This is a genomic window from Hydrogenophaga sp. L76 (assembly GCF_057654755.1).
The window spans coordinates 3,803,810-3,918,507 of sequence record NZ_CM172807.1 but is presented as its reverse complement, the minus strand read 5'-3'; the positions used below and the strand labels follow the sequence as shown (position 1 = coordinate 3,918,507).

Here is a 114,698-nt window from a genome sequence, read left to right as displayed (position 1 = left end):
GTCAGGGATCCGGACAAAAGCCAGTTGCCCAGGACCATCATTTGCATCGGTTGCAAGCGCCGCGCGCTGCAGCGTCGCCATGTCGCCCGCCACCACCAGCTGACGCTGCAGCTCTGGCCGCTCTCGCATGGCCTTCGCAATGATTTCAGGTCCGATGCCCGCCGGATCACCCATGGTCACCAACACAGGGCGGCGAGGTGCGGGAGACGGGTGCTCTGATGATTTCATGCGGTAACCGTGGCTCAGGCCGGATTGGGGATGTCGATAAAAATATGCCGCAAACCAAGCTCTGTGGCGACATGTCCCGCCACAGCCGGTGCCCCGTAACGCTCGGACGCATGGTGCCCGCAGGCGATATAGGCCACGCCGCATTCGCGGGCGTAGTGGGCTTGTGGTTCCGATATTTCGCCGGTGATGAACACGTCAGCGCCGGCCGCAATGGCGGATTCGAAATATCCTTGAGCGCCACCGGTGCAGAGGGCGACGCACTCGATGGGCCGGTCCGGCTCAGCCACCAGCGTGACCGGCCGACCCAGTGCCAAGGCGACATGATCAGCCAGCGCTGACGCAGAGGCCATGGAGCGCAGCCCCAGGAAGCCCAGAGACTGTTCACCAAACCGGTGGTCGGGACCCTCGCGCAGCGCAATACCCAGGTGTCGGGCCAACTGCGCGTTGTTGCCCAGAGTGGGGTGGGCATCAAGCGGCAAATGGTACGCAAACAAGTTGATGTCGTGTGCCAGCAGGCGCGACAGACGTTGCTTCATCCATCCGGTGACCCGCCCATCCTGCCCTCGCCAGAAAAGACCATGATGAACCAGGATGGCATCGGCGTTCTCCGCGATGGCCGCGTCGATCAAGGCCAGACTCGCGGTGACACCGGAAACCAGTTTCCGAACTTCAGCCCGCCCCTCCACCTGCAGACCGTTGGGGCCATGGTCGCGAAACAACGCAGGCTGCAGGAGTTCGTCAAAAGACGCCAGCAAGGCCGCGCGAGTTACGTGGGAATCTGGAGGGTTCATAAACAGGGAGTCAACAAGGAGTCAAAACTGGCAAACGCACGATATGTCTGCCAAGCACTGACCTTATTCTGACAGCCCCTGTGTGGAGCAGCGCCCTGGTGACGGGTCGCGCTCAAATGCGCGAAAACTCAGCGCTGGGAACCCTGCGCGCGCTCGGCTTCAGAGATCTTTCGCATGAAAAAGCGGTAAAACCAGATCGCCATACCGATCATGAAAATGATGCCGGCGATGCTGAACAGGCCGTAGTCGGTTGAAAAAAGATCCACCATGGCTTTCATTGTGTGCTCCATTCCTTGCGTGATAGGCCGCCATTGCAACCGTTGCGGGCATCCCCCGCCTTGACGTGCATCAAACCGGTTGAACTCTGAACCCAAGATGCCATATGCAGCACAATCAGGTCAAGCGGGATGGCCCACACTCAGGTGCCTGCGACCCAAGACTTGTACACACTGATCCGACATGAAACGACTCTGGCTGGTTTTTGCCCAATCCGTGACCGTGCTGCTGGCAGCCTTTTTTGTGGTTGCCACACTCAAACCCGAGTGGCTGAACCGCAAGCCCACATTCACTTCAGTGGTCCCAGTGCTGGAAGCCCCTGCACCCAGGATTTCCCTGCCTGCGACCAACAGCTTCAGCGCTGCTGCGCGAGCTGCATCGCCCGCGGTGGTGAGTATCAACACCAGCAAAGCAGCCGAAGCCGGGAGCCCGAATGCAGACCCCTGGTTCCGCTTCTTTTTCGGCGAACAGGGCAAGGCACAGCCCCAGGCGGGTCTGGGTTCGGGTGTGATCGTCAGCCCTGCGGGCTACATCCTGACGAACAACCATGTGATTGAAGAAGCCGACCAGATCGAGGTCATCCTCAACGATGGTCGAAAAAGCGCAGCACAGGTGATTGGGACCGATCCCGAAACCGATCTGGCGATTCTGAAGGTCGACCTGAAGGAACTGCCGGTGATCACACTGGGAGATTCCGACGCCCTTTCCATCGGCGATCAGGTGCTGGCCATCGGCAATCCTTTCGGTGTGGGGCAAACCGTGACCAGCGGCATCGTCAGCGCACTGGGGCGCACGCAGCTTGGCATCAACACCTTTGAAAACTTCATCCAGACCGATGCGGCCATCAACCCGGGCAACTCGGGCGGTGCGCTGGTGGACATCAATGGCCACCTGATGGGCATCAACACCGCCATCTACTCGCGCTCGGGGGGGTCCATGGGCATCGGTTTTGCCATCCCGACTTCAACCGCGCGCAGTGTCCTGGATGCCATCGTGCGCGACGGTCAGGTCACTCGCGGCTGGATCGGTGTGGAGCCTCAGGACCTGACCCCGGAACTGGCCGAAAGTTTTGGCCTGTCGTCTGGCACTGGCGTCATCATCACGGGCGTCTTGCAGAATGGCCCGGCTGCCCAGGCAGGCATCCGCCCTGGGGATGTGATCGTTGGCGTGGCGGGTCGCGATGTCACCAATGTGGCACAACTGCTGTCTGCTGTGGCCGGGCTTCAACCGGGCACACCGGCCACATTGGATGTGGTGCGCAAGGACGGCAAAAGCCGCATTGACATCACCCCGGGGAAGCGCACACCGCCACCCAGGCCGGTCGAGTGAATCCGAAGCTCGGAACCCCGTCTCACGGGTCCGACCCAAAAAGGCAACTCACTTCGCAGGAACGTCTTCAGCCGGCGCTTCAGGCACAGCGGTGTTCTTGATGAACCACTGCGCGCCCCAGATGCCCACCTCGTACAGCAGGCACATGGGCACCGCCAGTGCAAGTTGCGAAATGACATCGGGTGGGGTCACCACCGCGGCGATGACAAACGCGACGACGATGAAATAGCCGCGAAACTCCTTGAGCTTCTGCACCGTCACCATGTTCGTCTTCACCAGCAGCACCACCACAATGGGCACCTGGAACGCCAGACCGAAGGCCAGGTAGAGCGACAGGATAGCTTCCACGTACGACGCAATGTCGGGCGTGGCCGCAACACTGGCGGGGGTGAACTGCTGGATGAAGCCAAACATCTTGTCAAGCACAAACAACTGCACAAAGGCAATCCCCACATAGGCCAGCAAGCTGCCCAGCACGATCAGAGGGATCGCAAAGCGTTTTTCGTGGCTGTACAGCCCCGGAGCCACAAAGGCCCAGATCTGGTACATCCACCACGGCAACGACAGCAGCAGGGCCGCCATGGCCAGCACCTTGATGGGCACGAAAAAGGGGGAAAACACGCCCACCGCGATCAGCTTGGCATCGGGTGGCATGTGCGCACGAATGGGCACCGCGATCAGGTCGATCAGCCCGCTGGGGCCTGGCCAGAAAGCCAGCAACGCCATGCAGATCGCCAACCCCACGATACCGTAGAGCAGCCGATCACGCAGCTCCATCAGATGCTGGACAAAAGGCTGCTCGGAACCGGCGAGTTCGTCGGTGGAATCTTTGGGGTCGGACATCAACGGGGAGCGGTAGTGGAGCGAGGACGGAAACGCGCCACGCGCGCGGCACCCGACTGGGTGCGGGTACGAACACCTGTGCGGGCCTTGAACCACTGGGGCATGGCCTTTTGCTTGATGCGCCAGTTCTTCTTGGGGTGCTTGTAGGTGGGGTGCAGATCGGATCCGATGGAACCCAGCGCCTCATCGTAAGAGGCCGTGTTGCCCTCCAGGCCGGCTGTCGCTTCGGACCAGGATTTTTCGAAGTCACCTGCGCCGCTCTGCACCGAGGACTCGACGTCGCGGGCAGCGCTCTCGACCGACTCTTTCATCTTCTTGAGCTCTTCGAGCTCCATCGACCGGCTCACCTCGGCCTTCACGTCCGAAACGTAGCGCTGAGCCTTGCCCAGCAAAGCACCCACCGTGCGCGCAACGCGCGGAAGCTTCTCAGGGCCGATGACGATCAGCGCCACCGCCCCAATGAGGGCGAGTTTGGAAATGCCCAGATCAATCATGTGTCGGCCATCCGGAAATCAAGGCGGGCACGGGCCATGCCCGTGCCGGGTTCACAGCGGTTCAGGAAACAACCGCTGTTGCACAACATCAGCTTTTTTGCTTGGCTTCGACGTCGATGGTGTTTTTGTCGGTGCGCGTGTCCTGGGTCACCTGACCGGCGGGTGCCGAGGGGGGGGTATCGGCAGCACTCTGGCCACCCTCCTTGATGCCGTCCTTGAAACCTTTGACGGCACCGCCCAGATCCGAGCCAATGTTCTTGAGTTTTTTGGTCCCGAACACCATCACGACAATCAACAGCACGATCAGCCAGTGCCAAATCGAAAAAGAACCCATAATTTTCTCCAGATATAGAAATGAAGCGTTGGACGCTATGGGTGGGATTCTAAGCCCGGGGCAGAGTTCAGAAGCCCTTCAAAGGGAAATCCCGCCCCCAGCCAAATACCTCTTGGTCGGTGTCAGCCCCGCAACCAGGGTCGTGGTCCGCCCATGATGTGCACATGCAAATGCCGCACTTCTTGCCCGCCCTCGGAGCCGGTGTTGCACACCATGCGGAATCCGCCATCGGGATACGGATTGCAGCCCTGTTCCATGGCGAGTTTCGGTGCGAGCACCATCATGCGCCCCATCAAGCGTTCATGTTCGGATGTGAGCTGAGCCATCGATGCGAGGTGCATTTTGGGCACCATCAGAAAATGCACCGGCGCCCAGGGGTGGATGTCATGAAAAACGTACAACTCCTCGTCTTCATACACCTTTTTCGAGGGAATCTGGCCAGCGATGATCTTGCAAAAAATGCAGTCCGGGTCGTGCGTGCTCATGGGTAGGCGTGTTCAGTCGGGCAGGGATTGGCTGGCGTTCATGCGCACCATGCCCTTGACGATGCGATAGAGGAACCAGATGGAAATGATGGCCCAGGCGATCGCACCAGGCAGGTACAACAGAAGAAACAGAGGGAACGTCACCACATAGAGCACGCCGGCCCAGATCACGGTGCGGATGCGCCACGAGAAATGGCTGGCCTGCCAGGTGCCTTCGGCGTCGGACCGCTTCACCAGGTCGATGATCAACGCCACGATCAGCAGACCAGCACCCACCTGCGCTCCAGGAATGACCGCGGCCACGGCCACGATCAGATGCAGCAAATAGCTGATCCAGCCGATGGTCTTGAGCGACTCGGCTTTTTCGCTGTCGACGGCTTTGACGTCGATGATGTCGTTCATGTCGGTACCTTTCAGGATTTGGACTCGGCTTCACGCGCCACCGCCTTGCGCAACGCTTTTTCTTCCAGGCCGCTCAAACCCTCGCGCCGCGAGAGTTCGTTCACCACATCGGCCGGGGTCTTGCCATAGTGCGCCAGCGCGATCATGCAGTGGAACCAGAGATCGGCCACTTCGTTCACCAGCTTCTGACCGTCGCCACCATGGTCACAGTCCTTGGCAGCCATCACGGCCTCGGTGGCCTCTTCGCCAATTTTCTTCAGGAACGCATCCGGACCTTTGTGCATCAGGCGGGCGACGTAACTTTTTTCGGGATCACCGCCATTCGCTGGCTTGCGACTCTCAATCACGGCGGCCAGGCGCGCCAGGGCATCGGTGGAAGACATGGGGATCATTTGTAGATGGATTCGGGGTCTTTGAGCACCGGATCGACCGCATGCCATAGCCCGTTTTCATGGCGTTGGTAGAAGCAGCTGTGGCGCCCGGTGTGACAGGCGATGCCCGGCTCATGGCCGAGTTGCGTGACCTTGAGCAGCACCACGTCGTTGTCGCAATCGAGCCGGATGTCGTGCACCGTCTGCACATGGCCTGACTCTTCGCCCTTGAACCAGAGCTTGTTGCGTGAGCGGCTGAAATACACTGCGCGGCCGAGTTCGGCCGTTTTCTGCAAGGCCTCTCGGTTCATCCAGGCGAACATCAGCACGTCGCCACTCGCCGCTTCCTGCGCGATCACCGGGACCAGCCCCTGGGCGTCCCATTTCACTTCGTCCAACCAGTTCATGGAGGGAATCTACCATGTGTGCGGCACCCGACAGAGGCTTTGGCCGAATGACGGTAGGATGGGTTTGCTCTGATCGCCCGCTCCACTCCGGGGCCGGGTTCACCAACAGGACACCGATATGAAAATCCGAACGCTCATCCTGATCCTGTTCATCCTGCTGATCGCCGGGTTCGTGGCACTCAATTTCGAACAGATACTGCAACCCACGGCACTCAGTTTCGGGTTCGCGCAGGTACAGGCCCCACTGGGACTGGTGCTGCTGGGTATGCTGACCTTGGTGCTGGTGGTGTTTCTGCTCGCGCTGGTCTACTACCAGACGGTGCACCTGATGGAAGTGCGGCGCATCACGCGAGAAGCAACCGATCAGCGCCATCTGGCCGACAAGGCAGAGGCATCCCGGTTCACCGAATTGCGCCAGTACCTGCAAACGGAGATGCAGTCCATGGCCGCGCGCGAGCTGGAATTGTCTGAAAAAGTGCAGCAGAAGATCGACCAATCACAGGCCGTTCTGACCCGAGTGATCGAACAGTCCGGCAACGGCCTGGAGGCCAGCATCGGCGAACTGGAAGACCGGTTGGACCGGCAATGGCCGAACCCGTCGGGCCTCAACAACTGAAGAGTCCGCTCCGGTCAGATACGGACCGGTATGCCGCGCTCGGCCATGCGCGCTTTGGCCTGGGCCACGGTGTATTCGCCGTAGTGGAAGATGCTGGCGGCCAGCACGGCATCCGCCCCGCCCTGTTGCACGCCGTCGGCCAGATGATCGAGGTTTCCCACACCGCCGGAGGCGATCACCGGCACATTCACCGCATCAGACACAGCTCGGGTGAGCGCCAGGTCAAAGCCCGACTTGGTGCCGTCGCGGTCCATGCTGGTGAGCAAGATTTCGCCGGCGCCGAAATCGGCCATCTGCTTCGCCCAGGCGATGACGTCCAGTCCGGTGTTCTTGCGCCCGCCGTGGCTGTAGACATCCCAGCCCTCACCGCGGTTGAACATGTCCTCACCAAAGCGGCGCTTCGCGTCGATGGCGACCACGATGCATTGCGCACCGTATTTGTCGGACGCTTCGCGGATCACCTGCGGGTTCGCAATCGCCGCCGAATTGAAACTGGTCTTGTCGGCACCCGCGTTGAGCAGGCGGCGCACATCTTCTACGGTACGCACCCCGCCGCCCACCGTGAGCGGAATGAAGACCTGCGAGGCCACGGCTTCGATGATGTGCAGGATCAGGTCGCGACCGTCACTGGTGGCCGTGATGTCCAGGAAGGTCAGTTCATCGGCACCCTGATCGTTGTAGCGCGCGGCGATCTCCACCGGATCGCCGGCGTCGCGCAGCTCGACAAAGTTGACGCCCTTGACCACGCGGCCACCGGTCACGTCCAGGCAGGGGATGATGCGTTTGGCGAGCATGCTCAGCCGTTCAACTCGTCAGCAAGATTCTGAGCGACTTCAAAATCGAGGTCACCGCTGTAAATGGAGCGGCCACAGATCACGCCCTCGACACCCTCGTCCTCCACACCGCAAAGCTTGCGGATGTCCTCCAGGTTCGACAGACCACCCGAGGCGATCACGGGTATGGACAGCGACTGCGCCAGCTTGACGGTGGCTTCGATGTTGATGCCAGAAAGCATGCCGTCGCGGCCGATGTCGGTGTAGATGATGGACTCAACACCGTAGTCTTCGAACTTCTTGCCCAGATCGACCACCTCGTGGCCGGTGAGCTTGCTCCAGCCGTCGGTGGCGACCTTGCCGTCCTTGGCGTCCAGGCCCACGATGATGTGGCCGCCGAACGCGGTGCAGGCGTCCTGCAGAAAGCCGGGGTTCTTCACCGCGGCGGTGCCGATGATCACGTAGCGCAGGCCGGCATCGAGGTAGCGTTCGATGGTGTCGAGATCACGGATACCGCCACCGAGTTGCACGTCCACCTCCGAACCGATGCTCTTGAGGATGGCTCGGATGGCCTGTTCGTTTTTCGGCTTGCCGGCAAAAGCGCCGTTCAGGTCCACCAGGTGCACGCGGCGCGCACCCTTGTCAACCCAGCCACGGGCCACGGCGGCGGGGTCTTCTCCGAAAACGGTGGTTTGGTCCATGTCGCCCTGCTTGAGGCGAACGCACTGGCCGTCTTTGAGATCAATGGCAGGAATCAGCAGCATGGTGGTCGGAAAGAAGTGGACGGTTAAGGTTTCCAGGACAGGAAATTGCGGTAGAGCGCCAGGCCCTGGTCGGCGCTCTTTTCGGGGTGAAACTGGGTGGCAAAAATATTGTCGCTGGCGATCGCTGCCGCAAAGCGGCCACCATAGTCGGCCTCACCCACGCAGTGCTGTGCATGGGACGGTCGGGCATAGAAGCTGTGCACGAAGTAGAAATACGCACCTTCATCGATGCCCGTCCACAAGGGGTGTGCCACGCCGCGCCCCAGATCGTGGAACACCTGGTTCCAGCCCATCTGAGGCACCTTGTACCGGCTGCCGTCGGCCTGCAGGCGGTCTTCGAGGCGGAAGCGCACCACCTCGCCCGGAATCAGACCCAGGCCATCGGTCGGACCTTCTTCGCTGCGGTCGAGCAACATCTGCATGCCCACGCAGACACCAAAGAGCGGTTTGTTCGCCGCGGCGTGCAACACGGCCTCTTTCAGACCGGACGCGGCCAGTTGTTTCATGCAGTCGGCCATGTGGCCCTGCCCGGGCAGCACCACGCGCTCGGCGTCGAAGACCGCCTGGGGGTCGGAGGTGACGAGCACATCGAGACCGCTGCCTGCGGCCACATGCACCACGGCCTGCGACACGGAGCGCAGATTGCCGCTGCCGTAGTCCACCACGGCGACTGTCTTGGATTTCATCGGAGCAAGGGAGCAGAAAAACTCAGAGCGAGCCTTTGGTCGAGGGAATCACGTCACCCAGGCGCGTGTCGCGCTCCAGCGCCATGCGCAACGCGCGGGCGAAAGCCTTGAACACGGTCTCGGCCTGGTGGTGGGCGTTCTCGCCGTGCAGGTTGTCGATGTGCAGCGTCACGCCAGCGTGGTTGACGAAACCCTGGAAAAACTCGAAGGCGAGCTGCGTGTCGAAGCCGCCGACCATGCCGCTCTTGAACGGCACGCGCATGTGCAGGCCGGGACGGCCCGAGAAATCGACCACCACGCGCGACAGCGCCTCGTCGAGCGGCACATAGGCGTGGCCGTAGCGGCGGATGCCCTTTTTGTCACCCACGGCCTTGGCAAAGGCCTGACCGAGCGTGATGCCCACGTCTTCCACCGTGTGGTGGCCGTCGATGTGCAGGTCGCCCTGGGCCTGGATGTCCAGATCGATCAACCCGTGGCGGGCAATCTGGTCGAGCATGTGATCGAAGAACCCGATGCCGGTGGACAGCTTCGCCGCACCCGAACCGTCGAGGTTGATGCGCACGCTGATCTGCGTTTCCGCGGTGTTGCGCTGGACCTCGGCCACTCGGTCGGCGGCAGCGGCAGGGGAAACGGAGGACATGACGGTCATAGGGTTTGTTGCAGGGCGCTGATCAGTAACGCGGTCTCGGCGGGGGTGCCCACCGTGAGGCGCAGGCAGTTGGCCAGCGATGGGTGCATTTTAGAAACATTCTTGACCAGAATGCCGCGCGCCTTCAGACCGTCGAAGCAGCGTTGTGCATCGGGCACACGCGCCAGCACCATGTTGGCGTCGCTGGGGAACGGCGTCACGCCCGGCATGCGGGCCAGCGCGCCGATCAGCAGCGCCCGCTGCTCGCGGATCTGAGCGGCTTGTTGCGCGAACACATCGGCATGCTCCAGTGCGAACAGCGCGCATTCGGCGTTGAGCACGCTCACGTTGTAGGGCGGGCGCAGTTTGTCCACCTCGTGCACCAGCGTCTGAGGCCCGAGCATGTAGCCCAGGCGCACGCCGGCGAGGCCGAACTTGGAAAGCGTGCGCATGAGCAGCACGTTGGCGTTGGCCACCGGGTCGGCTCGAATTTCGTCGAGCCAGGTCTTGCTGGAAAACGGCTGATAGGCCTCGTCCATCACCACCAGCCCGCCGAAGGTGGCGGCCTCGGCGACCAAGCGCCGGATCACGCCCGCATCCCAGAGGTTGGCGGTGGGGTTGTTCGGATACGCGATGTAGGTGATGGCGGGCTGGTGCGCGCGCATCGCGGCCAGCATGGCGGCCTCATCGAGCTCGAAGTCGGTCGTGAGCGGCACACCGTGGAAAGCCAGGCCCTGCAGCTGTGCACCCATGGCGTACATGACGAAACCGGGCAACGGCGCCAGGATGCTGGCACCGGGCACGTCACAAGCCATCGCCAGCAGGGCAATCAGCTCGTCCGAACCGTTGCCCAGCATCAGGTCGAAGCCTGCGGGCAGGTCCACGTAGCGGGCCAGCGCCTGCTTCAGATCGTCGATGCGGCCGCCGGGGTAGCGATTGATCGCGACGGCGCCCAGGCGGGCACCCAGCTGGGCTTGCAGCTCGGGCGACAGCGAGAACGGGTTCTCCATCGCATCGAGCTTGACCATGCCGGCCGAGTCCTGGATGGCGTAGGCGTGCATGGACTGGATGTCCTGGCGGATGAAGCGCAGCGGGTTCGGGGTGTTCATGGCGTTCATTTCGCGACTCGCATGGGGGGCACTTCGTTCAGACGCATCTCCGCAGCACGGGCATGGGCCTGAAGGCCTTCGCCATAGGCCAGCTCGGCGGCGATGGTGCCCAGCGTTTGTGCTCCAGCGGCGCTGACCTCGATCAGGCTGCTGCGCTTCTGGAAGTCGTACACGCCCAGCGGGGACGAGAAACGCGCCGTGCCGCTGGTGGGCAGCACGTGGTTGGGGCCGGCGCAGTAGTCGCCCAAGCTTTCGCTGGTGTAGGCGCCGAGGAAGATGGCGCCGGCGTGTTTGAGCAGCGGCTCCCAGCGGTGCGGCTCGCTGCTCGACACCTCCAGGTGCTCGGGCGCGATGCGGTTGCTGATGGCGCAGGCCTCTTCCATGTCGCGCGTCTGGATCAGCGCGCCGCGGTCGTTCAGGCTCCTGGCGATGATGGCTGCACGCGGCATGGTCGGCAGCAGGCGATCAATGGCGGCCTGAACGGCGGCTATGTAGGCCTCGTCCGGACACAGCAGGATCGATTGGGCCAGTTCGTCGTGTTCGGCCTGGCTGAACAGGTCCATCGCCACCCAGTCGGCCGGCGTGCTGCCATCGGCCAGCACCAGGATTTCGCTCGGGCCGGCGATCATGTCAATGCCCACGGTGCCGAACACACGCTTCTTGGCGCTCGCCACGTAGGCGTTGCCCGGGCCGGTGATCTTGTCGACCTTGGGCACGGTGGCCGTGCCGTAGGCCAGCGCGGCCACGGCCTGGGCGCCACCGATGGTGAAGGCGCGGGTGACGCCGGCCACATAGGCCGCGGCCAGCACCAATGCGTTCTTTTCACCCCGGGGCGTGGGCACGACCATGATGATCTCGTCCACCCCGGCCACATGGGCGGGGATCGCGTTCATCAACACGCTGGACGGATAGGCCGCCTTGCCGCCGGGTACGTAGATGCCCACGCGGTCCAGCGGCGTGACCTTCTGACCCAGCAGGGTACCGTCTTCGTCGCGGTAGCTCCAGCTCTCGCCGCTGGCCTTCTTCTGCGCCTCGTGGTAGCTGCGCACCCGGCGCGCGGCCGATTCCAGTGCGTCGCGCTGGGCGGCGGGCAGGCTGTGAAACGCGGCCTTGAGTTCGGCCTGGGTGAGCTCCAGATTCTGGAGGCTGTCCACCGTCAGGCCGTCAAAACGTGCGGTGTATTCCATCACCGCGGCATCACCGCGCTGCTGCACATCGGCCAGGATGTCCGCGACTCGCTGCTCGATCGCGCTGTCCGTCTCCGCCGACCAATGGAGCCGGGCGGCAAACTGCGCCTCAAAATCGGCCGAGGTGGTGGACAGTCGGAGGGGCGAAGCGGTGAGGCTCATGACGGTACGGCGTTTTTTTCGATGGCGCTGGAGAAGGCGTCGAGAATGGGGCGGATGGCGGCCTGCTTGAGCTTGAGCGCGGCCTGGTTGACCACCAGGCGCGAGCTGATGTCCATGATGCGTTCGACCTCGACCAGCTGGTTGGCCTTGAGCGTGTTGCCGGTGGACACCAGGTCCACGATGGCATCGGCCAGACCGGTGAGCGGCGCGAGTTCCATGCTGCCGTAGAGCTTGATCAGGTCCACGTGCACGCCCTTGCTGGCGAAAAATTCGCGCGCGATGGCCGTGTACTTGGTGGCCACCTTCAGGCGCGAACCCTGCCGCATGGCCGAGGCATAGTCAAAGTCATTGCGCACCGCCACGCTCATGCGGCACTTGGCGATCTGCAGATCCAGCGGCTGGTACAGGCCCTGGCCGCCGTGTTCGATCAGTGTGTCCTTGCCGGTCACACCCAGATCGGCGCCGCCGTACTCGACGTAGGTGGGCACGTCGGTGGCACGCACCAGCACCACGCGCACGCCGGGCTGGTTGGTCAGCAGGATCAGCTTGCGCGACGTTTCCGGATCTTCCAGCACCTCAATGCCCGCAGCCGCGAGCAGCGGCAAGGTTTCGTCGAAGATGCGGCCTTTGGAAAGGGCGAGGGTGATCATTTCACTCTTTCGATATTGGCGCCGATGCCCCGCAGCTTTTCTTCCATCTGATCGTAGCCACGGTCCAGATGGTAGATGCGGTCGACGATGGTCTCGCCTACGGCCACGAGGCCGGCGATCACCAGGCTGGCGGACGCGCGCAAGTCGGTCGCCATGACGATCGCGCCCGACAACCTGTCAATGCCCTCGACCACCGCCACCTTGCCATCGGTCTGGATCTTCGCGCCCAGGCGCACCAGCTCGTTGACGTGCATGAAGCGGTTTTCAAAAATCGTTTCGGTCACCTTGCTGGAACCGGTGGCGATGCAATTGAGCGCCATGAACTGCGCCTGCATGTCGGTCGGGAAGCCCGGGTACTCGGTGGTCCGGAAACTTTGAGCCTTCAGGCGGCCCGAAGCCCGCACGCGGATAAAGCCGTCGCCGGCCTCGATCTCGGCACCCGCCTCGTGCAGCTTGTCGATCACTGCGTCCAGGTGCTCGGCGCGCGCATGACGCAGGATCACGTCGCCCCCCGTCGCGGCCACGGCGCACAGAAAGGTGCCAGCCTCGATACGGTCGGCCACCACCTGGTGGGAAGCGCCGTGCAGGCGGTCCACGCCCTGGATGTGGATGCGGCTGGTGCCGTGACCTTCGATCTTCGCACCCATGGCGATCAGCATTTCGGCCAGATCGGCAATCTCGGGCTCCTGGGCCGCGTTTTCCAGCAGCGTCTCGCCTTCGGCCAGCGCCGCGGCCATGAGGAAGTTCTCGGTGCCGGTCACGGTGACCATGTCGGTGGCGATGCGCGCACCGTGCAGGCGCGTCTTGCCTGCCGGCAGCTGGGCCACCATGTAGCCGTGTTCGACCTGTATCTCGGCGCCCATGGCCTGCAGGCCCTTGATGTGCTGGTCCACCGGGCGCGAGCCGATGGCGCAGCCACCGGGCAGCGACACCTTGGCGTGGCCAAAGCGCGCCAGCAGCGGGCCCAGCACCAGCACCGAAGCGCGCATGGTCTTGACCAGTTCGTAGGGCGCTTCAGCCTTGAGCGAATCGGGCGCCTGGAAAGTCATGCCCCCGCGTTCGCCGTGGGTTTCGGATTGCACGCCCATGTTGTCCAGCAACAGGCGCATGGTGGCCACATCGCGCAGCCGTGGCACATTGGTCAGCGTCACCGGCTCGGCGGTGAGCAAGGTGGCGCACAACTCAGGCAGGGCAGCGTTCTTGGCGCCGGAGATGACCACTTCGCCATTGAGGGGGCGGCCACCGGTGATGCGCAGTTTGTCCATGGGGGGAGATGTCTTTCAGTTGGTACCGGCCAGCGACAACAGCACCGCTCCGGTCCGGGTCACCGCAGAACCGGCTCTGCCGGGCTGCGGATGACGCCCCCCGGGGGGTGACGCGTAGCGGCGCAGTGGGGTCATTGTTTGGCCCACTCGGCGGGTGTGAAGGTCTTCATCGACAGGGCATGCACCTCGTCGCTCTGGATGCGCTCGCCCAGCGTGGCGTACACCCGCTTGTGCCGGGCAATGGCGCGCATGCCTTCGAACTCGGGCGACACGATCACGGCCGCCCAGTGGCGGCCATCGCCGGTGACTTCAAGGTGCTCGCAGGGCAGGCCGGCGGCGATCAGTTGTTGCAATTGGTCAGCGGTCATGGCATTCGATGAAATCAGTGGCGGATTTTGTAGCCGATGCGCAGCAGGTGCAGCGCCACGGCACTGACCAGAACGAACGCACCCCCGACCAGACCCAGGCTCACCCAGGGTGAGACGTCGCTGACGCCAAAGAACCCATAGCGGAAGCCGTCGATCATGTAGAAAAACGGGTTGAGGTGGCTCACGGTCTGCCAGAAGTCTGGCAGTGAATGGATGGAGTAGAACACGCCCGAGAGGAAGGTCATGGGCATGATGATGAAGTTCTGGAAGGCGGCCATCTGGTCGAACTTCTCCGCCCACAGGCCGGCGATCAGTCCCAGGGCACCCAACAGGCCTGCTCCCAGGAGCGCAAAAACGAGAATCCACAGCGGGGCCTCGAAGGTGGGTCGGGCAAACCACCAGGTAGCCAGCATCACACCGACCCCGACGGCCAGGCCACGCGCCACGGACGAACCCACATAGGCCACGAACCACGCGCGGTGCGACAGCGGCGTGAGCTGCAAAAACACCAGATTGCCCATGATCTTGCTCTGGACCAGCGAGCTGCTGCTGTTCGCGAATGCGTTCTGCAAGACGCTCATCATCACCAGACCCGGCAGCAGGAACGCCGTGTAATTCACAGAACCGTACACCTGCACCCGGTCTTCCAGCACGTGGCCGAAGATCATCATGTACAGGATGGCGGTGATCACCGGCGCAGCCACGGTCTGGAAACCCACCTTCCAGAAGCGCAGGATCTCTTTGTAGAACAGCATTTGCCAGCCGGTCATGGTGACGGTGCCCCCACATTCGGCACTGACGTGTCCTCTCGGCCCCCCAGGGAGGTACGTCCCACCTTGGGGAGGCCCGGCGGCAGAACCCCCTCCTGAGCACGGTGCGCCGAATTGCTGCCTTCGATCACCTCCAGGAACACATCCTCCAGATCGGCCTTGCGGATCTCGATGTCTTCAACGCGCGCACCGGCTTCACGCACGCTGGCCAGAATGCGCTCGACCGCGATCGCGTCGTTGGCCGGCAGTTGCACCACGCGCCCGGTCACCCTGGCCATCACCGCGAGATCGTCGGGCAGCGCGTCATCGGTCTTGAAACGCAGAACATTCGACGCCGCACGCTTGAGCAGCTCGGAAGTTCGGTCCAGCGCCACCACCTCGCCACGGTTGAGCATGGCGATACGGTTGCACAACGCCTCGGCTTCTTCCAGGTAGTGGGTGGTCAGCAGCACCGTGCTGCCCTGCTTGTTGAGCTGGGAAATGAACTGCCACAGTGTCTGGCGCAGCTCCACATCCACACCCGCGGTGGGTTCGTCGAGCACGATCACCGGCGGCTTGTGCACCAGCGCCTGCGCCACCAGCACCCGGCGTTTCATGCCGCCCGAAAGCTGGCGCATGTTGGCGCCGGCTTTGTCGGCCAGCCCCAACCCGTCAAGCAGCTCGTCGATCCAGGCGTCGTTGTGGCGGATGCTGAAATAACCGGACTGTAAACGCAGCGCCTCACGCACGTTGAAAAACGGGTCGAACACCAGTTCCTGCGGCACCACGCCAAGGGCGCGGCGCGCAGCCTGGTAGTCGGTTTGAACATCGTGTCCTTTCACCAGCACGCGACCACCGGTGGCGCGAGCCAGCCCGGCCAGGATGCTGATGAGGGTGGTCTTGCCCGCTCCGTTGGGACCCAGCAGCCCGAAAAACTCACCGGGCTGGATGTCGAAGGACACCGCCTTGAGCGCATGCAGGTCGCCGCGGGAGGAAGGATAGATCTTGGAGACGTTCTGAAAGGAAACTGCGGGCATGGAGGGTGCGGGACCACGAGATCACCGGCCCTGACCAGGACATCTGATCATGGTGGGACAACAGGATATTTTAAGCCTGCGCGCAGCAGCACATCGGACACAGGGCCAACAGCCAAGCCCGTTCATGCCATCGGGCTTGCCGAAAACGGTTCGCCCGCAACCCTCAGCCGGGCAACAACTCGCTCATGCCGTACAGCCCCACGAGATCGCGCAAACGTTGAGGGATGTGATGCACCTGCAGGGTCTTGCCTTGCGCCATCAGCCGCCGGCGGAGTTCCAGCAAAACGGCAACAGCCGATGAGTCACACACCTCCAGGCCGCTCGCATCGATCTGCAAAGTCGTTGGCGTTTGCCGGGCCAGCGCGGTGTCGAGCTGCTCCAGCGTCTGCACCGCCTCATTGAGCGTCAGCCTCTGCGGCAACCGGGCCGCATCAGCCAACACCATGCTGTCGTCGCTCATGTGTTCAACCCGCTTTGGGCGCGCTGGCCTTGTTGCGCTGGGACAGCGTGGCGATCAGGCCATCAATGCCCTTGCTGCTGATTTCTTGCGCGAACTGGGAGCGGTACGTCTCCACCAGCCAGACACCCAACACGTTCAGATCGTAAATCTTCCAGCCTTGTGGCGTCTTTTCCAGCCGGTAGTCCAGCTGGATGGGTTCGCCCCGTCCACGCACTTCGGAACGCACGACCACCTCGGTATCTTCGGGTCGTGAACGCAGGGGGCGAAAGCTCAGGGTCTGGTCCTTGACTTCACCCAGGGCCCCGGCATAGGTGCGCACCAACAATATCTTGAACTCGTCCTGCAGCTGCTTCTGCTGCTCAGGCGTGGCCTGGCGCCAGTAGCGCCCGACAGCCGACGAGGTCATGCGGGAAAAGTTGACGTTCGGCATGATCTTGGTGTCCACCAAGGTCACGATGCGACCGACATCCCCCTTCTGGATCGCATCATCGGCCTTCACGGCATCCATGACCTCGCCAGAAATGCGCTTGACCAGCACATCGGGTGCTTCACCGTCGGCAAAAGCCTGTGTGACAGCCAGCGAGCTGACCAGCAGGGCACCGGTTGCGAGCAAACGGGATATCCATTGGCGACGTTGCATCATCTGAAATTCCTTCTTTGTAGCGGTGGTCCACCGGACTGGAGAACCGTCATCCCACGTGAGAGGAGACTTTAGAACAGCGGTTCCCCGTTTGTGTGTCCGGCCTGTAAGTGTTTGGTATCGGTGTGTAGTCAGTCGTTGTTCTGCAAACCGATGCCCTTGTCTTTCAGGTCTTCGATCTGGCTTTCACGGCGCTGCAGGTACACATCGCGGGTGAAACTGTACTTGTCCAGTGCAGCCCCGTCGAGCATGGTGGTGGCCCGCAACAGGTTGGCACGCGTTTCCACGGCCCGCAGCGCGTACAGCGAGTTGCGCAATGACACATTCGAAAGCCTCTGCACGAGGTCCCCGCGTGCCTCGATGCTGAAGCCCGCCGCATCCCGCACCGACGAGGGTCCGAAGATTGGCAGCACCAGGTAAGGACCCGAAGGGATGCCCCAGCGACCCAGCGTCTGCCCGAAATCAAGCCGCGTGCGCTCAATGCCCATCTCGGACGCGATATCCAGCACCCCGGCGAGACCGAAGAAGGTGTTGACATTGAAGCGCATGAAATTCTCGGCGGCTTCGCGTGGTCGCAACTGCAGCGACGCGTTGATGAACGACCAGCCGTCGCGCAGGTTCTCAAAGAAGTTGTTCACGCCGGTCCGCACCGGGTCGGGTGTGATGTCGCGGTAAACCGTAGCAACCGGCTTGAGCAACGCGCCATCCACCGCGTCGTTGAACTCGGTCACCTGGCGGTTGAACGGCTCCCAGGGATCACGTGGATTCGCATTCGGCCCCGTGGCACAACCGGTCAACGCCAGACACACCAATGCAGCAGATGCCCAGCGATACGGTGCACCCGAAAAAGGCCCAAGATTTCTGTTCTTCATGTTTTGCTCCCTGCTTCAGATGATGCACCTGAACGGATCAACACTCACGGAGCCTTGCTCTCGCCACCGCCGGCAGCCTTGTCGAACAGAAACTGTCCGATCAGATTTTCGAGCACCACAGCGGATTGGGTCTGTGTGATCACGTCACCACCCGCGAGGTTGTTGGTATCGCCACCAGGCTCGATGCCGATGTACTGGTCTCCGAGCAGTCCGGAGGTGAGGATTTTGGCCGACGAGTCCTTGGGGAACAACACGCTCTGGTTGATCTCCATGGTGGCCACACCCTGGTAGGTCTGTGTGTCCAGCACGACGCTGGTGACCCGACCGACATTCACCCCGGCGGAGCGCACCGGCGCGCGCGCTTTCAGCCCCCCGATATTGTCAAACCGCGCCTGCACCACGTAGGTCTCACCTCCGTTGGAGAAGCTGCCCAGGTTGGCGGCCTTCAAGGCCAGGAACAGCAGGCCCAGCGCGCCGAGCACGACAAACAGGCCAACCAGGATTTCAGTGCTTCTTTTGTTCATACGTCAGCTGCTCAAGAATCAGGGGGTCGAAAACATCAGGGCGGTGAGGATGAAGTCCATCGCCAGCACACCCAGCGAGGCCGTCACCACGGTACGCGTCGTGGCATAGGCCACGCCCTCGGGCGTGGCTTCGGTCTCATAGCCCTGGTACAAGGCCACGGCCGTGCAGATGACGCCAAACACGGCGCTCTTGACCACACCGTTGCCGACATCGCGCCACACATCCACTCCGTTTTGCTGGATCGACCAGAAGTTGCCAGCATCGATGCCGATCAAACCCACGGCGACCACCCAGGCACCCAGAATGCCAATGGCCGAAAACAATGCCGCCAGCAAGGGCATTGCGATGACACCGGCGATGAAGCGTGGTGCCAGCACCCGCTTGCGCGGATCGATCGCCATCAACTCCATGGCAGCGATCTGCTCGCCCGCCTTCATGAGGCCGATCTCGGCGGTGAGCGAGGTGCCTGCGCGGCCGGCGAACAGCAGCGCTGTGACCACGGGCCCGAGTTCGCGCACCAGCGACAGGTTGACCACCAGCCCCAGGGACTCGGCGGCGCCAAAATTGGTGAGCGTGTTGTAGAGCTGCAGTGCCAGCACGAAGCCCACCGCCAGGCCCGAGGCCAGGATGATGACCAGTGAGCGGTTGCCAATCGCGTGGATCTGCGTCACGACCAGGCCAAAACGGACCAGTCCAGCGGGCACGGCCTTGATCAGTTCAATGAAAAACAAGGCGCCATGACCCCAGGCCATGAAAACATCCAGGGCGCGGCGACCCAGCTGCTGAAGCGGGTTCATCATCGTGAAGCCTCCAGACCGAAGTCCACCGCCACCGGCGGCGCCGGATAGTGGAACTTGACCGGGCCATCGGGCTCGCCACGCACAAACTGCCGCACCTCTGGCTCGGTGCTGGCCATCAGCTCGGCCGGCGTGCCCTGGGCCACGATGCGTCCGCCCGTGGCCATGAGCACCACCCAGTCGCTGATTGCCATGCACTGGGGCACATCGTGCGAAATCAGCAGGGTGGTAGCCCCGGTCACGTCGGTCAAGGTGCGGATCAGTTTGGCCGCGACACCCATGGACACCAGGTCCAGCCCGGCGAAGGGCTCGTCGTACATGATGAGCTCGGGGTCCAGCGCAATGGCCCGCGCCAGGGCGATGCGTCGCGCCATGCCGCCCGACACCTCGCTGATGCGCAGCCCCGCCGCACCCCGCAGACCCACCGCGTTCAGCTTCATCAGCACGATGTCGCGGATCAGCGACTCCGGCAGATCGGTCATCTCACGCAACGGAAAAGCCACGTTGTCGAACACCGAGAGGTCGGTGAACAAGGCGCCGAACTGAAACAACATGCCCAGTCGGCGGCGCAGACGGAACAGTTGGCGCTTGTCACCCGTGTTCACGACTTCGCCATCAAACACCACGCGCCCGCTGTTGGGGGCATGCACGCCGCCAATCAGGCGCAACAAGGTCGTCTTGCCGCAGCCGGAACCACCGAGCACCGCCGTGACCTTTCCGCGCACAAATCGCAGCGAGATGTCGTTCAGGATGGTTCGGCGGCTGTCGTAGCCAAACGTCACATGATCAATTTCAATGAAGGTGGATTCGCTCATGGGGCCAGGAAAAATGACTGCGCATTGTCGCACGCGGGTCGATCTCTCCCTTTTTCATAGCGAGGAAACCCTGGGGATCAACGTGGCAGGTCGGAGAACCCCATCAAGAACTCATCCACCGAGCGCGCAGCCTGACGGCCTTCTCGGATCGCCCACACCACCAGGCTCTGGCCGCGGCGCATGTCACCGGCCGCAAACACCTTGGGCACATTGGTGGCGTAACCACCGGTGAAGTCGGTGCTGGCCTTGGCGTTGCCGCGGGCGTCCTTTTCGACCCCGAAGCCGTCCAGGATGCTGGCGACCGGGTTCACGAAACCCATGGCCAGCAGCACCATGTCCGCCTTGTAGTGCTTTTCGGTTCCGGGAATCTCAACCAGCTTGCCGTCTTTCATTTCGACGTGCACGGTGGTCAACCCGGTGACCTTGCCCTTCTCGCCCTTGAAGGCCTTGGTGGAAATGGCGAACTCGCGGGTACAGCCCTCTTCGTGGCTGGAGCTGGTGCGCAGCTTGAGCGGCCAGTAGGGCCATACCAGCGGCTTGTTTTCCTCTTCGGGCGGCTGGGGCATCACCTCGAACTGGGTCACGCTGACCGCGCCGTGGCGGTTGCTGGTGCCCACGCAATCGCTGCCGGTGTCGCCACCGCCGATCACGATCACGTGCTTGCCGTCAGCGCGCAGCTGGCCCTTGAGCTTGTCGCCCGCGTTGACCTTGTTCTGCTGCGGCAGGAATTCCATCGCGAAATGGATGCCGTCCAGGTCGCGGCCGGGCACCGGCAGGTCGCGGCTCTGCTCGGAGCCACCAGTCAGTACAACGGCGTCGAAGTCCTTCTGCAGCTGTTCGGGCGTGACAGTTTCCTTGGCCCAGTTGGTGACCTTGCTGTCCTTGGGCAGTTCGCCGACCATGACGCCTGTGCGGAACACCACGCCTTCGGCCTTCATCTGCTCGACACGTCGGTCGATGTGGCTCTTCTCCATCTTGAAGTCGGGGATGCCGTAGCGCAGCAGGCCACCGATGCGGTCGTTCTTTTCGAACAGGGTCACGTCGTGACCCGCGCGCGCCAGCTGCTGGGCGGCGGCCATGCCGGCCGGGCCGGAGCCGACCACGGCGACCTTCTTGCCGGTCTTGATCCTGGCCGGCTGCGGCTGCACCCAGCCTTCGGACCAGGCCTTGTCGATGATGGCGTGTTCGATGGACTTGATGCCCACTGCCTCGCCGTTCACGTTCAGCGTGCAGGCGGCCTCGCAGGGCGCGGGGCAGATGCGGCCGGTGAACTCGGGGAAGTTGTTGGTGCTGTGCAGCACGGTGATCGCGTTCTTCCAGTCGGCCTGGTAAACCAGATCGTTGAAGTCCGGAATGATGTTGTTGACCGGGCAGCCGCTGTTGCAGAACGGCGTGCCGCAGTCCATGCAGCGCGCGGCCTGCACCTTGGCCTGGCTGTCATCGAGGCCGACGACGAATTCCTTGTAGTGCTTCAGGCGCTCGGGCACGGGCTTGTAGCCCTCTTCCAGGCGCTCGTATTCCATGAAGCCGGTGACTTTTCCCATGATGTTGGTCCTTCGTATCCGTGTGTCTGGGCTTATTTGGCGGCGGCCGTGGCCTGCTTCGCCGTGCCCTGGGCTTTGGTGGTGGCGGTGGCGGCCGTCTTGCGGGCGTTGATCTCGCCCAGGGCGCGCTTGTATTCGTTCGGGAACACCTTCACGAACTTGCCGCGCGACTCGACCCAGGTGTCGAGCAGTTCGCGCGCGCGCTTGCTGCCGGTCCAGCGGTTGTGGTCTTCGAGCAGCTTCTTCAGCTGCGCATCGTCGCTCAGACCACGGTGCCAGATGGCCTTGTCCATCGTGGCTTCCTGCTCGGCCGTGCTCAGCACCTTTTCCATGCTGACCATGGCGGTGTTGCAGCGCTTGGCGAACTGACCGTCTTCGTCGTACACGTAGGCGAGACCACCGCTCATGCCGGCGGCAAAGTTGCGGCCGGTCTTGCCCAGCACGGCCACGGTGCCGCCGGTCATGTATTCACAACCGTGGTCACCCGTGCCCTCCACCACCGCGGTGGCGCCCGAGAGGCGCACCGCGAAGCGTTCGCCGGCCACGCCGGCAAAGAAGGCTTCGCCACTGGTGGCGCCGTACATCACGGTGTTGCCCACGATGATGTTCTGCGTCGCCACGCCGCGGAAGTCCAGGCTCGGGCGCACCACCACGCGGCCGCCGGAGAGGCCCTTGCCGGTGTAGTCGTTGGCCTCGCCGATCAGGTACAGCGTGATGCCGTTGCACAGGAAGGCGCCGAACGACTGGCCGCCGGTGCCTTCGAGCTGGATGTGGATCGTGTCGTCGGGCAAGCCTTCGGCGTGCACCTGGGTCACGGCGCCGGAGAGCATCGCACCCACCGAGCGGTTGACGTTGCGCGCCGCTTCCATGAAGCGCACCTTCTCGCCCTTGTCGATGGCGGGGCGGCTCTTGGCGATCAGGATGTTGTCGAGCGACTTCTCCAGACCGTGTTCCTGGTTCTGCGTGTGCAGGCGCGGCACGTCGGCGGGCACCGCCGGCATGGCCAGCAGGCGGCTGAAGTCCAGGCCTTTGGCTTTCCAGTGCTCGATGCCTTGTTTGGTGTCCAGCAGGTCGGCACGGCCGATCAGGTCATCGAACTTGCGGATGCCCAGCTGCGCCATGATCTGGCGCGCTTCTTCGGCGATGAAGAAGAAGTAGTTGACGACGTGCTCGGGCTTGCCGGTGAATTTCTTGCGCAGCACCGGGTCCTGCGTGGCCACACCCACCGGGCAGGTGTTGAGGTGGCACTTGCGCATCATGATGCAGCCCTCGACCACCAGCGGCGCCGTGGCAAAACCGAATTCATCGGCACCCAGCAGGCCACCGATGACCACGTCGCGGCCGGTCTTCATCTGGCCATCGGCCTGCACGCGGATGCGGCTGCGCAGGCGGTTGAGCACCAGGGTCTGCTGGGTTTCGGCGAGACCGATTTCCCAGGGCGAACCCGCGTGCTTGATCGACGACCAGGGCGATGCACCCGTGCCACCGTCGTGACCGGCGATCACCACGTGGTCGGCCTTGCACTTGGCGACGCCAGCGGCGATGGTGCCAACGCCAATCTCGGACACCAGCTTCACGCTGATGGAGCTGTGCGGCGCCACGTTCTTCAGGTCGTGGATCAGCTGGGCCAGGTCTTCGATCGAGTAGATGTCGTGGTGCGGCGGAGGCGAAATCAGGCCCACACCGGGCACACTGTGGCGCAGCTTGCCGATGTAGTCCGACACCTTGCCACCGGGCAGCTGGCCACCTTCGCCGGGCTTGGCACCCTGGGCCATCTTGATCTGGATCTGGTCGGCGCTGTTCAGGTATTCAGCGGTGACACCAAAGCGGCCCGAAGCCACTTGCTTGATGCGTGAGCGCATCGAGTCGCCGTCTTGCAGCACGTAGTCGACCTCGAAGGTGTCCTTGCCCAGCAGGTCGGACATGGTCTGGCCCTGCTTGATCGGGATGCCCTTGAGTTCGTTGCGGTAGCGCAGTGCGTCTTCACCGCCTTCGCCGGTGTTGCTCTTGCCGCCGATGCGGTTCATGGCCACAGCCAGCGTGGCGTGCGCCTCGGTGGAGATGGAGCCCAGCGACATGGCGCCGGTGGCGAAGCGCTTGACGATCTCTTTCGCCGGCTCGACCTCGTCGATGGAGATGGCTTTGGACGGATCGATCTTGAACTCGAACAGGCCGCGCAGCGTCATGTGGCGCTTGCTCTGGTCGTTGATGATCTGGGCGTACTCCTTGTACGTGTTCCAGTTGTTGGCGCGCGTGCTGTGCTGCAGCTTGGCGATGGCGTCGGGCGTCCACATGTGCTCCTCGCCGCGGGCACGCCAGGCGTATTCACCGCCGGTGTCCAGCATGGTGGCGAGCACCGGGTTGTCGCTGAAGGCCGCCTTGTGCATGCGGATGGCTTCTTCGGCGATCTCGAAGACGCCGATGCCGCCGACGCGGCTGGACGTGCCGGAGAAATACTTGTCCACCGTTTCGCTGTTGAGGCCGATGGCTTCGAACAGCTGGGCGCCGCAGTACGACATGTAGGTGCTCACGCCCATCTTGGACATGATCTTGGACAGGCCTTTGCCGATGGCCTTGACGTAGTTGGTGATCGCCTTTTCAGCGCTCAGGTCGCCCGGCAGGTCCTTGCAGATCGCGGCCAGGGTTTCCATCGCGAGAAAGGGGTGCACGGCCTCGGCACCGTAGCCGGCCAGAACGGCGAAATGGTGCACTTCGCGCGCGGTGCCGGTCTCGACCACCAGGCCCACCGACGTGCGCAAGCCCTCACGCACCAGGTGCTGGTGGATGGCGGACAGCGCCAGCAGTGCGGGAATCGCCACCTGCGTGGCGCTCACGCCGCGGTCGCTGATGATCAGGATGTTCTGACCGCTCTTGATCGCATCCACCGCTTCGGCGCACAGCGACGCCAGCTTGGCTTCCACGCCTTCCCGGCCCCAGAACACCGGGTAGGTGATGTCCAGCGTGTGGCTGCGGAACTTGCCCTGGGTCTTGCCCTCGATGTCGCGCAGCTTGGCCATGTCGGCCACGTCCAGCACCGGCTGGCTCACTTCCAGGCGCATCGGCGGGTTGACGTGGTTGATGTCCAGCAGGTTGGGCTTGGGGCCGATGAAGGACACCAGCGACATCACGATCGCCTCGCGGATCGGGTCGATCGGCGGGTTCGTGACCTGCGCGAACAACTGCTTGAAATAGTTGTAGAGCGGTTTGTCCTTGTCGGACAACACAGCCAGCGGGCTGTCATTGCCCATGGAACCAATACCCTCTTCGCCGTTGGCAGCCATGGGGCTGAGCAGGAACTTGATGTCTTCCTGCGTATAGCCAAAGGCCTGCTGGCGGTCCAGCAACTCGGGCGTGACGCTCTCGGCGCCGGTGGACTGCGGTTCGGTCTGGCCGATAGGCAGCTCCTGCGCGGCTTCACCCGCGACCGGCGTCTCCACGTCATCCAGGCGGATGCGCAGGTTCTCGATCCACTGCTTGTAGGGTTTGGTGTTGGCGAGGTTGGCCTTGAGTTCCTCGTCGTCGATCATGCGCCCCTGTTCGAGGTCGATCAGGAACATCTTGCCAGGCTGCAGGCGCCACTTGCGCACGATCTTGTTTTCCGGCACCGGCAGCACGCCCGACTCGGAACCCATGATCACCATGTCGTCGTCGGTGATGCAGTAGCGCGAGGGGCGCAGGCCGTTGCGGTCCAGCGTGGCACCAATCTGGCGGCCGTCGGTGAACACGATGGAGGCCGGGCCGTCCCAGGGTTCCATCATGGCTGCGTGGTACTCGTAGAAGGCCTTGCGGCGCTCGTCCATGGTGGTGTGCTGTTCCCACGGTTCGGGAATCATCATCATCACGGCCTGCGCCAGCGGGTAACCCGCCATGGTCAGCAGTTCGAGGCAGTTGTCAAAGGTGGCTGTGTCGGACTGACCGGCGAAGCTGATCGGGTAGAGCTTCTGCAGGTCGGCACCCAGCACCGGTGAAGACATCACGCCTTCGCGGGCCTTCATCCAGTTGTAGTTGCCCTTGACGGTGTTGATCTCGCCGTTGTGCGCGACGTATCGGTACGGGTGGGCCAGTGGCCACTCCGGGAAGGTGTTGGTGGAGAAGCGCTGGTGCACCAGACCCAGGGCCGAAACGCAGCGGATGTCCTGCAGGTCCTTGTAATACGTGCCCACCTGGTCGGCCAGCAGCAGGCCCTTGTAGATCACGGTGCGGCTGCTCATGCTCACCACGTAATACTCTTTGCTGTGCTTGAGCTTGAGCGACTGGATGTGGCCGCTGGCGGTCTTGCGGATCACGTAGAGCTTGCGCTCCAGCGCGTCCTGCACGATCACGTCGTTGCCGCGCCCGATGAACACCTGGCGCAGGATGGGCTCCTTTTCGCGCACGGTGGGCGACATCGGCATGTCTTTGTTGACCGGCACATCGCGCCAGCCCAGCAACACCTGGCCTTCGTCAGCGATGGCGCGTTCCATTTCCTGTTCACAGGCCAGGCGGGAGGCGTGCTCCTTGGGCATGAAGATCATGCCAACGCCGTACTCGCCGGGCGGCGGCAGCGTGATGCCCTGCGCCGCCATCTCTTCGCGGTAGAGCGCATCGGGCAGCTGGATCAGGATGCCGGCGCCGTCACCCATCAGTTTGTCGGCGCCCACTGCACCGCGGTGGTCCAGATTTTCAAGAATCTTCAGACCCTGCTGCACGATGGCATGGCTCTTCTCGCCCTTGATGTGAGCGACAAAGCCCACGCCACAGGCGTCGTGCTCGTTGGACGGGTCGTACAGACCCTGTTGCTGGAGATGCTGCTGTTCGGCTGCCGTGGTCATGGCGCTTCCTTCTCGGTTCGAGGGCATGAAAACAAAATTCGCGGGTGCAGAGCTTAGTGCAATGCAACAAAAATGCCAAGCTGAATAAATGGGGTCAGATTCTATTTAATAAGCATAAAAACGACTCATGAATAAAATGGGGACACATCAACATCACTTCAGATATAGGTGTGAATTCAATTACTTAAGGAAGGTCTGCACAACACCCGCCGCAGCGTGAGTTGAAGCATCCGATTTCAGATGATGGTGATTGCAGGCTCGCAAGGTCGGTTTGAAAGGCGATTTCGCCCCGTTTTGCGGTCCTCTGGCCATCTGCAGGCGCACTCATCCCCGCATCTCCTGAAGCAACGTGCGCCGCACCATCCACAGGTTGGACAGCGCGAACAGCGTGTGCAGTTGCGCCGTGTTCTTGGCCAGTCCCCGGTAGCGCACCTTCACATGCCCGAACTGGCGCTTGATCACCCGAAACGGATGTTCGACCTTGGCCCGGATGCGCGCCTTGGCCTGCTCCAACTGGTCCATGATCGAGCCCATCGGCGTGCTCTTGTCCAGTACCTTGCGCTTGCCCGGTCGCATGGCCACATGCCAGTTGACCGTAATGCCTTGCGTCTCTTCCCGTTTGCCCACGCCTTGGTAGCCCGCGTCGGCAAAGACGTCCGTCTCTTCCCCGTGCACCAGTGCGTGCGCCTGCGTCACGTCATTGACGTTGGCCGCTGTGCCCACCACCGTGTGCACCAAGCCCGATTCCGCATCGACACCAATGTGCGCCTTCATCCCGAAGTGCCACTGATTGCCCTTCTTGGTCTGGTGCATCTCGGGGTCACGTTCACCGCTGCTGTTCTTGGTCGAGCTCGGCGCGGCGATCAGCGTGGCATCGACTACCGTGCCGCTTTTGAGCAGCAACCCCTTGGCTGCCAGCGTGGCGTTGACGGTGGCCAGGATCTGCAAGCTCAGGTTGTGCGCTTCGAGCAGGTGGCGAAATCGAAGAATCGTGCTCTCGTCGGGCAGGTTGTCTTCACCCGCATCCAGGCCCACGAACTCGCGGAACAGTGCCATGTCGTACAGCGCCTCTTCCATAGCCGGGTCTGAGAGGTTGAACCACTGTTGGATGAAGTGGATGCGCAGCATGGTCTCAACGGCGAACGGTGGGCGTCCGCCCTTGGCGCCAGGGGCGGGTGCGAGTGGCGTGATCAGCGAAACCAGTTCGGCCCAAGGCACCACCAGGTTCATCTCGTCGAGGAACTCGCGTTTGCGCGTCCTCTTGGTCTTGCGCTCGAATCCGCTCTCGCCCAGGCTCATTTGCTTCATGACGTCACTGTCTCACATCGGGCAAGGGGCGCCGAGGTTTTGCAGACCTTCCTTAACTCAATCAAGCTGACTTTTTGACACGGGAAGCCGGCCGACCGGCCCGCATCTGGCTCGGGCGACGATCGGTTTGTTTTTCGAGCTCCGCCACAAAATCCGTTCCGCCCAAGGCCCAGCCCCGCAGAGCGGAGTCTGTCAACGCGGCCTGCAGCTCCGCACTCACTCCCGCGTGCACCAGATCGGCGTATGCTGCCTCTCGGGCAAACGGGGTGTTGCCCAGTGTCCATACCAAGGGATGCGGGGTGATGAGTTTGTCATGTCGCTGGCCGATGTAGTGCCCGTGGCTGGACCAGGGGAAGTCCCCCGCCTGCCCCACCATGCCGGCACGCACAGGGTTCAGGTCCAGGTAGACCATGCAGGCCAGCAGGTAGCGATCAGTTTCGATCAGCGTGGAGCGGTAGCGCCCTTCCCAGAGCGTTCCAGTACGCCCGTATCGATCGTTGAAATAACGCACATAGCTGCGCCCAACCGCCTGCATCATTCGGGGAAGACCGTCCACCGTTTCGGGTGTGACGAGCAGGTGGAAATGGTTGCCCATCAGCACATAGGCGTGGACAGCCACCCTGAACTTGGTCGCGTTTTCGGCCAGCAAGGCCAAAATACGATCCCGATCCTTCGGATCCAAAAAAATCGGCTGCCGGTTGTTGCCACGCTGTATGACGTGGTGCGGGTAGCCGGGAACAGTGAGGCGTGGAAGACGGGCCATAACGCGATACGGTCAGCGAGGTTTTGCAGGATTTGGAATCTGACCCTATTTTAGAATCACGTCGATATGGCAATCGGCACTGGCGGAGGCCCCCCACTTTCAGCGCAAGGCTCAACAGATTCCCATGGCGTGTCAGGCTGCACGAACCACCGCATGGACGCGATGTGTCCAGGCGCGCTGCAACCGGGCGGCCAGTGCGACGCCCAGCAATGAGCAGCTGGCCGTTACCACCCAGGTCCAGTGCCACCCGCCCGCCTGCGTGGCCACCCACGCCACCAACGGTGGCCCGAGAAACTGACCCAGCGCTGAAAACTGCTGCATCCAGCCCACCGTGGTGGACACCGTTGCCTCTCCTGGCGCCAGCACGACCGCCAAGCTGAACAGCGTGCCCGGGATCAGACCGCCCACGCCGGAAAACAACAGCACGGCGAGGTATTGCCACACCGGATGTCCTTGCGCGCCAAAGGCCACAACCGCTCCCATTGCCATGGCCAGGTATGCGATCGACAACAACACGCCGGGGCGCATTCCTCGTGCCAGACACCGTCCCGCACCGATGTTGCCCACCATGTTGATGCCCGCTGCGAGCGCCGTCAGAACACCCACCACCACGCCGCTGTAGCCGGCCTCGCTGTAAATCGTGGGCAAGAACCCCACCACCGCCAACCACTGACCGGAATAGAGAAAGAAGGCCAGCGCGACCAACCAGGGTCCCGGAGCGACCAGCGTCAGCTGAACCCTGGCCCAGGGCTTCAAGGCCTTGGTGGCCACCACAGAGCCCGTGCCCCTCGCATGCGTTGGGTCATATGAAACCTGGGTAGCAAGCCCGATGGCGGCCAAGAATGTCAGCAGCGCCAGCAAAAGCCACACCGGACGCCACCCGATCAGCTCCAGCAAAGGTGCACCACACAGGAGTGCGGTCGCCGTGCCCAAGGGCATGTAGGCGCCCCACCAACCAAGCGCCCGCGCGAGTGTTTTCGGATTGTGAACCCGCTGGCGCAGCAAGCCCGGCGCAGGAAGCACGGCCAGAAGAAAACCCAACCCCTCGAGCACGCGGGTCGCCAACAGCCCATGAACCCCGGTCGACAAACCACCCAATGCGCTGCCCATCGCTAGCAAACCCAGGCCCGCCAGCATCACGCGCCGCGGTCCCAGGTGATCGGCCATCAGCCCCACAACCAGACCCAGTGTCATGCCGGCGAGCTGAACCAGTGACAACAAAAACCCGGCCTGCAGAAGACTGAGCCCCAAAGAGGCCTGCAACACGGGAATGGCGACCGGCAGTTTGCCCACATGCAGGGCGCAGACAACGCCAACCCCAACCACAACCGCCGCCAACACCACGGGATCGCGTTCGGGTACGGACGTGGACTCTCTCACGGGAAGAGCACCAGACCACTCAGACGCTCATGTTCACGAATCGCAAAGCGATCGGTCATGCCCGCTATGTAGTCGGCAACGGCCCGCGCCTGCTGCGTGGCGGGTTGGTGGCCAGGGGGAAGTTCATGAGGCTGCTCCATATAGAAGGCAAACAGCTCCGACACCACCCGCCGGGCCCGTTCGGTTGTTTCCAATACCTGCGGGTGGCGGTACAGATTGCGCAGGAGGAATTGCTTCAGGTCAGATGACCGGTCACGCATCTCCTCCGAGAACGCCACCAGGGTGCCTTGCGCCCGCACATCATCCACACAGCCGACCTTCGACGTGCCGATTCGGGTGCGCGACGTGTCGATCACGTCGTAGACCTGGTCGCTGAGCATTCGCCGGATCACCTCAAACAACAGCCGGCGGCCATCGAGTCGCGGATGTTTCTCCAGCACCAGCCGCTGATACCGCTCAAACAAGGGCACCGCCCCAAGCTGTTCCATGCTCAGCAAACCGGAGCGCACGCCATCGTCGATGTCGTGCGCGTTGTAGGCGATCTCGTCAGCAAGATTGCACAGTTGCGCCTCCAGAGAAGGAGAGCCACCCGTCAAGAAACGCAGCGCCACACCGGTGGTATCGTGGACGCAGAGACGCCTTGCATTCGCCGGTGAACAGTGTTTCAGAATGCCCTCCCGCGTCTCAAATGTGAGGTTCAATCCATCAAAGTCGGGATAGCGCTCCTCCAGCGCGTCGACAACCCTCAGACTCTGGAGGTTGTGTTCAAAGCCGGCTTGATCGACCGATCGGGGTCCACTCTGCAACGATGTCTGGCCTTTCATGCAGGCGTTCAACGCATCCTGGCCTGCGTGTCCAAACGGTGTATGGCCCAGGTCATGCGCCAGAGCGATGGCCTCCACCAGGTCTTCGTTCAAGCCCAGCGAACGGGCAATGCTGCGCCCCAATTGCGCCACTTCCAGCGAATGGGTCAGACGCGTGCGGAACAGATCGCCCTCATGGTTCAGAAACACCTGGGTCTTGTACACCAGCCGGCGGAAAGCCGTGCTGTGAATGATGCGATCACGATCTCTCTGGAAAGCCGTGCGCGTGGGTGCTTCGGGCTCGCTGAATCGCCGGCCCCTGCTGCTGCCGGGGTGGCATGCGTACAGCGCCAGCCCCATACCGTTGTTCATGTGCATCCCGGGGTCACCAACTGGACTCGGCATGCCGCCATTTGCTGACACATCGAACTCACTGGCAACAACTGGCTTGTATCACCTCGGTCACGAGTCCGTCTGGTGCGCTGCGGACGACCGCCTGTCCGGGCCTGTCGATCAACACAAATTTGATCTCACCAGCCTCGGCCTTTTTGTCCACACGCATCAACGCCAAGTATCTGCCCGCGTTGTCCTTGTCGTCCAGAACGGGCGCCACAATGGGCAGACCGGCTCGCTCAATCAAACGGGTCAGACGGTCCACATAGGCTGAATCGATCAAGTCAAGGCGTTGCGACAGCCGCGCGGCCATGATCATGCCGCAACCCACCGCCTCACCGTGCAACCATTGCCCGTATCCCATGCCTGCCTCAATCGCATGGCCGAAGGTATGACCAAAGTTGAGAACTGCCCGAAGTCCGGCCTCCCGTTCATCCGCCCCCACCACCTGGGCCTTGATTTCACAACTGCGCTTGACCGCAAAAGCCAGTGCAACAGGATCGCGAGAACGCAGCAGATCCATATTCGCTTCGATCCATTCCATGAAAGCCGCATCGGCAATGGGTCCGTACTTGATGACTTCGGCAAGGCCCGCACTCAGCTCCCTCTCCGGCAGCGTCTTGAGCGTATCCAGATCGCAGATCACCCGCTGCGGTTGGTAGAACGCACCAATCATGTTCTTGCCCATTGGATGATTGATGCCGGTTTTCCCCCCCACAGACGAGTCGACCTGGGCCAGCAACGTCGTGGGGACCTGCACAAAAGGCACCCCCCGCATGTAAGTCGCTGCAGCAAACCCGGTCATGTCTCCGACAACGCCACCACCCAAGGCAAACAACACCGTTCTGCGATCACACCCCTGCTCAAGCAAGGCATCAAATATCAGGTTGAGAGACGCCCAGGTCTTGTAAACCTCACCATCAGGCAGAACCACGTGGCCCACCACCGGATAGTGTTTGTCCAGGGCACTCACCAAGGGTTTCAGGTACAACGGCGCAATCGTTTCGTTGGTCACGATGATCGCTGTTCTGGCAGCGGGCAACCCGTCGTAACAATGTGGTGAACCAAGCAAGTCGCTGCCAATGGCTATCTGATAGCTTCGTTCACCCAAGTGGATTCCAACCTGGGACTGCAGCTTTGCTGATGTGGTCTCTTGCATAGAGCCAGAGTGTAGAGCCTCTGGCAGCGGCAAGTGAGGATCCTGTACCCCTCGGTTGCCCGAAGATACCTGCATGAGCAATCAAGCCTTGCCAGAGCCCTGATCACGCGCCGAGCCATCATTCACGACGCCGGCCAGTTCCAGTTGCATCACGATCATGTTGACAAGGGTCGACACCGAAGGTCGCCCCGTCTCGATAACGAAGTGCGCCGCCTCCCTGTACAAAGGGTCACGCTGCACAAACAAATCGCGAAGCCGCTGGAGGGGATCCGCAACTTGAAGAAGTGGCCTGTTCCTGTCGTGTCTCAGACGCCGGAAAACCTCTTCAGGTGAGGAGCGCAAATACACCACATGACTGCGCTCGTGAAGACAAGTTCGATTCGCCGCTCGCAAGACCGAGCCACCACCGGTCGACAATACGCAAGAAGGCCCGAGCGTCAACTCGTCAATCACCGCTGCTTCCAGATCACGGAAACTGCTTTCGCCTTCGCGATCAAAGTACTCCCGGATCGAGCATCCAAGTCGCTGCTCGATCACATGATCCGAGTCAAAAAAAGGAACAGCAAGCCGGCGACCCAGTTGGCGGCCGATGGTGGACTTGCCAGACCCTGGCAAACCCACCAACGAAATCAGCAATGAACGCGGCACAAGATAATCAGCACGGTATCGATTTCTATAATTTATCACCTATCTGATGTGAATATTGAACCCATCTCACAACAGATAAATACCAAGACAACCCAACAGCAACGCAAAAAATTCCGATTCACTCGACCACTTCTTCTGGCTCTTCAACTGTAATTTCAATCTCTGTTGATCGAGAATGATAGTCAAGAACCAGGACGGGAACCGTTTCCATACAGCCACCAAGTGTGGTGATCCGAAACTTCGGATCCTTTCCACTGACCTCTGTTCTATCCACTTGCAGCCCCCTGGGAAAGGGATTGTGGATCCTGTAAGGAGGAGTTCCCCCGACGATCGTGACAACGACTTGAGCTCCGCCTCCACAACCCAAAGAAGCCACTTTCCACTCATCGGGATTGGTAAAAAACTCTTCTGTATCGCCCGCTACGTCTCCGCCGCCACCACAGGCAACAACTGCGAACGACAACGCCGAAACCGTCAAAACCCGGGAAAGCAAACTCAATTTTTTCATGATCGATCTCTAAAAAATTACCGAGACACGCCTCTGTCACCGATCGTACGCGGCGTGATGAAGATCAGCAGCTCTGACTTGTTCGCGGTTCTGTTTTTATTCTTGAACAGATTCCCCACCACAGGAAGGTCTCCAAACAACGGGACCTTGGTGACATCTTCAGTTTCATTTTGTTCAAAGATACCACCAATCACCACAGTACCACCATTCTCTATGAGTACTTGTGTCTGGACATGCTTCGTATTGATCGCAATGCCAGCAGCGGTCGTTTCACCACGGCTGTCTTTGTTGATATCAACATCAAGAATGATGCTGCCTTCAGGCGTGATTTGGGGAGTGACCTCCAGCTTGAGATTGGCCTTTCGAAAAGCAACAGCCGTTGCTCCACTGGACGTCGCCGTCTGATAGGGAAACTCTGTGCCTTGTTCAATCAACGCTTTAACCTGGTCTGCCGTCACTACCCGAGGGCTCGAAACGATTTTTCCTCGCCCATCCGCTTCCAGAGCAGAAATTTCAAGATTTAGAAAACGATTCGCCGCCGAGCTGAACAAGGACAAGGCAAACGCGGCAGGAAGAAAACCGCCGGCACCTGCAGAGGGCAAATTGACGAAACTCGTATTGATCGTATCGAGCACGTTTTCAGATTCAACGGTGGTGCTTGACACAGCGTTGTAGCTGCCACCAATGGCGATGCGATTCCGACCACCGGCTGCATAGCCCGCATCCCCTCCACGAACACCACGCAGGTCACTGCCACCCAGTCGTACACCCAACGAACGCCCGAAACGGTCATCTGCTTCCACAATCCGGGCTTCGATCAGAACCTGCCGGATGGGGATGTCCAGTTTACTGATCAATTGCTGCACCTGCTCCAGTTTGGAGGGCACATCCGTCACAAAAAGCTGGTTTGTTCGCGGCTCAGCAATCGCGCTTCCACGCGCAGACAATATCCGCGCACCGGCACCAGAAGCGCCGCCTCCTGTGGCAGCAAGTTGAGCAGCAACGTCACTCGCTTTTGCATAGTTCATCTGGAAACTCTGAGTACGCAGTGTTTCAAGACTTTCAAGGGATGCCTTGGCTTCCAGCTCCTGCTTTTCACGAGCCGCGATTTCATCCTGAGGAGCTATCCAGAGGACATTCCCGCTTTTCCGCATTCCCAAACCTTTGGCCTGAAGAATGATATCCAAAGCCTGATCCCATGGAACATCTTTCAACCGCAATGTCACAGCCCCACTCACCGAATCCGAGGTGACAATGTTGAAATTGGTGAAGTCCGCAATGACCTGAAGTAAAGATCTGACTTCAATATTCTGGAAATTAAGCGACAACTTTTCCCCGTTGTAGCCAGGTCCTTGAGTCAGCTTGGATTCATCCACTTTCTGTTCGCGAACTTCCAGCACAAACTGATTGTCACTCTGATAGGCAGAATGTTCCCAGTTGCCCTTTGGCGTAACCGTCATGCGAACACGGTCACCGATCTGACTGGTAACCACAGTTTGGACGGGGGTCCCGAAATCGGTCACATCCAGTTTGCGGTTCAACCCTTCAGGCAAAGAGGTGCGCAAAAAGTCCACAACAAGATCCTTGCCCTGCTGGCGAATATCAACGCCGACCTGGTTACTCGCAAGATCGACCACAATCCGCCCCGAATTGCCAGCTCCGCGCCGAAAATCAATGTCTTTAAGCGCAACCGTTTGATCACCCTGCACAGGCGCAAACACCGCAGGGCCACTCGGAAAGGGGGCACCTGCCTCGGTCCGATCAAGGACCAGCAGCAAAGTCTTTCCATCCAGTTTGGCCTGGTATGCAGCGGGCTGCTTCAGATTGATCACCACCCGGGTCCGGTCGCCCGCTTGAACCACATTGGCGGATCGCAAGTTTCCCTGATTCAACTCCACGGTATTTCTACCCATGGCATTCACCACACCCGGGAAATCCAATGCGATCCGCGCGGGTGATTGGATCGTGAATCCGGTGGGCAGAGCAGTCAAAGCCTCTGCGGTGTCTATACGCACAACCTCCACGCCGGCCTGCAATCCACCAGTCAACGATTGGATCGCATTCTGGGCGTGTGCCAAGCACGAAGTCATGACAATGGCCACAAACAAAGACAGTTTGCGCAAACTCCGCTCCTTTGACTCAGAGTTGATCACGCCATAAGATTTTGTCATTTTGAAACTTCCTCTTGTAACTGCAATGTCGCTGGACGCTCAATCCACTCACCCGCCGCATCTTGCACAATTTCGCGTAAATTGATTTCATTTTCAGAAATTCTCAACACGCGTCCATAGTTTTGACCAAGGTAATTACCTTGAGTAACCTGGTAAAGAAGTTGATCCACCCTCACCAAGGCAACGAGCTTTCCAGCGCGATTCAGACTGCCCACCATCGACATGGTATCCAGCGGAAATGCCTCCAAAGGTTGTTTCCGTCGGCTCATCTCAGCATCAATCAATGCTGAGCTTCCTGCGGAAAGACTTTGCCCACCACGCAAAATACTCGCCAATTTTTCGCTGCTAAAAGGCTCCAGAAGCCTTTCACCTGCATAGGCGTATGGTTCAAACTTTGTAGGCGCTGGAATTGGCTTGACATCCGGCGTTATCGAGTTCCGTTCGTTTTGCATCCAGATGCTCAACTCTTCCTCATCTGCACTTCCGCAGCCCTGAAGGAATGCCATTGAACACATGATCAGTGCAACACGCCGAATCCCGCCTCTTTGGCGCCAGCTCATTGAGAAGCTCATTTGGACGCGCCCTTGGTAGTGGCTGCTTTTTGCTGCAGCTCGATTTCCTCTTGATCCAGATACCGGAACGTTTTGGCTGTGCAGTCCATGGTCAATGTACCATCCCGGTCCCTCACAGGAGCAAGGGACAGATTGTTCAAAGTCACGATGCGAGAAAGTTTTGCAATGTCCGCTGCAAAAAGACCAATGTCGTGATACCCACCCGTCACGCGCACAGCGATTGGAAGTTCCGCATAGTACTCCTTCACCGAGACCTGACCTGGGCGAAACAGCTCGAATTGCAAACTGCGACCCAAACCAGCCTGGTTGATATCAGACAACAAGGCATCCATTTCTGCCTTGCTGGGAAGTTGCTTTTCCAGTTGATTAACGTATTGTTGAACCTGTTCAAGCTGCTTCTTCAGCGCATCCAGATTGACCGCCTGAACCAGTTTTTTTCGATAGTCTTCTCGCAACTGCTGTTCGCGGGTTTGCTCAGCCAGCAACTCCTCATCAACAGCCTTTAGCCAAAAAAACCAAAGACCGGCAATAACAGCGGCGCAAACCAATACGTAGAGAAGATTTCGCGGCAGCGATGGCCAGGAAGAAGGATCGTTGGGATCGAGGCCGGAAAACTGCCTCTGAAGCGTATCCTGAACCGACTTGAAATCGAGGTTGATGGTAGGTGATAGAGCCATGATTACCCCGATCAGACTTTTCCTGGTGCTGGAGACGTTGCTCCCGCAGCACCCTGCCCAACGGCATTCGAACCAGTGGGGCGATTGAGAGCCACTCTGATCTTGAAATTCGATACCCTGCGTTGCTCACGGTTTGAAACGGTTGCGTTGGCTGCAACGATTTCGATCAACTCAGGCTTCCCGAGCCAGGACGAGTTGTTCGCAAGATTTCGCAACAACTCAGAAACCCGTTCTTGTGATTGGGCCACGCCTTCCAGCAAGACGCTTTGATTTTCTTGCTTCATGCTTTTCAGATAAATACCGTCGGGCAGCTGCGCCACCAGCTCGTCAAGCAGGTGAACAGGCATGTTTCGATCCGCCTGAAGATCCTCCACAGCGGTTTGCCTCGCCCGCAGAGAAGCAATTTGCGCCTGAAGGCTTGCAATATCCTTGATTTCAGCATCCAGCTCTTTCGTCTTGCTTTGAAGAAACGAATTCCGCTGCTGCTGCTCCGCGATTTTCCCTTGATACCATGTGAATACCGCACCGCAGATGATCCCTCCAAGCAGGGCAGACAGCCCCAGCTGTGTAAAGAACTGTTCTTTCTGCCTTTTTCGCGCTGCCTCTCGATGAGGTAGCAAATTGATCAAAATCATTGGTAAAACCTCCGCAACGCCAAGCCAGTGGAGGTTAGATAGGATGGAGCTTCACGCGCGATCTTTCGCGCCTGTACGCCGGAAGCCATTTCCATACCATCGAACGGATTGATCACCATGCAGGCAAACGAAGTCTGATGAGTGACCCCTTCGATCAAGCCAGGCAATGCCGCACTGCCTCCGGCCAGCAAGATGTGATCAACCTTGTTGTAGGGGGTGCTGGTGAAGAAAAACTGCAACGCACGTCCGATTTCTTGCGCCATACTTTCAATAAATGGCTCCAGCACAGCCGAGCGATAATCATCAGGCAGATCGCCTGATCGCTTTTTGGCCTCAGCCTCGTCCGCGGAAAAACCATACTGGCGCACGATCAATTGCGTCAGCTGGGCGCCTCCGAAGGCTTGATCGCGTTCATACAACACGTCATCGTTGCGCATCACCTGCATGCTGGTGGTCAGGGCACCCACCTCAAACAAGGCCACAAGAGAGTCCACGCCTTGATTGGGCAGCGTCTCGATGACCCGCCCTGCCGCCATCCGGGAAGCATAGGGTTCGACGTCCATGATGACCGGCTTGAGGCCGGCGGCCTCAGCGAGACCCTGTCGGTCAGACACCTTTTCCTTGCGTGAAGCTGCGATCAAAACCTCGGCATCTCCGACCGAGTTGGCGCTCGGCCCCACCACGCAGAAATCGAGACTGACTTCATCGAGCGAGAAAGGGATGTATTGGTTGGCCTCCGACTCGACCTGCACCTCAAGCTCTTTTTCAGACAGGCCACCGGGAAGAACGATTTTTTTGGTGATCACAGCCGATGCAGGCAACGCCATCGCCACGTTTTTTGTTTTGCTGCCACTTTTGCGGACCACCCGGCGCACAGCTTCGGCCACTTCATCGAACTTTTCGATGTTCCCATCGGTGATCCACCCTCGCTCCAAGGGCTCGATGGCACAACGCTCCAACACCAGATCACCTGAACGATTGCGGCTCAACTCGACCAGCTTGACACTGGAAGAGCTGACGTCAATGCCCAACAACGGTGCCGGATCACGGCTGAAAAACGACCCCAATGAGATCAAGGTGACCCCCAAAAAATAGAAGCGCGGCAAGGCGCCAGACTTAAGATTTCACTTGAATGCTAGCAGCAAGCCCCTTGTGCAGCAAAGATTTTCTACCTTTGACACAAAAGAGAACGTTGCCAAAAGCATACGCAAACCCACCACTCCCGGCGGACAGGCATCACGCAGAAAGAGAAGAAACACACAACAACTCACAATATCCGCTTCTGCGCTGACATCTTCACCGCAGGCCGATTTTTATAATCAGCCTCCCTCGCCCTGACTGTTCGCATGCCCCAACACGATCCCGCCACATCCCGCTCGTCCGAGCCAACCCCCTCCAAGAAAGCTGGTTTGCTGGCGTGGCTTGGACGCGCTCTTGCAGGTTTGACAGGGTTGTTGCTGGCAGCATTGCTCACGCTCTTTCTGGGTGTGGGGATCGGACTGGCCGTGGCCTACCCCAACTTGCCAGATGTGGGTGCTCTCGCCGATTACCGCCCCAAACTGCCCCTTCGGGTGCTGACAGCCGACGGGCATCTGATCGGGGAATTCGGCGAAGAACGCCGCAGCCTTCTTCCCATCAAAGAAATCCCGGATGTCATGAAAAATGCCGTTCTCGCGATAGAGGACGCCCGCTTTTTCGAACACGGCGGAGTCGACTATCGGGGCATGCTCCGGGCAGTGCTGGCCAATCTGGGGCAGGCGAAAAGCCAGGGAGCATCCACCATCACGATGCAGGTAGCCCGAAACGTCTACTTGTCGGCAGAAAAGAGCTACACACGCAAGATCTATGAGGTACTGCTCACGTTCAAGCTGGAATACCTGCTGAGCAAAGAGCAGATACTTGAGATCTACATGAACCAGATCTTTCTGGGTCAACGAGCCTATGGCTTTGCCACTGCGTCACAGACCTACTTCGGCAAGCCGCTCAAGGACGTGAGCATCGCCGAAGCCGCCATGTTGGCAGGACTGCCCAAGGCACCCTCGGCGTACAACCCCATCTCCAACCCCAAGCGCGCACGCGCCAGGCAACTCCACATCATCGAGCGCATGCTCGAGAACGAATTCATCACCGCCGAACAAGCCCAAGAAGCCAAGGTCGAAGAACTCAAACTTCGACCGGTGGGCGGACCGGTACGGGTTCATGGTGAATTTGTTGCCGAGATGGTTCGCCAGTCCATGGTGGCCCAATACGGTGAGGAGGCCTACACCCGCGGCCTGACCGTCACCACCACGCTTCAATCCAGCGAACAACAAGCCGCTTACCAGGCACTGCGAAAGGGTATCCTGACCTACGAGAGCCGCCAGAAGTACCGTGGCCCCGAGTTCTTCGTCAACCTGCCGACAGACAATGCCGCACGCGAGGATGTGATTGATGGCGTGCTGGCGGAGCACCCCGACAACGGCGACCTGCTCTCGGCCGTCGTGCTTGAAGCCGGACCTCGCAAGGTGGTGGTGGTTCGCCAGGATGGGGAGCCCTTTGCGATCACCGGCGCCGGCCTGCGCCCCGTGCAATCGGGTCTTGCGGAAAAGGCCGCCCCTTCCATCAAGCTCCGTCCGGGGGCCGTGGTCCGAGTGGTCAGGATTTCGGCAACCGAGTGGCGCATCAGCCAGTTGCCCGAGGTCGAGTCTGCCTTCGTGGCGATGGATCCCAACACCGGCGCTGTGCACGCACTGGTCGGTGGCTTCGACTTCCAGAAGAACAAGTTCAACCATGTGACCCAGGCTTGGCGCCAGCCGGGCTCCAGCTTCAAGCCCTTCATCTACTCCGCCGCACTTGAAAAAGGTCTGACACCCACGACCGTGGTGAACGACGCACCGCTTTTCTATAGCGCCGAGCAGACAGGCGGAAAGCCCTGGGAACCCAAAAACTACGACGGACAGTTCGAAGGCCCGATGTCGGTACGCCGCGCGCTGGCCAAGTCCAAGAACATGGTGTCGATCCGGGTGCTGCAACTCGTTGGAACGAAAAGCGCGCAGGAGTGGATCGCCCGATTCGGTTTCCCGCCGGAGAAACATCCCCCCTACCTGACCATGGCCCTCGGCGCTGGCGCGGTCACCCCGATGCAGATGACCACCGGTTTTGCCGTGTTCGCCAACGGGGGGCATCGTGTCACACCCGTCCTGATCACCCGCGTGGTCGAACAACGGGGAAAGGTGCTGTTTGATACGCCACCCGCAACGGTGGACACCTCGCGCCAGGTCATCGATGAACGCAACGCCTTCATCATGAACAGCCTGCTGCAGGAGATCACGCGAACCGGCACGGCCGCGCGTGTCCAGGCAACGCTGAAACGCCCCGACCTTTACGGAAAGACTGGCACCACCAACGACTCCATGGACGCCTGGTTCGTGGGCTACCACCCCACACTGGTGGCGACGGTTTGGGTGGGGTACGACACGCCACGCAATCTGGGCAGCCGTGAAACGGGTGGCGGCCTGAGTCTGCCGATCTGGATCGACTACATGACCGAAGCGCTCAAAGGGGTACCGGTGGCCGAGTACAAACCGCCATCGGGCGTGATTCGCGTCGGTGGCGACTGGTACTACGAGGAATTTGGCCCTGGCCAGGGCGTGCATGGCCTCGGTTTGCGGGATCCTTGGCCCGGCCGCCCGGTTGAAAGCGACCCCACACCTGAAGAGATGGCCAGCCCACCGAACGATACCGAAGAAGACCGGCGCACGATCCTCGATCTGTTCAGGAACTGAACGTCAGTGGCTGGCCCGCCTGCTCGGTTGCACAACGTGACAGGTGTGAGAAAAACTCGCCCTGGCCTTTGCTGTCCATCCACTGGGCCCCGTCGTACCTGTAGTGAAAGCCACCCGCACGGGCCGCCATCCAGACCTCCTGCAGCGGTTTCTGCAGATTCACGATGATCTGGCTGCGGTTGGCAAAGGTCAACGTCACCATGCCGCCCACGCGCTGGTTGTCAATATCCGCCGTTGTCTGATCATTGATGCGGTCGCAAGCCAGTTCAATGGCGGTGAGCAAGGCCTCGGCGCGATCCAGATACTCGATATCGGTCATTACAATGCACCCACTATGAAGATGCATCGAATTCTAGGCGCAGCATTCGCCAATGTCCGTGTCGCGGGTTGCATGGCCCTGATCGCCCTGAGCTTGGCGGGTGCCGGTTGTGGGCAAAAGGGGCCGCTCTACCTGCCCAGCACGCAACCCGATGCACGGCCTGCCACGCCCTATCCGGCCACCCTCCCCGCTGCAACGGACACGCTGGACGAGACTCCGCAGCGCTGAAACCCATTTTGCAGCAGGCACCGGCTGCGGTTGTTCGCGGCCACCGAGCCGCCCTGATTCCACCATGCACACCTTGACCGGTTCATCCGCCCCGTCGCTGCCTCCCGGCTTCAGCTACCAGAGCGATCGACTCACGATCGAGGGCATCGCGCTGGATACGCTGGCCACGCAGTACGGAACACCCTTATTTATTTACAGCCGTGCGGCCATGCTCGATGCATTGGCCGCGTACCAGCGCGGACTCCAGGGGCGCGAGCACCTGATCTGCTACGCCATGAAGGCCAACTCGAATCTGGCCATCCTGCAGACCCTGGTGCAAGCTGGCTGCGGGCTCGACATCGTCTCTGGCGGCGAGCTGGAACGTGCTTTGGCCGTTGGAGTGGAGCCAACGCGCATCATCTTCTCCGGTGTTGGAAAAACGTGCGCTGAAATGCGCCGCGCGCTGGAAGCCGGCATCGGCTGCTTCAACGTGGAGAGCAACGCCGAGTTGGACGTGCTCGATGCGGTTGCGCAGAGCATGGGCCTGCGCGCGCCTGTGAGCGTGCGCGTCAACCCCAATGTGGACGCCAAGACCCACCCCTATATTTCGACCGGCCTCAAAGACAACAAATTCGGCATCGCGCACGAAAACGTGCTCGCCACCTACCGACACGCCGCCAGCTGCGCCGGTTTGCGAGTGGTCGGTATCGATTGCCACATCGGGTCGCAGATAACCGACATCGATCCTTATCTGAACGCCCTGGATCGCATGCTGGACCTGGTGAGCGCGATCGAAGCCGCCGGGGTACCACTCGAACACCTGGATCTGGGCGGTGGCCTGGGCATCAACTACCAGGGTGAAACCCCGCCAGCGGCCGATGTGCTCTGGCAACGCTTGCTGGAAAAACTTGATGCCCGAGGCTATGGCCAGCGCAAGCTGGTCATCGAGCCGGGCCGGTCCCTGGTGGGCAACGCGGGCGTCTGCCTGACCGAGGTGCTCTACCTCAAGCCGGGTGAACACAAGAACTTCCTGATCGTGGACGCGGCCATGAACGACCTGCCGCGCCCAGCCATGTACCAGGCCTTTCACCAGATCGTGCCACTGTCGCCGCGCCAGGACGTTCCCCCCACCACCTGGGACGTCGTCGGCCCGGTGTGTGAAAGTGGTGACTGGCTTGGGCGCGACCGGCGTCTGGCGGTGCAGGCGGGTGATGTGCTCGCGGTGATGTCCGCTGGCGCCTATTGCATGAGCATGGCCAGCAACTACAACACGCGTGGCAGGGCGGCCGAGGTGCTGGTCGACGGCGACCATGCAACGCTGATCCGGTCACGAGAGACCGCAGCCGATCAGTTCCGCAACGAAATGCTGATCTCTGCCACCTGAGCCACCGGCCCGCACGCGTTCAAGGCGTTGGCCGGCCGCTGGGTCGCCAGCGCCGCCACACACGCCAGCCCAGCAACGCTGCCAACAGAACCGCGTAAACACCCACCTCCGCGAAGTCGTTCTTGCCGCTGCGCATCCAGAAAAAATGCAGCACCGCCAAGCAAGCCACGGCGTACACACTTCGGTGCAGCAACTTCCAGCGCGCCGCCCCCATCGCCCGGATGGCCCGATTGAACGAGGTGGCCGCCATGATCATCAGCAACACCCAACTGCCAAAGCCGACCAGAATGAAGGGCCGCTTGGCCAGATCGGCCAGCAGGTCGCGCCACTCGAAACCCATGTCGAACCACGCGTAGGCCGTCAGGTGCAGGCTGGCGTAGAAAAACACGAACAAACCCAGCATGCGGCGCAGGCGGGCCAGCGCGGGCCACGCCGCCAACACCCGCAACGGCGTCACCAGCAACACCAGCACCAGCGCTCGCAGGCTCCAGTCGCCCAGTGACCGGATCAGGGCTTCGGCCGGATTGGCGCCAAGCTGGTCGTTCCATGCAGCCCAGAACAGCCAGACCGCCGGCAGGCTGCACAGAATGAAAAACAGGGGTTTGGCAACGCGGTGCGAGAGCCACCGGTTCACGAGCGGCCCTGCCTTGCGCGGCGTGGTGGCCGAATCCACCAACCCAGATCGGTTCGCGGGGACAGCGGTAAGTCGAGCGTCCACGAGAGCGGCTTTGCGGATGAACGGTCCGGGGGTCAGAATGACTTGCGCAGGTCCATGCCGGCGTACAGCTGTCCCACCTGTGGCTCGTAGCCGTTGAACATCAGGGTCTTGCGGCGTTTGGCCAACAGGCCCCCCTCTTCTCCAATGCGCCGCTCCGTGGCCTGGCTCCATCGCGGGTGGGCCACATCGGGATTCACGTTGGAGTAAAAGCCGTACTCCTGCGGCGCTGCGATGTTCCAAGCCGTGCGCGGCTCCTTGTCGGTGAACCGGATGTTCACCAGCGACTTGCCGCTCTTGAAACCATATTTCCAGGGAGCCACCAGACGCACAGGGGCGCCGTTCTGGTTCGGCAACACCTCGCCATACATGCCAAACGCCAGCAGCGTCAAAGGATGCATGGCCTCGTCCAGACGCAGGCCCTCGACATACGGCCACAGCAACACGCTGGAGCGCAGTCCCGGCATGGTGTCCCGATCGGCCTGGGTCACGAACTCCACATACTTCGCGCTGCCCAGCGGCTGCGCCGCCCGGATCAACGCACCCAGCGAATAGCCCATCCAGGGAATCACCATGGACCAGCCCTCCACACAGCGCAGCCGGTAAATTCGCTCCTCCATGGGAGCCAGCTTGAGCAGCTCCTCCAGCCCGTAGGTCCGGGGCTTGTTCACCAAGCCCTCGACCGACACCGTCCACGGGCTCGTCTTCAGCGACTTGGCTCGCGCCACGGGGTCCGACTTGTCGGTGCCGAATTCGTAGAAATTGTTGTAGGTCGACGCGTGCTCGTAAGCGGTGACCTTTTCCACCGTTGATGCCCCAGGCAACGCGGAAGAGGCGCCCGCCAGTGCGGCGAGCTTGCCGGGCCGGGCCACAGCGGCCAAGGCGTCCCGCGAAGCCCAACCAGCCAGCGCAGCACCACCGGCTCCCAGGGCCAGGTGCTGCAGCCACTCGCGGCGTCCCAGATATGTGGACCGGGACGTGATTTCGCTCGATCGAGGATGGTGGTACCCGGTGTCGGCAGAACGGATGATCATGAGAGGCTCCTGTGGTTCGGGTCAGTCGTAGGAGCCGGGGATTTCTTACCAAGTTCCTGACGGCGTCATCGAGCCCTCGCCCGAACCGGATTCTTCATCGCCCGCATCCAGAAGGGACACGGGCTTCAGGAACGGCAGGACCTCACAGCTCGCCGTAGCTGTGCAAGCCCGAGAGGAACATGTTCACCCCCAGGAAAGCGAAGGTGGTGACCGCGAGCCCCACCAAGGCCCACCAGGCCGCCACGGTGCCACGCAGGCCCTTCATCAGGCGCATGTGCAGCCAGGCGGCGTAGTTCAGCCAGACGATCAGGGCCCAGGTTTCCTTCGGATCCCAGCTCCAGTAGCCGCCCCAGGCCTCCGCCGCCCAGAAGGCACCCAGCACGGTCGCGATGGTGAAAAAGGCAAAGCCGACCGCGATGGCCTTGTACATCACATCGTCCAGCACCTCGAAACTCGGCAGTCGCTCGGCAATGCGACGGCGGCCGAACAGGATGGTGGCCACGATCAGCGCCGAAATGCCGAAATACACAAACCAGTAGCTGCCGCCCTTTTCCGCAGCCGAAGTCCGAAAGACGATGGGTTCAAAACACAGCACGATGCCCAGCAACCACAAGGGCGCGAGCTTGTACCAGCGCGACTCACTGGCACTCTGCTTGATCAGGTAGGCAAAAGCCAGCATGGCCGAAATGGCAAACGTGCCGTAACCAATGAAGTTGGCGGGCACGTGGAGCTTCATCCACCAGCTCTGCAACGCGGGCACCAGCGGCTGGATCTCGTGGGCTTCGCGCACCACGGTATACCAGAGCAGGAAGCCCACGGCCGCGCTCACCACCAGCATCACGAAGGCGCCCATCGAACGGGTGTTGTACTGCTCTTCGTAATACAGGTAAAAGGCCGCCGTCATCCAGCAGAACAGCACGAAGACCTCATAAAGGTTGCTCACCGGGATGTGACCAATTCCGACACCAATCTGGTGGCTCTCGTACCAGCGCACCATGGTTCCCACCAGTGCCAAGGTCACGGCCACCCAGGCCAGGCGCGACCCCAGGCTTTCGAATGCATTGCCTGCGCGCGTGAACATCCCCACCCAGTAGAAGATGGTGCTCATGAAGAACAGCACACTCATCCAGAGAATGGCTGACTGGCTGGAAATGAAATACTTGAGCATGAACACCTGTTCAGCGCGCGCCAGGCTCGCCGTGCCTTCCGGCGTCTGGTACAGCGAGATGGCCAGCAACGACAGTGCCGCCACCACCACCATCAGCACACGCAGGGGGCGCCAGAACCAGCCCAGCCAGATGACCGCGGGGACGGCACCCGCCAGAATGGCTTTTTCATATCCTTCCATGGCCGGGCTGTAGCGCATGAAACTCCACACCGCGCCCGCTACCACGAGGACAGCGAACAGCCAGTCCCACACATTGCGGCGGGCGAAATAGCCGGGTTCCAGGCCCGAGCCATTCTGGCCCCGCTTGAGTTCAAAAGTCTGGGTAGCGGTATTCATGAGGGCACCTTCAACAACTGGGACTTCAACATTTCAAACTCCTGATCGGCTTCCATCGTCTTGCGGTTGGACGAGAGCGCCATCGTGGCCTGCGATTGCCCTGCGCCCGCAGGCGAGAGCCACACCCACACGCGCCGTTCGCGCACATAGAGCATGACGAAAACACCCAGGATCAGCAAGCCGCAGCCGAGGTAGACGATGCTCTGGCCGGGCGCGCGCGCCACCTGGAACACACTCGCCTGTACATGTTCAAAATCCTTGAGCTGAAAGGTCATCGGGGCCGGGTAATAAAAAGCATCGCTCAGACTCATGACGGCGTGCGTCATGAATTGCTGCGTAGCTTCGCTGCGCTCCAGCGGCGGCAGGCCGGCCCGTTCACGACTGACCTGCAACAACTCGAACAAGGTCCCGTTGAGGATGCGCACCAGCACATCGCTGGCGCGCTCGCGCTCTGCTTCGGGCACGTTGTTCTCCAGAAACGCCGACACCGCTTGCAATCCCCCTTTGATGGGCGGGTTCCCCACCGCCGCTTCAGGGATCTCGGCGCCGGCAAACAGACCGATCGCCCGTCCGGAAGACGCCTGCAGGGCTTCGGCGAGTTCGGTGCGCCCCGCTTCGACCGCGGAGACCGCGTAGCGGCGCACGGCCAGTTCGCGCAACACCGGATCGGCGAGTGCCGAACGCAGGCGCACAAAACCATCGATGCTGTCCTGCTCGTCGGCCGGGATGCGCAGGTACCGGAAGGGCTCGGACGGCGTTTCACGCATGCCAAAGAGGAACATGCGGGAACCATCGATCTCCATGGGCAGCATGTAGTTGTTGTATTCCACCGCCTGGCCCGCCGCGTCGCGCAGCTTGTAGCTGAAACTGGGGCCCACGTTGCGCAGGGTTTTTTCGGCACCAGGCTTGTGCCCCGAACCGAGGCGGCTTTCGATCGAGCTGCGCAGGTCAACCTTGCGCACATCCGTGCCCGATGCTTCGCCCTGGTTCGCAAAGTTCTCCACGTTGATCACGCGCAGGCCGGTGTACTCCAGTGTGAGCTTCTGGTCCCCGTTGCTCAGCGCGGATGTGCCACCGATCACGCCCGACACCTCGAACGCCTTGGCCGGCCCGTTGATGGGCACAGCCTGCAGATTGACGCGCGAACCGCCATCGTCGAAGCTGGACTGGTAAATGTTGATGCCGCGGTGGCTGGCGGGATGGTTCACTTCAACCCGCGTCTCCTTTTTCTCACCCGTCTCGTGATCGTGGATCACGATGTCGCTGGCAAACAGCCTCGGCATGCCGGTGTCGTAGTACTCGACAATGAATTTCTTGAGTTCGACCGAAAACGGCAGATCCTGCAGCAGCACGCCATCGGACTGGGCCAGGATTGCGGTGCCCGCCGTGGTGCCCTCGGTCACCAGCAGGTTGCCCCGGAACGTCGGGTTGCTGGGAGAAAGGCGGTGCTGAGGGGCCACATCGGCAATCAGGCCGCCACCCGTGAACGGCGTCTTGCCGTTGAACCACATCTGGGCACGCACCACCAGATCGCCATCGAGCAGGCCACCGAGGCACACCAGCACAATCGCGCTGTGTGCCGCCAGATAGCCGATCTTGTTGGTCGATCCCGCCTTGGCGGCCACCATCCAGCCAGTACCGCCCGCGCTTTCCCGCGACTGCAGCTTGACCTTCCAACCAGAACCCAGCAGGGTTTGACCGATGCGGTTGGCCGCTGATTCGGGCGTTTCAGGCAGCGCGCCTTCGGCCCGATGCGGAAAAGCCTTGAGACTTTGCTCGCGGATGTTTTCCTTGTAGGCCTTGAAGTCCACCAGGATCTTGGGCGTGTTGCGCGCGATGCACAGGCTGGTGCTGACCACCAGAAACGCGAGGATCAGCAGAAACCACCACGCACTGTAGACCGTGAACAGCCGGGCACTGCCAAACACATCGGACCAGAACGGGCCAAATTGGTTGACGTAGTTGTTCAGGGGCTCGTGTTGTTTGACCACGGTCCCGATGACCGACGCGATACAGATCACCGTCAGCAGCGAGATCGCAAACCGCATGGAGGACACCAGCTCAACCAGTTGACTGGCGAAGCGTGACCCGGTACGGATCTGCAGGCCTTGGGTAGATACAGTCATTTAGGCGTCGTAAAAAACAAACAGGGCGGATCTGGAAGAACCCAGAACGCGCCCTGATGTGATGCTTTGTTCGTGTGGCGGTTCAATGCAATGTTCGATAAACCCGCATTGTGAGGCCAAATATTAACCAACGCTTATATCCCCGAAGACACCGGGGGCTAAGCACGTGACCGGTCAGCGCAAGCCCGCGATGTAATCAGACACCGCCTGGATTTCGCGGTCGTTCATTTTGGCTGCCACACCGGTCATCTGGATGTGGTTGGCGCGCGTGCCGTCGCGGAAAGCCTTGAGCTGGGCAGCGGTGTAACCGGCATGCTGCCCTTTCAGGCGCGGGTACTGCGAGGGAATGCCGGCGCCAGTGGGGCTGTGGCAACCCGCACAAGCCGCAATCTGGCGATCAGCGATACCGCCGCGGTAGATGCGCTCACCCAGTCGAACCAGATCCTTGTCCGTCGCGAAGCCTTCGCGTGCCTTTTGATCGGCCAGCCACCAGGCGATGTTGCGCATGTCATCATCGGACAGCGCCGCGACCATGCCCTGCATGATCGGGTTGGCCCTTTTCCCAGACTTGAATTCCTGCAGCTGCTTGACCAGGTACTCTGGATGCTGCTGCGCCAACATCGGATTCTCCGGCGTCACCGAATTCCCGTCGGCTGCGTGGCAGGCCACACAAACCTGCCCATAGGTGGCGGCACCCTTGGCAACATCGGGTTTGACCGACTGCGCATGTGCACTGAACGACAGGGCTGCAGCGGCAACCACGCAAAGGAAAGAAACGGGCAATTTCATGTCGGGGCGGCGTCGGCAACGACGCGTCGGTTTGAAGAAGTTCGCGGCTTTCGGGCCGTACAGCATTCGATTTTACAATGCCTCACAGGATACCCAAATGACTCAAGTCAAGAATACCGCCACCGCCTCGGACACAACCCCATCCAGCACCCCCAGCGTGCAGGGTCCCGAGGGCGCCCAAAACGCAGAGCGTCCCGATATCAAGAGCCTGCACGGCTGGCTGCACACCGCCCGATTCCTCACGACGGCGCCCCAGCTGGAACACCTGCCCACGCTGGATGTTCCCGAGGTGGCTTTTGTGGGTCGCTCCAATGCCGGCAAATCCACCTGCATCAACACCCTGACCCAGCAAAAGCGCCTGGCTTTTGCATCGAAGACGCCTGGACGCACGCAAAGCATCAACCTGTTCTCGCTGGGCAAGCAGGGGCAGACCGACGCCGTGCTGGCCGACTTGCCGGGTTATGGGTACGCTGCGGTGCCGCGCGAAGCCAAGCTGCGCTGGCAGCGCGTGATGGGCAACTACCTCATGACGCGCGAAAACCTCAAGGCCGTTGTGTTGCTGTGCGACCCCCGCCTGGGTTTGACCGAACTCGACGAAATCCTGCTCGACGTGATCCGCCCGCGGGTACAAAGCGGCCTGAAGTTCGTGATCCTCTTGACCAAGTCGGACAAGCTCACGCGTGCCGAGGCCAACAAGGCCCTGTCCATTGCGAAGCTGCAGTGTGGCGGTGGTGAAGCCCGCCTGTTTTCCGCGCTCAAGAAGCAGGGGCTGGACGAGATGGCGCGGCTCCTGTGGGACTGGACCCATGGCGAGGCCGTGGCGCCCATGGAGCCAGCCGCCGAAAAAGCGGTGGAAGACGACGAGCCTCCGGCGCTCGACTGAGCCGACTGGGCAGAACCCGCCGTCAGTCAGGCCTTCACCGGCGTTCAGCTCCGTGCATAGGGCGACGCTTCGCCGGCCGGTCGCGTCTTGAAGCGCTTGTGCACCCAGTAGTACTGCTCGGGCATGGTGGCGATCATCTGCTCCAGGCGCTTGTTCATCAACGCGGTGTCGGCCACCGCGTCGCCGCCGGGATAACCATCCCAGCCCGGTAGCACCTCCACGTCGTAACCACTGGGTGTCATCCTGCTGATGACCGGCACCACGCGCGCACGCCCCATCTGGGCCAGCCTCGGCAGGGTGGGCACGGTGGCGGTGCTCACACCGAAAAACGGCACGAACACCGACTCTGCCGGTCCCATGTCCATGTCCGGCAAGAGGTACAGCACCTCCCCCGCGCGCAGTGCCTGCACCAGCGAGCGCATGCTTTGGTGCTTTTCGACCAGCCTGACTGAGCCGTACCGCAGCCGACCCGCCCGAATCCATTGATCCACGGCCACATTGCGTTGACGGGCATACAGGCTGATGAACCTGCGCGGAAACCCCAGGGCCAGTGCGGTTCCGCCGGCGTCCAGTCCTACAAAGTGCGGCGCGAACACCAGAATCGGCCCGTCGGTGGCCAGTTCATGGACCGCCCCGACCAGCCTCAGGCGGCGCCGGGTCACCGCTTCACTGGCTTCCCAGACCCAGCTCCGGTCCAGCCAGGATTGCGCGAAATACACAAAATGCCGGCGCACAGCGCGGTTGCGCTCAGCCTCGCTGTCCTGAGGGAAACACAGCGCCCAGTTGGTGCGGGCAATGCCCCGGCGCCGGCCCGCCACCGAGTGGAGCAACTGCCCCGACAGCCACCCCAGGCCGCGCACCCATGGCAGAGGCAATCTGGCCAGCAGGCGCATGAAACCCACGCCCAGTCGACCACCCCAGGTTTTGGAGCCCGATGGACTGTGATGAGTTGGGGGGGGGGTTGTGGACATGAATGACTGCGGTGAGCACCGGGGGACGTTTCAGCGCCGGGGCGCGGCGCCGGTGTCCGGGGACTCGGGTTGACGGGGTTGCTTGTAGCGGTCGTACGACCAGAGGTATTGCGCCGGCGATTCTCGCACCAGCGACTCCATGGCCTGATTGATCTGCAAAGCGGCCGTTTGCGGGTCGCTGCTCAGACCCTCCTCAGCCAGACCCGGGAAGGGGCGCACATGCACCAGGAAGCCGCGGCCCCACGAGAGCCGCTCGCCCCAGATCAACACCGGCTGCACGCCCGGTGTCCGTGCCAGGCGGGCCGACAAGGTCATGGTGTAGGCCTCACGCCCGAAGTACGGCGCCCACACGCCTTGGCCCGCGGGCGGCACCTGATCCGGCAGCAGCCCCACGGCCTGCCCGGTCTTGAGCGCCTTGATGAGCTGTTTCACGCCGGCCAGCGTGGTCGGCGCCGTCAACAGGCCCGGACGCTCCCGGGAATGGGCCACCAGATCCCGCAGCCAGGGTTGGCGCGACGGGCGAAACAGCACGGTGGTGGTCATGCGGTCACCGAAACGCTGTGCCACCGCCTGCGCCGTGATTTCAAAACAACCCAGGTGCGGTGTCAGGAACAGCACGCCAGAGCCGTGGGCCATCGCCGCTTCGATCAGGGAAGCCCCTTCCCAGCCCACCTTCATCGGGGCTCCCAACCACAACCGGGTGGTTTCTACGGCCATCTTGCCCGCTTCGCCCACCGAAGCCAGCGCCACCCCGCGGGAAAAACCGGCCTGGCGAACATGGGCCATCAAGCGGCGCCGGTAGCGGGGCGACAGCAGAAAGCTCAGCCAGCCCACCACCCAGCCTGCAGCGTGCAGCACAGGCAGCGGCATGAGCGAGAAAAAGCGGAAAAGCAGTTGAATGAAGACGGTCACAAATTGCTCAAGAGGCCTGCATGGCCGTCGAAATATACCGGCGATGGGCATACACCCGTTGCTTGCGTCAGGCCATGAACAGAGCAGGGGCCACAGAAAACCGTTTGCCCTAAAATCCCGTCATCGCCGAGTTATTGAACTAATTGCGGGGCGATTCACAAATTCCGCTAAAGCGTTCGCCGAACCCAGAAGACCGGCAACGCCGATCAACCAACTCTGGAGTTTATACATGGCGAACGACTTTCTCTTCACTTCCGAATCCGTCTCAGAAGGCCACCCCGACAAGGTGGCTGACCAGATTTCCGACGCGATCCTCGATGCAATCTTCAAGCAGGACCCGCGCAGCCGCGTGGCCGCCGAGACCCTGACCAACACCGGCCTCGTGGTGCTGGCGGGCGAGATCACCACCAACGCGCACGTCGACTACATCCAGGTCGCGCGCGACACCATCAAGCGCATCGGCTACGACAACACCGAGTACGGCATCGACTACAAGGGTTGCGCCGTGCTGGTGGCCTACGACAAGCAGTCGAACGACATCGCGCAGGGCGTGGACCACGCGTCCGACGACCACCTGAACACCGGCGCCGGCGACCAGGGTCTGATGTTTGGCTACGCCTGCGACGAGACGCCCGAACTCATGCCCGCACCGATCTACTATGCGCACCGCCTGATGGAGCGCCAGGCCCAGCTGCGCAAGGACGGCCGCCTGCCCTTCCTGCGGCCCGACGCCAAGAGCCAGGTGACGATGCGCTATGTGGACGGCAAGCCGCACAGCATCGACACCGTCGTGCTGTCCACCCAGCACAGCCCGGACCAGAGCGAGAACCAGCACCAGATGAAGGCCTCGTTCACCGAAGCCATCATCGAAGAAATCATCAAACCGGTGCTGCCCAAGGAATGGCTGCAGAACACCAAGTACCTGATCAACCCGACCGGGCGTTTCGTTATCGGCGGCCCGCAGGGCGACTGTGGCCTGACCGGCCGCAAGATCATTGTCGACACCTACGGCGGCGCCTGTCCGCACGGCGGTGGCGCGTTCTCCGGCAAAGACCCCAGCAAGGTCGATCGCTCAGCGGCCTACGCCGCGCGCTACGTGGCCAAGAACATCGTCAAGGCCGGCCTGGCCAAGCAGTGCCAGATCCAGGTGGCCTACGCCATTGGCGTGGCCAAACCGATGAACGTGACGGTCTACACCGAAGGCACGGGCGTGATACCGGACGAGGCGATCGCCGCGCTCGTGAGCGAGCACTTCGACCTTCGCCCCAAGGGCATCATCCAGATGCTCGATCTGCTGCGCCCGATCTACGAAAAGACAGCCGCCTACGGTCACTTCGGCCGAGAAGAGCCCGAGTTCGCCTGGGAGCTGACAGACAAGGCGCAGGCGCTGCGCGCAGCGGCCGGACTCCAATAAATCCATCGACCACCCTGACCATCCGGGGACTTGCCCCGTGTCGGGCAAAGCCCATGCCGGGGATCCACCGTGGCTGCACGCAACCCAGTCTGCGCCAGGGCATGAGCTCGTTTACTGAACATGCGGCCCACGGTTTCTCGACTCACGCTGCCCAGGCCAGGCTCCTGGCGTGCGGCGTGTCGAGTTCCACCATCGTCCAGCGCTGGCGGCCTGTGGGGCGCCGAACATGCCAGCTCGGTCACACGTGCTTCTGCGTCCGAGTCGTACTGGCGAGGCCGCGCCGGCACATGACAATACCCCCGTATATCGATTGGCGATGTCCGAAGTGTGTTCCTGTTTCTTGAGTTACGTGTTCCTATCTCAGGATGGCGGATCTGTCAGCAAGCACCAGCAATCAACCGGAAGCCTCCACGTACCTGCCCCGGGGGTGCTGGAGCGAACACTTGTAACCCCAGCGCTACAGGCGCAGACTCTTCTGGGTTTTCAGCATGGTGACCGATATCATGAACAGATGATTCTTGCTGTGCATCGCATCGACTTGGAGCTTTGAACCATGAAAAACCCTGACCGCCCGGACCGGAACGACAACGCCATCCCCGAACTTGAGCGGCTGGTGGCCGAGCGCACCCAAGCACTGGAGCAGGCACTGGCCCGTGCCCAGGCGCTCTACGAACAAGCCCCCTGTGGCTACCTGTCGCTCGACGGTGAGCTGCGCTTGGTCAACATCAACCAAACCCTGTTGAACTGGCTGGGCTACGAGCGCGAAGAGGTGCTCAGCAAACTGGATCTTCTTGCCCTGGTCGATGCGTCGTGCCGCACGCTGTTGCAGACACGCATGGAATTGCTGCGCCATTCAGGCCGCAGCGAGCCCATGGAAGTCGAAATCCGCCGCAAGGACGGCAGCCAGTTCCACGCCCTGTTCTTGTCCACCGCCGTGTTCGACGAGCAGGGACGATTCCTGCACACCAACACCAACGTGATGGACATCAGCGACCGCAAGGCGGTTGAGCTGCGGGTGGCCGCCCACAACAGCTTCCTGCAGAACATCACCGACCGTATTCCGGTGCGCCTGGCCTACTACGACAAAGATCTGATCTGCCGTTTTGCCAACATTGCCCACGCCAGCCGGTACGGCAAACAGCCGAACGAGATGGTGGGCACGCACCTGAGCCAGTTTGTGCGACCCGAACTGTTGCCCGAAATCCTCCCGCACGTGGCCGAGGCGCTCAGTGGCAAACCCCACAGCTTCGAGGCCGAGCGTGTGGACAAGAACGGCTCGCTCAACTACTACGAGATCCACTACATTCCGGATTTTCGCTACGGTGAAGTCGAGGGTATCTTCATCGAACTGCACGACATCACCGAACGTCGGCGCACCGAGGAGTTCGTGCTGGAAGCCAACCGCGACCTCGAAGAGCGCGTGCGTGAGCGCAGCGCCGAGCTGTTCCAGAGCGAGCAACGCTACCGCCTCATGGTCGATGCCCTCCAGGACTACTGCGTCTACTTCGTGAACGAAGACGGCGCCGTGACCGATTGGACCGAGAGCGCACAGCGTTTGCATGGCCATACCCGCTCGCAGATGCTGGGCAAACCCTACTCGCAACTGCTGGCCGCCGCCGACGCAGGCGAGGAAGCGGTCGATCCGGCCCAGGCGTTGCTCTCGGCCAAGGCCCACGGCCAGTGGGAATCCCGGGGCTGGCAGCTGCGCAACGATGGTTCACGCTTCTGGGCCCACACGGTGCTCACCGCTTTGCGCAACGAGGCAGATGAACTGCAGGGTCTGTCCTGCATCACGCGCGACATGACCGCGGCCAAAAGCCTGGAGGATGTGATGAAGGATCTCAATCACGAACTCGAAAAGCGTGTGGCAGAGCGCACGCACGAGCTGGTAACGGCCAACAAGCATCTGGATGTGTTCTCGCACATGGTGTCTCACGACCTGCGTGCGCCCCTGCGCCACATCGCCAGCTTCGTCAGCCTGCTGCAGGAGCAGATGGGCGAATCCAGCGACGGCCTGGCGCTGCAATACCTCAACTCGATCGCAAAGGCCAGCAAACGCATGAGCATCATGATCGAAGGCCTGCTCGAATACGCGCGCCTGGGGCGGGTTGCCATCGAGTCGCAGCCCGTGCCACTGGCGCCGCTGGTCGGCGGCGTGATTGCGCATCTGAAACAGGAAAACCCCACCCGCTCCATCGAATGGGTGGTGGAGGAAGATCTGCCGATCGTGCGCGGCGACGCCATGTTGCTGGCCGAGGTGTTCAGCAACCTGCTGAACAATTCGGTGAAATACACCCGCCCCCGCGAACACGCCCGGATCGAAATCGGCTGGAAGGTCGATCCGGTCAACGGTCGCACCTTCTACATCCGCGACAACGGTGTGGGCTTCGACCTGGAGAAAGCACACAACCTGTTTGTGATGTTCCAGCGGCAACACCACTCCATGGACTTCGAGGGCACCGGCACCGGTCTCGCGCTGTCCCAGCGCATCATCGAACGCCACACCGGTCGCATCTGGGCCGAAACCGCCTCCGGTGAAGGCTGCACGTTCTACTTCACCCTGCCGTTCGAGGGCCTGGAGCCCGAACTGGACTCCCCCACACCGGCACTGGCGATCTGACGGAGCACGTTCCTGAGACCGGCGGGTTCGCACCACCATCGTGGGTACGTGGACCCAGCCGGTCCAACTGCCGTGCCGTCTCACCGTTGCTGGCCACCACCGGCTGCATGTGACCTCCATCGCTGGCCCCATTTTGATCTGGCTGCGCCGGCGCAACTCGCTCCGCCACTGGGGCAGGTCCGGGAAAATTGCTGGAGCAGCCATCTTCCACGCGTGTCCGGCGACGAACTGCATCATCGAACCGGTGCTCGGCTCTTCTCCTCCTTCGGGGTCAGCGCGGTACCAGAAAAACCGATTTTTCATCGAGATGTATCGCCGCGTCGGTGGTGGACTGCAGCTTGAACACGATGGGGTGCGAACCACTGGACGCGCCCGGTGGCACCTGCACCCGCACTGCCAGGGTGCGCACTTCGGTCGGCAAGACGTCCACCATGGGTTCGGATGCGATCACGATGCCATCCATGCCTTCCACGCTCAGCCGAACCACCTGTTTCGCCTCGGTGGCGTTCATGATCTGCAGGCGGAACACGTTCTCTATGCGGCCCTGCTCGACCATGCGGGCGAGAGCGCCGCGGTCGCGGATCACGTCCACCTTCATGGGCACGCGCATGTAGAGGCTCACCCCCACGGCGATGGCGATGGCGGTCAGTACCATGGTGTAGATGAGCACCCGCGGGCGCAGCGCCCGGCGGATGATCTGAGCCTTGTCCCAGCCTCCGGTCATGGCGTTCTGCGTGGAATACTTGACCAGGCCACGGGCATAACCAAACTTGTCCATCACGTCGTCGCACACGTCAGCGCAGGCGCCGCAACCGATGCACTCGTACTGCAAGCCCTTGCGGATGTCGATGCCGGTCGGGCAAACCTGCACGCACAAGGTGCAGTCCACACACGAACCCAGGCCCTTTTCTTTCGGGTCCACCTTCTTGCCGCGCGAACCACGCGGCTCGCCTCGGGTGGTGTCGTAGGTGACGATCAGGGTGTCCTTGTCGAACATGGCACTCTGGAAGCGCGCATAGGGGCACATGTATTTGCACACCTGCTCGCGCATGAAACCGGCGTTGCCGTAGGTGGCAAAGCCGTAGAAGAAGATCCAGAAGGTCTGCCAGGCACCCAGCGAACCGGACACCACGTCAGCCGCCTGATCGCGGATGGGGGTGAAGTAGCCGACGAAGGTGAAACCGGTCCAGAGCGCAAACAGGATCCACGCGGTGTGCTTGACGGCCTTGCGGCCAGCCTTGGCGCCTGACAGCGGCGCCTCGTCCATCCGCATGCGGGCCGAGCGATCGCCCTCGATCTTCTTCTCGATCCACAGGAAGACTTCGGTGTAGACCGTCTGCGGGCAGGCGTAGCCGCACCACAGGCGCCCGGCCACGGCCGTGAACAGGAAGAGCGCGAGCGCCGCCATCACCAGCAGACCGGTGAGGTAGATGAAATCCTGCGGGTAGAGCACCAGCCCACCCAGGTAGAAGCGGCGCGACAGCAGGTCAAACAGGATGGCCTGGCGGCCGTTCCAGTTCAGCCAAGGCAACCCGTAGAAAACGATCTGTGTGATCCACACCATGGCCCAGCGCCAGCGGGTGAAGAAGCCCGATACCGACCTGGGGTGAATCTTTTTATGCGACTCGTAGAGGGAAACCTCGATTTCGTCGGGCTCATCCCCGGGCACGAGGCCCAGGGGCTGGTTGGCGGTGGTCGTGGACATGGGTGCTTTCTTGTGGGTCTCGCGGTGTTTGGGCCCGGCCTCTGAGCGCAAGGCCGGTGTGCGCGCCAGTCCATGTTCCAAGAACCGTGCCAGTCCCCGAATTCACAAAGAATCAAGGACTTGCAACACCTAGCGTGCGTTTTCGCCTCCAGAAGTTGCGGCGGAACCGCCACAATTGGCAGTAAAGTGCCAAGTTTGGCACTTCGCCCTGGGCGTCTTTGGTGGGGATAAAACCCTTGTGCCTCTTGAAATACCACCGAAGCGCCCTTATCATTAGCACTCGCTGGAGTTGAGTGCTAACACTTGCTCCAAGTCGATCGACGGCCTTGCCCGACCCTTGCGGTCGGTCCTGATCGTCTGACCCAACCCTATCCCAATCTCAGGAGATGCAATGAACCTTCGTCCTCTCGCCGATCGCGTGATCGTCAAGCGTATTGACAGCGAAACCAAGACCGCTTCCGGCATCGTCATCCCCGACGCAGCCGCAGAAAAACCCGACCAGGGCGAAATCCTGGCGGTCGGTCCCGGCAAGAAAAACGACAAGGGCGAACTGTCGCTCATGAACGTCAAGGTCGGTGACCGCGTTCTGTTTGGCAAGTACAGCGGCCAGACCGTCAAGGTCGACGGCAACGAACTGCTGGTGATGAAAGAAGACGACCTGTTCGCAGTCGTCGAATCCAAGTAATTTTGCGGGACTGACCGAGCAACGCGCAAAGCGTCTGCTCGATCTGTCCCCAACTGTTCAAATCATTTAGGAGCTATCAACATGGCAGCAAAAGACGTCATTTTCGGCGGCGAAGCCCGCGCACGCATGGTCGAGGGTGTGAACATCCTGGCCAACGCGGTCAAGGTCACCCTGGGCCCCAAAGGTCGCAACGTGGTGCTCGAGCGCTCGTTCGGCGCCCCCACCGTGACCAAGGACGGTGTGTCTGTGGCCAAGGAAATCGAACTCAAGGACAAGCTGCAGAACATGGGCGCCCAGATGGTCAAGGAAGTTGCTTCCAAGACGTCTGACAACGCTGGCGACGGCACCACCACCGCCACCGTGCTGGCGCAAGCCATCGTGCGCGAAGGCATGAAGTACGTGGCCGCCGGCATGAACCCGATGGACCTGAAGCGCGGCATCGACAAGGCCGTTGAAGCCCTGATCGAAGAGCTGAAGAAGGCCTCCAAGGCCACCACGACCAGCAAGGAAATCGCCCAGGTTGGCTCCATTTCCGCCAACTCTGACTCCAGCATCGGCGACATCATCGCCAATGCCATGGACAAAGTGGGCAAAGAAGGCGTGATCACCGTGGAAGACGGCAAGTCGCTGCAAAACGAACTCGACGTCGTCGAAGGCATGCAGTTCGACCGCGGCTACCTGTCGCCCTACTTCATCAACAATCCTGAGAAGCAATCCGCCCTGCTGGACAACCCCTTCGTGCTGCTGTACGACAAAAAGGTTTCCAACATCCGTGACCTGCTGCCCACGCTGGAGCAGGTGGCCAAGGCCGGCCGTCCGCTGTTGATCATTGCCGAAGATGTCGAAGGAGAAGCCCTGGCGACGCTGGTGGTCAACACCATCCGCGGCATCCTGAAGGTGGTGGCAGTGAAGGCCCCTGGCTTCGGCGACCGCCGCAAAGCCATGCTGGAAGACATCGCCATCCTGACCGGCGGCAAAGTGATCGCCGAAGAAGTCGGCATGACGCTGGAAAAAGTGACCCTGGCCGACCTCGGCTCCGCCAAGCGCATCGAAGTGGGCAAGGAAAACACCACCATCATCGACGGCGCCGGCGCTGCTGCTGACATCGAAGCCCGCGTGAAGCAAGTGCGCGTGCAGATCGAAGAAGCCACCAGCGACTACGACCGCGAGAAGCTGCAAGAGCGCGTGGCCAAGCTGGCCGGCGGCGTTGCCGTGATCAAGGTCGGCGCTGCCACCGAAGTCGAGATGAAGGAAAAGAAGGCCCGCGTGGAAGACGCCCTGCACGCCACCCGCGCTGCAGTGGAAGAAGGCATCGTCGCCGGTGGTGGCGTGGCCCTGCTGCGCGCCCGTCAGGCCGCTGGCACCATCAAGGGTGACAACGCCGACCAGGACGCCGGTATCAAGCTGGTGCTCAAGGCCATCGAAGCGCCTCTGCGCGAGATCGTGGCCAACGCCGGTGGCGAGCCTTCCGTGGTGGTCAACGCCATCCTGGCTGGCAAGGGCAACTACGGCTTCAACGCCGCCAACGACACCTACGGTGACATGATCGAAATGGGCATTCTGGACCCCACGAAAGTGACCCGTACCGCTCTGCAGAATGCCGCTTCCGTGTCCAGTCTGATGCTGACCACCGAAGCCATGGTGGCCGAGTCCCCGAAGGATGACGCACCGGCCGGCGGCATGGGTGGCGGCATGGGTGGGATGGGCGACATGGGCGGCATGGGCATGTAATTGCTCCTTGCCTGAGACGCCATGCCGGCGTTGCAAGGGCTTGCCGTGGCGCTGCCACTGTCTACGCCCTTGCGCCTTGGCCTGGCGCCTCATGCTGCGTCGGATTGCATCACTGCATGCTGACGAACCCCCAAGAAAAAACCCCGCGAAGCAATTCGCGGGGTTTTTTTCATTGATACCCCCAAACGAGGGGACTTCGGGTGGGTCAGCGCATCATGCCTTCGAGCTTGATCGTGTCCACCACGAACGCGCGGATGCCTTCGGCCAGCTTCTCGGTCGCCATCGCGTCTTCGTTCATCGCAAAGCGGAAACCGGCTTCGTCGTACAACGCGAACGGAATGTCCATCAACTTCGCGGCCTCGGCGTCCAGAGCCCTGGGCAAGACCGCTTCGCTGGCCGCCAGCTGAGCCAGCAGGTCAGGGCTGATGGTCAGCAGGTCGCAGCCAGCCAGCGCCGTGATCTGGCCCACGTTGCGGAAGCTCGCACCCATCACCTCGGTGGCGATGCCGTGCTTCTTGTAGAAGTTGTAGATCGCCCGCACCGACTTCACGCCCGGGTCGTTGGCGCCCGCCATCGCTGCTTCGTCCCAGTTTGCACCCGCGTTCTTCTTGTACCAGTCGTAGATACGGCCCACGAACGGCGAGATCAGCTGCACCTTCGCCTGACCACAGGCCACGGCCTGGGCGAACGAGAACAGCAGCGTCAGGTTGGTGTGGATGCCCTCACGCTCCAGGCGAGCGGCGGCCTGAATGCCTTCCCAGGTGGAAGCGATCTTGATCAGCACGCGGTCGATGTGCACACCCTCGCCCTGGTAGAGGTCGATGATGCGGCGCGCACGCGTCACGGTGGCTTCGGTGTCAAAGCTCAGGCGGGCGTCCACCTCGGTGGAAACGCGGCCGGGAATGTGTTTCAGAATCTCGCAGCCGAAAGCCACAAGCAGGCGGTTCATCACCTCGTCCGTCCCCTGCGCGCCGTATGTCGACATCGCATCCTTGAGCAGATGGGCATATTCCGCTTTCTGCACCGCCTTCAGGATAAGCGATGGGTTGGTGGTCGCGTCGCGTGGCGAAAAGGCTGCGATCTGGTTGAAGTCGCCGGTGTCGGCAACCACGGTGGTGAGCTGTTTGAGTGCGTCAAGCTGGTTCATCTTGCCATTATCGGGCGTGAAGGTTCCACAATTTTTTGTAACTCGATTACCATCGTTCCATGCTCGACCGAATCAAAGCCTCCCTGCCCTCGCTGGCTCCCGCAGAACAACGGGTGGGCAAACTCGTGCTGCTCGATCCGCGCAGTTTCGCCAGCCTGCCGGTGTCCGAACTGGCCGAACGGTCGCATGTGAGCAAGCCGACCGTGGTGCGTTTCTGCCGCAGCATGGGTTACGACGGTCTCTCGGACTTCAAGCTCAAGCTCGCCGGCACCGTGAGCGAAGGCGTGCCCTTCATCCACCGCAGTGTGGACGTGGACGACAAGGTGGGTGACGTGCTGGTCAAGGTGATCGACAACACGGTGGCAGCGTTCCTGAAATACCGCAATGACGCCTCCACCCACTCGATCGAGAAGGCGGTGGATGCGCTGCTGGCCACCTACAAGAACCGCGGCCGCATCGAGTTCTACGGCGCGGGCAATTCGGGCATTGTGGCGCAGGACGCGCAACACAAGTTTTTCCGCCTGGGCATCAACGCCATCGCCTACAGCGACGGCCACATGCAGGTCATGAGCGCCTCGCTGCTGGGGCCGGGCGACTGTCTGGTGATCGTGTCCAACTCGGGCCGCACGCGCGACCTGATGGATGCGGCCGACATCGCGCGCAAACACGGCGCCACGGTCATCGTCATCACCGCCAGCGGCTCGCCCCTGGCCGCCGCCGGCCACATCCACCTCTCGGCCGACCATCCCGAAGGCTACGACCGCTACAGCCCCATGACCTCGCGTCTGATGCACCTGATGGTGATCGACGTGGTCGCTACGTGTCTGGCGCTGCGCATCGGGGGCAGCAAGCTGCAACCGCTGCTGAAGGAAATGAAGAACAACCTGCGGAGCAAACGATACGCTTGACCGTGCGCATTGCGCACAGGTCATGCGTCCCCCTGCGCCGCTTCGCGTCTTCCCCCGGAGGGGGACGATGCCTGCGGCCCGGCGGAGCCGGTTCCACGGCTTCCTGGGTTGGGACACGCGCGCCGGATGGCAGGTGGCGGTGTCACCTTAGTTGTTCAGTGATTACTCGAAACCGATTCCACCGCATCCCCTCCCCTTCCTTGAACGCTGGTCACAAGTTCGGACAACGGGTGTTCCCCGCAGCGAAGTCAAGGAGGAGGCCCGCGCAGCGGGACGGGGGACATTCGCGGAGGGGAGCGCCCGTTGTTCGCGCCAACGCCCACCCACAGGCACGTCAGATCCGGCCTTCTTCCACAGCGTGACAGGCCACGCGCACCCCGTCGACGGTCTGCAACTCCGGCCGCTCATTCCGACACCGCTCATTCACATGCGGGCAGCGCGGGTTGAACGCACAGCCAGCCGGCGGATTCAGCGGGTTGGGCACTTCGCCTGAAACCGGCGTGCGCGCCTTGCCTGTATCGTGCATCTTGGGAATGGCATCGAGCAGCATGCGGGTGTAAGGGTGACGCGGGTTGTCGAACAGCGTGTGCTTGGGCGCCAGCTCCACCAGCCGACCCAGGTACATCACGCCCACCCGATCGCTCACGTGGCGCACAACCGCCAGGTTGTGACTGATGAACAGATAGGTCAGACCGCGCTCGCGCTGCAGATCCTTCATGATGTTCAGCACCTGCGCCTGCACGCTCACGTCGAGCGCCGAGGTCGGCTCGTCGCAGACCAGAAACTCGGGCTGGGTAGCCAGCGCGCGCGCGATCGAGATGCGCTGGCGCTGCCCGCCCGAGAACTGGTGCGGGTACTTCACACGGTCGTGCGGCGACAGGCCCACAGAGTGCAACAAGGCATCGACCCGCGCGCGCAGGGCCGCCGGTTCGGTCTCGATGCCATGCTCGCGCAACGGCTCGGCGATGATGTCTTCCACAATCCAGCGCGGATTCAGGCTGGCGTAGGGGTCCTGAAAAATCATCTGGATGCGGCGGCGCAGTTGGCGGCCTTGCGGCGTCTTGAAGGCCGCGTGCGCATCCTGACCGTCGAACTCGAAACCGCCGCGTGTTGGCTCGTACAGGCCCACCAGCAATCGCGCCACCGTGCTCTTGCCACAGCCCGACTCACCCACCAGAGCCAGCGTCTGACCTCTTGGAATGTCGAAGGACACGCCATCGACGGCGCGCAGCAACTGTCGAGGTTGGCGCTCGATCACCCGGTTGAGCCAGGGCGCCGAAACATCGAAGGTCTTGGCCAGGTCGGTGGCGCGCACCAGCGGCGCGCCGGTCGTCGCCTCGGTGGTGGCGGCGGAAACCTCAGCATGGGTCTGCGCCAGCGATGACCGAGGGGTCCGGGCGAGCTCGTCCTGCTCAAACATGTTGGTGCTCATGCGGTGACCCCCGCGCTGGCGTGCAACCAGCAGGCAGCGCGCGTCGCGCCGGCACCCAGGAGATCCGGGCGTTCCACATGGCAACGGTCGAACACCTTCTCGCAGCGCGGGTTGTAGGCACAACCCTTGGGGATGGCATTGAGACGCGGCATGGCGCCATCGATCTGGTGCAGGCGCTCGCGGTCCACGCTCATGTCCGGGATACAGGCCATGAGACCGGCGGTGTAGGGATGGGCAGGGTGGTTGATGACTTCATGCACGGGGCCGATCTCGGCGATGCGCCCGGCGTACATCACGGCCACGCGGTCGCAGGTTTCGGCGATCACGCCCATGTCGTGTGTGATCAGCATCACCGCCGCCCCGCGGTCTTTGCAGATGGTCTTGAGCAGCGTGATGATCTGCGCCTGGATCGACACATCGAGCGCGGTGGTCGGTTCGTCGGCCACGATGAGCTGCGGTTCTGCAGCCAGCGCCAGCGCGATCACCACCCGTTGGCGCATGCCGCCCGAGAACTGGTGCGGAAAGTGGTCGATGCGCTGCTCGGCGGCCGGAATGCCGGTGTCGCGCAGCAGCTGGATGGCGCGCTGCCGGGCCTCGGCCTGGTTCACCGGCAGGTGGGTGGTGATGGTTTCGATCAGCTGACGGCCCACCGAATACAGCGGGTTCAGCGAGGTGAGCGGGTCCTGGAAGATGGCGCCGATCTTGCGCCCGCGCACCTTGCGCATGTCATCGAACGGCAGGTTGTCGATGCGGCGGCCCTCCAGCAGGATCTCTCCGGACGCCACACGCCCGGGCGGCTCCAGCAGGCCGATGATGGAAGCACCGGTGAGCGACTTGCCCGCACCGGATTCGCCCACCACACCGAGAATCTCGCCGGGCGCGATGTCGAAGGAAATGTCGTCGAGCGCACGCAAGGTGCCCCTTCGGTGGGGAAACTCGACAACGAGGTTCTTGACTTGCAGCAGGCTCATCGTGGTTTACCGGAGTCTTGGGTTGAGCGCGTCGCGCAGCCAGTCGCCGAGCAGGTTCACCGAGAGCGCGATCAGCACCAGCATCGCGCCCGGGAAGATGGTGATCCACCACTCGCCCGAGAACAGGTAGTCGTTGCCGACCCGGATCAGCGTGCCCAGCGAGGGCGAGGTGGGCGGTGCGCCCACACCCAGGAAGGACAAGGTGGCCTCGGTGATGATGGCGGTGGCCACCTGGATGGTGGCCAGCACCATCACCGGCCCCATGACGTTGGGCAGCACATGGCTGCGCATGATGCGCAAAGGCGCCACACCCGTCACCCGCGCTGCCTGCACGTACTCCTTGTTGCGCTCCACCATCGTGGAGCCGCGCACCGTGCGCGCGTACTGCACCCAGCCCGTGAGCGTGATCGAGAGAATGAGCACGCCAAAAGCTAGCGTCTCGTGGGCATTCGGGAACAAGGCGCGACCCACACCCGCGATCAACAGCGCGACCAGGATGGCAGGGAATGAGAGCATCACATCGCACAGGCGCATGAGAAAGGCATCCACCCAGCCGCCCAGAAAACCCGCCAGCAAGCCGAACGACACACCGATCACCACGGACAGCACCACCGAGGCGAGCCCCACCGCCAGCGAAATGCGCGCGCCGTACATCAAGGCCGAAAGGATGTCGCGTCCTTGATCGTCGGTTCCGAGCAGGAACTGGGACACACCGCCCTCGCTCCAGGCCGGCGGCAGGCGTGCATTGGACAGCTCCAGTGTCGCCAGATCGAACGGGTTGTGCGGCGCCACCCAGGGGGCGAACACGGCACAAAACAGGCAGACGAAGGCGATCACCGCCGCGACGATGGCGGTGGGTGTGGTGCGGAAACTGTGGCCAACATCACTGTCGAGCCAGCGGTGAACAAAGGCAATCAACGGGGGGACTTTCGTGTTCATTGACCCAACCCAGCGGGAGGTCAGAGGGGACGCCCATCCAGGGCCAGCGCGGAACCGGCTCCGCCGGGCCGCTGCGCGGCGTCCCCCTGGGGGGAGGCCGCGCAGCGGCGCAGGGGGAACCCTACTTCACGCTCATGTAGCGGAACGGCATCTGGTTGTCGGCCCGTTGCGTCAACTGCACGTTGTTGGCCACACCCCAGGCCAGCGCCTGCTGGTGCAGCGGCAGATGGCCGACATCGTTCGAATGCAGGGTGAACGCTTCCTTGATCATGGCGTTGCGCTTGGCCTGGTCGGTTTCAGACTGGATCTTGAGCGTGAGTTCGTCCACCTTCGGGTTGCAATAGGCCCCCAGGTTGAACTGGCCCGAACCCTTGTCGTCCACGCAGCGGATCAGTGCGTTCAACACGTTGTGCGCGTCGTAGGTGCTGGGCGACCAGCCCAGCAGGTAAAAACTGGTGTCGCGCTTGAGAATTTTGGGGAAATAGGTGCCCTTGGTTTCCACTTGCAGGTTGACCTTGACACCGATGCGGGCCAAGTTGGCGGCCACGGCCTGGCAGATGTTGCCATCGTTCACGTAGCGGTCGTTCGGGCAATTCATGCCAACCTCGAAACCGTTCGGGTAACCGGCCTCGGCCAGCAGCTTCTTGGCGGCCTCGGTGTCGTACGGCAGGCGGGTGTTCATGGCAGGATCAAACCCGTTGATGCCCGGGCCCACCAGCAGCGCCGCCGGCGTGGCCGCACCACGCATCACCGTTTTCTGAATGCCGTTGATGTCGATGGCCTGGTAGAACGCCTGACGCACGCGCTTGTCCTTGAACGGGTTCTTGCCCTTCACGCTGGAACTCAGCAGCTCGTCGCGCTTCTGATCCATGCCCAGAAAAATCCAGCGCAGCTCGGGGCCCTGGAGCACCTTGGCCTTGCCGCTGGCGTTGACGCGTGCCACGTCCTGCACAGGCACCGGTTCCATGACGTCCACCTGGCCCGACAGCAGCGCAGCCACGCGGGTCGAATCGTTGCCAATCGGGGTGTATTCCACGTTGACCACGTTGCCTTCGATCTTGCCCCAGTAGTTGCCGTTGCGCACGAAACTGGTTTTCACGCCGGGCTGACGCTCGCGCAGGCGGAACGGCCCCGTTCCATTGGCGCGGAACGACGCGGCGTTCTCAACACCTTTGCGGCGGTCCACCGGACGGGTGGCCTGGTTCTCCTCGCTCCACTGCTTGTTCATGATGTAGAAGAACGACAACACGCCGGGCAGGATGGGGAACGGTGCCTTGGTCTCAAACTCCACCGTGTGCGCGTCGATCTTGCGCACTTCCTGGATGTCGTTCGTGTAGGTCTTCATGTCCGAGCCGTCACCCGACCCCCGGGCAAAGCTGAACAGCACATCGTCGGCGGTGAAAGGCTTGCCGTCATGAAACGTCACGCCCTTGCGCAATTCGAACCGCCAGACGTTGGGTGAAATCTGCTTCCAGCTGGTGGCCAGCGCGGGCTCCAGCTGCAGTTGCTTTCCGCGGGTGACCAGGGGCTCGTACACGTTGCCCGTCACGCTGAGTTGCAAGGTCTCGTTGAACGAGTGCGGGTCCATCGACAGCGCATCGCCCTGGTTGCCGATGCGCACCGTCTGCGCCTGCGCGGCCCCCAGTGTGGCGAGGGCCACGGCCACTGCACAGACCGTCAACGTTTGCTTGAACTTCATGAGTCGCTCCTAGGCGTGGTTGGGAAAATGGAAAACATCAGTCGGCGCTGATCAGCGGCATGCCCTGCTCGATCAGGCCGGCGTGCAGCGCGGCGCCCAGCGGCAGCACATCGTCGTTGAAATCGTAGCGGCTGTTGTGCAGGAAACAGCTGCCCACGCCGTTCTCGGCGCCCTGACCGAGCCGCAGATAAGCCCCGGGCTTGACCTGCAGCATGAAAGAAAAATCTTCGGCGCCCATGCTGGGTTCCAGGTCGCGGTCCACGTGTTCGTGCCCCAGCAGCTTCTGAGCCACTTCAGCAGCGAACCGGGCCTCCTGGCGGCTGTTGATGGTCGCGGGGTAAATACGCTCGTAATTCACATGGGCCGCGGCGCCCAGTCCCAGCGCCACACCGGAACACAGCTCGTGCAGCCGGCGCTCGACCAGGTCCTGAACCTCCGGGTTGAAGGTGCGCACCGTGCCCATGAGCGTCGCCTTGCCCGGCATCACACTGAACGCGCCCATGTCGCCCGCCTGCATGGCGCACAGGCTCACCACGGCGCTGTCGATCGCGCGCACATTGCGCGAAACGATGCTTTGCAGCGCCGTGATGATGTGGGCCGAAACCAGCACCGGGTCCACGGTCTGGTAGGGGTGTGCGCCGTGGCCACCCTTGCCGGTGATTTCGATCGTGATGCGGTCGGCTGCGGCCATCATGGGCCCGGGGTTGATGCCCACCGTGCCCGGACGCATCTGCGGCCAGTTGTGCATGGCGTAGACCGACTGCACGGGGAAGCGGTCAAACAGACCGTCTTCGATCATGGCCTTGGCGCCTGCAAAGCCCTCTTCCCCGGGCTGGAAAATCAGCACCGCCGTGCCATCGAACTGCCGCGTTTCGGCCAGGTAGCGGGCCGCGCCCACCAGCATGGCGGTGTGACCGTCGTGGCCGCAGCCGTGCATCATGCCCGGCTTGAGGGATTTCCAGGCAAAGTCGTTGCGCTCGGTCATGGGCAGGGCATCCATGTCGGCGCGCAAGCCCATCATGCGGCCGCTCTGGCGCTGGCTGCCGTGAATCACGGCCACCACCCCGGTCTTGCCGATACCGGTGTGGATTTCATCCACGCCGCACACCTTGAGCGCCTCGACCACGCGCTGTGCGGTGTAATGCTCCTCGAAACCGATTTCGGGGTGCGCGTGCAGATCGCGCCTCAACGCGGTCAGCTCGGGGTGGTAGGCCGCGATGTGTGCGAAGGCGCGGCCATGGGCCTTGATGCGGGGCGCCAGCACGTCAATGTCCTCCCGATTTCTCGGCGCGCAAACGGGGATCAACGGCGAAATACAGCAGGTCAACGATCAGGTTGATCGCCACAAAGATCAGGGCGATCAGACACAGGTAGGCGGCCATGACCGGGATGTCCGCAAACGTCACCGCCTGGATGAACAGCAAACCCATGCCCGGCCACTGGAACACGGTCTCCGTGATGATGGCAAAAGCGATCAGGCCGCCCAGCTGCAGGCCGGTGATCGTCATCACGGGCACGAGGGTGTTTTTCAGGGCATGCCCGAAATGCACGGCCCGGTTGGTGAGGCCCCGCGCGCGGGCAAACTTGATGTAGTCGGTGCGCAGCACTTCCAGCATCTCGGCGCGCACCAGCCGCATGATCAGCGTGAGCTGGAAGATGGCCAGCGTGATCGCCGGCAGCGTGATGTGCAGCCAGCCTTTGGCCGTGAGCAGCCCGCTGCTCCACCAGCCAATCTGCACCACGTCGCCCCGGCCGAAACTGGGAAACCAGCCCAGTTGTACGGCGAACACCAGGATCAGCAGGATGCCGATCAGAAAGGTGGGCAGCGACACCCCCAGCAGCGAAATCGTCATGAACAACTGGCTGGTGAAAGTGCCACGCTTGAGGGCTGCGTACACCCCCATGGGAATACCCAAGGCCAGCGCCATCACGCCAGCCACGAAGGCCAGTTCCAGCGTGGCAGGAAGTCGCTCACCGATCAGCCGCGAAACTTTGGCTCCCTGGCGCAGGCTGAGCCCGAATTCGCCTTGCACCGCGTTGGCCAGGAAGTGCCAGAACTGCACCACAAACGGTTGATCAAGCCCGAGGTCGGTCCGGAGTTCGCGAATCTGTTCTGGTGTGGCGTCCTGCCCCAGCAGAAAGACCACCGGATCACCCACATACTGAAACAGCATGAAGGCAATCAAGGCCACGCTGACCATCACCACCACAGCCTGAGCCAGGCGTCTGAGAATGAATGCGAGCATCTTGGTGGAAGAAGAGGGGGTCAACCCAGACGTTGGGGGACTGCCGTCTGACCGAAATCAGTTTACCTTGATGAGGCGCCAGTCCAACCGGTTGTCGGCGCGGTGCACCACGTCGACATGCTTCTTCATGGCCCAGGGGATGACCTGGTTGTGCAGCGGAATATGGGCCACATCCTCGTTCTGCAGCATCAGGGCCTTGTTGAGCAGGCCGGTACGCAGGTTCAGATCGGTTTCTTTTTTCGCCCGTTCGATCAGCGCATCCATCTGCGGATTGCTGTAACGCCCGACGTTGTAGTTGCCGTCGCCCTGAGCGCCCACCGAACGCACCAGCGATTGCAGCGAATACATCGCATCGAACGTGGGAACCCCCCAGCCCAGCATGTAGATGCTGGCTTCGTAGCGCTGGATCATGGGGAAATAAGTCACCAGCGGCATCGTCCGCAGCTTGGCCTTCACGCCGATGCGGGCCCACATGGCGGTGACCGCCTGACAGATCTGCTCGTCGTTGATATAGCGGTTGTTTGGACAGGCGAAATCCACCTCGAATCCGTCCTTGTAGCCCGCATCGGCCAGCAGTTTCTGGGCTGCTGCCACATCGAACGGGTAGCGCTTGTGAATCGCCTCGCTCCAGCCATTGACCTGGGGAGCCACAAGGGCACCCGTGGGTTGTCCCAGACCTCGCAGCGACACCCGCGCAATCGTGTCCATATCGATCGCCTGGTACAGCGCCTTGCGCACCCGCTGGTCTTTGAGCGGGTTCTTCCCTTTGATGTTGCTGCCTGGCAACTCGCCGCGGTGGTGGTCCATGCCGAAGAAGATGGTCCGGTTTTCGATGCCGTCGATCACCTTGAGGTTGCCATCTGCGCGCACGCGGGGAAGGTCCTGAGGGCTGGGATCCAGCACAAAATCCACCTCGCCCGAGAGCAGCGCGGCCATGCGTGTGGCCACGGCCTTCACCGGTGTGTAGACGATTTCGGTCGCGTTGCCTTCCATTTTCCCCCACCAACCGGCATGGCGCGTCAGCACCAGCTTCTGATCGGGCATCCACTCCTTGAGCATGAATGGGCCCGTCCCGTTGGCGTTGCGATGGGCAAAATTCTCGTCCTGGGTCTTGATGTCCTTGGGCGCTACCGAGTTGTTCTTTTCTGCCCAAGCTTTGCTCATCATGCGCAACTCGGTCAGCTGGTTCAGCAACACGGGGTTGGGACCCTTGGTGAAAAGGTCCACGGTGTTGGCATCGACCTTCACCACGCGATCAATGCCCTGGGTGTAGACCGCAAAGTTCGATGTCTTGCTCATCGCGCGCTCGATGGAAAACACCACGTCATCGGCGCTGAACATTGAACCATCGTGGAACTTGACGCCCGTTCGCAAGCTGAGGCGCAACTGCGTCGGCGTGACCTGTTTCCATCCGGTGGCCAGCACGGGTTCAGGCTTGAACGTGCGGCTGTTGTAGTAAATCAGCGACTCGTACACCGCGGCATGCACCCCATTGCCCAGCGCATTGTTCTGCGAATGGATGTCCCACGTGGGAATGTCACTGGCACTGGTCCACTTGAAGGTTTTGGCCTGCAAGGAGCCCGCACCAAAAACCAGCGCCGCACACAGGAGGGTGAGTGGTGTTTTCATTGCTTGACATCTAAATGAATGATGGGAGCCTCACTATGCAACAACCGTTCCCGAACCCAGAACGGGACTAACCCTAGCGGCGACTTGCCGGACACCGATGGGTTTTCCAGCGGTTAGTGCCCAGCGAAATCCGTTTCAAGACATGGGCGCGTTGGCATGCGGGCGACACAGTCGCCCCAGGGCCTTCAAGGGATCCCTTCAACGTCTCGAAAATACAACGTTGTACTTACAAAATCACATCAATCCATCCGAAATCTTGGCAAATCACTCAAACGCGGGAGGGACGCCGGCAGCTGATTCCTCTAGATTGTGAGTTGGTGTGTCCTGCACGCCAACGTCGCGCCCAGCACGAACCCGAGCACTGGCGCTTTTTCAATGTTGTATTCAGGGAGTTTTTGAATGATCAAGAAGATGATGATGGCCTTGCTTGCGCTGATCGCTGCCAGCGCATTTGCCGCCGTGGATGTGAACAGCGCCAGCGAAGCCGATCTCGACAGCATCAAAGGCATTGGTCCGGGCACCTCGACCCGCATTCTGGGCGAGCGCAAGGCGGGCAAGTTCAAGGATTGGGCCGACCTGATCCAGCGGGTTTCTGGTATCGGCGAAAAACGCGCCGCGAAGCTCTCTGCGGAAGGCCTGACCGTCAACGGCGTCGCTCATCAGGCGACTTCTACACCGGCTAAGCCGAGGCTGGAGAAAGCGGCGACCAAAGCCACGTCGCCAGCCGCTGGAGCGTCACAGTAAAAAAGAAAGCAAAACCGAAAGGGGGGAGAGCACCCGGTCACCTCGAATTGCGGACCATCCCCGCCCCAGCATGTGGGTCCGGGCGTAAAAAAGCCACCGGGCTTGCCCGGTGGCTTTTCAACTCTGAAGGACGGATGGCCTGGTGGCCATCGTGTCATCAGAAGGAGTGCTTCACACCAACGGCGAACAGGTGGCCGTCACCAGCTTCCTTGCTGTCCTTGTAGAAACCGGTGTAGGCGGTGGTGCGCTTGGACAGACCGTAGGCCGCGGCCAGACCGTAGCGGGTGCCGTTGTCGCCCACTTCAGGACGGACCTGGGTCGCGCCGGCGGATAGCGTCAGGGCGGAGCTCAGCGGAACATCCACACCGATGGTGACGTCATCCGCCACGTCCTTGACTTGACCCACGGAAGCCAGCAGCTTGGCGGCACCGAAGTCATACGAAGCGCTCAGACGGGTCAGCTTCAGGTCTGCGCTCAGGTCGTCCTTCTGCTGCTCGTGGGCCAGACCCACGAACAAGGGACCGCCTTCGTACTTGACGTGAAAGGCAGACACGCGGGCGTTGGTTTCGCCAGTCTTGAAGGTTGTGCTCACGGCACCGCTCACGCCACCGAAGGAAGGCGTCGCATAGTACACGGCGTTACCCGGGTTCCCGGCTTCCAGAGCGTAGCTGGGAGCCAGGTTGTTGGTGGTCAGGGCACCGGAGTCGAACAGAGGACTGGTGGCGCCGACGATGTCGTCGTAGGCATTCCACATCTTGCCCAGCTTGATCTCTCCGAAGCCACCGCTGAAACCGACCCAGGCTTGGCGATTGAAGCCGTTGCCGGTCGTGCCATCAACCAGATTCACGCTTTGCTCGAAGTTGAAGTTGGCAGCCAGACCGCCACCCAGATCTTCCGAGCCCTTGAGGCCCCAGCGGCTGGTGCTCACGCCACCTGAAGCCAGCGCTGCACTCGAACCTTTGGCCTTGACGACAGCAAGGTCGGCAATACCGTACAGGGTCACGGAGGATTGGGCCATGGCGGCACCGGAAGCAGCCAGAACGGCCAGAGCAATCAGAGACTTTTTCATGAGAGTTTCCTTGTTTGAAAAATCCAGTCCCGTATATCGAAACCGGCTGTGAAGCGAAATCACGCTACAAATACTAAACCTCGGTCTTGTTTGTACGAGGGTTTTCCCGTAAAAAACGACCAGACCTGCTCAAGTTTGTCGGTTTTTTGACACAGCCAGAAACCCCGGAAGAAACCAGAAGTGACGCTTAAGACCACATGCAACGCGACAACCCAAAAAGAAAACCCCTGCCGGTGACCCGGCAGGGGTTTTGACTTCGATCACAACCGGCTCAAGCCGGTAACGGATCAGAAGTTGTGACGGATGCCCAAGCCCAGGCCGTTGACGTCCTTGCCAGCGGTAGCAGCACCCAGAGCACCGTTCTTCTTCTTGCCGTCACGCAGGACTGCGGCATAGGCAGTGGTGCGCTTGCTCATCGGGTACTTGACTTCAACCAGCAGGTCGGTGTCCTTGAACTCGGTGTCGCGGGCCACGTCAACCACCAGGTTCACAGGGCCCAGCGGCACGGAACCACCGATGGTGAAGCCCTTGGCATCGCCAGCGGGATCAACGATGCCACCAGCCAGGGTGAACACGCCGAAGTTGTAACGGGCACCGACGTGCACGTTCTTCTCGGCATCCTGCACCTTGTTGTAACCCAGCGCAACCGCCAGGGGACCGTTGGCGTAAATCGCGTTCAGGTCAACCTTGGCCTTCTCGTCGGCGCTGTTGCCCTTGAGGATGTAGCCCACGGTGGCACTGAAACCGCCCATGTTGGGGGTGGTGTAAGCGATCTGGCTGGAGTTGCGGATGCCGCCCAGCACGCCGACGAACTGGCTCACCACGACGGAGTAGTTGGCAGCGCCGGTCAGTTCCCAGGCCGCAGCGGCGTAGAACGATGGGTTCAGGGTGCGGCCCAGACGCAACTCACCGAAACCGCCGGACAGGTTCATCCAGGCAGCACGGCCGAACTCACCACCGCCGGACTTGGACAGCGAACCGTCGTTCAGGCTCAGGCCTTGCTCAAAGTTGAAGCCTGCCTTCAGGCCACCACCGAGGTCTTCGGTGCCACGGACGCCCCAACGGCTGGTGCCGTTGTTCATGGTACCGGCGCTGCTCAGGTAGGCGGATTTGCCGGTCACTTTGGCCAAGGAAGCGTCAGCAACACCGTACAGGGTCACTGAAGATTGAGCGAAGGCGGCGCCGGTGGCAGCCACAGCGGCCAGAGCAATCAGGGTCTTTTTCATTGAGAGTATCTCCAAGGTTGAATAAGAGGCCGCGGGTCTTTAGCCCTCGAGCCAACCTCCGTTCGTGGAAGCTGTTCTGATTGCACCAGAAGGGGAAGCCCGATGCAAAGCTTTCAGCCACAGAGGCACCGTTTTGTTGCAAAATGACCACAAGCCCCACCAACCCAAGGATTCCCCAGCAAAGGGGGGATTAGGGTAAATACTAGGTACGTCGCCTATTTGCGGGAAAATAGCCGCCTGCCTGCTCCAATTGATGCCAAACTTACTTTCTGGAGATTTGCGTATGGATGCTCTGCTCAATGCTGCCGACTCAGCGCTGCGCACCATTTTTGTGCATCCCCGCGCATCACGCGCCTGCCCCACAGTCCCTGAGGATGGCGACGGCCAACTGAGCGAATCGGACCGGATCTTGTCCGGCGCCCTGATGCGGGTGAATCATGTCGGTGAGGTGTGCGCTCAGGCGCTGTACACCGCACAAGCGCTGGCGGCGCGCACCCCCCTTGCCCGCGACAGCACAGCCCATCCGTCACTGGTGGTCCAGCTTGAGGCCGCATGCAAAGAAGAAACCGATCACCTGGCCTGGACCCGACAGCGCCTGGACGAACTGGGTGCTCGCCCGTCATTGCTGAACCCGCTCTGGTATGCAGGTGCTTTCGGACTGGGCTTGCTGGCGGGGCGCTTCGGGCCGGGTGTGAGCCTGGGCTTCGTGGTGGAGACGGAGCGCCAGGTGGAAGCGCATCTGGCCAGTCACATGGAGCGCCTGCCTCCCGGTGACCAGGCTTCACGGGCCATCGTGGCGCAAATGAAAGACGACGAAGCGCGTCACGCCCGCGAGGCGCAGCACGCGGGAGCCACCGAGTTGCCTGAGCCTGTCAGGGGCCTGATGCGGCTGGCTGCCCGGGTGATGACGACGGTGGCGCATCGGATCTGAGCGTCCGCGAACGCCTGCAGCACAGGTTTCAGGCTTCCAGAACTTCGAACGTGGTGGTGATCTCGGCTGTCTTGCCCAGCATGATGCTGGCAGAGCAGTATTTGTCGTGACTCATGGCAATGGCGCGTTCGACCGCTGCGGTCGGGATCGCCTTACCCGTGACCGTGAAATGCATGTGGATTCTGGTGAAGACCTTGGGATCGGACTCGGCGCGCTCGGTACTGAGCTTGACACTGCAGCCCCGGACATCGTGGCGGCCGCGTTTCAGGATCAGGACCACGTCGTAGGCGGTACAGCCACCGGTACCGGCGAGAACGGTTTCCATCGGTCTGGGGGCCATGTTGGCCCCACCGTTTTCCGGTTTGGCGGCGTCCGGTGCTCCGTCCATGGCCAGCACGTGGCCGCTGCCGGTTTCGGCCACAAAACCCATGTGGGAGCGGGTGCCGGTGGCGCCGGTCCAGGTGACGGTGCATTCCATGGTGAGGTCCAGATGTGAGATGGGTTGCGGTTTTTGGAAGAAGCTCTCTAAAAGATAGCAAAAAAGAGCTTTCGCATGTTGCGTTGCAGCATGACTTCGATATACTGGCGGCATTGTATTGAAGGTTGTCTCCTCTACCCTCCACGGGTGGATTTAAACCCGGACCGGTTCTGCCAGTCCGGGTTTTTTTTGATCGGATGGCGCGCTCTATATGATGAGCACCGAGGAAACACCATGCCCGTCCGCCCCATAAAGCCTGCCGCCGCCCCTTCTCCCGTCACCGCGCTGACCCCCGCCGAATACCTCAAGAAGATCCTGACAGCCCGCGTCTATGACGTGGCTATCGAATCGGCCCTGGAGCCAGCGAAGAACCTGGGCCGGCGTCTTCACAACACGGTGCTGCTCAAGCGCGAAGACCAGCAACCCGTGTTCAGCTTCAAGCTGCGTGGCGCCTACAACAAGATGGCGCAGCTGACGCCTGAGCAGTTGAAAAAGGGTGTGATCTGTGCGTCGGCCGGCAACCATGCCCAGGGCGTGGCGCTGGGCGGCCACAAGCTCGGCACCCGCGCGGTGATCGTGATGCCGACCACCACGCCACAGGTAAAAGTGGACGCGGTTCGTGCACTCGGCGGTGACGTGGTGCTGCATGGGGACAGCTATTCCGATGCCTACACCCACGCGGTGGTGCTGCAAAAAAAGCAGGGGTTGACCTTCGTTCACCCTTTCGACGATCCGGACGTGATCGCGGGCCAGGGAACGATCGCCATGGAAATCCTGCGGCAACTGCAGAGCCTGGGTTCGGACCACCTGGATGCGGTGTTCGTCGCGATCGGCGGCGGCGGGCTGATTTCGGGTGTGGCCAACTACATCAAGGCGGTGCGCCCGGAGATCAAGGTGATCGGCGTGCAGACCGTGGACTCCGACGCCATGATGCAATCGGTCCAGGCGGGCCAGCGCATCACGCTGGCCGATGTGGGTCTCTTCGCGGACGGTACAGCCGTCAAGCTCGTGGGCGAAGAAACCTTCCGCATCGCCAGCGGTCTGGTGGACGAGTTCATGGTGGTCGACACCGACGCGGTGTGTGCTGCCATCAAGGACATCTTTATCGACACGCGCAGCATCGTCGAGCCCTCAGGCGCGATGGCGGTTGCCGCGGTCAAACAATACGTCGCCAAGCACAAGACCAAGGGCGAGACCTACGCCGCCATCCTGTGCGGCGCCAACATGAATTTCGACCGGCTGCGCTTCGTGGCCGAACGCGCCGAGGTGGGCGAAGAACGCGAGGCCTTGTTCGCCGTGACCATCCCCGAGGAGCGCGGCAGCTTCAAACGTTTCCTGGAAACCATCGGTGACCTGCCCGGTGGTTCGCGCAACGTGACCGAGTTCAACTACCGGATCGGCAACGCCGACACGGCGCACGTTTTTGTCGGGCTGACCACGCAGGGCAAGGGCGAGTCGGCCAAGATCGCCGCCAATTTCAAGCGCCAGGGTTTCGAGGCGCTGGACCTCACGCACGACGACCTGGCAAAAGAGCACATTCGCCACATGGTGGGTGGGCATTCACCGCTGGCCCAGGACGAGCGCCTTCTGCGTTTTGTCTTTCCCGAGCGGCCGGGCGCCTTGCTCAAGTTTCTCAGCCTGATGCGTCCGGGCTGGAACATCAGCCTGTTTCACTACCGCAACCAGGGCGCGGACTACGGTCGCATCCTCGTTGGCCTGCAGGTGCCACCCAAGGACGACAAGGCGTTTGCACGCTTCCTCGACACACTGGGTTACCCGTACGTCGAGGAAACCGGCAATCCGGTGTACCGTCTGTTTCTCAAAAGCTGAGGAACCGGCACCATGAGCGCAAGGACTGAAACAGTGGTTGAAGGACCCCGGATCAGGGCCTCCTTGCCCGAACCCCAGTGGCCGCACGTGGTGCCCACGGATGACACCGAACCGGCGTTGCTTCTCCGGCAACAGCTGAGGCCGGAACACCAGCGGGAACACGCCCTGGGTCGCGTGGAAACACTGGCCTTGCAACTGGCCCGCATCCAGCACGCCGGCCCGCCGATCGTCGAACAGGTCCGTTTCGACCAACCGCAGTTGCTGGTGTTTGCCGGCGACCACGGCATTGCCGACGAAGGCGTCTCGCTGTCTGAACAGGGCCTTACCCGCCAGCGGGTGCGGCACATGTTGCAGGGCACGTCACTGGTCAACAGCCTGGCCGAGCAGCAGGGTTTCGACCTGACGGTGGTGGATGCGGGTGTGGCCTCCCACATCCTGCTGCCCGACGATGCCCCATCGCTGGTTCCCCTCTTGCTGCGCAAAATTGGCTATGGCACCCGCAACATGGTGCTGAGCCCCGCCATGTCGGTACCGCAGGCCATCGCCAGCCTGCACGCGGGCATGGACGTGGTGAAGCACCTGCCCGGCAACGTGCTCGCCCTGGGCGATGTCGGCGTGGCCAACACATCCTGCGCCGCGCTGCTGCTGTCGCGCCTGTGCGGCGTACCACTGGCCGACGCCTGTGGGCACGCCGCCGGCCCGGACGAGGCCCGACTGAAACACAAGCTGGAGAAACTCTTTGCTGCTGCGAGCCGGCACCGCAAAGCGGTCACGCCACTGGACGCGCTGGCGGCGATGGGGGGGTTTGAAATCGCCATGATGGCTGGTGCCATGCTGCAGGCCGCCAGTGAGCGGCGCGTGGTGCTGGTGGACGGGTTTGTGGCCGGAGCGGCTGCGCTGGTGGCGCGCGGCCTGGTCCCGGCCGTGGCGGACTACCTGGTGTTTGCCCACCGGTCGGCCGAGCCGGGCCACCGCTTGCTGCTGATCCACCTGCAGGCCCAGCCGCTGCTGGACATGGAACTGCGCATGGGCCAGGGCGTGGGCACCTTGCTGGCCTGGCCCCTGCTGCGGGTGGCCCAGCGCCTGCTGACGCACTGAACCGCAGGCGGCTGCATCGGATCGGCTACCGGCCGCCCGCTCAGTCTTCGACCACTGGCAGAGTCAGCCGCACCGTGCTGGGTCCCGTGCGTTGTGGTCCCAGCCGGGCTTCACGGCCGTTCACCGATTGCAGCACCAAGCCCGCCTCCAACGAATCGCCCACCCGAACCGGTCGCGGCGGCTGGTCGTCGACGGCGATCAGCGCTGCGCCACCTTGCCCCGGCCGGGCGGCCAGACCGAGCAGCCGGTAGCGTGTCGCGGTTGGCGTCGATGCGGCCTCGGCCATCGCCTGCTGTGGACGCGACCCCAATGCGCGGGCCACTGCGGCCACGTCGGCCTGGGGCGCCGAAACCGCCAGCGCGGCCAGCGGGGTCAAAGGGCCCTGCCCCCAGGCACGCAGCACCCAGTACCCCGCACTCAGACCCGCAGCCAGCCAGAACAGCCCCGCGGCCAGCGCGGGCCAGAAACGGCCACCCGCCCAGCCCACCGCCGCACTGGCCACAGGGTTGAAGACGCGCCCGGAGAATGCCCGTTTGTTCATGGCCGCATTATGATCGACCGCCTGTCACGACCCTCTGTGGCGTGCGTGCCGCTGGATGCCGTTCAGACCGGCGCGCGCCCCAGCCATCTGCTCCCGGGAGATCGCCTTGAAACACCACCCCCTGACCCCACACACCACGCCTTCGAAAGCCCCCTGGCGCCGCTCGCTGCAGCGCGGCTTCACGCTCATTGAACTGATGGTGGTGCTGGTGATCATTGGCGTGCTGGCCGCGCTGATCGTGCCCAATGTGCTCGATCGTGCCGACGACGCCCGCGTCACGGCGGCCAAGACCGACGTCAACAACCTGATGCAGGCGCTCAAGCTGTACCGCCTCGACAACCAGCGCTATCCCACGAGCGAACAGGGTCTGAACGCACTGCTCGTCAAGCCCGCGACCAACCCGGTGCCACCCAACTGGCGGCCCTATGTGGAGAAGCTGCCGGGCGACCCCTGGAACCGCCCGTACCAGTACCTGAACCCCGGCGTACACGGCGAAGTCGACGTGCTCTCTCTGGGCGCCGACGGTCAACCGGGCGGCGAGGGCCGGGACGCTGACGTCGGCAGCTGGCAGTGAACAGGCTCCCCCCTGCGCCGCTGCGCGGCTCCCCCCCGGGGGGACGGGGCCCTTGGACCGGCGGAGCCGGATCTTCGGCACCCGCTGGGTTGAGGCACTTCGCGCACAGGGGCTTGTTGACTTCAGCCCGTTTGCTCTGCGTCTCGAACGCGTTGCCGGAGTAATGCGGTGCTGTCAACCCTGCCACGCTCCAGCTCGCTCCAGCAAGGCTTCACCCTGCTGGAGCTGATGGTCGTGGTGGCCATCGTGGCGCTGGCCACGGCCGGCGTGAGCCTGACCCTGCGCGACAACGACGGCAGCCGGCTGGAGACCGAAGCCCTGCGCCTGTCGGCGTTGCTCGAATCGGCGCGCGCCCAGTCGCGCAGCAGCGGTGTGCCGGTGTACTGGCGGCCGACAGCGGAAGGGTTCGAATTCCTGGGCGCCCCGGCGCGCCCGCAGGCACCGGCCTCTCTGGCGCACGAACGCCGCTGGCTGCACCCGGAGACCCGGGTGCGTATCGCCCAACCCACCGGGGCGAGCAGCCTGGTGCTGGGCCCCGAGCCCCTGATCGCGGCGCAAACCCTGCGGCTCGCGCACGGCCAGCACCAGCTGACGCTGGGCACCGACGGGCTCTCACCCTTCGCCGTGCTGCCCGAGACCGCTGCGCCATGACCACCACGCGCTTCGGCGGGCGTCGGTCCCGGGGTTTCACCCTGATCGAAATCCTGGTCGCGCTGGCGGTGGTGGCGATCACGCTGGCCGCCGGCATGCAGGCCACCGGCGCCCTCACCCGCGCCGCGGAGCGACAAAGTGATCAATGGCTGGCCCAGCTCTGCGCCGAAAACGAGTTGACGAAGCTGCGCCTGACACGCCAGCTGCCCGGCGTGGGCGAGAGCACGAGCGGCTGCGAGCAGGCGGGACAGCAGCTGCAGGTGCGGCTGGCGGTGTTGCCGACGCCGAACCCCAACTTCCGGCGCGTCGACGCCGTGGTCGAGGGGCAGGTTCAGGGGGCGAACGCGCGGCTGCTCACCCTGTCCACCGTGATGGGACGGTATTGAGATGAAACACCCCCCGCGCCGCTTCGCGTCACCCCCCTCAAGGGGGGCGGCACTGGCCGTCCGGCAAAGCCGGCCCGGCGGTGCCTCTGGGTGGCGTTGTTTCATGCGTCGAGGGTCGGCGCGCTACCAGCACCGCGGCTTCACGCTGATCGAGCTGCTGGTGGCGCTGGCGGTGATGGGCTTGCTGGCCTTGCTCAGCTGGCGCTCACTCGACGGCATGAACCGCACCCAGGAACTGACCCAGCAGCGTGCCGACGAGGTTTTGCGGCTGCAGGCGGCGTTCGGTCAGTGGGGCGCCGATCTGGACGCCCTGGTTGAAACCGGCGAGCTCGGCGCGCTGGATTTTGACGGCCGCGTGCTGCGGCTGACCCGGCGCGACAGCACCGAAAACACCCTGCAGAGTCCCGGCATCCGCGTGGTCGCGTGGTCGCTCCAGCAGACGGCGGCTGGGGGACAATGGATGCGCTGGCAATCGCCGCCGCTGCGTCGCCGCGATGAACTCGCGCAAGCCTGGGACCGGGCCTCGCAGTGGGGCCTCGGTGAACAGCAGCGCGATGGAGCGGGCACCAACGACACCGCGCTCGCACTCATCGGCATCGACCGCTGGCAACTTTTCTACCACCGCGGTGCCACCTGGGGCCATCCGCTGTCCTCCATCGGCAACGAGGGCAGTGGCGTGGCGGGCGTGAGCCTGCTGCCCAACGGGGTGCGCCTGGTGCTCAGCCTGTCCGCGGGCCAGGGCCTCTCGGGCACGCTGGTGCGCGACTGGGTGCGTCCGACGCTGACGGCCGGATCGCCATGATGAACAACCGCCGGCGCTTCGTCAGTCGCCAGCGCGGCGCCGCGCTGCTGCTGGCCATGCTGGTCGTGACCCTGGTCGCCACGCTGGCCTCGGCCGCGGTGTGGCAACAATGGCGTTCGGCCGAGGTGGAAGCGGCCGAGCGCCAGCGCGTGCAGGCGAGCTGGATACTCACCGGGGCGCTGGACTGGGCGCGCCTGCTCCTGCGGGAAGATGCCCGTGGCAACCGCAACAGCGGCCACGCCGATCACCTGGGCGAACCCTGGGCCACGCCGCTCGAAGAAGCCCAGCTCTCCAGTTTTCTGGCCGCCGACAAAAACAACAACAGCAACAGCGCCGACGATCTGATGCCGGCCTTTCTCTCGGGCGAGATGGTCGATGCGCAGTCCCGCCTGAACGCCTTGAACCTGGTGCGCACCACCGGCAGCGGCGCGAAAACCCAGGTCGAGGTCTCTCCGCCCGACCTGGCGGCCTTCACCAAGCTCTACCAGTTGCTGGACCTGCCGCAGTCCGAACTCGACACCCTGGTCTCGACCCTGCTGAGCACGTCCAACCTGGCGCTGAACGACCTCAAGCCCTCACCCACACCGCTGACCCCGGCACGCTTCGCGCAGCTCGGCTGGCTGGGTGTGGGCCCGGCGAGCCTGAAGGCCCTGCAGCCCCACGTCACGGTGCTGCCCGATCGCAGCACCCTGAACCTGAACACCGCCAGCGCCGAGGCGCTGAGCGCCAGCATCCCCGGTCTGGACCTGGCCCAGGCGCAGCTGCTGGTCTCCGAGCGCGCCAACCAGCCCTTCAGGGACCTGCCCGCTGCACAGGCCCGCATCCCCGGCGCCACGAACGAAACCGTCAACAGCCAGCAACACGATGTGCGCAGCCGCTATTTCGAAGTCCGGGTCCGGTTGCGGCTGGACGACACCGTGACCGAAGAACACTCGCTGGTGGTGCGCAACGGGCTCAACGTCAACGTACGATGGCGCGAACGCGTTGCCGCCCGCCCATGACGACCCGGCGTGATATTCAACACCGCGAGCAATCCGCCGGCACGTGGCCGGTCCCTAAAATGAGCGCCATCCCGCGTGCGCGCACTTTTCCCTGATTCAGGCCCGACGTGCTGATCCTCACACCCACCTCGTTCTCCGTCACCAGCGCCACCGCCTCCGGTGCGGCGCTGGACTGGGCACGTTCAGGCAACGGGCAGCAACTGACCGAACATGGCACCTGCGCGGTGGCGCTGCTGCCCGCCGACGACGACGTGGTGCTGGTCCTGCCACCCCACGCCGTGTCCTGGCACCGCGCCACCCTGCCCCGCGTCGCCAACGCGAGGTTGCGCGCCGTTCTCGACGGCGTGTTGGAGGAGCACCTGCTGAGCGACAGCGCCGATCTGCATTTCGCGCTCGAACCCGGTGGCCGCGCCGGACAGACAGTCTGGGTGGCCGCCTGCCACAAGACCTGGCTCAAGGCCTGGCTGCAAGTGCTTGAAGACGCCGGCCACCCGGTCTCGCGCATCGTGCCGTCGATCTGGCCCCACCTGGCCTCGGCCCGCCATCCGTCTGCCGCGACCGTTCACTGGGCCCACCACCAGGCCGGCCGGCCCTGGCTTGCGAGCGCGAGTGCGCTGGGCGTGGTCTGCACACCGCTGCAACCGGGCAGCGCGGGTGCTGCGGCGCTGGTTTTGCCCACCCCGGGCGACACCGAAACGCCCGACGGCGACACCCAGTGGCTGGCCGAACCCGCCGCCGCCGCCGAAGCCGAACAACTGCTCGGCCAGCGCTTCGAACTCGTGGCGCTGCCGGCCTGGCTGCTGCGCTGCGCCCAGTCCGAATGGAACCTGGCGCAGTTCGACCTCAGCCTCTCCAGCACCGCCCGGCGCGGCCAGCGCCTGCGCCAGACCCTGCGCCAGTGGCGCAGTGCGCCGGCCTGGCGGCCGGCGCGCTGGGGTCTGGCCGCGCTGCTGGCGGTTCAGCTCGTCGGCCTGAATGCCGCCGCCTGGCAGGAGCGCCGGGTGCTCGCCGCCAAACAGCAGGCCCTGGGGCAGACCCTGCAGCGCAGCTTCCCGCAGGTCACGCTGGTGCTCGACGCGCCCCTGCAGATGCAGCGCGAACTGGCGCGCCTGCAGCAGGCCAGTGGCATCCTGTCCCACGGCGACCTCGAAGCCATGCTCGGCGTGCTGGGCCAGGCCACCGAAGACCCTTCGACCACGCTGAGCCGCATCGATTTCAGCAACCGCGAAGGCCGCTTCACCGTGGTACCCGACAGCGAAGTCAGCCTGACCGCCCTGGAGCAGACCCTGCAGCGCAGCGGCTGGCAGGCGCAGCGCCAGAACACCGAACTCACCCTGCGCCCGGCAAACCCGTGACACCGATGAACACACGCACCCGACCCACCGCCGCCCTGGCCCGTTTCGGACAGGGCCTGGGCGCGGCGCTCGAACGCCTGTCGCCCCGGGAACGGCGCGCCGTGTTCGCCGCTGCCTGGGTGGTGGGCCTGGGTCTGCTGTGGTGGCTGGCGCTCGCGCCGGCCCTGGTCACGCTGCGCCAGGCGCCCGAGCGCCACGCCCGGCTGGACGCCCAGCTCGCGCAGATGCAGCATCTGGCCGCCAGTGCCGAGCAGCTGAGCTCGCTCAACAGCAGCCCGCCGCCGGGCCGCGCCGCCACCCTGCGCGCGCTGGAGCAGTACACCAGCCAGCTGGGTGGCAGCGCGCAGGTGTCGGTGCAGGGCGACCGCGCGAGCGTGAACTTCCGGGGCACCACGCCCGAAGCGCTGTCCCAGTGGCTGAACCAGATGCGCGTCAACGCCCGCCTGCTGCCGGTGCAGGCCCAGCTGGAACGGCAGGCGAATCCCGTCGGCTGGAGCGGCCAGCTGGTGCTGGCAGGCCCCGGTCTGCAGTCGGACGAATGATGAGCAGCCGCTGGCCCCTGCGCCTGGCCTGGCTCGGCGGCTGCCTCGGCCTGTTGCTGGCCGTGCTGGTGTTTGCGCCGGCGCGCTGGCTGGCCGAAGCCCTGCACACCGCCAGCGAAGGCCAGGTTCAGCTGGTCAACGCGCGCGGCAGCGTCTGGCGGGGCCAGGCCGATCTGCTGCTCACCGGCGGCGAAGGCAGCCGCAGCCTGAGCGCCCTGCCCCAGGGTCTGCGCTGGCGACTGGCGCCTGCGTGGGCATCGGGACAACCGGCCGTCGCCGTGAAACTCATCACACCCTGCTGCTCGCCCGAGCCGCTGGACATCCTGTTGTTGCCCGGCTGGCAGGGCATGGAACTGCGGCTCGCCGCCTTCAGCAGCGAGTGGCCTGCCGTTCTGCTGGTGGGCCTGGGCACACCCTGGAACACCCTGCGGCCCGATGGCCAGCTGGCGCTGCGCTCCAGCGGCCTGAGCGTTCGACAGGTGCAGGGTCGTGTGAACCTGCAGGGCGGCCTGACCGTGGACGCGCTGGACATGGCCTCGCGCCTGTCCACCCTGCGCCCGCTGGGCAGCTACCGCCTGGAACTGCAGGCCGCGGCCGACGGCCACAACGCCACGCTGAACCTGAGCACGCTGCGCGGCGGGCTGCGGCTGCAGGGCAGCGGCCAGTGGGTGGGTGGACGGCTGCGCTTCCAGGGCGAGGCCCAGGCCGCACCCGGGCGCGAGTCGGCGCTGGACAACCTGCTCAACATCCTCGGGCGCCGGCAGGGACCGCGCTCGATTCTGAACATTGGCTGAGGCGCGGCACAGCCGATGCCCAGCACTTCGCGATAGGATCAAGCGATGAACCGCAACCCCTCCCCAGACCAGCCCACCCGGGTCCACCCGAAACCCGGGCAGACAGCGGGTCTGCTGAGAACGCTCGCCCTGGCCGGCAGCCTGGCCCTGTGCCTGCTGCCGGGGCCGGTCGCGCTGGCGCAAGGCGGGCGCAGCGAGCCCGTGGTGCTGAGTTTTGTCGACGCCGAGATCGAAGCGGTCGCCCGCACCATGGCCTCCATCAGCGGGCGCAACGTGGTGGTCGATCCGCGCGTCAAGGGCACCATCAGCCTGTCCACCGACCGGCCCGTGTCGCCTGCCGCTGCACTCAACCAGTTCAGCGCCGCGCTGCGGCTGCTGGGTTTTGCCCTGGTGGACACCGGCGGCCTCTACAAGATCGTGCCCGAGGCCGATGCCAAGCTGCAGGGCAACCCGGTGAACGCAGGCCCGGTCAGCGCGCTCGCATCGTCGAACCAGATCGTGACCCAGATCTTCCGCCTCAACCACGAGGCGGCCAACAACCTGGTGCCGGTGCTGCGGCCGCTGATCGGGCCCAACAACACCATCAACGTCAACCCCGGCAACAACTCGCTGGTGATCACCGACTACGCCGACAACCTGCAGCGCATCGGGCGCATCGTCGCCGCGCTCGATGTGGCCGGCGCCACCGACGTCGAGATCATCCCGCTGCAGCACGCCATCGCGATCGACATCGCCCCGCTGATCACACGCCTGATCGAACCCGCCACCGTGGGCGCCGGCCAGGCCGCCGACACCTCGTACAAGACCACCCTGGTGGCCGAGCCGCGCAGCAACACCCTGGTGCTGCGTGCGGCCAACCCGGCACGCCTGGCGCTGGTGCGCTCGCTGGTGAACAAGCTGGACCAGCCCCGGGGGCAGGACGCGAGCGGCAACATCCATGTGGTCTACCTGAAAAACGCGGACGCCACCTCGCTGGCGGCCACGCTGCGTGCGGCGCTGGCCGGCGAAAGCGGCGCAGGCGGCGTCGGTGCGTTGAGCAACGCCCCCACGGCCGTCGCTGTCCGGGCCGCGACCGGGTCCACCGCCGCTGGCAGCCCCCAGGCGACGGCGCCAGTGGCCGCCAGCGCCGGCCCGTCCACCGGCGGGCAGATCCAGGCCGATCCGGCCACCAATGCCCTCATCATCACCGCGCCCGAACCGCAATACCGGCAGTTGCGCGCGGTGATCGACCAGCTCGACGGGCGCCGCGCCCAGGTCTATGTGGAGAGCCTGATCGCCGAGGTCAACGCCGACAAGGCGGCCGAATTCGGCATCCAGTGGCAAGGCCCGCTGGGCCGTTTCGGCGACAGCGTGGTGGGCCTGATGGGCACCAACTTCGGCACCGGCGGCAACAACATCCTGACCAACCTGCTGCCCATCGCGCAGGGCAATACCGCGGGCATCACAGCGCCCGGCACCGGCCTGAACATCGGTGCTGCCCAGCAGCGCAACGGCGTCTACATCCTCGGCTTTCTGGCGCGCTTCCTGCAGCAGAACGGTGAAGGCAACATCCTGTCCACACCCAACCTGCTGACACTGGACAACGAAGAGGCCAAGATCGTGATCGGCCAGAACGTGCCCTTTGTCACCGGCCAGTTCACCAACACCGGCAGCAACGAAGGCTCGGTCAACCCGTTCCAGACCATCGAGCGGCAGGACGTCGGCCTGACCCTGCGTGTGAAACCGCAGATCAGCGAGAACGGCACCATCAAGATGACCATCTTCCAGGAGGTCAGCAGCGTGCAGGCGTCCTCGATCAACTCGGCCACCGGCCTGATCACCAACAAGCGCACCATCGAATCAACGGTGCTGGTCGACGACGGCGGCATCGTCGTGCTGGGCGGCCTGCTGCAGGACGAATACGCCGGCAACCAGGAAAAAGTGCCCGGCCTGGGCGATGTGCCCTTCTTCGGCAACCTCTTCAAGAGCGAAACCCGAAGCCGCAAGAAGACCAACCTGATGGTGTTCCTGCGCCCGGTGGTGCTGCGCGACGCACGCGCCACGACCAGCCTCTCGCTCGACCGCTACGACCTCATGCGCGCCACGCAGAAAGACGCGCAGCCCGTGCCCAGCAGCGTGCTGCGCGTGAACACCGCGCCCGTGCTGCCGCCCCAGCGGGCACCCGAAGCACCGCAGCCGACACCGCCAGCCGCTCCCGCCAACTGAGCCCATGAAGCACCCGCTGCCCTACGCCTTTGCACGCCAGCACCTGTGGCTGCTCGAAGACGATGGCCTGGGACTGACCCTGCTGGGCAGCAGCACAGCCGCGGTCGACCCGGCCGTGCAGACGCAGCGCCTCTCGGCACTCTCGGAGATCCTGCGTTGCCACGAGGTGCGCGAGTTCCTGTGGGAGCCCGGCGACACCCTCACGCAGCGCATCAGCGCGGCCTATGCCCAGGGCGAATCGAGCGCGGCCGCCGTGGTGAGCGAAGTGCAGAGCGACGCCGACCTCAGCCGCATGATGCAGGATCTGCCGGCCATCGAAGACTTGCTGGAAACCGCCGACGACGCACCCATCATCCGCATGCTCAACGCCCTGCTGACGCAGGCCGCGCGCGACGGCGCCAGCGACATCCACATCGAACCCTTCGAGCGCCATTCCAGCGTGCGCTTCCGCATCGACGGCGTGCTGCGCGAGGTGGTGCAACCCAACCGGGCCCTGCACGCGGCGCTGATCTCGCGCCTGAAGATCATGGCCGAGCTCGACATCTCCGAAAAACGCCTGCCGCAGGACGGCCGCATCTCGCTGCGCATCGGCACGCGTGCGGTGGACGTTCGCGTGTCCACCCTACCCAGCGCCCACGGCGAACGCGCCGTGCTGCGCCTGCTCGACAAAAGCGAGAGCCGGCTCAACCTCGAAGCCGTGGGCATGCAGGGCGATGTGCTGGCCCAGTTCGAACATCTGGTGCAGCAGCCGCACGGCATCATCCTGGTGACCGGCCCCACCGGCTCGGGCAAGACCACCACGCTCTACGCCGCGCTGCAACGCCTCGACGCAGGCACGCTCAACATCATGACGGTGGAAGACCCGATCGAATACGAGCTGGCGGGCGTGGGCCAGACGCAGGTCAACCCCAAGATCGACCTCGACTTCGCCAAGGCCCTGCGCGCCATCCTGCGCCAGGACCCGGACGTGATCATGATCGGCGAGATCCGCGACTTCGAGACCGCGCAGATCGCCATCCAGGCCTCGCTCACCGGCCACCTGGTGCTCGCCACGCTGCACACCAACGACTCGGTGAGCGCCGTGACGCGCCTGACCGACATGGGCGTGGAGCCTTTCCTGCTGTCGAGCTCGCTGCTGGGCGTGCTGGCGCAGCGCCTGGTGCGCAAGCTCTGCGTGCATTGCCGGCGCCAGGATGAAAACGGCCGCTGGACCGCGCCCGGTTGTGCGCACTGCAACGCGGGCTACAAGGGCCGCACCGGTGTCTACGAACTGCTGGTGGTGGACGACCCGATCCGTTCGCTGATCCACAGTCGGGCGGCTGAAAGCGCGCTGCTGGCGGCCGCACAGGCCAACGGCCTGCGTTCCATGCGCGAAGACGGTCAGCGGCTGGTGAACGCCGGCGTGACCAGCCTGGAAGAGGTCCTGCGCACCACGCGCGACTGAAGCCTGGGCCGCAACGGCGCAGAACCTGCGTCCGTCCCGGCACACCAGGCCCCGACAGCCGCCACATCCCCGGATACAGACAGTTGCCGACGCTTCACGGCAGACCCGTCCTGAAAGCCAGACCAGGCACCCAGGAAGGGACGGTGCGCCCTTCGCGGCCATCCCTCAGAGGAGGGAAATCTGTCGTTATGAAACTTAAAAATGTAAAAGTTACACAAAGAAACACACGCATTGAAACAACTCACAAATATCAACCCAGGCTGATCCAACGTGTTTCGGCGACTTTCCAGTATCAACATTTTCATCAATGTGAATACTTTAGAAGACGTTATGTACAAAACAACCACGGCCCTGGGTACCCATTTCTGGTGATTGACGCGTTACATCCCCCGAAAAACACTGTCTCCAACGGGTCACACATGTAATGAAAAGCGTGCTCCCTGTTCCAGCCCATCCCGCTGTTACAGACACATCTGACAAACATGGCAGCCCGCCCGGAAAGCAGGAAACCGGCATTCCCCGGACCCTGCCCCCTCTCACCAGATCGGGAGCCATGAAATGTCTGACACCATCACGCCAACAGGGCCGCGGCTGAACCGGCGGCAATCCATCCAGCTGGGCGCCTTGAGCGCCGTTACCGGTATGGCAGCGGTCCGCCCCGGGCAACTGGCCCATGCCGAAGATCCGCCCGCGGGTCCCCGCACATCGGCCTGGGCCATGCCGCTGCCGGTGCCACAGCCCAAACAGACGGTGGCCTCGCTGTCCCCGGCACCCGACCTGTACCCCGCGGCCGGAGAAGCGGGCCGGGATCCGCACCAGACCTGGTCCGGCAGCGCGCCCGACAAGCTCTACACCATCCACGTCAAGGAAGCCCTGCACTCCTTCCACCCGCAGCTGCCTGCCCAGACCATCTGGGGCTACGACGGCACCTTCCCCGGCCCCTGCATCGTGGCGCGCTACAACGAGCCCTGCCTGGTCCGCTTCTACAACGAGATCAACCCCTACGCCGTCGGCTACGGTTCGCCAGAAATTTCGGTCCACCTGCACAACCTGCATTGCGCATCGGAAAGTGACGGCTTTGCCGGCGACTACTGGAGCTCCATTCGTTACGGTCCCGGCCTCAAGCGCGCGGGCCTGTACAAGGACCACCTGTTCATGAACCACTACGCCGGGTTCTCGACCGACCCGGCCGGCATCGGCGACACCCGCGAAGCCCTGGGCACCCTGTGGTTCCACGACCACCGCCTGGACTTCACCGAGCAGAACGTCTACCGCGGCATGGCCGGCCTGTACCTGATGTTCGACGAACTCGATTCCGGCAACGAGAAGGACCCCAATCCACAAGCCTTGCGGTTGCCCAGCGGCGTCGGCCAGTACGACATCCCGCTGGTGTTTGCCGACTTCCTGTTCGACCAGAGTGGTTACACCTACTACAACCCTCTGGAAGGCAACAAAGGGCACCTGGGCAACAAGGTCACCGTCAACGGCAAGATCCAGCCCTTCTTCAAGGTGCAGCGGCGCAAGTACCGCTTCCGCCTGCTGGATGCCAGCGTGGCCCGCTTCTACGAGTTCTACCTCATGAACGGCAGCACCAGCCAGAGCTTCACCTACATCGCCAACGACGGCAACCTGCTGGAAGCCCCGCTGACCATGAACGCCGTGCGCCTGGCGCCGGCCGAGCGGGCCGACATCGTGATCGAATTCAGCAAGTACCCCCACGGCACCCGGCTGTACCTGGTGAACCGCCTTCTGATGAAAGACGGTCGCGGCCCTGAAGGCCTGAGCAGCCGGGGTGAACAACTGCTGCGTTTCGACATCGATACCGACCCCATGGAACTGGACGTGAGCCGGGTGCCCGCCCGCCTGCGCGAGCAGCCCCCGATCAGCCTGAACGAGGCCGTGCGCACCCGCAAATGGGAATTCGACAAGGACAACGCCATCTGGACCGTGAACAAGAAGATTTTCGATCCCGAAAAAGCGGCCGCCGTCGTCAAGCGCAACTCCGCCGAGATCTGGGAACTGCGCGGCAACGGCAGCTGGCACCACCCGGTGCACATCCACATGGAAGAGATTCGAATCCTCTCGCGCAACGGCAAACCACCGCCGCCGCACGAACAGGGCCGCAAGGATGTGATCGTCCTGAACCCCGACGAAAGGGTGAAGGTGTTCGTCCGTTTTCGCGACTTCACCGGCAAATACCTGCTGCACTGCCACAACCTCTCTCACGAGGACCACGCCATGATGGCCCGCTGGGATGTGGTGGCCTGACGTCTGAACAACTTTTTGCAAGAGTCCAACCCCTGAGGGAGACCACCATGAACAGCAAACGCAACCTGCTCCGCCTGGCCGGCGGTGCCGCCCTCATGCCCTTCGTGGCGCAAGCCGCCGCTCCGCGCCCTGCGGGACGCAGCTCCATGGCCGACTACTTCCCCAACGTCGTGCTCGAAACCCACGACGGCCGCAAGGTCCGTTTCTACGACGACCTGATCAAGGGCAAGGTGGTCGCCATCAACATGATGTATTCCATCTGCACCGGCGTCTGCCCCACGGGCACGGCCAACCTCAAGCAGGTGCAGCAGGCGCTGGGCAAGCGGCTGGGCAAGGACGTCTTCATGTACTCCATCACCCTGCGCCCCGAATTCGACAACGGCGCCGCGTTGCGCGACTACATCAAGCACTACGACATCCAGCCCGGCTGGACCTTCCTGACCGGCAAGCCGCAGGACGTGGACCTGGTGCGCCGCAAGCTGGGCTTCGTGGGCGATGACGAAGCGACCGATGCCGACATCAACCAGCACACCGGCATGGTGCGCATCGGCAACGAACGGCTCGAACGCTGGACCATGGCACCCGCGCTCGGCTCGCACCGCCAGATCCTGCGCACCATCCTGGAACTCACCTGAGGCGAAGGCGGCACAGCGCGGTTGGTCGCGACCTGGCGGTGCACAGGCCGCGCTAACATCACCGCATGCCCGCCTACTCCTTCGAGGCCCTGGACGCCCAGGGCGCCACGCAAAAAGGCCTGATCGATGCCGACACCGTGCGCGCCGCGCGCGGCCTGCTGCGTGCGCGCGCCCTGGTGCCGCTGCTGGTGGAGCCCGCGGTCAACACCCAGGGTTCGGCAGCGGGCAGCGGATTCAACATCACGCTCTGGGGCGGGCGCATCTTCAACGCCACGGGCCTCGCGGTCTGGACGCGCCAGCTCGCCGGCCTGGTTTCGGCCGGGCTGCCACTGGAGCGCGCCCTGTCCGCGCTGGCCGAGGAGGCCGAGGAAGAAGCCCAGCAGCGCCTGGTGGCTTCGCTGCGTTCCGAGGTCAACGGCGGTTCACCCTTTGCCCGTGCCCTCTCGCAACACCCGCGCGAGTTCTCCGATATCTACACCGCCGTGATCGCCGCGGGCGAACAGAGCGGCCAGCTCGGCACCGTGCTGGAACGCCTGGCCGACGATCTGGAAGAACGCGAAGCGCTCAAGAACAAGCTCATCGCCGCCTCGCTCTACCCGGCCATCGTCACGATCGTGGCGATCGTCATCGTGGTGTTTCTGGTCAGCTACGTGGTACCGCAGGTGGCCGGCGTGTTCGCCAGCAGCAAGCGCGCCCTGCCCATCCTCACCGTGATGATGCTGGCCCTCAGCGCCTTCGTGCGCAGTTATGGCTGGCTGATGCTGGGTGTGCTGATCGCCGCAACGGGCGGGCTGGTGATGGCGCGGCGTCAGCCGGCGCTGCGCCTGGTCATGGATGCTGCCTGGCTGCGCCTGCCGCTGGTGGGCAAGCTCGCACGCGGCTACAACGCCGCGCGTTTCGCCGCCACGCTGGCCATGCTGGCGGCCGCGGGCGTGCCCATCCTGCGCGCGCTGCAGACCGCCGCCGAAACCCTGAGCAACCAGGCCATGCGCGCCGACGCGCTGGACGCGCTGGTGCTGGTGCGCGAAGGCGCGCCGCTGGCCTCGGCCATCGCCAGCAAGAAGCGTTTCCCGCCGCTGCTGGCCATGTTCGCGCGGCTGGGCGAGCAGACCGGCCAGCTGCCCGCCATGCTCGGCCGCGCGGCCAAGCAGCTCAGTGCCGAAGTGCAGCGCCGCGCCCTGCACCTGGCCACCATCCTGGAGCCGCTGCTCATCGTGGGCATGGGCGCGGTGGTGATGCTGATCGTGCTGGCGGTGCTGATGCCGATCATCCAGCTCAATCAACTGGTGAGGTAGGTCCACCCCCGTCGCTGCGCTCCGCCCCTCAAGGGGCCATGCGAGCGGCCCGGCGGAGCCGGTTCCGCCGCATTCTGTGCGGGGCTCCCCCTCTCTTGCTTCGCTTCTTCGCTGTTCGGCTACGCTTGCCGCTTCTCTTGTTTTGTTCGCGGAGAACTTTCCCCATGCCTGTAACGCTTGACGGTCAACTGGTGGTCGCGATCTCCTCGCGCGCGCTGTTCGACTTCGAAGAAGAAAACCACCTCTTCGAGACCGGTGACGACCGGGCTTACATGAAGCTGCAGCTGGACCGGCTGGAGGTGCCCGCCCAGCCGGGCGTGGCGTTTTCGCTGGTGAGGAAGCTGCTGGCGTTCAACGATGTCAGCACGCAGCGGGTGGAGGTGGTGATCCTTTCGCGCAACGATCCGGTCTCGGGCATGCGTGTGTTCCGCTCGGCACAGCACTACGGTCTGCCGATCCAGCGTGGCAGTTTCACGCGCGGCCAGCCGCCCTGGCGCTACCTGCGGCCGCTGCGCGCCAACCTGTTCCTCAGCACCCACCTGGCCGATGTGCGCGCCGCGCTCGGCGCCGGCGTGCCCGCCGCGCAGGTGTACCCGCTGTCGGTGCACGCGAGCGACGCACACCCGCACGAGGTGCGCATCGCCTTCGACGGCGATGCGGTGCTGTTCTCCGACGAGGCCGAACGCGTCTTCCAGGCCGAAGGCCTCTCGGCTTTTCAGGCCCACGAGGCTTCCCACGCCGGACAACCCCTGGCCGGCGGCCCGTTCAAGCCGCTGCTCGAAGCCCTGCACCGCCTGCAGGCCGAAGGCACGAGCGCCATGCGCGTGCGCACCGCGCTGGTCACCGCGCGCAGCGCGCCGGCGCACGAGCGCGCCATCCGCACGCTGATGGACTGGAACATCGAGGTCGACGAAGCCATGTTCCTGGGCGGCCTGCCCAAGGGCGAGTTCCTGCGCGAGTTCGAGCCCGACTTCTTCTTCGACGACCAGACCGGTCACATCGAGTCGGCGTCCATGCACGTGCCGTCCGGGCATGTGGCCAGCGGCATCTCGAACACATGACCCACCCCAGAGCCATGAACACCCCCGCGCCGCGCTGCGCGCGTCACCCCCTCAAGGGGACGCTGCGAGTGGCCCGGCGGAGCCGCTTCCACCGCAGCCTGCGTGAAAGCCCGCGCGCTCCACTGTTGAGAGACCTCCCATGACACTGACCGACAAGTTCAGCAGCTTCCGCCAGTTCGCCGCCAAGGTCGGCGCGCTTGCCATGCCCTATTTCAACTCCGACCAGAAGTGGAAGGCGCGCGCCCTGCTGGCCGCCATCGTCGTGCTCAACCTGGCCGCGGTGTACATGCTGGTCCTGCTCAACGAATGGAACCGGGTGTTCTACGACGCGCTGCAGAACAAGGACCAGGTGGTGTTCTGGCGCGAGCTGGGGCGCTTCACCTACCTCGCCTTCGGCTTCATCATCATCGCGGTCTACCGCTTCTACCTCACGCAGCTGCTGGAGATGCGCTGGCGCGCCTGGATGACGGCGAACTACCTCGACCGCTGGCTCGCCAACAAGGCCTTCTACCACCTCGAACTGACCCGCTTCGCCAAAGGCGAAGACGCTCCGCCCGACAACCCGGACCAGCGCATCGCCGAAGACATGAACCTCTTCACCAGCTACTCGGTGGGCCTGTCCATGGGTCTGCTCAACGCGGTGGTCACGCTGGTCAGTTTCGTCGGCATCCTGTGGTCGCTCTCGGGCAGTTTCGCCTTCAGCTTCAATGGCGACGAGTTCGTCATCCCCGGCTTCATGGTCTGGATGGCGGTGCTCTACTGCCTGCTCGGCAGCATCGCCACCCACTACATCGGGCGCCCGCAGATCGCGCTCAACTTCAAGCAGCAGCGTTTCGAAGCCGACTTCCGCCACCACCTGGTGCGCGTGCGTGAATACAGCGAGTCGATCGCGCTGGACAACGGCGAACCGGTGGAACGGCGCCAGCTCGGCGGACGCTTTGGCGAGGTGCTGGCCAACTACCTCAAGCTCATCCAGGCGCAAAAGCGCCTGATCTGGTTCACCAACGGCTTTGGCCAGGCCGCGGTGGTGTTCCCCTTTGTCGTGGCCGCGCCGCGCTTCTTCAGTGGCGCCATCCAGCTCGGCGAACTGATGCAGATCTCGTCGGCCTTCGGCCGCGTGCAGGACTCGCTCTCCTGGTTCGTCGACAACTACAGCAGCCTGGCCGCCTGGCGCGCCACCACCGACCGGATCACCAGCTTTGAAGCCAGCTTCCAGGCGCTGCAGGAAGCCGAAACGCAGATGCCGACGGGCGCTGCCGACAGCCTGCAGATTCACCAGCTCGACCTCGCCTTGCCCGGTGGCGCCGCGCTGCTCGGTGCGCACGGCCTGCTGCTGAAGGCCGGTGACACGCTGCTGATCAAGGGCCCATCGGGCAGTGGCAAGTCGACCCTGTTCCGCGCCCTCGCCGGCATCTGGCCCTGGGCCAGGGGCCGCGTGCAGCGTCCCCCCGACTTCGACTCACGCGTCATGTTCCTGCCGCAGCGCCCCTACTTCCCCACCGGTTCCCTGCGCAGTGCGCTGGCCTACCCCGAAGCCGATGACCGCTACACCGAAGCCGAGCTGCAACAGGCCCTGCGCGACGCGCTGCTGCCCCAGCTGACCGGGCGCCTGAACGACGAAGACACCTGGGGCCAGAAGCTCTCGGGTGGCGAACAGCAGCGCCTGGCGATTGCCCGTGCCTTGCTCAAGAAACCGCGCTGGCTGTTCGTGGACGAAGCCACCAGCGCGCTCGACGAAGCGGCAGAGAAAGCGGTGTACGAACGTCTGCTGGCCCTGTTGGCATCGCAGAACGGCGCGCTGGTGTCGATCGCCCACCGGCCCGCGGTGGCGGCTTTTCACCAGCAGCGCTGGACGCTGGAATCCGAGACAGTCAGCCACGGGCCGGACGAACCACCACGCTACCAGCTCGTGGCGTCCTGATCGGCCGGCCCTTTCCCTCCCGCCGTCCGTGTCAAGCCTCTTTGCTTCCGAGCTTGCCTCGCGGTCTGCTTCCGTCCCTGCCGCGCAACGCGAACCCGCTCGCGAGCTGGGTTCCCTGCGCAACAAGCAGGCGATGCTCACGCTTGGCGACGATGAGGTCGCTCAAGGTCTGGCCACCACCTGCCACTCCCGTCGCATCAACCCCTTTCATGGCCATGCGTCAGGTGGTGGCCTTGTCGATCCACATCAGCGGGGCATCGATCAGTTTTCTTACACCGTCGTTTTCGATGCCTCTTTGACATGTTCATCATGAACGGCGTCATGCTTTGTTTCCGGTCGAATCCATTGAGTGGAAGATGCCTCATGGATTCTTCAAGACCAATGGGGCTATCTGTTCAACGTAGTACCGCACGGCATCAAGGGACAGATGACCATAGTCGTAGCTCAGTGGCTGGTCTGCGTTGTCGCCCAGACGTGTGAGACAGCTATCCTGATTGCAAAAATAGTCCAGCCCCGAAATGAACTCGATATCCATGGCGATCGCACGCGCTCTCATGCTCTCCGTGACAGCCCTCAGCTCGGGATCCAGGCCCTCCCCATCCTTCAGGCGCAGCGGAGGCGGCTGAGAGAAAGGTCCCTTTTTCCAAGCCTCCAACAACAGTTGCGGCAACGGTCGCTGCCAGTATGGAACCGCACCCAGCAGAATGATGCGAGGCACCCCCGCCTTTCGGATTTCAGCCACCGTGGCTTCGAGGTTTTTCAGGTCATATCGCTTGTGATGCCACCAGGCGTAAAGCACAACGACGTCGGGCCGACTGTCCCGGATGGCCTGAATATTGGCGTCATTGAGTGCCTTGCAACCAGGTCGCGGCTCGATCCCCAGGACAGGTGGGCAAATTGCACCAGCCCGCTCCCCCAGGCCGAAGGTGTACTTTCCGGAGTCCTGCAGAGCCTTGAATCCTGGATAGAGACTGGCAGCGTGCGAATCACCCCAGAGAAAGATCAGCGGTCGACGTGTCTCTATGCAGAACGGCTTGTAGGCCGTCGGGGGCACCCTGAAATCCAGAATGCAGTCGTGGTACCGCCAGCCCTCGGTCACCACCGCAGGACCACCCTTGCCAGTCATATCGCGAACGATGGGCGGAAACCGGGACTCGAAGCCCTTGTTATGGTGGATGACAGTACCCAGAACCGCTATCAGAGACATGAGACCCACCAACACGCCTGTGACCACACGCCGATTCCAGCGACCAAACCGGATCGGAATTTCCACCAGCACGTAGGTGAGCCAGGCCAGCACGATGCTCAAGGCCACCCAGCCCAGCTGTACGCTCCAGTCTGGTGTCACTCCCGAACGCAGGTTGGAAAAAGCCAGGAAAGGCCAGTGCCAAAGGTACAGCGGGTAGCTGATAAGACCCACCCACACCAGAGGCCTTCTGGCGAGCACATACCGGTTGAACCAGCCCCGAGAACCTGCCGCGATCAGCAAGACCGCACCGCCAGTGGGCAGGAGCGCCCAGCCTCCCGGAAACGTTCGGTCCGGATGGACCTGGACGAACACCGAGATCAGCAGCAGCAGTCCGATGGTGGACAGCGCATGCACACGCCACATGGATGGCAATACAGAAAGAGGTGGGGTGAACGGCAGTGGCGACCGCAGCAGTCCACGCCATCCGGTCTGGTGTGCGTGCATCGCAGCGAGCAGCGCCCCCACCAACAACTCCCAGAATCGCGCCAACGGGTTGTAGAAGGCCGCCTCGGGTTGTCCCTTCACCCATGCCATGTTCACGGCAAATGAAAACAGCAGCAATACAAAAATGGCCCTGAGTGCATGCCATCTCCACCGGTGCAACGCGTACAGCACCAGCGGCCAGATCAGGTAGAACTGCTCCTCAATGGCCAACGACCAGAGATGCAACAGCACCTTGGTCGTCGACGCTGCATCGAAATAGCCTGCCTCGTTCCAGAAAACGAAGTTCGCCACAAAGGCGCTGCCAGCGATTGCGTGCCCAGCCAGCAATCGATAGTCCGACGGCGTGAGCCACCACCATCCAAACCCAAGCACCGCCCCCAACACCAATATCAACGCGGGAAAAATCCGCCGGATCCGCCGCGCATAGAAATCGCTGAAGCGGAAGGTGTTTCGCTGCAGTTGCTGAAAGATGATGGAGCTGATCAGGTAGCCCGAAATCACAAAGAAGATGTCAACACCGACGAAACCACCCTTGAACCATGAAGGAAATGCGTGGTGGAGTACCACGGCCAGCACTGCGATGGCGCGCAAGCCGTCAATGTCCGGCCGGTATTGTTCGTTCAGCGAACTGGACATTTCGGTGGTCAAATGTTTACCCTTTGTCAACAGCATCTGAATGGTCATCCGGGATGCAACACACCGCGATCCGCTTCCTCGTCTTCACGCTCCGATGTACCCCGCCCACCCCTTGGCCCGCAGCTCACAGGCCGGGCAGCTCCCGCACCCGTAGCCCCAGTCCTGCCGGTGCTCACGGTCACCCAGGTAGCAGGTGTGCGTGTGTTCCAGGATCAGGTCCACCAGCGCCTGCCCGCCACCAGCCACGCCCGAGGCATCGCCCAGCTCTTCGGCCATGCGCCAGGTGTCGGCCTTGTCGATCCACATCAGCGGGGTGTCGATGAGGAAGCGGTGGTCCATGCCGAGCGAGAGCGCGACCTGCAGGGCTTTCATGGTGTCGTCGCGGCAGTCGGGGTAGCCGCTGAAGTCGGTCTCGCAGACGCCGGTGACGATGACCTGGATGCCGCGGCGGTAGGCGAGCGCGGCGGCGAGCGTGAGGAACAGCAGGTTGCGCCCGGGCACGAAGGTGTTGGGCAGGCCGCTCTCTTCCATGCGGAAGGCCATGTCGCGCGTGAGCGAGGTTTCGCTCACCTTGCCGAGCACGGCGAGGTCGAGCAGGTGGTCTTCGCCCAGGCGTTCGCTCCAGGCGGGGAAACGTTCGCGCAGCTCACGCAACACCACCAGGCGCGCCTGCAGCTCCACGCTGTGGCGCTGGCCGTAGTCGAAGCCGAGCGTTTCCACGCGCGGGTAGCGCGCCAGGGCGTGGGCGAGGCAGGTGGTGGAGTCTTGCCCGCCCGAAAAGAGGACGAGGGCGCTGGTGTGGTGCGGGGCTGGTGTCATGCGCGCGATGGTAGCGCGCCCTTCTGCCTCCGCAGCGCGTCGGCCCAGCGGCGCCAGCGCCGGCCCGCCACCGTGGTCCCGGCTGGTGGCGCCAGGCGAGCAGCAGGTCTTCGTCGGGTCATGCCGGTTGTTCTGTGCCTGCGCTCCGGGCGTCCGGCCGCCGTGGCACTTGACCCGCCGTTCGACCGGATTTAACGTCCCACTCCGAAGTCCGGCCATCGCGCCACGGTTCCCACCACTGGAGACGCCCATGGACACACCCGCCTTGCTGACCGTCCGTGAACTGCGCGTGCGCGCGGTGCACGTGCCCATGCCGCTGCCGCTGCGCACCAGCAGCGGCACGATCCAGATCGCACCGCTGGCCTTGATCGACCTGCTCACCGAGCAGGGCATCACCGGCCACACCTACCTGTTCTGCTACACGCCGCTGGTGCTCAAGCCGGTGGTGCAGCTGCTGGAGAACCTGTCGCCCCTGATCCAGGGGGAACCGGTGGCCCCGCTGGCGCTGGAGCGCAAGCTGCAGGGGCAGTTCCGCCTGCTCGGGCTCAAGGGCGTGACGGGCATGGCGCTGGCGGGCATCGACATGGCGGCCTGGGACGCGCAGGCGCGGGCGCAGGGACTGCCGCTGGCCCGGCTGCTCGGTGCCGACCGCGACCGTGTGCCGGCCTACAACAGCTGCGGGCTGGGCATGATCGGCAGCCACGACGCGCCCGCCGAAGCCGAGCACCTGCTGGTCCATGGCTTCGAGGCCATCAAGGTCCGGCTCGGCTATGTCGAGGCACGGACCGACGTCGAGGTGGTCTGGGCGGTGCGGCGCGCCATCGGCGAGCGGGTGGCGCTGATGGCCGACTACAACCAGATCCTGTCGGTGGCCGAGGCGGTGCGGCGCACCGATGCGCTGCAGGACGAAGACCTGCACTGGGTGGAAGAGCCGACGCTGGCCGACGACTACAGCGGCCACGCGCAGATCCGCAGCCGGACGCGCATCCCGGTGCAGATGGGCGAAAACTGGTGGGGCACACACGAGATGGCCAAGAGCCTGGCGGCCGGCGCCTCGGACCTGGGCATGCCCGACGCCATGAAGATCGGCGGCGTCTCGGGCTGGCTGAGGGCCGCGGCCCTGGCCGAGGCCGCCGGCATGCCGATCTCCAGCCACCTGTTTCCCGAAGTCAGCGCCCACCTGCTGGCCGCCACGCCCACCGCCCACTGGCTGGAGTATGTGGACTGGGCCAGTCCGGTGCTGCAGTCGCCGCTGCGCATTGAGCTCGGCGAAGCCGTGGTGTCCGACCGACCGGGCACGGGCATCGAATGGGACGAAGACGCCGTGGCGCATTGCCGGGTGGCCTGAGGGGCGGGCGACGGCCCGGGCCTGCCTCAGGATCGGGTCAGCGGTGCCGACGAACGGCAACGGCGAAATCGGGTGTCAGCCCGCCGTGAACTCTTTTTCGTGCATCCAGGCGGCGTGTTTGGGGGCGCGCTTGGTCTTGTCCCACTCGTTGAGCATGTCCCACTTCACCTCGTCGAGCTTCTTCATCATCTCGGGCGTGGCGGTGTTGGCGGCCAGCTCCAGGCGGTGGCCATTGGGGTCAAAGAAGTAGATCGACTTGAAGATGGTGTGGTCGGTCAGCCCGACCACCGGGATGCCGGCGGCTTCGAGGCTGGCCTTGGTGGCTTCCAGTTCTTCAACCGTGTCCACTTCCAGCGCGATGTGCTGCACCCAGTCGGGCGTGTTCGGGTCGCGGCCCATCTCGGGTGCGTTGGGCAGTTCGAAGAAGGCCAGGATGTTGCCGCCGCCCGCGTCCATGAACAGGTGCATGTAGGGGTCGGGTGCGTGGGTCGAGGGCACCTGGTCCTCGGCGATGGCAAGCACGAAGTTCATGCCCAGGTGCTTCTGGTACCACTCGACGGTGGTCTTGGCGTCCTTGCAGCGGTAGGCGACGTGGTGGATTTTGCGGATGTTGGACATGGTGTTCTCCTTCGGGTGAATGGTTTCAGACGCCTTCGCGGGCGATGGCGAGGGCTTGCTTGAGGGCGCTGATGTCGCCCACCTGGTTGGCCAGCAGCAGGATCAGCTTGGCGTTGAGCAGCTGGCTCTGCTCGTCGCTGAGGTCGCGGTGGGTCTCGATCAGGGCCTCGTAGAAATCGTCGCCGGGCGTGAAGTCGCGGAAGTAGCGCTGGCCGGGTTCGGCGAGGTTGGGCTGGAGTTGCAGGGGCATCTCGGTCTCCTTGGTTCTGTTTCAGGCGGGCACGGTTTCGGCTTCGGTCTGGGCGGTGGCCCGCGCCAGCGCGGCGCGCACGGCGGCGACGTCAAACCGGCGCCAGCGCGCGGCCACGTGCTGGTCGGGGCGCATCAGGTAGCAAGTGCCGGGACGCGCATCCATGCGCTGGGCCATCAGGCCGTCGCGGTCGTGCAGCGTCTTGAGCCCCGCCGATTCACCCGCATGGGCGGTGACCAGCACCACCTCCACCGGAATCGCTCCGCCGGCCAGCGCGGCGGCCTGCGCACGCACCACGGGGTCGAGCTGTTCCACGCTGTCGGCAAAGGCCAGCAGCTGGAAACGGTTGCCCAGCTGGTCGAGCAGCCAGGCGTCCTGCCCGGCCACGCGCACCGGCGCGTCGTCCAGCGGTGCGCCCGGCACCATGTCGCCCTCGAAGGCGTCCACGTCGGGCGTGTTCAGCGCCGAGTTCACCAGGAAGGCCGGCACCGACAGGCGGCCGGAGTTCACCAGCTTGCGGGCGAACGGCTGGCTGCGCGCCAGTTCCAGCGCCGCGTTGCGGAACAGCTTGCTCACCGCGCTCTTGGGCGTGATGAAGTCGGTGGAGCGGGTGGAGTTGCGGATGTTTTCGTCGGCCGCGTAGGTGCGGTCGGCGTCGTAGGTGTCGAGCAGGGCCTCGGGCGCCAGGCCCTTCATGACCAGCGCCAGCTTCCACAGCAGGTCGTCGGTGTCCTGGAAACCGGAGTTGGCGCCACGCGCGCCGAACGGTGAGACCTGGTGCGCCGCGTCGCCCACGAACAGCAGGTGGCCGTGGCGGAAGTTCTTCATGCGGCGGCACTGAAAGGTGTAGATGCTGGCCCACTCCAGCTCGAACTCGCGCTCGTCGCCCAGCATCGCCTTGACGCGCGGGATGATCTTCTCGGGCTTCTTCTCTTCTTCCGGGTCGGCGTCCCAGCCGAGCTGGAAGTCGATGCGCCAGACGTTGTCGCTCTGTTTGTGCAGCAGCACGCTCTGGTTGGGGTGGAACGGCGGGTCGAACCAGAACCAGCGCTCGGCCGGGTAGTCGGCCTTCATGATCACGTCGGCGATCAGGAAGCGGTCCTTGAACACGTGGCCTTCGATGTCCAGGCCGAGCTGGCGGCGCACGTTGCTGCGCGCGCCGTCGGCGACGATCAGCCAGTCGGCGTCGATCTCGAAGTTGCCGTCGGGGGTTTCGATGCTCACGCGCGCACCGTCGGCCAACGGCTCGACGCCGCCCACCTTGTATTTCCAGCGCAGGTCCACGCCGAGTGCTTCGGCGCGACGCACCAGTGCTTCTTCCAGGTGGTACTGCTGCAGGTTGATCATGCCGGGGCGCTTGTGGCCGGCGTCGGGCACGAGGTTGAAGCGGTAGACCTCTTCTTCGCGCAGGAAGGTGCGGCCCACGTTCCAACTCACGCCCTTGTCGACGATGGGGTCGCCGACGCCGAGGCGGTCGAGGATTTCGAGCGCGCGCTTGGCGTAGCAGACGGCGCGCGAGCCGAAGGAGACGCTGTCTTCTTCGTCGAACAGCAGCACGTCCAGCCCCTGCAGGCGGGCGTCGATGGCGGCGGCGAGGCCGACCGGACCGGCGCCGATGACCACCAGCGGTTTGCGCTGCGGCGCGCCCTGCATGAGGTCGGCCGGGCCGGTGTACGGGAAGGTGGGGTAGGTGTAGGTGGCCATCCGGTGTTTGCTCCTTCGTTGTCACCTCCGCTGGCGAAAAGCGGTGGCGTTGTCAGGGTTGGACTGTAGCCGATAATTTCACATCCGTAAATACGTTTCTCTAAACGTAATCTGAAAACCCATCGAAAACGGCGATGCTGCTCGCCCGCCCGGGACGTTCAGAATGCGGGATACGGGATGCGGGAAAGGTATTGGTTGGGAACCGTTGATCGCCAAGGCCTTTGCGGGTCTGACGAGGCGGGGCGCTCTGCGCCGCTCATGTCCCCCGACGGCTGGAGCCGCCTCCTCCTTGACTTCGCTATGCAGAACACCCCGCTTCGCCAGACCGGGTGGCGCGTGGGTAAGCGAACAAAGAGGCCTGCCTTGATCGCCTCGTGCAGGCAGGCAGCGAACATCAGTGATTGGCACGCGGGTATTCCCGCCACGAGCGCCCACCCGTGCGCAAGCCGCGAACGGCGGGTGGTTGACGCAGCGAAGTCAAGGAGGAGGCGGCCGCAGGCCGCCGGGGGACATGAGCGTAGTTGACCGCCCGGCGTTCGCGGCCACCCAACCAGTAGGCGCGCAACCCGGCGCAAACCACCAGGCAAACCTCTCACCAAAGAAGGCGAGAAGCAAGAAAAATCAGATGTCCGCTTCGCCAGCCATTTCGTCGACCACCTCGTCGGCAGGCTCATCCACCGGCGGCTTGACCAGGGTGACCGGCACCGGCGAAAGGCGCACCATTTCCTGCGACACCGAGCCCAGAACGGCCGCGCGCAGACCACCACCGTGGGCGGTCATGATCACCGCGTCGCAGCCGTTGCGCTCCACCATCTCAACCAGCATGTTCGCCGGGTCCCCGGTGGCCGTGTCCTGCGTCACCGGCAGCCCCGCAGCCTGAAGCATCAGCACGGCCGAGCGCATGAGGTCGTGGCCCGCGGCCTCGTTCACCTGTTCCAAAACCGCCGGATCGTGCGCCACCATCAGCTCGTACAGCGTGGCCGTCTCCTGCACATTCGCCACCACGAAACGCGCCTTGAGACCCGCGCTCACCAGACGCAGGGCGTGGCGCACCGCCAGCAAGGCATGTTCGGAACCGTCCACCGGAATCAGGATCTTGATCATTGTTGCTTTCCTCTTGGTTTTTGAATGGGGTGGTGGTTGTCAGAGAGGTCGCTCGTTGAGCACGCACCAGTACAGCTCGATGTGCTCCACGACGTCCATGAAATTGCTGAAGTTCACCGGCTTCTCGATGTAGGAGTTGACGCCGAGATCGTAGGCGGTCGTGAGGTCCCGGTCTTCGCGCGACGAGGTCAGCACCACCACCGGAATGCGGCGGAAACGCTCGTGCGCCTTGAGCTGGCGCAACACCTCCAGGCCGTTCACCTTGGGCAGGTTGATGTCGAGCAGGATCACCGCCGGCAAAACCTCGCCCGCCTCCCAGCGCGGCAGGAAAGCCAGCGCCTCCTCGCCGTCGCGGGCGACCTGGATCTGGTTGGCGAACTTCTTCTTGCTGAACGCGCGCAGCGTCAAATCCAGATCCATCGGGTTGTCTTCCACCAGCAGGATCGGCGGCACGGAAACCGAAGCATTCATTCGGGAAACTCCAGATAAAAAGTGGCACCGGCCCCGGGCTGGCTCTCCGCCCAGACACGACCCCCCATGCGCTGAACCGCCTTGGCCACCAGGGCCAGGCCCACGCCAGTGCCCGGAAATTCTTCGGCCCGGTGCAGGCGCTGGAAGATGCCAAAGATGCGGTCGTGGTATTTCATGTCGAAGCCGACGCCGTTGTCGCGTACCCACAGGATACGCCGGCCCGTCTCGTGGCGGGCGCCGATCTCGATCCGGGGTGACACACTGCCCTGGCTGAACTTCAGGGCGTTGCCGATCAGGTTGCGCAGCACCACCGCCATGCCATCGCGGTCCAGCGGCAGCGTGAAGGATTCCATCGCCAGACGCACTTCGGCGCCCTGCTTCTCGATGTCGGCGTGGTAGCTGTCGACGATCTGTTCCACCAGCGGTAACAGGGCCACCGTCTCGTGGACCATGTCACGGCGTTCGATGCGCGAATAGGCCAGCAGGTCGGCGATCAGGTCCCCCATCTGCTGCACACCCTTGCGGATGCGCTCGACAAACCGGCGGCCTTCGTCGTCGAGCCGCTCGCCGTATTCCTCCTCCAGCAGCTGGCTGTAGCCGTCGATCCCGCGCAGCGGCGCCTTGAGGTCGTGCGACACGGTGTAGGAAAACGCTTCGAGTTCCAGGTTGGCCTGCCGCAGCTGCGCCGTGCGCTCGACCACCCGCTCTTCCAGTTCCTGGTTCAGGCGCTTGAGCCGCTCCTCGGCGGCCACCGCCTCGGTGATATCGAGCAAGGTGCCGATGTAGCGCGGCCCCCGGCCGTCGCCGTCGGCTGAGCGCGAGATGCGGTGCACGGTGCGGCGCAGCCAGCGCATCGGGCCATTGCCCGGATCGGTGCGGAACACCAGTTCGCCCGTCTCCTCCCCGCGGCGGATGCGCTGCATGTCGTCGGCCACCATCGCCCGGTCATCGGGGTGGATGCGGGCGAGGTACTCCGCGTCCGACGGCATCCGCCCCGCCGGATCCAGTCCGATGTTGCGGAAGAGCTGCGCGGAAATCGTCAGTTGCTGGCTCTGCGCATCGCCCGCCCAGCTGCCAAGCTTGACCAGTGCTTCGGCCTGTTCGAGCATTTCCTTGTAGTCCTGCAGCGCCATGGCGGCCTGCCTGCGTTCGGTGACGTCCATGGTGGTGCCATACATCCGCGTGGCCTGGCCGGCGGCATCGAAGTCCACGCGTCCACGCTGCTCCACAAAGCGCACTTCACCGTTGACCACGATCCGGTGTTCGAAAAGGTATGCCCCGTCGGGTGGACGCTGCATGGCCCCCATGACCGCGGCCCGGACGCGCTCCAGGTCGTCCGGGTGCACGGCGCGCAGGAAGTTGTCCATGCCGGGTTCGACCCGATCGGGATCGCAGGCCAACAACCGGAACAGCTCACGCGACCACACCGTCTGGTTGTGAACCAGGTCCACCGTCCAGTTGCCCAGTCGCGCCACCGCCTGGGCTTCGAGCAGGCTCCGCTCGCTGTCCTGCAACGCCGCCTCGGCCTGCTTGCGCTCGGTCACGTCCTGGATGGTCGAGAACAGCTGACGGATGTGGCCGTCGCGATCACGCACGGCGCGCACATCGAGCTCGGTGTGCACCATGCGGCCGTCCTTGCGCACAAAGCGCTTGGCCATCTGGTAACCACTGCTCAACCCTGCCAGCAACTCATCGAACAGCGCCAGGTTGCGCTCCAGGTCGCCCGGCGGGGTCATCTCCGCCCAGCTCATCTCCAGCAGCTCCTCGCGCGGATAACCCAGGATCTCGCACAGGCGGTCGTTCACCTGCAGCCAGCGCTTGTCCAGCGGCGAGGAGATGGCCATGCCGAGAAAGGGCAGCTCGTAGAACATGCGCAACTGCTCGGCCTGTTCGCGCTGCGCCAGCTGGGCTTCTTTCTGCACCGTGGTGTCGAGCAGGATGCCGCTGCTGGTGAGCACGTTGCCGCTCGCATCGCGGGTGAGCGAGGTGTGGTCCTCTACCCATGCCCAGCCGCCATCGGCCTTGCGGATGCGGTATGCCTGCCGGTACTCGTCCGGCCCGTGAGCGAAGTACCGCGTCACCTCGTCGTTCACCTGCTGCACGTCGTCGGGATGGATGAGATCGATGTACTGCCGCTGGCCGTCCAGCAAGTCGGTCGGCGCATAGCCCCACTGGCGCACCGAATCGCTGGCATAACTCACCGGCCAGCCCTCGGCGTTGCGCCGCTCGATCACCACCAGGGGCGAGCGGTTGACGAGTTCGTTCATGGTCCGTAACCGGTCCTGCCCGGCCTGCAGCTGTGCGGCCATGCGGTCGGCGGCCTCGCCGATGTGCGCCAGCTCGTCGCGCCCGATCAGGCCGGTGCGCACCGACAGGTTGCCCGCGCCCATTTCTGCCAGCGCCAGCGCCAGCCTTTGCGCGCGGCGGAACCACAGCAGGTGCAACAGCAGCGCCAGCACCGCCACCGCGGCCAGCAGCACCAGGCCTTCCCGCACCAGTTCGGTCTGCTCGCTGGCACGGCGCAGGGCCAACGGGTAACGCATGTCCATCTGCACCAGCAAACGCTGGTTCCCCTGCAGCGGGACCAGACCGGTCAGGAGCGGCTGCTGATCAGGCCGCTCCACCACGATGGCTGACGGCGACGGCGCCACCGCCAGTGCCTGGAACTGGCTCGACGCCCCACCCACCCGAGACAACACCGCGCTCAGCGGCTGCCCGATGTCCAGCCGCGACAGCGAGGCCAGCACCCGCTCTTCAGGCCCGACCAGATAGGCCTGGTTCAGGCCCTGGTGCAGCGCCAGACCGCCCACCAGCCGGTGCAGCAGCAAGGTGTTGCCCAGGCCCGCCTGCACGTCCATGCGCGCCTGCTCGATGCTCAGCCGCTCGCGCAGGCGCCGGCTTTCCTGCACGGACACATCCTGGTCGATCTGGCGCATCTGGTGGTCGTAGCGCAAGGTCATGGCCAGCAACGCAAACACGATCAGCAGCAGCGGCACCAGCCAGCGACCGGCGATGGTCAGGGGCCAGCGGGTCCAGCTCATGGAAAAACCTCCACCCTTCGGAACGGCCGGGCGGGGGCTCATGCACCACCTTTGCGGGCCTGCAAGCGCAGGGCCGGCTCGGGGTCCAGCAGGCGGCCCCAGTCTGGCGCCACCTTGATCATGCCCACGGCCTGCAGCGTCGTCACCAGCCGCAAGGCATCCTGCGCCAGCACCGGTGGCACGCCCGACAGCTGTTCGAGCGACTGCTCTGCTGAATAAAAGGTCAGTTTCTGGAGTGTGGCGAGGTAGTCCTCAAGCGAGATCTCCACCCCGGGGGCCAGCAGGCGGGCCGCGGCTTCGGGGTTCTCCTGCAGCGCCAGCAGTCCACGTTGCCAGCCGGCGAGCAGCGCATCGACCTGGGCGGAGCGCGCCTGCAGCGCGCTGGCACGCACCACCAGCACGTCCACGATGTCGCCCGGCATCTGGCGACTGTCGAAGATGTCTTTGTAGCCCGCAGCGCGCAGCAGGCCAGCCATGGGCTCGTAAGACACCGCCACGCTCACGCGCCCGCTGCGCAGCGCCGACAGGTGCAAGGTGGATTCCATGTTGACCACATTCACATCGGTTTGCTCCAGCCCCGCCGCCTGCAGCAGGCGCGCCAGCATCAGCGCGCCCACGGAGGTGCCCTCCACCGCGATGCCCGCGCCGTGAAGCTGCGCAAGGTTCTGGATGGCCGGGTCGGCCAGCACCACGTCAGCGCCCGCGGAGGTGTCGAGCACGGCGACCACCCGCAGGTCAAAACCCTCATCGGCCAGGCGCAGGGTTTCGTCCAGTGTGAGGGCCGCCGCATCGAGCAGGCCGTTGCGGAAATGGCGCAGGGTCTCCGAGCTGGACGACAGCTCCACCACCTTGACCTGCTGCGTGTCGATCAGCTGCTGGTCACGCGCCAGCACCAGCGGGTCGTAGCCCAGCCAGGTGTTCATGCCCACTGTCAGCGGGGGCAGCGGCGGCTCGCTGCAGGCCGCCAGGCCCAGCCACAGGGTCAGGACACCGATCACCAGGCCCGCTCGGGCCGTCGTCTGCCAGGCCTTCCATGCCAACTGCCGGCCGCTTGATCGCTGCGTTTCTGGGTGTTTCGTGGGTGTGTCCGGGCGCCCGGCGGGTGGTGACATGGTGGGTGGTGGCGTGGCTTCGAATGATTTTGTCACCAGTCCCCGGCCGCCGGCGGCGATGTTTGTTTTTCATGCACGAAATCCGGCCCGGTGTGGTGTCCCATCCACCAACCCGGAATGGGGGCCGCAGAGAACACCCCGCTGGACAGCGGGTTCACTTTCAGATACTGTATGCATGAACAGTATCTGATGGATCATGCCCTCCCCCGCCCCAGCCCGCCTGCCCGACCCTCCGTTGGCCCGGCCTGCCCACAATGCCCCCCGCCCGGTACCCGCACCGGGCGCGCTCTCCAGCGCCCTGCCCGCCGCCGTGGCGGCCGCGCTCTGGCGCGCCGACCAGCTGGGCAGCGCGGTCGCGGCCACCTGGTCCAGCGGCTTCGAGGCGCTGGACGCCGCCCTGCCCGGCGGCGGCTGGCCCGGCCACGGCGTCACCGAAATACTGAGCGCCCAGAGCGGCACGCTGGAATGGCGGTTGCTCGGGCCGCTGCTGCGCCAGGTGTGCGCCGCCGGTCGCAGCGTGGTGCTGGTCGGCCCGCCCCGGCCGCCGCACCCGCCGGGCCTGCGGCTGGACGGCATCAACGAGCGGCAACTGGTCTGGGTACAGGCCGAGACGCCGGCCGAGCGCCTGTGGTCCACCGAACAGCTGGTCAAAGCCAACGCCTGCGGTGCGCTCATCGCCTGGCTGCCGCAGGTGCGCGCCGAGCAGGTGCGCCGCCTGCAGGTGCTGGCCGCGGGCTGCGCCGGCCCGGTGTTCCTGTGCCGGCCCGCCACGGCGGCCTGCGAATCGTCGGCCGCGCCGCTGCGCCTGCTCGCCCGCGTGGGGGCCGACTGGGAACTGCTGGTGAACGTGTTCAAGCGCAAGGGGCCGCCGCTGGAGACCACGCTGCACCTGCCCTCGGTGCCCGGCGGCCTGCAGGCCATCCTGACACCGCGGCTGCAGAAGCCCAGCACCCTGCTGCCGCTCGACCCGGCGCCGCAGACCGCCCCGTTCCCTCTTCCCAGCGAGGCCGGCCATGCTCTGGTCAGCGCTCCGGCTGCCGGCACCCGACGACACCGCCTCGCCCACTGACGCGGCGCTGCAGGCGCTGGCACTCTGGGCCCTTCAATTCACGCCCCGGGTTGCTGTCGCTGACGAAGCCGTGGTCATGGAGCTGGCGGCGAGCGTGCGCCTGTTTGGCGGCTGGCACGCACTGCGGGATCGTGTGGTCTCAGAGGGCACCGAGCTGGGCGTGAGCCAGATCGCTTGGGCACCCAACAGCCTGGCCGCGCTGGCGCTGGCGCGCGCCGGCGTGCAGGACGGTTTTCGCCAACCGCTGGACGTGTTGCTCGACGCCCTGCCCATGGACACGCTCAGCGCCGTGCGCCCGCACCGCCTCACGCTCGCGCACATCGGCTGCCGAACGCTGGGCGATGTGCGGCGCCTGCCGCGCGGCGGCGTCGGCCGACGCTTCGACAAACAGCTGCTCGCCGCACTCGACCGGGCCTACGGCCGCGCGCCCGAGGTGCACCGCTGGATCGCGATGCCCGAGCGCTTCGCGCAGCGGCTGGAGCTGATGTTCCGCGTGGACGATGCGACGGCCCTGCTGTTCGGCGCGCGCCGCCTGCTGCTGGCGCTGTGTGGCTGGCTGGCCGCGCGCCACAGCGGCACCACCGCCTTCACGCTGCACTGGGCGCACGATGCGATGCGCGCGAAATCGGCGGGCGATGGCGGCAGCCTCACCGTCCGCACCGCCGAACCCACGCGCAACATTGAGCACCTTTGCCGCCTGCTCGCCGAGCACCTGGCCCGGGTGGAGCTGCTGGCCCCGGTGGGCGACCTGGAGCTGGTCGCCGACGAGGTGATGCCGCTGGAGGAAAAAAGCGCCTCCTGGCTGCCCGACGACAACGCCGGCAGCGAGACGCTGCCCCTGGTGCTGGAGCGCATCGCCGCCCGCCTGGGGCCGCAGCGTGTGGTGCGCCCGGTGCTGTGCGAAGACCACCGGCCCGAGTGGATGTGCCGCTGGCAACCGGCGCCCGAACCCCTGCCCCGAAAGCCCGCCATGGGCAGCGAGCTGCCGCAGCCCAGCTTCATCCTGAGCGCCCCGCTCAAGCTGCTGGTGCGCGCCAACCGGCCGTATTACCAGGGCGAACTGCAATTGCTCGCCGGTCCGCAACGGGTGGAAGGCGGCTGGTGGGACCGCGACGAAGCCGCCGGCCAGATCCGCAACGTGGTGCGCGACTACTGGGTCGCGCAGTCGGCGCACGCGGGCGTGTTGTGGGTGTTCCAGACGCGGCTGGACGAGGCGCCGGCGTGGTTTTTACACGGCGTATTTGCATGACCGGAATCCCTCCCTACGCCGAGCTGCTGTGCCTCTCCAACTTCAGCTTCCTGCGCGGCGCCAGCCGGCCTGAAGAGCTGGTGGAGCGTGCGCAGGCGCTGAGCTACACCGCCCTCGCCCTGACCGACGAATGTTCGCTCGCCGGCATCGTGCGCGCGCACGTGGCGGCCAAAGAGCAGGGCCTGAAGCTGCTCGTGGGCAGCCAGTTCCAGGTGCAGAGTGATGCGCCGTTCACCCTCGTCGTGCTCGCCATCAATCTGAACGGCTATGGCAACCTCTGCGAGTTCATCACCCGCCTGCGCCGCTCGGCGCCCAAGGGCACGTACCGCCTCACGCTGAACGCCATCAGCCCCAACGCGTTGGCCGACTGTCTGGTGATCGCCGTGCCGCAGCGCGGCAGCAACCAAGCGCAGATGGACAGCGTGGCGCGCTGGCTGTTGCTGCACTTCGTGGGCCGCTGCTGGCTGGGCGTGGAGCAGCTGCGCCTGATGGACGACGAGATGCGACTGCACCGGCTGCGCCAGAGCAGCGAGCTCACCGCCGTGCCGCTGGTGGCCGTGGGCGACGTGCACATGGACCTGCGCTCGCGCAAGGCCCTGCAGGACGTGCTCACCGCCACGCGCATCGGCAAGCCGCTCACCGAATGCGGCCACGCGCTCGCGCCCAACGCCGAGCAGCGCCTTCGCTCGCGCCTGGCGCTGGCGCAGCGCTACCCCGATGCCCTGCTGGCCGAGACGCTGAAGGTCGCCGGGCGTTGCAGCTTCTCGCTCGACGAGCTGGCGTACCAGTACCCGAGCGAAGTGGTGCCGCCGGGCGAGACGCCGGCGAGTTACCTGCGCCGCCTGGCCTACGAAGGCATGGGGCGGCGCTGGCCCGCGGGTGCCCCCGCCTCGGTGCAACAGCAGGTGGAACACGAGCTGGCGCTGATCAGCGAGTTGCAGTACGAGCACTACTTCCTCACCGTGTACGACATCGTCGCCTTCGCGCGCTCGCAGCACATCCTCTGCCAGGGCCGCGGCTCGGCCGCCAACAGCGCGGTCTGCTACTGCCTGGGCGTGACCGAGGTGGACCCGGCGCGCACGGCGGTGCTGTTCGAACGCTTCATCTCCAGAGAGCGCAACGAGCCGCCCGACATCGACGTGGATTTCGAACACGAGCGGCGCGAAGAAGTCATCCAGTACCTCTACACCAAATACGGCCGCGAGCGCGCCGCGCTCACCGCCACCGTCATCAGTTACCGACCCCGCAGCGCCCTGCGCGACGTGGGCAAGGCACTGGGCTTCGACGAAGCCGCGCTCGACGCGCTGGGCAGCGGCCACCGCTGGTGGAGCGAAGACGGTTTTGCGCCCGAGCGCATCCTTGAGGCCGGACTCGATCCGGACAGCCTGAAAGTGCGCCAGCTCGTGGCGCTCACCGGCCAGCTCATGGGTTTTCCGCGCCACCTCTCGCAGCACACCGGCGGTTTCGTGCTCACCCAGATGCCTCTGTCGCGCATGGTCCCGATCGAAAACGCCGCCATGGCCGACCGCACCGTCATCGAATGGGACAAGGACGACCTCGACGCCATGGGCCTGCTCAAGGTGGACGTGCTCGCGCTCGGCATGTTGACAGCCATCCGCAAGTCGCTCGATTTCATCGGCCAGCGCAAGGGCTTCGACTTCCAGATGCAGGACATCCCGGCCGAAGACACCAGCACCTACGACATGATCTGCGCCGCCGACACCGTGGGCGTGTTCCAGATCGAGAGCCGCGCGCAGATGAGCATGCTGCCGCGCCTGCGCCCGCGCGAGTTCTACGACCTGGTGATCGAGGTCGCGCTGGTGCGCCCAGGCCCGATCCAGGGCGGCGCGGTGCACCCCTACCTGAACCGCCGCCAGGGCAAGGAACCCGTCGACTACCCCAAGGGCCTGGACGCCGCATTGAAGCGCACGCTCGGTGTTCCCGTGTTCCAGGAACAGTGCATGCAGATCGCCATCATCGCGGCCGGCTTCACGCCCGGCGAGGCCGACGGCCTGCGCCGCGCCATGGCCGCGTGGAAGCGCAAGGGCGGGCTGGGCAAATACCAGGAGCGACTGATCAACGGCATGACCGAGCGCGGCTACCCGCTCGACTTCGCGCAGCGTGTGGTCGAGCAGGTGAAGGGTTTCTCCAGCTACGGCTTCCCCGAGAGCCACGCCGCCAGCTTCGCGCTGCTGGTCTATGCGAGCTGCTGGATCAAGCGCCACCACCCGGCCGAGTTCCTGGCCGCCATGCTCAACAGCCAGCCACTGGGTTTCTATTCGCCGAGCCAGCTGGTGCAGGATGCCGTGCGCCACGGCGTCGAAGTGCGTGCAGTGGACGTCATGGAGAGCGATTGGGATTGCACGCTGGAAGAGCAGGGCCTCGACTCACTCTCCCCCTGGGAGAGGGCTGGGGTGAGGGCCGCCCCCGATCCCACCCTGCCCGCCGTGCGCCTGGGCCTGCGTTTGATCAGCGGCCTGTCACACGACGAAGCGCAGCGCCTCGTGTCTGCGCGCGAAGAAGCTGCATTCACGGACTCAGAAGACCTCGCCCGCCGCGCTGGGTTGGACCAGCAAGCCATGCAACAACTCGCCGCCGCCGATGCCCTCATGAGCCTGAGCGGCCACCGCCGCCAGCAGGTCTGGGACGCCGCCGCCCTCAAAGCCCCACCCGCGCTGCTCAAAGAAGCCCCGGTCGAAGAAGACACCCTCGACCTGCCCGAAGCCCCCGAAGGCGAAGCCATCGTCTGGGACTATGCGTCACTCGGCCTCACCCTGCGCCGCCACCCGCTCGCCCTGCTGCGCGAGCGCCTGCAGGCGCGCCGCTTCATGACCGCCGAAGCGCTGAAAGACGCGCCCGACGGCAGGCTGGTGCGCGCCTGCGGCATCGTCACCGGGCGTCAGCAACCCGGCACCTCCAAAGGCGTGGTCTTCGTGACGCTGGAAGACGAAACCGGTGTGGTGCAGGTCATCGTCTGGAAAGCCCTGCGCGAGCGCCAGCGCAGCGCCCTCACCCGTTCACGGCTGATGGCGGTGCACGGCGTGTGGCAGCGCGAAGGCGAAGTCTGCAACCTCATCGCCGGCCACCTGGAAGACCTCACGCCGCTGCTGGGCCGGCTGGCGACGGAGAGCCGGGATTTTCATTGAGAAACGTCTGTATCGGCGGACCGACCTTCACGCGCCCGACCGCTTGTGAGAGACTGCCCCACCCCCGAACACACAGCGCATCCACCCAGGCGCCGCCCATCCGATGTCCGATTGGAAACACCAGCAAATGATCAAGGCGTCGGGCTGGCCACTGGCCGCCGACCTGCTTGCGCCCGATGCCGATTTCACGGCCCGGCTTGACGGGGGCCTGGTGCCCCTGCATTGGGCCTGCCAGGCCGGCAAGGCGAGCCTGCTCAAGCACATGATCGAGCATGGCGCGAACGTTCATGACCTCACCGAAAGCGGCCAGAGCATGCTGGAACTGGCCATCACGTCCGGGCACTTTCAAACGGTCATGCTGCTGATCGATCAGCTCAAGGCCACCGGCGCACCCGTGCCCGCCGAAGCGCTGAAAAAG

106 protein-coding genes (2 of these 106 running past the window's edge) are annotated in these 114,698 nt (G+C 63.6%); 35 read left to right on the top strand and 71 right to left on the bottom strand.

What is annotated here, in order from left to right; translation table 11 throughout:
* The 3 genes from pdxA to AC23D4_RS19045 form a co-directional block, all read right to left on the bottom strand.
* Positions 1–174: the 5' end (the start) of a 4-hydroxythreonine-4-phosphate dehydrogenase PdxA gene (pdxA, locus tag AC23D4_RS19055; protein WP_472889156.1), read on the bottom strand. The gene continues 834 nt to the left of window position 1, outside the view; the window shows 174 of its 1,008 coding nt (coding positions 1–174); it begins with the start codon at positions 172–174; its stop codon lies off the left edge, out of view.
* A 68-nt stretch (positions 175–242) separates the two neighbouring features.
* Positions 243–1,019 (bottom strand): Nif3-like dinuclear metal center hexameric protein, encoded by a 777-nt coding sequence (locus tag AC23D4_RS19050; protein WP_472889155.1) that lies wholly within the window; start codon positions 1,017–1,019, stop codon positions 243–245.
* A gap of 128 nt (positions 1,020–1,147) precedes the next feature.
* On the bottom strand, positions 1,148–1,393 hold the full coding sequence (locus tag AC23D4_RS19045) for a DUF3149 domain-containing protein (protein ID WP_487623647.1): 246 nt from the start codon (positions 1,391–1,393) through the stop codon (positions 1,148–1,150).
* Positions 1,394–1,478: 85 nt separating this feature from the next.
* On the opposite strand from AC23D4_RS19045, the gene AC23D4_RS19040 reads away from it, so the two are divergent.
* Entirely contained in the window at positions 1,479–2,624 is a 1,146-nt protein-coding gene (locus AC23D4_RS19040) for a S1C family serine protease (RefSeq protein ID WP_472889153.1), read from the top strand.
* A 48-nt stretch (positions 2,625–2,672) separates the two neighbouring features.
* On the opposite strand, the gene tatC is transcribed toward AC23D4_RS19040, so the two are convergent.
* The 7 genes from tatC to hisI form a co-directional block, all read right to left on the bottom strand.
* Positions 2,673–3,467: a twin-arginine translocase subunit TatC gene (tatC, locus tag AC23D4_RS19035; RefSeq protein WP_472889152.1), complete on the bottom strand. Its 795-nt coding sequence runs from the start codon at positions 3,465–3,467 to the stop codon at positions 2,673–2,675.
* On the bottom strand, positions 3,467–3,961 hold the full coding sequence (gene tatB, locus AC23D4_RS19030; RefSeq protein WP_472889151.1) for a Sec-independent protein translocase protein TatB: 495 nt from the start codon (positions 3,959–3,961) through the stop codon (positions 3,467–3,469). The genes tatC and tatB overlap by 1 nt, the downstream gene beginning before the upstream one ends.
* Positions 3,962–4,049: 88 nt before the next feature.
* The gene (gene tatA, locus AC23D4_RS19025; protein ID WP_305360216.1) at positions 4,050–4,295 is read right to left on the bottom strand and encodes a Sec-independent protein translocase subunit TatA; all 246 of its coding nucleotides are present in this window, start codon (positions 4,293–4,295) and stop codon (positions 4,050–4,052) included.
* A gap of 122 nt (positions 4,296–4,417) precedes the next feature.
* Positions 4,418–4,780, bottom strand: coding sequence for a histidine triad nucleotide-binding protein (locus AC23D4_RS19020; RefSeq protein WP_472889150.1), 363 nt, complete (start codon positions 4,778–4,780; stop codon positions 4,418–4,420).
* A 12-nt stretch (positions 4,781–4,792) separates the two neighbouring features.
* On the bottom strand, positions 4,793–5,182 hold the full coding sequence (locus AC23D4_RS19015; RefSeq protein ID WP_472889149.1) for a DUF4870 family protein: 390 nt from the start codon (positions 5,180–5,182) through the stop codon (positions 4,793–4,795).
* Between the two features lie 11 nt (positions 5,183–5,193).
* Complete coding sequence (locus tag AC23D4_RS19010) at positions 5,194–5,565, bottom strand: phosphoribosyl-ATP diphosphatase (protein WP_472889148.1); 372 nt, start codon at positions 5,563–5,565, stop codon at positions 5,194–5,196.
* Positions 5,566–5,570: 5 nt separating this feature from the next.
* Entirely contained in the window at positions 5,571–5,969 is a 399-nt protein-coding gene (hisI, locus tag AC23D4_RS19005; protein WP_472889230.1) for a phosphoribosyl-AMP cyclohydrolase, read from the bottom strand.
* 109 nt (positions 5,970–6,078) lie between these two features.
* Here hisI and AC23D4_RS19000 point away from each other — a divergent pair, with 109 nt between their 5' ends.
* Positions 6,079–6,576 (top strand): LapA family protein, encoded by a 498-nt coding sequence (locus AC23D4_RS19000; protein WP_472889147.1) that lies wholly within the window; start codon positions 6,079–6,081, stop codon positions 6,574–6,576.
* Between the two features lie 14 nt (positions 6,577–6,590).
* Here the strand turns inward: AC23D4_RS19000 and hisF are convergent, their stop codons facing one another.
* From hisF to AC23D4_RS18845, 31 genes are all read right to left on the bottom strand, one after another.
* Complete coding sequence (gene hisF / locus AC23D4_RS18995) at positions 6,591–7,370, bottom strand: imidazole glycerol phosphate synthase subunit HisF (RefSeq protein WP_472889146.1); 780 nt, start codon at positions 7,368–7,370, stop codon at positions 6,591–6,593.
* A gap of 2 nt (positions 7,371–7,372) precedes the next feature.
* Positions 7,373–8,113: a 1-(5-phosphoribosyl)-5-[(5-phosphoribosylamino)methylideneamino]imidazole-4-carboxamide isomerase gene (gene hisA / locus AC23D4_RS18990; protein ID WP_472889145.1), complete on the bottom strand. Its 741-nt coding sequence runs from the start codon at positions 8,111–8,113 to the stop codon at positions 7,373–7,375.
* A 23-nt stretch (positions 8,114–8,136) separates the two neighbouring features.
* The gene (gene hisH, locus AC23D4_RS18985) at positions 8,137–8,799 is read right to left on the bottom strand and encodes an imidazole glycerol phosphate synthase subunit HisH (protein WP_472889144.1); all 663 of its coding nucleotides are present in this window, start codon (positions 8,797–8,799) and stop codon (positions 8,137–8,139) included.
* Between the two features lie 22 nt (positions 8,800–8,821).
* Positions 8,822–9,439: an imidazoleglycerol-phosphate dehydratase HisB gene (gene hisB / locus AC23D4_RS18980; protein WP_472889143.1), complete on the bottom strand. Its 618-nt coding sequence runs from the start codon at positions 9,437–9,439 to the stop codon at positions 8,822–8,824.
* A 5-nt stretch (positions 9,440–9,444) separates the two neighbouring features.
* Positions 9,445–10,545 (bottom strand): histidinol-phosphate transaminase, encoded by a 1,101-nt coding sequence (hisC, locus tag AC23D4_RS18975; protein WP_472889142.1) that lies wholly within the window; start codon positions 10,543–10,545, stop codon positions 9,445–9,447.
* Positions 10,542–11,885 carry a histidinol dehydrogenase gene (gene hisD, locus AC23D4_RS18970; protein WP_472889141.1) on the bottom strand — a complete coding sequence of 448 codons (1,344 nt, stop codon included), beginning with the start codon at positions 11,883–11,885 and terminating at the stop codon, positions 10,542–10,544. Before hisD ends, hisC begins: the two co-directional genes overlap by 4 nt.
* Positions 11,882–12,535, bottom strand: coding sequence for an ATP phosphoribosyltransferase (hisG, locus tag AC23D4_RS18965; RefSeq protein WP_472889140.1), 654 nt, complete (start codon positions 12,533–12,535; stop codon positions 11,882–11,884). The genes hisD and hisG overlap by 4 nt, the downstream gene beginning before the upstream one ends.
* Positions 12,532–13,800: a UDP-N-acetylglucosamine 1-carboxyvinyltransferase gene (murA, locus tag AC23D4_RS18960; protein ID WP_472889139.1), complete on the bottom strand. Its 1,269-nt coding sequence runs from the start codon at positions 13,798–13,800 to the stop codon at positions 12,532–12,534. The genes hisG and murA overlap by 4 nt, the downstream gene beginning before the upstream one ends.
* 131 nt (positions 13,801–13,931) lie before the next feature.
* Positions 13,932–14,168 carry a BolA family protein gene (locus AC23D4_RS18955; protein ID WP_472889138.1) on the bottom strand — a complete coding sequence of 79 codons (237 nt, stop codon included), beginning with the start codon at positions 14,166–14,168 and terminating at the stop codon, positions 13,932–13,934.
* A gap of 14 nt (positions 14,169–14,182) precedes the next feature.
* Positions 14,183–14,938 (bottom strand): ABC transporter permease, encoded by a 756-nt coding sequence (locus AC23D4_RS18950; protein ID WP_472889137.1) that lies wholly within the window; start codon positions 14,936–14,938, stop codon positions 14,183–14,185.
* Positions 14,935–15,954, bottom strand: a complete 1,020-nt coding sequence (locus AC23D4_RS18945) for an ABC transporter ATP-binding protein (RefSeq protein WP_472889136.1) — start codon at positions 15,952–15,954, stop codon at positions 14,935–14,937. Before AC23D4_RS18945 ends, AC23D4_RS18950 begins: the two co-directional genes overlap by 4 nt.
* A gap of 163 nt (positions 15,955–16,117) precedes the next feature.
* On the bottom strand, positions 16,118–16,414 hold the full coding sequence (locus AC23D4_RS18940; RefSeq protein ID WP_472889135.1) for an STAS domain-containing protein: 297 nt from the start codon (positions 16,412–16,414) through the stop codon (positions 16,118–16,120).
* A 4-nt stretch (positions 16,415–16,418) separates the two neighbouring features.
* Positions 16,419–17,054, bottom strand: coding sequence for an MlaC/ttg2D family ABC transporter substrate-binding protein (locus AC23D4_RS18935; RefSeq protein WP_472889229.1), 636 nt, complete (start codon positions 17,052–17,054; stop codon positions 16,419–16,421).
* 131 nt (positions 17,055–17,185) lie between these two features.
* A complete protein-coding gene (locus AC23D4_RS18930) occupies positions 17,186–17,785 on the bottom strand; it encodes an MlaA family lipoprotein (protein WP_487623646.1) in 600 nt (199 codons plus the stop codon).
* Positions 17,786–17,970: 185 nt separating this feature from the next.
* Entirely contained in the window at positions 17,971–18,450 is a 480-nt protein-coding gene (mlaD, locus tag AC23D4_RS18925) for an outer membrane lipid asymmetry maintenance protein MlaD (RefSeq protein ID WP_472889133.1), read from the bottom strand.
* Between the two features lie 18 nt (positions 18,451–18,468).
* On the bottom strand, positions 18,469–19,251 hold the full coding sequence (mlaE, locus tag AC23D4_RS18920; RefSeq protein ID WP_305360197.1) for a lipid asymmetry maintenance ABC transporter permease subunit MlaE: 783 nt from the start codon (positions 19,249–19,251) through the stop codon (positions 18,469–18,471).
* Positions 19,248–20,063, bottom strand: coding sequence for an ABC transporter ATP-binding protein (locus tag AC23D4_RS18915; RefSeq protein ID WP_472889132.1), 816 nt, complete (start codon positions 20,061–20,063; stop codon positions 19,248–19,250). Before AC23D4_RS18915 ends, mlaE begins: the two co-directional genes overlap by 4 nt.
* 77 nt (positions 20,064–20,140) lie before the next feature.
* Entirely contained in the window at positions 20,141–21,607 is a 1,467-nt protein-coding gene (locus AC23D4_RS18910; protein ID WP_472889131.1) for a glutamate synthase subunit beta, read from the bottom strand.
* 32 nt (positions 21,608–21,639) lie between these two features.
* Positions 21,640–26,418 carry a glutamate synthase-related protein gene (locus tag AC23D4_RS18905; protein ID WP_472889130.1) on the bottom strand — a complete coding sequence of 1,593 codons (4,779 nt, stop codon included), beginning with the start codon at positions 26,416–26,418 and terminating at the stop codon, positions 21,640–21,642.
* A 324-nt stretch (positions 26,419–26,742) separates the two neighbouring features.
* Complete coding sequence (locus AC23D4_RS18900; protein WP_472887108.1) at positions 26,743–27,726, bottom strand: IS5 family transposase; 984 nt, start codon at positions 27,724–27,726, stop codon at positions 26,743–26,745.
* Between the two features lie 61 nt (positions 27,727–27,787).
* Positions 27,788–28,489: a transposase gene (locus AC23D4_RS18895; protein WP_472887107.1), complete on the bottom strand. Its 702-nt coding sequence runs from the start codon at positions 28,487–28,489 to the stop codon at positions 27,788–27,790.
* Between the two features lie 132 nt (positions 28,490–28,621).
* Positions 28,622–29,869: an MFS transporter gene (locus tag AC23D4_RS18890; RefSeq protein ID WP_472887106.1), complete on the bottom strand. Its 1,248-nt coding sequence runs from the start codon at positions 29,867–29,869 to the stop codon at positions 28,622–28,624.
* Positions 29,866–31,032 carry a deoxyguanosinetriphosphate triphosphohydrolase gene (locus AC23D4_RS18885; protein WP_472887116.1) on the bottom strand — a complete coding sequence of 389 codons (1,167 nt, stop codon included), beginning with the start codon at positions 31,030–31,032 and terminating at the stop codon, positions 29,866–29,868. Before AC23D4_RS18885 ends, AC23D4_RS18890 begins: the two co-directional genes overlap by 4 nt.
* A gap of 70 nt (positions 31,033–31,102) precedes the next feature.
* On the bottom strand, positions 31,103–32,224 hold the full coding sequence (aroB, locus tag AC23D4_RS18880) for a 3-dehydroquinate synthase (RefSeq protein ID WP_472887105.1): 1,122 nt from the start codon (positions 32,222–32,224) through the stop codon (positions 31,103–31,105).
* Between the two features lie 81 nt (positions 32,225–32,305).
* The gene (locus tag AC23D4_RS18875) at positions 32,306–32,860 is read right to left on the bottom strand and encodes a shikimate kinase (RefSeq protein ID WP_472887115.1); all 555 of its coding nucleotides are present in this window, start codon (positions 32,858–32,860) and stop codon (positions 32,306–32,308) included.
* 130 nt (positions 32,861–32,990) lie between these two features.
* Positions 32,991–33,380, bottom strand: a complete 390-nt coding sequence (locus AC23D4_RS18870; protein ID WP_472887104.1) for a hypothetical protein — start codon at positions 33,378–33,380, stop codon at positions 32,991–32,993.
* A 17-nt stretch (positions 33,381–33,397) separates the two neighbouring features.
* The gene (locus AC23D4_RS18865; RefSeq protein ID WP_472887103.1) at positions 33,398–35,551 is read right to left on the bottom strand and encodes a type IV pilus secretin PilQ; all 2,154 of its coding nucleotides are present in this window, start codon (positions 35,549–35,551) and stop codon (positions 33,398–33,400) included.
* On the bottom strand, positions 35,548–36,111 hold the full coding sequence (locus AC23D4_RS18860; protein WP_472887102.1) for a pilus assembly protein PilP: 564 nt from the start codon (positions 36,109–36,111) through the stop codon (positions 35,548–35,550). Before AC23D4_RS18860 ends, AC23D4_RS18865 begins: the two co-directional genes overlap by 4 nt.
* 8 nt (positions 36,112–36,119) lie before the next feature.
* The gene (locus AC23D4_RS18855; RefSeq protein ID WP_472887101.1) at positions 36,120–36,800 is read right to left on the bottom strand and encodes a type IV pilus inner membrane component PilO; all 681 of its coding nucleotides are present in this window, start codon (positions 36,798–36,800) and stop codon (positions 36,120–36,122) included.
* An 11-nt stretch (positions 36,801–36,811) separates the two neighbouring features.
* Complete coding sequence (locus AC23D4_RS18850; protein WP_472887100.1) at positions 36,812–37,435, bottom strand: PilN domain-containing protein; 624 nt, start codon at positions 37,433–37,435, stop codon at positions 36,812–36,814.
* Positions 37,432–38,511 (bottom strand): pilus assembly protein PilM, encoded by a 1,080-nt coding sequence (locus AC23D4_RS18845; protein WP_472887114.1) that lies wholly within the window; start codon positions 38,509–38,511, stop codon positions 37,432–37,434. The genes AC23D4_RS18850 and AC23D4_RS18845 overlap by 4 nt, the downstream gene beginning before the upstream one ends.
* Before the next feature lie 270 nt (positions 38,512–38,781).
* Here AC23D4_RS18845 and AC23D4_RS18840 point away from each other — a divergent pair, with 270 nt between their 5' ends.
* Positions 38,782–41,199 carry a penicillin-binding protein 1A gene (locus AC23D4_RS18840; RefSeq protein WP_472887099.1) on the top strand — a complete coding sequence of 806 codons (2,418 nt, stop codon included), beginning with the start codon at positions 38,782–38,784 and terminating at the stop codon, positions 41,197–41,199.
* Here the strand turns inward: AC23D4_RS18840 and cyaY are convergent.
* Positions 41,189–41,518, bottom strand: coding sequence for an iron donor protein CyaY (gene cyaY, locus AC23D4_RS18835; RefSeq protein ID WP_305360185.1), 330 nt, complete (start codon positions 41,516–41,518; stop codon positions 41,189–41,191). The genes AC23D4_RS18840 and cyaY overlap by 11 nt on opposite strands.
* A 72-nt stretch (positions 41,519–41,590) precedes the next feature.
* On the opposite strand from cyaY, the gene lptM reads away from it, so the two are divergent.
* Positions 41,591–41,746: an LPS translocon maturation chaperone LptM gene (gene lptM / locus AC23D4_RS18830; protein ID WP_472887098.1), complete on the top strand. Its 156-nt coding sequence runs from the start codon at positions 41,591–41,593 to the stop codon at positions 41,744–41,746.
* Positions 41,747–41,810: 64 nt separating this feature from the next.
* A complete protein-coding gene (lysA, locus tag AC23D4_RS18825) occupies positions 41,811–43,109 on the top strand; it encodes a diaminopimelate decarboxylase (protein WP_472887097.1) in 1,299 nt (432 codons plus the stop codon).
* Positions 43,110–43,128: 19 nt separating this feature from the next.
* Here lysA and AC23D4_RS18820 read toward each other — a convergent pair whose 3' ends face one another.
* The 5 genes from AC23D4_RS18820 to AC23D4_RS18800 form a co-directional block, all read right to left on the bottom strand.
* Positions 43,129–43,782, bottom strand: coding sequence for a protein-methionine-sulfoxide reductase heme-binding subunit MsrQ (locus tag AC23D4_RS18820; RefSeq protein ID WP_472903883.1), 654 nt, complete (start codon positions 43,780–43,782; stop codon positions 43,129–43,131).
* A 77-nt stretch (positions 43,783–43,859) separates the two neighbouring features.
* Entirely contained in the window at positions 43,860–44,858 is a 999-nt protein-coding gene (gene msrP, locus AC23D4_RS18815; protein WP_472887095.1) for a protein-methionine-sulfoxide reductase catalytic subunit MsrP, read from the bottom strand.
* Between the two features lie 142 nt (positions 44,859–45,000).
* Positions 45,001–46,362 (bottom strand): c-type cytochrome biogenesis protein CcsB, encoded by a 1,362-nt coding sequence (gene ccsB, locus AC23D4_RS18810; protein WP_472887094.1) that lies wholly within the window; start codon positions 46,360–46,362, stop codon positions 45,001–45,003.
* Positions 46,359–48,488: a cytochrome c biogenesis protein ResB gene (locus AC23D4_RS18805; protein ID WP_472887093.1), complete on the bottom strand. Its 2,130-nt coding sequence runs from the start codon at positions 48,486–48,488 to the stop codon at positions 46,359–46,361. The genes ccsB and AC23D4_RS18805 overlap by 4 nt, the downstream gene beginning before the upstream one ends.
* A 174-nt stretch (positions 48,489–48,662) precedes the next feature.
* Positions 48,663–49,277 carry a c-type cytochrome gene (locus AC23D4_RS18800; protein ID WP_472887113.1) on the bottom strand — a complete coding sequence of 205 codons (615 nt, stop codon included), beginning with the start codon at positions 49,275–49,277 and terminating at the stop codon, positions 48,663–48,665.
* A gap of 97 nt (positions 49,278–49,374) precedes the next feature.
* Here AC23D4_RS18800 and yihA point away from each other — a divergent pair, with 97 nt between their 5' ends.
* Positions 49,375–50,160: a ribosome biogenesis GTP-binding protein YihA/YsxC gene (gene yihA / locus AC23D4_RS18795; protein WP_472887092.1), complete on the top strand. Its 786-nt coding sequence runs from the start codon at positions 49,375–49,377 to the stop codon at positions 50,158–50,160.
* Between the two features lie 44 nt (positions 50,161–50,204).
* Here the strand turns inward: yihA and AC23D4_RS18790 are convergent, their stop codons facing one another.
* Both AC23D4_RS18790 and AC23D4_RS18785 read right to left on the bottom strand, forming a co-directional pair.
* Positions 50,205–51,131, bottom strand: coding sequence for a lysophospholipid acyltransferase family protein (locus AC23D4_RS18790; RefSeq protein WP_472887091.1), 927 nt, complete (start codon positions 51,129–51,131; stop codon positions 50,205–50,207).
* A gap of 30 nt (positions 51,132–51,161) precedes the next feature.
* Positions 51,162–52,043 carry a lysophospholipid acyltransferase family protein gene (locus tag AC23D4_RS18785; RefSeq protein ID WP_472887090.1) on the bottom strand — a complete coding sequence of 294 codons (882 nt, stop codon included), beginning with the start codon at positions 52,041–52,043 and terminating at the stop codon, positions 51,162–51,164.
* 229 nt (positions 52,044–52,272) lie between these two features.
* Between AC23D4_RS18785 and metK the strand changes: the two genes are divergently transcribed.
* Positions 52,273–53,457 (top strand): methionine adenosyltransferase, encoded by a 1,185-nt coding sequence (gene metK / locus AC23D4_RS18780; protein WP_472887089.1) that lies wholly within the window; start codon positions 52,273–52,275, stop codon positions 53,455–53,457.
* A 553-nt stretch (positions 53,458–54,010) separates the two neighbouring features.
* On the top strand, positions 54,011–56,077 hold the full coding sequence (locus AC23D4_RS18775) for a PAS domain-containing sensor histidine kinase (RefSeq protein WP_472887088.1): 2,067 nt from the start codon (positions 54,011–54,013) through the stop codon (positions 56,075–56,077).
* A 271-nt stretch (positions 56,078–56,348) separates the two neighbouring features.
* On the opposite strand, the gene ccoG is transcribed toward AC23D4_RS18775, so the two are convergent.
* Entirely contained in the window at positions 56,349–57,782 is a 1,434-nt protein-coding gene (gene ccoG / locus AC23D4_RS18770; protein WP_472887087.1) for a cytochrome c oxidase accessory protein CcoG, read from the bottom strand.
* Positions 57,783–58,173: 391 nt separating this feature from the next.
* On the opposite strand from ccoG, the gene AC23D4_RS18765 reads away from it, so the two are divergent.
* Both AC23D4_RS18765 and groL read left to right on the top strand, forming a co-directional pair.
* On the top strand, positions 58,174–58,467 hold the full coding sequence (locus AC23D4_RS18765; protein WP_305361815.1) for a co-chaperone GroES: 294 nt from the start codon (positions 58,174–58,176) through the stop codon (positions 58,465–58,467).
* 81 nt (positions 58,468–58,548) lie between these two features.
* Positions 58,549–60,198, top strand: coding sequence for a chaperonin GroEL (groL, locus tag AC23D4_RS18760; RefSeq protein ID WP_472887086.1), 1,650 nt, complete (start codon positions 58,549–58,551; stop codon positions 60,196–60,198).
* 205 nt (positions 60,199–60,403) lie between these two features.
* On the opposite strand, the gene tal is transcribed toward groL, so the two are convergent.
* A complete protein-coding gene (tal, locus tag AC23D4_RS18755; RefSeq protein ID WP_472887085.1) occupies positions 60,404–61,345 on the bottom strand; it encodes a transaldolase in 942 nt (313 codons plus the stop codon).
* A 59-nt stretch (positions 61,346–61,404) separates the two neighbouring features.
* Here tal and AC23D4_RS18750 point away from each other — a divergent pair, with 59 nt between their 5' ends.
* Complete coding sequence (locus tag AC23D4_RS18750; RefSeq protein ID WP_177132998.1) at positions 61,405–62,253, top strand: MurR/RpiR family transcriptional regulator; 849 nt, start codon at positions 61,405–61,407, stop codon at positions 62,251–62,253.
* A gap of 334 nt (positions 62,254–62,587) precedes the next feature.
* Here the strand turns inward: AC23D4_RS18750 and AC23D4_RS18745 are convergent, their stop codons facing one another.
* The 7 genes from AC23D4_RS18745 to AC23D4_RS18715 form a co-directional block, all read right to left on the bottom strand.
* Positions 62,588–63,685, bottom strand: coding sequence for an ABC transporter ATP-binding protein (locus AC23D4_RS18745; RefSeq protein ID WP_472887084.1), 1,098 nt, complete (start codon positions 63,683–63,685; stop codon positions 62,588–62,590).
* Complete coding sequence (locus AC23D4_RS18740) at positions 63,682–64,656, bottom strand: ABC transporter ATP-binding protein (RefSeq protein ID WP_472887083.1); 975 nt, start codon at positions 64,654–64,656, stop codon at positions 63,682–63,684. The genes AC23D4_RS18745 and AC23D4_RS18740 overlap by 4 nt, the downstream gene beginning before the upstream one ends.
* A gap of 6 nt (positions 64,657–64,662) precedes the next feature.
* Complete coding sequence (locus tag AC23D4_RS18735; RefSeq protein ID WP_472887082.1) at positions 64,663–65,595, bottom strand: ABC transporter permease; 933 nt, start codon at positions 65,593–65,595, stop codon at positions 64,663–64,665.
* Between the two features lie 121 nt (positions 65,596–65,716).
* Positions 65,717–67,294 carry an ABC transporter substrate-binding protein gene (locus AC23D4_RS18730; protein WP_472887081.1) on the bottom strand — a complete coding sequence of 526 codons (1,578 nt, stop codon included), beginning with the start codon at positions 67,292–67,294 and terminating at the stop codon, positions 65,717–65,719.
* 37 nt (positions 67,295–67,331) lie between these two features.
* Positions 67,332–68,558 carry a M20 aminoacylase family protein gene (locus AC23D4_RS18725; RefSeq protein WP_472887080.1) on the bottom strand — a complete coding sequence of 409 codons (1,227 nt, stop codon included), beginning with the start codon at positions 68,556–68,558 and terminating at the stop codon, positions 67,332–67,334.
* Between the two features lies 1 nt (position 68,559).
* Positions 68,560–69,540, bottom strand: coding sequence for an ABC transporter permease (locus tag AC23D4_RS18720; protein WP_472887079.1), 981 nt, complete (start codon positions 69,538–69,540; stop codon positions 68,560–68,562).
* 57 nt (positions 69,541–69,597) lie between these two features.
* A complete protein-coding gene (locus tag AC23D4_RS18715; RefSeq protein ID WP_472887078.1) occupies positions 69,598–71,169 on the bottom strand; it encodes an ABC transporter substrate-binding protein in 1,572 nt (523 codons plus the stop codon).
* Between the two features lie 399 nt (positions 71,170–71,568).
* Here AC23D4_RS18715 and AC23D4_RS18710 point away from each other — a divergent pair, with 399 nt between their 5' ends.
* A complete protein-coding gene (locus AC23D4_RS18710; protein ID WP_472887077.1) occupies positions 71,569–71,913 on the top strand; it encodes a ComEA family DNA-binding protein in 345 nt (114 codons plus the stop codon).
* Positions 71,914–72,070: 157 nt separating this feature from the next.
* Here AC23D4_RS18710 and AC23D4_RS18705 read toward each other — a convergent pair whose 3' ends face one another.
* Positions 72,071–72,982 carry a porin gene (locus tag AC23D4_RS18705; protein WP_472887076.1) on the bottom strand — a complete coding sequence of 304 codons (912 nt, stop codon included), beginning with the start codon at positions 72,980–72,982 and terminating at the stop codon, positions 72,071–72,073.
* Positions 72,983–73,269: 287 nt separating this feature from the next.
* Positions 73,270–74,208, bottom strand: coding sequence for a porin (locus AC23D4_RS18700; protein WP_472887075.1), 939 nt, complete (start codon positions 74,206–74,208; stop codon positions 73,270–73,272).
* A 253-nt stretch (positions 74,209–74,461) separates the two neighbouring features.
* Between AC23D4_RS18700 and coq7 the strand changes: the two genes are divergently transcribed.
* A complete protein-coding gene (coq7, locus tag AC23D4_RS18695) occupies positions 74,462–75,139 on the top strand; it encodes a 2-polyprenyl-3-methyl-6-methoxy-1,4-benzoquinone monooxygenase (protein WP_487623645.1) in 678 nt (225 codons plus the stop codon).
* A gap of 28 nt (positions 75,140–75,167) precedes the next feature.
* Here the strand turns inward: coq7 and AC23D4_RS18690 are convergent, their stop codons facing one another.
* Entirely contained in the window at positions 75,168–75,617 is a 450-nt protein-coding gene (locus AC23D4_RS18690; protein ID WP_472887073.1) for an OsmC family protein, read from the bottom strand.
* Positions 75,618–75,851: 234 nt separating this feature from the next.
* Here AC23D4_RS18690 and ilvA point away from each other — a divergent pair, with 234 nt between their 5' ends.
* Together ilvA and AC23D4_RS18680 are read left to right on the top strand one after the other, a co-directional pair.
* Positions 75,852–77,447, top strand: coding sequence for a threonine ammonia-lyase, biosynthetic (gene ilvA / locus AC23D4_RS18685; RefSeq protein ID WP_472887072.1), 1,596 nt, complete (start codon positions 75,852–75,854; stop codon positions 77,445–77,447).
* Positions 77,448–77,510: 63 nt separating this feature from the next.
* On the top strand, positions 77,511–78,545 hold the full coding sequence (locus AC23D4_RS18680; protein WP_472887071.1) for a nicotinate-nucleotide--dimethylbenzimidazole phosphoribosyltransferase: 1,035 nt from the start codon (positions 77,511–77,513) through the stop codon (positions 78,543–78,545).
* A 40-nt stretch (positions 78,546–78,585) separates the two neighbouring features.
* Here AC23D4_RS18680 and AC23D4_RS18675 read toward each other — a convergent pair whose 3' ends face one another.
* Positions 78,586–79,086, bottom strand: a complete 501-nt coding sequence (locus AC23D4_RS18675) for a type II secretion system protein N (RefSeq protein WP_472887070.1) — start codon at positions 79,084–79,086, stop codon at positions 78,586–78,588.
* A gap of 196 nt (positions 79,087–79,282) precedes the next feature.
* On the opposite strand from AC23D4_RS18675, the gene gspG reads away from it, so the two are divergent.
* From gspG to AC23D4_RS18600, 15 genes are all read left to right on the top strand, one after another.
* Entirely contained in the window at positions 79,283–79,660 is a 378-nt protein-coding gene (gene gspG, locus AC23D4_RS18670; protein ID WP_487623746.1) for a type II secretion system major pseudopilin GspG, read from the top strand.
* Positions 79,661–79,828: 168 nt separating this feature from the next.
* Positions 79,829–80,311, top strand: a complete 483-nt coding sequence (locus AC23D4_RS18665) for a prepilin-type N-terminal cleavage/methylation domain-containing protein (protein WP_472887068.1) — start codon at positions 79,829–79,831, stop codon at positions 80,309–80,311.
* Positions 80,308–80,697, top strand: a complete 390-nt coding sequence (gene gspI, locus AC23D4_RS18660; protein ID WP_472887067.1) for a type II secretion system minor pseudopilin GspI — start codon at positions 80,308–80,310, stop codon at positions 80,695–80,697. The genes AC23D4_RS18665 and gspI overlap by 4 nt, the downstream gene beginning before the upstream one ends.
* A gap of 103 nt (positions 80,698–80,800) precedes the next feature.
* A complete protein-coding gene (locus AC23D4_RS18655; RefSeq protein ID WP_472887066.1) occupies positions 80,801–81,499 on the top strand; it encodes a PulJ/GspJ family protein in 699 nt (232 codons plus the stop codon).
* The gene (gspK, locus tag AC23D4_RS18650; RefSeq protein ID WP_487623644.1) at positions 81,496–82,500 is read left to right on the top strand and encodes a type II secretion system minor pseudopilin GspK; all 1,005 of its coding nucleotides are present in this window, start codon (positions 81,496–81,498) and stop codon (positions 82,498–82,500) included. The genes AC23D4_RS18655 and gspK overlap by 4 nt, the downstream gene beginning before the upstream one ends.
* A gap of 107 nt (positions 82,501–82,607) precedes the next feature.
* Positions 82,608–83,855, top strand: coding sequence for a type II secretion system protein GspL (gene gspL, locus AC23D4_RS18645; RefSeq protein ID WP_472887064.1), 1,248 nt, complete (start codon positions 82,608–82,610; stop codon positions 83,853–83,855).
* 5 nt (positions 83,856–83,860) lie between these two features.
* On the top strand, positions 83,861–84,397 hold the full coding sequence (locus tag AC23D4_RS18640) for a type II secretion system protein M (protein WP_472887063.1): 537 nt from the start codon (positions 83,861–83,863) through the stop codon (positions 84,395–84,397).
* A complete protein-coding gene (gene gspN / locus AC23D4_RS18635) occupies positions 84,397–85,191 on the top strand; it encodes a type II secretion system protein N (protein ID WP_472887062.1) in 795 nt (264 codons plus the stop codon). Before AC23D4_RS18640 ends, gspN begins: the two co-directional genes overlap by 1 nt.
* 45 nt (positions 85,192–85,236) lie before the next feature.
* Positions 85,237–87,396, top strand: a complete 2,160-nt coding sequence (gspD, locus tag AC23D4_RS18630) for a type II secretion system secretin GspD (RefSeq protein WP_472887061.1) — start codon at positions 85,237–85,239, stop codon at positions 87,394–87,396.
* Positions 87,397–87,400: 4 nt separating this feature from the next.
* On the top strand, positions 87,401–88,840 hold the full coding sequence (gspE, locus tag AC23D4_RS18625; RefSeq protein WP_472887060.1) for a type II secretion system ATPase GspE: 1,440 nt from the start codon (positions 87,401–87,403) through the stop codon (positions 88,838–88,840).
* Positions 88,841–89,398: 558 nt separating this feature from the next.
* Positions 89,399–91,108 carry a multicopper oxidase family protein gene (locus tag AC23D4_RS18620; RefSeq protein WP_472887059.1) on the top strand — a complete coding sequence of 570 codons (1,710 nt, stop codon included), beginning with the start codon at positions 89,399–89,401 and terminating at the stop codon, positions 91,106–91,108.
* A 47-nt stretch (positions 91,109–91,155) separates the two neighbouring features.
* Positions 91,156–91,743: an SCO family protein gene (locus tag AC23D4_RS18615; RefSeq protein WP_472887058.1), complete on the top strand. Its 588-nt coding sequence runs from the start codon at positions 91,156–91,158 to the stop codon at positions 91,741–91,743.
* Between the two features lie 65 nt (positions 91,744–91,808).
* Positions 91,809–93,038: a type II secretion system inner membrane protein GspF gene (gene gspF, locus AC23D4_RS18610; protein ID WP_472887057.1), complete on the top strand. Its 1,230-nt coding sequence runs from the start codon at positions 91,809–91,811 to the stop codon at positions 93,036–93,038.
* Positions 93,039–93,202: 164 nt separating this feature from the next.
* Entirely contained in the window at positions 93,203–94,099 is an 897-nt protein-coding gene (locus AC23D4_RS18605; RefSeq protein WP_472887056.1) for a 5'-nucleotidase, read from the top strand.
* A gap of 139 nt (positions 94,100–94,238) precedes the next feature.
* Positions 94,239–96,020 carry an ABC transporter ATP-binding protein/permease gene (locus AC23D4_RS18600; protein ID WP_472887055.1) on the top strand — a complete coding sequence of 594 codons (1,782 nt, stop codon included), beginning with the start codon at positions 94,239–94,241 and terminating at the stop codon, positions 96,018–96,020.
* 361 nt (positions 96,021–96,381) lie between these two features.
* Here AC23D4_RS18600 and AC23D4_RS18595 read toward each other — a convergent pair whose 3' ends face one another.
* Positions 96,382–98,397 carry an acyltransferase family protein gene (locus AC23D4_RS18595; RefSeq protein WP_472887053.1) on the bottom strand — a complete coding sequence of 672 codons (2,016 nt, stop codon included), beginning with the start codon at positions 98,395–98,397 and terminating at the stop codon, positions 96,382–96,384.
* Positions 98,398–98,433: 36 nt separating this feature from the next.
* A complete protein-coding gene (gene queC / locus AC23D4_RS18590) occupies positions 98,434–99,168 on the bottom strand; it encodes a 7-cyano-7-deazaguanine synthase QueC (RefSeq protein ID WP_472887052.1) in 735 nt (244 codons plus the stop codon).
* A 250-nt stretch (positions 99,169–99,418) separates the two neighbouring features.
* On the opposite strand from queC, the gene AC23D4_RS18585 reads away from it, so the two are divergent.
* Positions 99,419–100,516: an enolase C-terminal domain-like protein gene (locus tag AC23D4_RS18585; RefSeq protein ID WP_472887051.1), complete on the top strand. Its 1,098-nt coding sequence runs from the start codon at positions 99,419–99,421 to the stop codon at positions 100,514–100,516.
* A gap of 75 nt (positions 100,517–100,591) precedes the next feature.
* Here AC23D4_RS18585 and AC23D4_RS18580 read toward each other — a convergent pair whose 3' ends face one another.
* The 7 genes from AC23D4_RS18580 to AC23D4_RS18550 all read right to left on the bottom strand — a co-directional run bounded on the left by AC23D4_RS18580 (position 100,592) and on the right by AC23D4_RS18550 (position 108,702).
* A complete protein-coding gene (locus AC23D4_RS18580; RefSeq protein ID WP_472887050.1) occupies positions 100,592–101,134 on the bottom strand; it encodes a VOC family protein in 543 nt (180 codons plus the stop codon).
* Between the two features lie 25 nt (positions 101,135–101,159).
* Positions 101,160–101,384: a DUF2783 domain-containing protein gene (locus tag AC23D4_RS18575; protein WP_210829631.1), complete on the bottom strand. Its 225-nt coding sequence runs from the start codon at positions 101,382–101,384 to the stop codon at positions 101,160–101,162.
* Between the two features lie 21 nt (positions 101,385–101,405).
* Entirely contained in the window at positions 101,406–103,088 is a 1,683-nt protein-coding gene (locus tag AC23D4_RS18570; protein WP_472887049.1) for an FAD-dependent oxidoreductase, read from the bottom strand.
* 621 nt (positions 103,089–103,709) lie between these two features.
* Positions 103,710–104,192, bottom strand: coding sequence for a universal stress protein (locus tag AC23D4_RS18565; protein ID WP_472887048.1), 483 nt, complete (start codon positions 104,190–104,192; stop codon positions 103,710–103,712).
* Positions 104,193–104,231: 39 nt separating this feature from the next.
* Positions 104,232–104,663 (bottom strand): response regulator, encoded by a 432-nt coding sequence (locus AC23D4_RS18560; RefSeq protein WP_472887047.1) that lies wholly within the window; start codon positions 104,661–104,663, stop codon positions 104,232–104,234.
* Complete coding sequence (locus tag AC23D4_RS18555; RefSeq protein ID WP_472887046.1) at positions 104,660–107,704, bottom strand: PAS domain-containing protein; 3,045 nt, start codon at positions 107,702–107,704, stop codon at positions 104,660–104,662. Before AC23D4_RS18555 ends, AC23D4_RS18560 begins: the two co-directional genes overlap by 4 nt.
* A 38-nt stretch (positions 107,705–107,742) precedes the next feature.
* Positions 107,743–108,702 carry an ABC transporter substrate-binding protein gene (locus tag AC23D4_RS18550; RefSeq protein WP_472887045.1) on the bottom strand — a complete coding sequence of 320 codons (960 nt, stop codon included), beginning with the start codon at positions 108,700–108,702 and terminating at the stop codon, positions 107,743–107,745.
* Positions 108,703–109,012: 310 nt separating this feature from the next.
* On the opposite strand from AC23D4_RS18550, the gene imuA reads away from it, so the two are divergent.
* The 4 genes from imuA to AC23D4_RS18530 form a co-directional block, all read left to right on the top strand.
* Positions 109,013–109,885, top strand: coding sequence for a translesion DNA synthesis-associated protein ImuA (gene imuA / locus AC23D4_RS18545; protein ID WP_472887044.1), 873 nt, complete (start codon positions 109,013–109,015; stop codon positions 109,883–109,885).
* A complete protein-coding gene (locus AC23D4_RS18540; RefSeq protein WP_472887043.1) occupies positions 109,830–111,134 on the top strand; it encodes a Y-family DNA polymerase in 1,305 nt (434 codons plus the stop codon). Before imuA ends, AC23D4_RS18540 begins: the two co-directional genes overlap by 56 nt.
* Positions 111,131–114,280, top strand: coding sequence for an error-prone DNA polymerase (locus tag AC23D4_RS18535; RefSeq protein WP_472887042.1), 3,150 nt, complete (start codon positions 111,131–111,133; stop codon positions 114,278–114,280). The genes AC23D4_RS18540 and AC23D4_RS18535 overlap by 4 nt, the downstream gene beginning before the upstream one ends.
* Positions 114,281–114,383: 103 nt before the next feature.
* Positions 114,384–114,698, top strand: the 5' portion of a protein-coding gene (locus AC23D4_RS18530; RefSeq protein ID WP_487623643.1) for an ankyrin repeat domain-containing protein. It continues 114 nt past the right edge of the window; the window shows 315 of its 429 coding nt (coding positions 1–315); the start codon lies at positions 114,384–114,386; the stop codon falls past the right edge of the window.

Excerpts from the sequence above, each read along its gene's own strand:
- AC23D4_RS18690 (WP_472887073.1), bottom strand. The coding sequence starts at position 75,617 with ATGGAATGCACCGTCACCTGGACCGGCGCCACCGGCACCCGCTCCCAC.
- murA (WP_472889139.1), bottom strand. The coding sequence starts at position 13,800 with ATGGACAAACTGCGCATCACCGGTGGCCGCCCCCTCAATGGCGAAGTG.
- AC23D4_RS19050 (WP_472889155.1), bottom strand. The coding sequence starts at position 1,019 with ATGAACCCTCCAGATTCCCACGTAACTCGCGCGGCCTTGCTGGCGTCT.
- AC23D4_RS18655 (WP_472887066.1), top strand. The coding sequence starts at position 80,801 with ATGCGTCGAGGGTCGGCGCGCTACCAGCACCGCGGCTTCACGCTGATC.
- aroB (WP_472887105.1), bottom strand. The coding sequence starts at position 32,224 with ATGCAAGAGACCACATCAGCAAAGCTGCAGTCCCAGGTTGGAATCCAC.
- AC23D4_RS18945 (WP_472889136.1), bottom strand. The coding sequence starts at position 15,954 with ATGCCCGCAGTTTCCTTTCAGAACGTCTCCAAGATCTATCCTTCCTCC.
- AC23D4_RS18715 (WP_472887078.1), bottom strand. The coding sequence starts at position 71,169 with ATGAAAACACCACTCACCCTCCTGTGTGCGGCGCTGGTTTTTGGTGCG.
- tatC (WP_472889152.1), bottom strand. The coding sequence starts at position 3,467 with ATGTCCGACCCCAAAGATTCCACCGACGAACTCGCCGGTTCCGAGCAG.
- hisD (WP_472889141.1), bottom strand. The coding sequence starts at position 11,885 with ATGAGCCTCACCGCTTCGCCCCTCCGACTGTCCACCACCTCGGCCGAT.
- mlaE (WP_305360197.1), bottom strand. The coding sequence starts at position 19,251 with ATGATGAACCCGCTTCAGCAGCTGGGTCGCCGCGCCCTGGATGTTTTC.
- cyaY (WP_305360185.1), bottom strand. The coding sequence starts at position 41,518 with ATGACCGATATCGAGTATCTGGATCGCGCCGAGGCCTTGCTCACCGCC.
- AC23D4_RS18775 (WP_472887088.1), top strand. The coding sequence starts at position 54,011 with ATGAAAAACCCTGACCGCCCGGACCGGAACGACAACGCCATCCCCGAA.
- AC23D4_RS18735 (WP_472887082.1), bottom strand. The coding sequence starts at position 65,595 with ATGAACACGAAAGTCCCCCCGTTGATTGCCTTTGTTCACCGCTGGCTC.
- AC23D4_RS18540 (WP_472887043.1), top strand. The coding sequence starts at position 109,830 with ATGCTCTGGTCAGCGCTCCGGCTGCCGGCACCCGACGACACCGCCTCG.
- AC23D4_RS18600 (WP_472887055.1), top strand. The coding sequence starts at position 94,239 with ATGACACTGACCGACAAGTTCAGCAGCTTCCGCCAGTTCGCCGCCAAG.
- AC23D4_RS18560 (WP_472887047.1), bottom strand. The coding sequence starts at position 104,663 with ATGAATGCTTCGGTTTCCGTGCCGCCGATCCTGCTGGTGGAAGACAAC.
- gspK (WP_487623644.1), top strand. The coding sequence starts at position 81,496 with ATGATGAACAACCGCCGGCGCTTCGTCAGTCGCCAGCGCGGCGCCGCG.
- AC23D4_RS18940 (WP_472889135.1), bottom strand. The coding sequence starts at position 16,414 with ATGAGCGACGACAGCATGGTGTTGGCTGATGCGGCCCGGTTGCCGCAG.
- AC23D4_RS18900 (WP_472887108.1), bottom strand. The coding sequence starts at position 27,726 with ATGAAGCAAATGAGCCTGGGCGAGAGCGGATTCGAGCGCAAGACCAAG.
- gspN (WP_472887062.1), top strand. The coding sequence starts at position 84,397 with ATGAGCAGCCGCTGGCCCCTGCGCCTGGCCTGGCTCGGCGGCTGCCTC.
- AC23D4_RS18850 (WP_472887100.1), bottom strand. The coding sequence starts at position 37,435 with ATGATTTTGATCAATTTGCTACCTCATCGAGAGGCAGCGCGAAAAAGG.
- AC23D4_RS18910 (WP_472889131.1), bottom strand. The coding sequence starts at position 21,607 with ATGGGAAAAGTCACCGGCTTCATGGAATACGAGCGCCTGGAAGAGGGC.
- AC23D4_RS18570 (WP_472887049.1), bottom strand. The coding sequence starts at position 103,088 with ATGGCCACCTACACCTACCCCACCTTCCCGTACACCGGCCCGGCCGAC.
- tatA (WP_305360216.1), bottom strand. The coding sequence starts at position 4,295 with ATGGGTTCTTTTTCGATTTGGCACTGGCTGATCGTGCTGTTGATTGTC.
- AC23D4_RS18595 (WP_472887053.1), bottom strand. The coding sequence starts at position 98,397 with ATGACCATTCAGATGCTGTTGACAAAGGGTAAACATTTGACCACCGAA.
- AC23D4_RS18615 (WP_472887058.1), top strand. The coding sequence starts at position 91,156 with ATGAACAGCAAACGCAACCTGCTCCGCCTGGCCGGCGGTGCCGCCCTC.
- AC23D4_RS18950 (WP_472889137.1), bottom strand. The coding sequence starts at position 14,938 with ATGACCGGCTGGCAAATGCTGTTCTACAAAGAGATCCTGCGCTTCTGG.
- ccoG (WP_472887087.1), bottom strand. The coding sequence starts at position 57,782 with ATGTCCACGACCACCGCCAACCAGCCCCTGGGCCTCGTGCCCGGGGAT.
- AC23D4_RS18885 (WP_472887116.1), bottom strand. The coding sequence starts at position 31,032 with ATGGGGCTGGCGCTGTACGCATGCCACCCCGGCAGCAGCAGGGGCCGG.
- hisH (WP_472889144.1), bottom strand. The coding sequence starts at position 8,799 with ATGAAATCCAAGACAGTCGCCGTGGTGGACTACGGCAGCGGCAATCTG.
- AC23D4_RS19040 (WP_472889153.1), top strand. The coding sequence starts at position 1,479 with ATGAAACGACTCTGGCTGGTTTTTGCCCAATCCGTGACCGTGCTGCTG.
- ilvA (WP_472887072.1), top strand. The coding sequence starts at position 75,852 with ATGCCCGTCCGCCCCATAAAGCCTGCCGCCGCCCCTTCTCCCGTCACC.
- yihA (WP_472887092.1), top strand. The coding sequence starts at position 49,375 with ATGACTCAAGTCAAGAATACCGCCACCGCCTCGGACACAACCCCATCC.
- AC23D4_RS18620 (WP_472887059.1), top strand. The coding sequence starts at position 89,399 with ATGTCTGACACCATCACGCCAACAGGGCCGCGGCTGAACCGGCGGCAA.
- AC23D4_RS19000 (WP_472889147.1), top strand. The coding sequence starts at position 6,079 with ATGAAAATCCGAACGCTCATCCTGATCCTGTTCATCCTGCTGATCGCC.
- lptM (WP_472887098.1), top strand. The coding sequence starts at position 41,591 with ATGGCCCTGATCGCCCTGAGCTTGGCGGGTGCCGGTTGTGGGCAAAAG.
- AC23D4_RS18710 (WP_472887077.1), top strand. The coding sequence starts at position 71,569 with ATGATCAAGAAGATGATGATGGCCTTGCTTGCGCTGATCGCTGCCAGC.
- AC23D4_RS19010 (WP_472889148.1), bottom strand. The coding sequence starts at position 5,565 with ATGTCTTCCACCGATGCCCTGGCGCGCCTGGCCGCCGTGATTGAGAGT.
- AC23D4_RS18750 (WP_177132998.1), top strand. The coding sequence starts at position 61,405 with ATGCTCGACCGAATCAAAGCCTCCCTGCCCTCGCTGGCTCCCGCAGAA.
- AC23D4_RS18860 (WP_472887102.1), bottom strand. The coding sequence starts at position 36,111 with ATGAGCTGGCGCCAAAGAGGCGGGATTCGGCGTGTTGCACTGATCATG.
- AC23D4_RS18745 (WP_472887084.1), bottom strand. The coding sequence starts at position 63,685 with ATGAGCACCAACATGTTTGAGCAGGACGAGCTCGCCCGGACCCCTCGG.
- gspE (WP_472887060.1), top strand. The coding sequence starts at position 87,401 with ATGAAGCACCCGCTGCCCTACGCCTTTGCACGCCAGCACCTGTGGCTG.
- AC23D4_RS18895 (WP_472887107.1), bottom strand. The coding sequence starts at position 28,489 with ATGGCCCGTCTTCCACGCCTCACTGTTCCCGGCTACCCGCACCACGTC.
- AC23D4_RS19015 (WP_472889149.1), bottom strand. The coding sequence starts at position 5,182 with ATGAACGACATCATCGACGTCAAAGCCGTCGACAGCGAAAAAGCCGAG.
- AC23D4_RS18705 (WP_472887076.1), bottom strand. The coding sequence starts at position 72,982 with ATGAAAAAGTCTCTGATTGCTCTGGCCGTTCTGGCTGCTTCCGGTGCC.
- mlaD (WP_472889133.1), bottom strand. The coding sequence starts at position 18,450 with ATGAACAAAAGAAGCACTGAAATCCTGGTTGGCCTGTTTGTCGTGCTC.
- AC23D4_RS18935 (WP_472889229.1), bottom strand. The coding sequence starts at position 17,054 with ATGCAACGTCGCCAATGGATATCCCGTTTGCTCGCAACCGGTGCCCTG.
- AC23D4_RS18730 (WP_472887081.1), bottom strand. The coding sequence starts at position 67,294 with ATGAAGTTCAAGCAAACGTTGACGGTCTGTGCAGTGGCCGTGGCCCTC.
- AC23D4_RS18865 (WP_472887103.1), bottom strand. The coding sequence starts at position 35,551 with ATGACAAAATCTTATGGCGTGATCAACTCTGAGTCAAAGGAGCGGAGT.
- AC23D4_RS18565 (WP_472887048.1), bottom strand. The coding sequence starts at position 104,192 with ATGATCAAGATCCTGATTCCGGTGGACGGTTCCGAACATGCCTTGCTG.
- metK (WP_472887089.1), top strand. The coding sequence starts at position 52,273 with ATGGCGAACGACTTTCTCTTCACTTCCGAATCCGTCTCAGAAGGCCAC.
- AC23D4_RS18955 (WP_472889138.1), bottom strand. The coding sequence starts at position 14,168 with ATGACCGCTGACCAATTGCAACAACTGATCGCCGCCGGCCTGCCCTGC.
- hisA (WP_472889145.1), bottom strand. The coding sequence starts at position 8,113 with ATGCTGCTGATTCCTGCCATTGATCTCAAAGACGGCCAGTGCGTTCGC.
- AC23D4_RS18580 (WP_472887050.1), bottom strand. The coding sequence starts at position 101,134 with ATGTCCAACATCCGCAAAATCCACCACGTCGCCTACCGCTGCAAGGAC.
- AC23D4_RS18800 (WP_472887113.1), bottom strand. The coding sequence starts at position 49,277 with ATGAAATTGCCCGTTTCTTTCCTTTGCGTGGTTGCCGCTGCAGCCCTG.
- AC23D4_RS18905 (WP_472889130.1), bottom strand. The coding sequence starts at position 26,418 with ATGACCACGGCAGCCGAACAGCAGCATCTCCAGCAACAGGGTCTGTAC.
- AC23D4_RS18675 (WP_472887070.1), bottom strand. The coding sequence starts at position 79,086 with ATGAACAAACGGGCATTCTCCGGGCGCGTCTTCAACCCTGTGGCCAGT.
- hisG (WP_472889140.1), bottom strand. The coding sequence starts at position 12,535 with ATGATCACCCTCGCCCTTTCCAAAGGCCGCATCTTCGACGAAACCTTG.
- hisB (WP_472889143.1), bottom strand. The coding sequence starts at position 9,439 with ATGTCCTCCGTTTCCCCTGCCGCTGCCGCCGACCGAGTGGCCGAGGTC.
- AC23D4_RS18585 (WP_472887051.1), top strand. The coding sequence starts at position 99,419 with ATGGACACACCCGCCTTGCTGACCGTCCGTGAACTGCGCGTGCGCGCG.
- lysA (WP_472887097.1), top strand. The coding sequence starts at position 41,811 with ATGCACACCTTGACCGGTTCATCCGCCCCGTCGCTGCCTCCCGGCTTC.
- AC23D4_RS18535 (WP_472887042.1), top strand. The coding sequence starts at position 111,131 with ATGACCGGAATCCCTCCCTACGCCGAGCTGCTGTGCCTCTCCAACTTC.
- AC23D4_RS18870 (WP_472887104.1), bottom strand. The coding sequence starts at position 33,380 with ATGAAAAAATTGAGTTTGCTTTCCCGGGTTTTGACGGTTTCGGCGTTG.
- AC23D4_RS18555 (WP_472887046.1), bottom strand. The coding sequence starts at position 107,704 with ATGAGCTGGACCCGCTGGCCCCTGACCATCGCCGGTCGCTGGCTGGTG.
- AC23D4_RS18790 (WP_472887091.1), bottom strand. The coding sequence starts at position 51,131 with ATGTCCACAACCCCCCCCCCAACTCATCACAGTCCATCGGGCTCCAAA.
- hisF (WP_472889146.1), bottom strand. The coding sequence starts at position 7,370 with ATGCTCGCCAAACGCATCATCCCCTGCCTGGACGTGACCGGTGGCCGC.
- msrP (WP_472887095.1), bottom strand. The coding sequence starts at position 44,858 with ATGATCATCCGTTCTGCCGACACCGGGTACCACCATCCTCGATCGAGC.
- gspF (WP_472887057.1), top strand. The coding sequence starts at position 91,809 with ATGCCCGCCTACTCCTTCGAGGCCCTGGACGCCCAGGGCGCCACGCAA.
- AC23D4_RS18605 (WP_472887056.1), top strand. The coding sequence starts at position 93,203 with ATGCCTGTAACGCTTGACGGTCAACTGGTGGTCGCGATCTCCTCGCGC.
- AC23D4_RS18575 (WP_210829631.1), bottom strand. The coding sequence starts at position 101,384 with ATGCCCCTGCAACTCCAGCCCAACCTCGCCGAACCCGGCCAGCGCTAC.
- hisC (WP_472889142.1), bottom strand. The coding sequence starts at position 10,545 with ATGAACGCCATGAACACCCCGAACCCGCTGCGCTTCATCCGCCAGGAC.
- AC23D4_RS18640 (WP_472887063.1), top strand. The coding sequence starts at position 83,861 with ATGAACACACGCACCCGACCCACCGCCGCCCTGGCCCGTTTCGGACAG.
- imuA (WP_472887044.1), top strand. The coding sequence starts at position 109,013 with ATGCCCTCCCCCGCCCCAGCCCGCCTGCCCGACCCTCCGTTGGCCCGG.
- AC23D4_RS19020 (WP_472889150.1), bottom strand. The coding sequence starts at position 4,780 with ATGAGCACGCACGACCCGGACTGCATTTTTTGCAAGATCATCGCTGGC.
- gspD (WP_472887061.1), top strand. The coding sequence starts at position 85,237 with ATGAACCGCAACCCCTCCCCAGACCAGCCCACCCGGGTCCACCCGAAA.
- AC23D4_RS18805 (WP_472887093.1), bottom strand. The coding sequence starts at position 48,488 with ATGACTGTATCTACCCAAGGCCTGCAGATCCGTACCGGGTCACGCTTC.
- AC23D4_RS18855 (WP_472887101.1), bottom strand. The coding sequence starts at position 36,800 with ATGGCTCTATCACCTACCATCAACCTCGATTTCAAGTCGGTTCAGGAT.
- AC23D4_RS18840 (WP_472887099.1), top strand. The coding sequence starts at position 38,782 with ATGCCCCAACACGATCCCGCCACATCCCGCTCGTCCGAGCCAACCCCC.
- queC (WP_472887052.1), bottom strand. The coding sequence starts at position 99,168 with ATGACACCAGCCCCGCACCACACCAGCGCCCTCGTCCTCTTTTCGGGC.
- ccsB (WP_472887094.1), bottom strand. The coding sequence starts at position 46,362 with ATGAATACCGCTACCCAGACTTTTGAACTCAAGCGGGGCCAGAATGGC.
- AC23D4_RS18740 (WP_472887083.1), bottom strand. The coding sequence starts at position 64,656 with ATGAGCCTGCTGCAAGTCAAGAACCTCGTTGTCGAGTTTCCCCACCGA.
- AC23D4_RS18765 (WP_305361815.1), top strand. The coding sequence starts at position 58,174 with ATGAACCTTCGTCCTCTCGCCGATCGCGTGATCGTCAAGCGTATTGAC.
- AC23D4_RS18915 (WP_472889132.1), bottom strand. The coding sequence starts at position 20,063 with ATGAGCGAATCCACCTTCATTGAAATTGATCATGTGACGTTTGGCTAC.
- gspG (WP_487623746.1), top strand. The coding sequence starts at position 79,283 with ATGGTGGTGCTGGTGATCATTGGCGTGCTGGCCGCGCTGATCGTGCCC.
- coq7 (WP_487623645.1), top strand. The coding sequence starts at position 74,462 with ATGCCAAACTTACTTTCTGGAGATTTGCGTATGGATGCTCTGCTCAAT.
- AC23D4_RS18700 (WP_472887075.1), bottom strand. The coding sequence starts at position 74,208 with ATGAAAAAGACCCTGATTGCTCTGGCCGCTGTGGCTGCCACCGGCGCC.
- tal (WP_472887085.1), bottom strand. The coding sequence starts at position 61,345 with ATGAACCAGCTTGACGCACTCAAACAGCTCACCACCGTGGTTGCCGAC.
- AC23D4_RS18720 (WP_472887079.1), bottom strand. The coding sequence starts at position 69,540 with ATGCTCGCATTCATTCTCAGACGCCTGGCTCAGGCTGTGGTGGTGATG.
- tatB (WP_472889151.1), bottom strand. The coding sequence starts at position 3,961 with ATGATTGATCTGGGCATTTCCAAACTCGCCCTCATTGGGGCGGTGGCG.
- gspI (WP_472887067.1), top strand. The coding sequence starts at position 80,308 with ATGACCACCACGCGCTTCGGCGGGCGTCGGTCCCGGGGTTTCACCCTG.
- groL (WP_472887086.1), top strand. The coding sequence starts at position 58,549 with ATGGCAGCAAAAGACGTCATTTTCGGCGGCGAAGCCCGCGCACGCATG.